General features: G+C 30.7%; 110 protein-coding genes and 1 riboswitch (2 of these 111 running past the window's edge). Of the genes, 56 read left to right on the top strand and 54 right to left on the bottom strand.

Annotated features, from left to right (window positions below):
* From FRY74_RS05270 to FRY74_RS05240, 7 genes are all read left to right on the top strand, one after another.
* Nucleotides 1–761 carry the 3' portion of a lysophospholipid acyltransferase family protein gene (locus FRY74_RS05270; protein WP_147099329.1) on the top strand. 25 nt of this gene lie to the left of the window's left edge, so the window shows 761 of its 786 coding nt (coding positions 26–786); its start codon lies beyond the left edge, outside the window; its stop codon occupies nucleotides 759–761.
* Nucleotides 762–799: 38 nt separating this feature from the next.
* Complete coding sequence (locus FRY74_RS05265) at nucleotides 800–1276, top strand: hypothetical protein (RefSeq protein WP_147099327.1); 477 nt, start codon at nucleotides 800–802, stop codon at nucleotides 1274–1276.
* Between the two features lie 117 nt (nucleotides 1277–1393).
* Entirely contained in the window at nucleotides 1394–2347 is a 954-nt protein-coding gene (locus FRY74_RS05260; RefSeq protein ID WP_147099325.1) for a phosphoribosylaminoimidazolesuccinocarboxamide synthase, read from the top strand.
* A gap of 83 nt (nucleotides 2348–2430) precedes the next feature.
* Nucleotides 2431–2883 carry a MarR family winged helix-turn-helix transcriptional regulator gene (locus FRY74_RS05255; RefSeq protein ID WP_147099323.1) on the top strand — a complete coding sequence of 151 codons (453 nt, stop codon included), beginning with the start codon at nucleotides 2431–2433 and terminating at the stop codon, nucleotides 2881–2883.
* 52 nt (nucleotides 2884–2935) lie between these two features.
* A complete protein-coding gene (locus FRY74_RS05250) occupies nucleotides 2936–3688 on the top strand; it encodes a pirin family protein (RefSeq protein WP_147099321.1) in 753 nt (250 codons plus the stop codon).
* A gap of 17 nt (nucleotides 3689–3705) precedes the next feature.
* On the top strand, nucleotides 3706–4230 hold the full coding sequence (locus FRY74_RS05245; protein ID WP_147099320.1) for a nitroreductase family protein: 525 nt from the start codon (nucleotides 3706–3708) through the stop codon (nucleotides 4228–4230).
* A gap of 37 nt (nucleotides 4231–4267) precedes the next feature.
* The gene (locus FRY74_RS05240; RefSeq protein ID WP_147099318.1) at nucleotides 4268–4501 is read left to right on the top strand and encodes a CDGSH iron-sulfur domain-containing protein; all 234 of its coding nucleotides are present in this window, start codon (nucleotides 4268–4270) and stop codon (nucleotides 4499–4501) included.
* A 1-nt stretch (nucleotide 4502) separates the two neighbouring features.
* On the opposite strand, the gene FRY74_RS05235 is transcribed toward FRY74_RS05240, so the two are convergent.
* Nucleotides 4503–5723 (bottom strand): 4-hydroxy-3-methylbut-2-enyl diphosphate reductase, encoded by a 1221-nt coding sequence (locus FRY74_RS05235; protein ID WP_147099316.1) that lies wholly within the window; start codon nucleotides 5721–5723, stop codon nucleotides 4503–4505.
* A gap of 210 nt (nucleotides 5724–5933) precedes the next feature.
* Here FRY74_RS05235 and rpsA point away from each other — a divergent pair, with 210 nt between their 5' ends.
* The 4 genes from rpsA (at nucleotide 5934) to FRY74_RS05215 (ending at nucleotide 9939) form a co-directional block, all read left to right on the top strand.
* A complete protein-coding gene (rpsA, locus tag FRY74_RS05230; RefSeq protein WP_147099315.1) occupies nucleotides 5934–7901 on the top strand; it encodes a 30S ribosomal protein S1 in 1968 nt (655 codons plus the stop codon).
* Nucleotides 7902–8016: 115 nt separating this feature from the next.
* A complete protein-coding gene (gene pyrR / locus FRY74_RS05225) occupies nucleotides 8017–8571 on the top strand; it encodes a bifunctional pyr operon transcriptional regulator/uracil phosphoribosyltransferase PyrR (protein ID WP_147099313.1) in 555 nt (184 codons plus the stop codon).
* Entirely contained in the window at nucleotides 8564–9493 is a 930-nt protein-coding gene (locus tag FRY74_RS05220; protein ID WP_147099311.1) for an aspartate carbamoyltransferase catalytic subunit, read from the top strand. The genes pyrR and FRY74_RS05220 overlap by 8 nt, the downstream gene beginning before the upstream one ends.
* A gap of 8 nt (nucleotides 9494–9501) precedes the next feature.
* Nucleotides 9502–9939, top strand: a complete 438-nt coding sequence (locus tag FRY74_RS05215) for a peptidylprolyl isomerase (protein ID WP_147099308.1) — start codon at nucleotides 9502–9504, stop codon at nucleotides 9937–9939.
* Nucleotides 9940–10114: 175 nt separating this feature from the next.
* Here FRY74_RS05215 and FRY74_RS05210 read toward each other — a convergent pair whose 3' ends face one another.
* A complete protein-coding gene (locus tag FRY74_RS05210; RefSeq protein ID WP_147099306.1) occupies nucleotides 10115–10876 on the bottom strand; it encodes an exodeoxyribonuclease III in 762 nt (253 codons plus the stop codon).
* Between the two features lie 83 nt (nucleotides 10877–10959).
* Here FRY74_RS05210 and FRY74_RS05205 point away from each other — a divergent pair, with 83 nt between their 5' ends.
* The 3 genes from FRY74_RS05205 to FRY74_RS05195 are packed head-to-tail and all read left to right on the top strand — an operon-like array spanning nucleotide 10960 to nucleotide 13212.
* A complete protein-coding gene (locus FRY74_RS05205) occupies nucleotides 10960–11421 on the top strand; it encodes a DUF4268 domain-containing protein (RefSeq protein ID WP_147099304.1) in 462 nt (153 codons plus the stop codon).
* Nucleotides 11421–12215 carry a hypothetical protein gene (locus tag FRY74_RS05200; RefSeq protein WP_147099303.1) on the top strand — a complete coding sequence of 265 codons (795 nt, stop codon included), beginning with the start codon at nucleotides 11421–11423 and terminating at the stop codon, nucleotides 12213–12215. The genes FRY74_RS05205 and FRY74_RS05200 overlap by 1 nt, the downstream gene beginning before the upstream one ends.
* The gene (locus tag FRY74_RS05195; RefSeq protein ID WP_147099301.1) at nucleotides 12205–13212 is read left to right on the top strand and encodes a glycosyltransferase family 2 protein; all 1008 of its coding nucleotides are present in this window, start codon (nucleotides 12205–12207) and stop codon (nucleotides 13210–13212) included. Before FRY74_RS05200 ends, FRY74_RS05195 begins: the two co-directional genes overlap by 11 nt.
* Here the strand turns inward: FRY74_RS05195 and FRY74_RS05190 are convergent.
* The gene (locus FRY74_RS05190; RefSeq protein ID WP_147099299.1) at nucleotides 13209–14429 is read right to left on the bottom strand and encodes a BaiN/RdsA family NAD(P)/FAD-dependent oxidoreductase; all 1221 of its coding nucleotides are present in this window, start codon (nucleotides 14427–14429) and stop codon (nucleotides 13209–13211) included. The genes FRY74_RS05195 and FRY74_RS05190 overlap by 4 nt on opposite strands.
* A 128-nt stretch (nucleotides 14430–14557) precedes the next feature.
* Between FRY74_RS05190 and FRY74_RS05185 the strand changes: the two genes are divergently transcribed.
* On the top strand, nucleotides 14558–15754 hold the full coding sequence (locus FRY74_RS05185) for an aminotransferase class I/II-fold pyridoxal phosphate-dependent enzyme (protein WP_147099297.1): 1197 nt from the start codon (nucleotides 14558–14560) through the stop codon (nucleotides 15752–15754).
* A gap of 57 nt (nucleotides 15755–15811) precedes the next feature.
* Here the strand turns inward: FRY74_RS05185 and FRY74_RS05180 are convergent, their stop codons facing one another.
* The 5 genes from FRY74_RS05180 to FRY74_RS05165 all read right to left on the bottom strand — a co-directional run bounded on the left by FRY74_RS05180 (nucleotide 15812) and on the right by FRY74_RS05165 (nucleotide 20215).
* Nucleotides 15812–16156 carry a cupin domain-containing protein gene (locus FRY74_RS05180; RefSeq protein WP_147099295.1) on the bottom strand — a complete coding sequence of 115 codons (345 nt, stop codon included), beginning with the start codon at nucleotides 16154–16156 and terminating at the stop codon, nucleotides 15812–15814.
* 42 nt (nucleotides 16157–16198) lie between these two features.
* A complete protein-coding gene (locus FRY74_RS13005; protein ID WP_223265838.1) occupies nucleotides 16199–16369 on the bottom strand; it encodes a DUF6500 family protein in 171 nt (56 codons plus the stop codon).
* A gap of 205 nt (nucleotides 16370–16574) precedes the next feature.
* On the bottom strand, nucleotides 16575–18209 hold the full coding sequence (gene pckA, locus FRY74_RS05175) for a phosphoenolpyruvate carboxykinase (ATP) (protein WP_147099293.1): 1635 nt from the start codon (nucleotides 18207–18209) through the stop codon (nucleotides 16575–16577).
* Between the two features lie 123 nt (nucleotides 18210–18332).
* Nucleotides 18333–18719 carry a hypothetical protein gene (locus tag FRY74_RS05170; RefSeq protein WP_147099292.1) on the bottom strand — a complete coding sequence of 129 codons (387 nt, stop codon included), beginning with the start codon at nucleotides 18717–18719 and terminating at the stop codon, nucleotides 18333–18335.
* Nucleotides 18720–18724: 5 nt separating this feature from the next.
* The gene (locus FRY74_RS05165) at nucleotides 18725–20215 is read right to left on the bottom strand and encodes a carboxypeptidase M32 (RefSeq protein ID WP_147099290.1); all 1491 of its coding nucleotides are present in this window, start codon (nucleotides 20213–20215) and stop codon (nucleotides 18725–18727) included.
* A gap of 88 nt (nucleotides 20216–20303) precedes the next feature.
* On the opposite strand from FRY74_RS05165, the gene FRY74_RS05160 reads away from it, so the two are divergent.
* The 3 genes from FRY74_RS05160 to FRY74_RS05150 are packed head-to-tail and all read left to right on the top strand — an operon-like array spanning nucleotide 20304 to nucleotide 24640.
* The gene (locus FRY74_RS05160; RefSeq protein ID WP_147099288.1) at nucleotides 20304–22478 is read left to right on the top strand and encodes a S9 family peptidase; all 2175 of its coding nucleotides are present in this window, start codon (nucleotides 20304–20306) and stop codon (nucleotides 22476–22478) included.
* A gap of 50 nt (nucleotides 22479–22528) precedes the next feature.
* Complete coding sequence (locus FRY74_RS05155) at nucleotides 22529–24100, top strand: peptide MFS transporter (protein WP_147099287.1); 1572 nt, start codon at nucleotides 22529–22531, stop codon at nucleotides 24098–24100.
* A gap of 42 nt (nucleotides 24101–24142) precedes the next feature.
* A complete protein-coding gene (locus FRY74_RS05150) occupies nucleotides 24143–24640 on the top strand; it encodes a thioredoxin family protein (RefSeq protein WP_147099285.1) in 498 nt (165 codons plus the stop codon).
* A 79-nt stretch (nucleotides 24641–24719) separates the two neighbouring features.
* Here the strand turns inward: FRY74_RS05150 and FRY74_RS05145 are convergent, their stop codons facing one another.
* From FRY74_RS05145 to FRY74_RS05135, 3 genes are all read right to left on the bottom strand, one after another.
* Nucleotides 24720–25319: a superoxide dismutase gene (locus FRY74_RS05145; protein ID WP_147099284.1), complete on the bottom strand. Its 600-nt coding sequence runs from the start codon at nucleotides 25317–25319 to the stop codon at nucleotides 24720–24722.
* A gap of 67 nt (nucleotides 25320–25386) precedes the next feature.
* Nucleotides 25387–26016: a peroxiredoxin gene (locus FRY74_RS05140; protein ID WP_147099282.1), complete on the bottom strand. Its 630-nt coding sequence runs from the start codon at nucleotides 26014–26016 to the stop codon at nucleotides 25387–25389.
* Nucleotides 26017–26019: 3 nt separating this feature from the next.
* Nucleotides 26020–26427: a Fur family transcriptional regulator gene (locus FRY74_RS05135; RefSeq protein ID WP_147099280.1), complete on the bottom strand. Its 408-nt coding sequence runs from the start codon at nucleotides 26425–26427 to the stop codon at nucleotides 26020–26022.
* A gap of 205 nt (nucleotides 26428–26632) precedes the next feature.
* Here FRY74_RS05135 and FRY74_RS05130 point away from each other — a divergent pair, with 205 nt between their 5' ends.
* The 8 genes from FRY74_RS05130 to FRY74_RS05095 all read left to right on the top strand — a co-directional run bounded on the left by FRY74_RS05130 (nucleotide 26633) and on the right by FRY74_RS05095 (nucleotide 34711).
* Nucleotides 26633–27313, top strand: a complete 681-nt coding sequence (locus FRY74_RS05130) for a metal-dependent hydrolase (RefSeq protein WP_147099279.1) — start codon at nucleotides 26633–26635, stop codon at nucleotides 27311–27313.
* A 26-nt stretch (nucleotides 27314–27339) separates the two neighbouring features.
* Nucleotides 27340–28152, top strand: a complete 813-nt coding sequence (locus tag FRY74_RS05125; protein WP_147099277.1) for a ParA family protein — start codon at nucleotides 27340–27342, stop codon at nucleotides 28150–28152.
* Nucleotides 28145–29035, top strand: coding sequence for a ParB/RepB/Spo0J family partition protein (locus tag FRY74_RS05120; RefSeq protein ID WP_147099276.1), 891 nt, complete (start codon nucleotides 28145–28147; stop codon nucleotides 29033–29035). Before FRY74_RS05125 ends, FRY74_RS05120 begins: the two co-directional genes overlap by 8 nt.
* 71 nt (nucleotides 29036–29106) lie before the next feature.
* The gene (locus FRY74_RS05115) at nucleotides 29107–29616 is read left to right on the top strand and encodes a DUF5683 domain-containing protein (RefSeq protein WP_170227950.1); all 510 of its coding nucleotides are present in this window, start codon (nucleotides 29107–29109) and stop codon (nucleotides 29614–29616) included.
* A gap of 81 nt (nucleotides 29617–29697) precedes the next feature.
* Nucleotides 29698–30414 (top strand): 4-hydroxy-tetrahydrodipicolinate reductase, encoded by a 717-nt coding sequence (gene dapB, locus FRY74_RS05110; RefSeq protein WP_147099273.1) that lies wholly within the window; start codon nucleotides 29698–29700, stop codon nucleotides 30412–30414.
* Nucleotides 30415–30430: 16 nt separating this feature from the next.
* A complete protein-coding gene (gene lepB / locus FRY74_RS05105) occupies nucleotides 30431–31960 on the top strand; it encodes a signal peptidase I (protein ID WP_223265829.1) in 1530 nt (509 codons plus the stop codon).
* Nucleotide 31961: 1 nt separating this feature from the next.
* Nucleotides 31962–33014, top strand: coding sequence for a signal peptidase I (gene lepB, locus FRY74_RS05100; protein ID WP_147099272.1), 1053 nt, complete (start codon nucleotides 31962–31964; stop codon nucleotides 33012–33014).
* Between the two features lie 101 nt (nucleotides 33015–33115).
* The gene (locus FRY74_RS05095) at nucleotides 33116–34711 is read left to right on the top strand and encodes a T9SS type A sorting domain-containing protein (RefSeq protein ID WP_147099270.1); all 1596 of its coding nucleotides are present in this window, start codon (nucleotides 33116–33118) and stop codon (nucleotides 34709–34711) included.
* 82 nt (nucleotides 34712–34793) lie between these two features.
* Here the strand turns inward: FRY74_RS05095 and FRY74_RS05090 are convergent, their stop codons facing one another.
* From FRY74_RS05090 to folP, 3 genes are read right to left on the bottom strand one after another with little or no spacing between them, the layout of a single operon-like run.
* Nucleotides 34794–35360: a pseudouridine synthase gene (locus FRY74_RS05090; protein ID WP_147099269.1), complete on the bottom strand. Its 567-nt coding sequence runs from the start codon at nucleotides 35358–35360 to the stop codon at nucleotides 34794–34796.
* Nucleotides 35360–36784, bottom strand: coding sequence for an SDR family oxidoreductase (locus FRY74_RS05085; RefSeq protein ID WP_147099268.1), 1425 nt, complete (start codon nucleotides 36782–36784; stop codon nucleotides 35360–35362). The genes FRY74_RS05090 and FRY74_RS05085 overlap by 1 nt, the downstream gene beginning before the upstream one ends.
* Nucleotides 36781–37623, bottom strand: coding sequence for a dihydropteroate synthase (folP, locus tag FRY74_RS05080; RefSeq protein ID WP_317132194.1), 843 nt, complete (start codon nucleotides 37621–37623; stop codon nucleotides 36781–36783). The genes FRY74_RS05085 and folP overlap by 4 nt, the downstream gene beginning before the upstream one ends.
* 51 nt (nucleotides 37624–37674) lie before the next feature.
* Between folP and FRY74_RS05075 the strand changes: the two genes are divergently transcribed.
* The 11 genes from FRY74_RS05075 (at nucleotide 37675) to FRY74_RS05025 (ending at nucleotide 55737) form a co-directional block, all read left to right on the top strand.
* Nucleotides 37675–38217: a DUF1599 domain-containing protein gene (locus tag FRY74_RS05075; protein WP_147099265.1), complete on the top strand. Its 543-nt coding sequence runs from the start codon at nucleotides 37675–37677 to the stop codon at nucleotides 38215–38217.
* 86 nt (nucleotides 38218–38303) lie between these two features.
* Nucleotides 38304–39779, top strand: coding sequence for a hypothetical protein (locus tag FRY74_RS05070; RefSeq protein ID WP_147099263.1), 1476 nt, complete (start codon nucleotides 38304–38306; stop codon nucleotides 39777–39779).
* A gap of 10 nt (nucleotides 39780–39789) precedes the next feature.
* Nucleotides 39790–40866 carry an ABC transporter permease gene (locus tag FRY74_RS05065; RefSeq protein ID WP_147099261.1) on the top strand — a complete coding sequence of 359 codons (1077 nt, stop codon included), beginning with the start codon at nucleotides 39790–39792 and terminating at the stop codon, nucleotides 40864–40866.
* A gap of 7 nt (nucleotides 40867–40873) precedes the next feature.
* The gene (gene tpiA, locus FRY74_RS05060; protein ID WP_147099260.1) at nucleotides 40874–41623 is read left to right on the top strand and encodes a triose-phosphate isomerase; all 750 of its coding nucleotides are present in this window, start codon (nucleotides 40874–40876) and stop codon (nucleotides 41621–41623) included.
* Nucleotides 41624–41783: 160 nt separating this feature from the next.
* Nucleotides 41784–46859: a hypothetical protein gene (locus FRY74_RS05055; protein ID WP_147099258.1), complete on the top strand. Its 5076-nt coding sequence runs from the start codon at nucleotides 41784–41786 to the stop codon at nucleotides 46857–46859.
* Nucleotides 46860–46889: 30 nt separating this feature from the next.
* Complete coding sequence (locus FRY74_RS05050; RefSeq protein WP_147099256.1) at nucleotides 46890–48026, top strand: ABC transporter substrate-binding protein; 1137 nt, start codon at nucleotides 46890–46892, stop codon at nucleotides 48024–48026.
* Between the two features lie 116 nt (nucleotides 48027–48142).
* A complete protein-coding gene (locus FRY74_RS05045) occupies nucleotides 48143–50563 on the top strand; it encodes an alpha-ketoacid dehydrogenase subunit alpha/beta (RefSeq protein WP_147099254.1) in 2421 nt (806 codons plus the stop codon).
* A 28-nt stretch (nucleotides 50564–50591) separates the two neighbouring features.
* Nucleotides 50592–52643, top strand: a complete 2052-nt coding sequence (locus FRY74_RS05040; protein ID WP_147099252.1) for a PP2C family protein-serine/threonine phosphatase — start codon at nucleotides 50592–50594, stop codon at nucleotides 52641–52643.
* A gap of 137 nt (nucleotides 52644–52780) precedes the next feature.
* Complete coding sequence (gene porQ, locus FRY74_RS05035) at nucleotides 52781–53899, top strand: type IX secretion system protein PorQ (RefSeq protein WP_147099250.1); 1119 nt, start codon at nucleotides 52781–52783, stop codon at nucleotides 53897–53899.
* Nucleotides 53896–54582 carry a (d)CMP kinase gene (cmk, locus tag FRY74_RS05030; protein WP_147099248.1) on the top strand — a complete coding sequence of 229 codons (687 nt, stop codon included), beginning with the start codon at nucleotides 53896–53898 and terminating at the stop codon, nucleotides 54580–54582. Before porQ ends, cmk begins: the two co-directional genes overlap by 4 nt.
* Nucleotides 54583–54678: 96 nt before the next feature.
* The gene (locus tag FRY74_RS05025; protein ID WP_223265828.1) at nucleotides 54679–55737 is read left to right on the top strand and encodes a branched-chain amino acid aminotransferase; all 1059 of its coding nucleotides are present in this window, start codon (nucleotides 54679–54681) and stop codon (nucleotides 55735–55737) included.
* Between the two features lie 39 nt (nucleotides 55738–55776).
* Here FRY74_RS05025 and FRY74_RS05020 read toward each other — a convergent pair whose 3' ends face one another.
* The 6 genes from FRY74_RS05020 to FRY74_RS04995 all read right to left on the bottom strand — a co-directional run bounded on the left by FRY74_RS05020 (nucleotide 55777) and on the right by FRY74_RS04995 (nucleotide 63080).
* Nucleotides 55777–57858, bottom strand: a complete 2082-nt coding sequence (locus FRY74_RS05020; RefSeq protein ID WP_147099245.1) for an OmpA family protein — start codon at nucleotides 57856–57858, stop codon at nucleotides 55777–55779.
* A 120-nt stretch (nucleotides 57859–57978) separates the two neighbouring features.
* The gene (locus tag FRY74_RS05015; protein ID WP_147099243.1) at nucleotides 57979–58398 is read right to left on the bottom strand and encodes a hypothetical protein; all 420 of its coding nucleotides are present in this window, start codon (nucleotides 58396–58398) and stop codon (nucleotides 57979–57981) included.
* A gap of 87 nt (nucleotides 58399–58485) precedes the next feature.
* The gene (locus FRY74_RS05010; RefSeq protein WP_147099241.1) at nucleotides 58486–59259 is read right to left on the bottom strand and encodes an enoyl-CoA hydratase/isomerase family protein; all 774 of its coding nucleotides are present in this window, start codon (nucleotides 59257–59259) and stop codon (nucleotides 58486–58488) included.
* Between the two features lie 12 nt (nucleotides 59260–59271).
* Entirely contained in the window at nucleotides 59272–59661 is a 390-nt protein-coding gene (locus FRY74_RS05005) for a VOC family protein (protein WP_147099239.1), read from the bottom strand.
* A gap of 2 nt (nucleotides 59662–59663) precedes the next feature.
* Nucleotides 59664–61709 carry a phenylacetic acid degradation bifunctional protein PaaZ gene (gene paaZ / locus FRY74_RS05000; RefSeq protein ID WP_147099237.1) on the bottom strand — a complete coding sequence of 682 codons (2046 nt, stop codon included), beginning with the start codon at nucleotides 61707–61709 and terminating at the stop codon, nucleotides 59664–59666.
* Between the two features lie 90 nt (nucleotides 61710–61799).
* Nucleotides 61800–63080 carry an MFS transporter gene (locus FRY74_RS04995; protein WP_147099235.1) on the bottom strand — a complete coding sequence of 427 codons (1281 nt, stop codon included), beginning with the start codon at nucleotides 63078–63080 and terminating at the stop codon, nucleotides 61800–61802.
* Nucleotides 63081–63115: 35 nt separating this feature from the next.
* Here FRY74_RS04995 and FRY74_RS04990 point away from each other — a divergent pair, with 35 nt between their 5' ends.
* Complete coding sequence (locus tag FRY74_RS04990) at nucleotides 63116–63598, top strand: regulatory protein RecX (protein WP_147099233.1); 483 nt, start codon at nucleotides 63116–63118, stop codon at nucleotides 63596–63598.
* On the opposite strand, the gene FRY74_RS04985 is transcribed toward FRY74_RS04990, so the two are convergent.
* Both FRY74_RS04985 and FRY74_RS04980 read right to left on the bottom strand, forming a co-directional pair.
* Nucleotides 63579–64121, bottom strand: coding sequence for a hypothetical protein (locus FRY74_RS04985; RefSeq protein ID WP_147099232.1), 543 nt, complete (start codon nucleotides 64119–64121; stop codon nucleotides 63579–63581). The genes FRY74_RS04990 and FRY74_RS04985 overlap by 20 nt on opposite strands.
* A 6-nt stretch (nucleotides 64122–64127) precedes the next feature.
* Nucleotides 64128–64766: an MBL fold metallo-hydrolase gene (locus FRY74_RS04980; protein WP_147099230.1), complete on the bottom strand. Its 639-nt coding sequence runs from the start codon at nucleotides 64764–64766 to the stop codon at nucleotides 64128–64130.
* Between the two features lie 153 nt (nucleotides 64767–64919).
* On the opposite strand from FRY74_RS04980, the gene FRY74_RS04975 reads away from it, so the two are divergent.
* The 3 genes from FRY74_RS04975 to FRY74_RS13085 all read left to right on the top strand — a co-directional run bounded on the left by FRY74_RS04975 (nucleotide 64920) and on the right by FRY74_RS13085 (nucleotide 69625).
* On the top strand, nucleotides 64920–68120 hold the full coding sequence (locus FRY74_RS04975) for a BamA/TamA family outer membrane protein (RefSeq protein ID WP_147099228.1): 3201 nt from the start codon (nucleotides 64920–64922) through the stop codon (nucleotides 68118–68120).
* A gap of 1 nt (nucleotide 68121) precedes the next feature.
* Nucleotides 68122–69312 carry a M20 metallopeptidase family protein gene (locus tag FRY74_RS04970; RefSeq protein WP_147099226.1) on the top strand — a complete coding sequence of 397 codons (1191 nt, stop codon included), beginning with the start codon at nucleotides 68122–68124 and terminating at the stop codon, nucleotides 69310–69312.
* A 79-nt stretch (nucleotides 69313–69391) separates the two neighbouring features.
* The gene (locus tag FRY74_RS13085) at nucleotides 69392–69625 is read left to right on the top strand and encodes a 30S ribosomal protein THX (RefSeq protein ID WP_147099224.1); all 234 of its coding nucleotides are present in this window, start codon (nucleotides 69392–69394) and stop codon (nucleotides 69623–69625) included.
* Nucleotides 69626–69658: 33 nt separating this feature from the next.
* Here FRY74_RS13085 and FRY74_RS04960 read toward each other — a convergent pair whose 3' ends face one another.
* From FRY74_RS04960 to FRY74_RS04950, 3 genes are read right to left on the bottom strand one after another with little or no spacing between them, the layout of a single operon-like run.
* Nucleotides 69659–70198 (bottom strand): GNAT family N-acetyltransferase, encoded by a 540-nt coding sequence (locus FRY74_RS04960; RefSeq protein ID WP_147099222.1) that lies wholly within the window; start codon nucleotides 70196–70198, stop codon nucleotides 69659–69661.
* On the bottom strand, nucleotides 70198–70905 hold the full coding sequence (locus FRY74_RS04955; RefSeq protein WP_147099220.1) for a ZIP family metal transporter: 708 nt from the start codon (nucleotides 70903–70905) through the stop codon (nucleotides 70198–70200). Before FRY74_RS04955 ends, FRY74_RS04960 begins: the two co-directional genes overlap by 1 nt.
* Nucleotides 70906–71649: a class I SAM-dependent methyltransferase gene (locus FRY74_RS04950; protein ID WP_147099218.1), complete on the bottom strand. Its 744-nt coding sequence runs from the start codon at nucleotides 71647–71649 to the stop codon at nucleotides 70906–70908.
* Nucleotides 71650–71855: 206 nt separating this feature from the next.
* Here FRY74_RS04950 and FRY74_RS04945 point away from each other — a divergent pair, with 206 nt between their 5' ends.
* From FRY74_RS04945 to FRY74_RS04935, 3 genes are all read left to right on the top strand, one after another.
* A complete protein-coding gene (locus FRY74_RS04945) occupies nucleotides 71856–74876 on the top strand; it encodes a SpoIIE family protein phosphatase (RefSeq protein ID WP_170227949.1) in 3021 nt (1006 codons plus the stop codon).
* A gap of 94 nt (nucleotides 74877–74970) precedes the next feature.
* Nucleotides 74971–75516 (top strand): SiaB family protein kinase, encoded by a 546-nt coding sequence (locus FRY74_RS04940; RefSeq protein ID WP_147099214.1) that lies wholly within the window; start codon nucleotides 74971–74973, stop codon nucleotides 75514–75516.
* Between the two features lie 17 nt (nucleotides 75517–75533).
* Nucleotides 75534–75917, top strand: a complete 384-nt coding sequence (locus tag FRY74_RS04935; protein WP_147099212.1) for a DUF1987 domain-containing protein — start codon at nucleotides 75534–75536, stop codon at nucleotides 75915–75917.
* 75 nt (nucleotides 75918–75992) lie between these two features.
* On the opposite strand, the gene FRY74_RS04930 is transcribed toward FRY74_RS04935, so the two are convergent.
* Both FRY74_RS04930 and pruA read right to left on the bottom strand, forming a co-directional pair.
* Nucleotides 75993–76652 (bottom strand): YceI family protein, encoded by a 660-nt coding sequence (locus tag FRY74_RS04930; protein ID WP_147099210.1) that lies wholly within the window; start codon nucleotides 76650–76652, stop codon nucleotides 75993–75995.
* A 77-nt stretch (nucleotides 76653–76729) separates the two neighbouring features.
* Entirely contained in the window at nucleotides 76730–78355 is a 1626-nt protein-coding gene (pruA, locus tag FRY74_RS04925) for an L-glutamate gamma-semialdehyde dehydrogenase (RefSeq protein ID WP_147099208.1), read from the bottom strand.
* Between the two features lie 178 nt (nucleotides 78356–78533).
* Here pruA and gcvT point away from each other — a divergent pair, with 178 nt between their 5' ends.
* The 3 genes from gcvT to FRY74_RS04910 are packed head-to-tail and all read left to right on the top strand — an operon-like array spanning nucleotide 78534 to nucleotide 81367.
* Nucleotides 78534–79628, top strand: coding sequence for a glycine cleavage system aminomethyltransferase GcvT (gene gcvT, locus FRY74_RS04920; RefSeq protein WP_147099206.1), 1095 nt, complete (start codon nucleotides 78534–78536; stop codon nucleotides 79626–79628).
* Between the two features lie 2 nt (nucleotides 79629–79630).
* Entirely contained in the window at nucleotides 79631–80368 is a 738-nt protein-coding gene (locus FRY74_RS04915; protein WP_147099203.1) for a 2-phosphosulfolactate phosphatase, read from the top strand.
* Nucleotides 80369–81367 (top strand): zinc dependent phospholipase C family protein, encoded by a 999-nt coding sequence (locus tag FRY74_RS04910; protein ID WP_223265827.1) that lies wholly within the window; start codon nucleotides 80369–80371, stop codon nucleotides 81365–81367.
* Between the two features lie 34 nt (nucleotides 81368–81401).
* Here FRY74_RS04910 and FRY74_RS13080 read toward each other — a convergent pair whose 3' ends face one another.
* From FRY74_RS13080 to FRY74_RS04875, 7 genes are all read right to left on the bottom strand, one after another.
* Nucleotides 81402–81638, bottom strand: coding sequence for an energy transducer TonB (locus tag FRY74_RS13080; RefSeq protein WP_147099771.1), 237 nt, complete (start codon nucleotides 81636–81638; stop codon nucleotides 81402–81404).
* Between the two features lie 137 nt (nucleotides 81639–81775).
* A complete protein-coding gene (locus FRY74_RS04900; protein ID WP_147099201.1) occupies nucleotides 81776–83428 on the bottom strand; it encodes an ABC transporter substrate-binding protein in 1653 nt (550 codons plus the stop codon).
* Between the two features lie 79 nt (nucleotides 83429–83507).
* Nucleotides 83508–83897 (bottom strand): GtrA family protein, encoded by a 390-nt coding sequence (locus FRY74_RS04895; protein WP_147099199.1) that lies wholly within the window; start codon nucleotides 83895–83897, stop codon nucleotides 83508–83510.
* The gene (locus FRY74_RS04890; RefSeq protein WP_147099197.1) at nucleotides 83894–84352 is read right to left on the bottom strand and encodes a phosphatidylglycerophosphatase A family protein; all 459 of its coding nucleotides are present in this window, start codon (nucleotides 84350–84352) and stop codon (nucleotides 83894–83896) included. Before FRY74_RS04890 ends, FRY74_RS04895 begins: the two co-directional genes overlap by 4 nt.
* A 68-nt stretch (nucleotides 84353–84420) precedes the next feature.
* On the bottom strand, nucleotides 84421–85749 hold the full coding sequence (locus FRY74_RS04885; protein WP_147099195.1) for an inositol-3-phosphate synthase: 1329 nt from the start codon (nucleotides 85747–85749) through the stop codon (nucleotides 84421–84423).
* A 123-nt stretch (nucleotides 85750–85872) separates the two neighbouring features.
* Nucleotides 85873–86448: a DUF4833 domain-containing protein gene (locus FRY74_RS04880; protein ID WP_147099193.1), complete on the bottom strand. Its 576-nt coding sequence runs from the start codon at nucleotides 86446–86448 to the stop codon at nucleotides 85873–85875.
* On the bottom strand, nucleotides 86441–87139 hold the full coding sequence (locus tag FRY74_RS04875) for a CDP-alcohol phosphatidyltransferase family protein (protein ID WP_147099191.1): 699 nt from the start codon (nucleotides 87137–87139) through the stop codon (nucleotides 86441–86443). The genes FRY74_RS04880 and FRY74_RS04875 overlap by 8 nt, the downstream gene beginning before the upstream one ends.
* Before the next feature lie 175 nt (nucleotides 87140–87314).
* On the opposite strand from FRY74_RS04875, the gene ychF reads away from it, so the two are divergent.
* A complete protein-coding gene (gene ychF, locus FRY74_RS04870) occupies nucleotides 87315–88412 on the top strand; it encodes a redox-regulated ATPase YchF (protein WP_147099189.1) in 1098 nt (365 codons plus the stop codon).
* A gap of 71 nt (nucleotides 88413–88483) precedes the next feature.
* On the opposite strand, the gene FRY74_RS04865 is transcribed toward ychF, so the two are convergent.
* The 9 genes from FRY74_RS04865 to FRY74_RS04825 are packed head-to-tail and all read right to left on the bottom strand — an operon-like array spanning nucleotide 88484 to nucleotide 95579.
* Nucleotides 88484–89827 (bottom strand): YHYH protein, encoded by a 1344-nt coding sequence (locus tag FRY74_RS04865; protein WP_147099187.1) that lies wholly within the window; start codon nucleotides 89825–89827, stop codon nucleotides 88484–88486.
* Nucleotides 89828–89870: 43 nt separating this feature from the next.
* A complete protein-coding gene (locus tag FRY74_RS04860) occupies nucleotides 89871–90920 on the bottom strand; it encodes a cytochrome-c peroxidase (RefSeq protein ID WP_147099185.1) in 1050 nt (349 codons plus the stop codon).
* Nucleotides 90913–91569, bottom strand: a complete 657-nt coding sequence (locus FRY74_RS04855; RefSeq protein ID WP_147099183.1) for an MbnP family protein — start codon at nucleotides 91567–91569, stop codon at nucleotides 90913–90915. The genes FRY74_RS04860 and FRY74_RS04855 overlap by 8 nt, the downstream gene beginning before the upstream one ends.
* A gap of 2 nt (nucleotides 91570–91571) precedes the next feature.
* A complete protein-coding gene (locus FRY74_RS04850) occupies nucleotides 91572–92030 on the bottom strand; it encodes a periplasmic heavy metal sensor (protein ID WP_147099181.1) in 459 nt (152 codons plus the stop codon).
* Nucleotides 92023–92304, bottom strand: a complete 282-nt coding sequence (locus FRY74_RS04845) for a hypothetical protein (protein ID WP_147099179.1) — start codon at nucleotides 92302–92304, stop codon at nucleotides 92023–92025. Before FRY74_RS04845 ends, FRY74_RS04850 begins: the two co-directional genes overlap by 8 nt.
* A gap of 14 nt (nucleotides 92305–92318) precedes the next feature.
* Nucleotides 92319–92849, bottom strand: coding sequence for an RNA polymerase sigma factor (locus FRY74_RS04840; protein WP_147099177.1), 531 nt, complete (start codon nucleotides 92847–92849; stop codon nucleotides 92319–92321).
* On the bottom strand, nucleotides 92849–94102 hold the full coding sequence (locus FRY74_RS04835) for a Y-family DNA polymerase (RefSeq protein ID WP_147099175.1): 1254 nt from the start codon (nucleotides 94100–94102) through the stop codon (nucleotides 92849–92851). Before FRY74_RS04835 ends, FRY74_RS04840 begins: the two co-directional genes overlap by 1 nt.
* On the bottom strand, nucleotides 94102–94527 hold the full coding sequence (locus tag FRY74_RS04830; protein WP_147099769.1) for a LexA family protein: 426 nt from the start codon (nucleotides 94525–94527) through the stop codon (nucleotides 94102–94104). The genes FRY74_RS04835 and FRY74_RS04830 overlap by 1 nt, the downstream gene beginning before the upstream one ends.
* Nucleotides 94528–94541: 14 nt before the next feature.
* The gene (locus FRY74_RS04825; RefSeq protein ID WP_147099174.1) at nucleotides 94542–95579 is read right to left on the bottom strand and encodes a PA0069 family radical SAM protein; all 1038 of its coding nucleotides are present in this window, start codon (nucleotides 95577–95579) and stop codon (nucleotides 94542–94544) included.
* A gap of 91 nt (nucleotides 95580–95670) precedes the next feature.
* Here FRY74_RS04825 and FRY74_RS04820 point away from each other — a divergent pair, with 91 nt between their 5' ends.
* From FRY74_RS04820 to FRY74_RS04795, 6 genes are all read left to right on the top strand, one after another.
* Nucleotides 95671–96465 (top strand): XRE family transcriptional regulator, encoded by a 795-nt coding sequence (locus FRY74_RS04820; RefSeq protein WP_147099172.1) that lies wholly within the window; start codon nucleotides 95671–95673, stop codon nucleotides 96463–96465.
* Nucleotides 96466–96567: 102 nt separating this feature from the next.
* The gene (locus tag FRY74_RS04815) at nucleotides 96568–98424 is read left to right on the top strand and encodes a DNA topoisomerase IV subunit B (RefSeq protein ID WP_147099170.1); all 1857 of its coding nucleotides are present in this window, start codon (nucleotides 96568–96570) and stop codon (nucleotides 98422–98424) included.
* 17 nt (nucleotides 98425–98441) lie between these two features.
* On the top strand, nucleotides 98442–101222 hold the full coding sequence (locus FRY74_RS04810; RefSeq protein WP_147099168.1) for a DNA gyrase/topoisomerase IV subunit A: 2781 nt from the start codon (nucleotides 98442–98444) through the stop codon (nucleotides 101220–101222).
* On the top strand, nucleotides 101222–101851 hold the full coding sequence (locus tag FRY74_RS04805; RefSeq protein ID WP_147099166.1) for a rhomboid family intramembrane serine protease: 630 nt from the start codon (nucleotides 101222–101224) through the stop codon (nucleotides 101849–101851). Before FRY74_RS04810 ends, FRY74_RS04805 begins: the two co-directional genes overlap by 1 nt.
* A complete protein-coding gene (locus FRY74_RS04800) occupies nucleotides 101851–102333 on the top strand; it encodes a D-glycero-alpha-D-manno-heptose-1,7-bisphosphate 7-phosphatase (RefSeq protein ID WP_147099164.1) in 483 nt (160 codons plus the stop codon). The genes FRY74_RS04805 and FRY74_RS04800 overlap by 1 nt, the downstream gene beginning before the upstream one ends.
* A 1-nt stretch (nucleotide 102334) precedes the next feature.
* Nucleotides 102335–103177: an aminotransferase class IV gene (locus FRY74_RS04795; RefSeq protein WP_147099162.1), complete on the top strand. Its 843-nt coding sequence runs from the start codon at nucleotides 102335–102337 to the stop codon at nucleotides 103175–103177.
* On the opposite strand, the gene FRY74_RS04790 is transcribed toward FRY74_RS04795, so the two are convergent.
* Together FRY74_RS04790 and FRY74_RS04785 are read right to left on the bottom strand one after the other, a co-directional pair.
* Nucleotides 103174–103941 (bottom strand): hypothetical protein, encoded by a 768-nt coding sequence (locus tag FRY74_RS04790; protein WP_147099160.1) that lies wholly within the window; start codon nucleotides 103939–103941, stop codon nucleotides 103174–103176. The genes FRY74_RS04795 and FRY74_RS04790 overlap by 4 nt on opposite strands.
* 6 nt (nucleotides 103942–103947) lie before the next feature.
* Nucleotides 103948–104541 carry a YqgE/AlgH family protein gene (locus FRY74_RS04785; protein ID WP_147099158.1) on the bottom strand — a complete coding sequence of 198 codons (594 nt, stop codon included), beginning with the start codon at nucleotides 104539–104541 and terminating at the stop codon, nucleotides 103948–103950.
* 97 nt (nucleotides 104542–104638) lie between these two features.
* On the opposite strand from FRY74_RS04785, the gene pdxH reads away from it, so the two are divergent.
* Nucleotides 104639–105289 (top strand): pyridoxamine 5'-phosphate oxidase, encoded by a 651-nt coding sequence (pdxH, locus tag FRY74_RS04780; RefSeq protein ID WP_147099156.1) that lies wholly within the window; start codon nucleotides 104639–104641, stop codon nucleotides 105287–105289.
* Here the strand turns inward: pdxH and FRY74_RS04775 are convergent.
* Genes FRY74_RS04775 through FRY74_RS04765 form a run of 3 tightly spaced genes read right to left on the bottom strand, consistent with a single transcriptional unit; the run spans nucleotide 105286 to nucleotide 108044 of the window.
* Nucleotides 105286–106773, bottom strand: a complete 1488-nt coding sequence (locus FRY74_RS04775; RefSeq protein ID WP_147099155.1) for a hypothetical protein — start codon at nucleotides 106771–106773, stop codon at nucleotides 105286–105288. The two genes, pdxH and FRY74_RS04775, sit on opposite strands and share 4 nt — an antisense overlap.
* Complete coding sequence (locus FRY74_RS04770) at nucleotides 106773–107333, bottom strand: NUDIX domain-containing protein (RefSeq protein ID WP_147099153.1); 561 nt, start codon at nucleotides 107331–107333, stop codon at nucleotides 106773–106775. Before FRY74_RS04770 ends, FRY74_RS04775 begins: the two co-directional genes overlap by 1 nt.
* Before the next feature lie 3 nt (nucleotides 107334–107336).
* Nucleotides 107337–108044: a DUF4197 domain-containing protein gene (locus tag FRY74_RS04765; RefSeq protein WP_147099151.1), complete on the bottom strand. Its 708-nt coding sequence runs from the start codon at nucleotides 108042–108044 to the stop codon at nucleotides 107337–107339.
* 89 nt (nucleotides 108045–108133) lie between these two features.
* On the opposite strand from FRY74_RS04765, the gene FRY74_RS04760 reads away from it, so the two are divergent.
* A complete protein-coding gene (locus FRY74_RS04760) occupies nucleotides 108134–109369 on the top strand; it encodes a competence/damage-inducible protein A (protein ID WP_223265825.1) in 1236 nt (411 codons plus the stop codon).
* On the opposite strand, the gene FRY74_RS04755 is transcribed toward FRY74_RS04760, so the two are convergent.
* From FRY74_RS04755 to FRY74_RS04730, 6 genes are all read right to left on the bottom strand, one after another.
* Complete coding sequence (locus FRY74_RS04755) at nucleotides 109358–110050, bottom strand: adenine nucleotide alpha hydrolase (protein ID WP_147099149.1); 693 nt, start codon at nucleotides 110048–110050, stop codon at nucleotides 109358–109360. The genes FRY74_RS04760 and FRY74_RS04755 overlap by 12 nt on opposite strands.
* Nucleotides 110050–111147 (bottom strand): YncE family protein, encoded by a 1098-nt coding sequence (locus FRY74_RS04750; RefSeq protein WP_147099147.1) that lies wholly within the window; start codon nucleotides 111145–111147, stop codon nucleotides 110050–110052. Before FRY74_RS04750 ends, FRY74_RS04755 begins: the two co-directional genes overlap by 1 nt.
* A 6-nt stretch (nucleotides 111148–111153) precedes the next feature.
* Nucleotides 111154–113079, bottom strand: a complete 1926-nt coding sequence (locus FRY74_RS04745) for a TonB-dependent receptor plug domain-containing protein (RefSeq protein ID WP_147099145.1) — start codon at nucleotides 113077–113079, stop codon at nucleotides 111154–111156.
* 92 nt (nucleotides 113080–113171) lie between these two features.
* Nucleotides 113172–113351, bottom strand: a riboswitch (cobalamin riboswitch).
* An 87-nt stretch (nucleotides 113352–113438) separates the two neighbouring features.
* The gene (locus tag FRY74_RS04740) at nucleotides 113439–114140 is read right to left on the bottom strand and encodes a hypothetical protein (RefSeq protein WP_147099143.1); all 702 of its coding nucleotides are present in this window, start codon (nucleotides 114138–114140) and stop codon (nucleotides 113439–113441) included.
* A gap of 73 nt (nucleotides 114141–114213) precedes the next feature.
* Complete coding sequence (locus FRY74_RS04735) at nucleotides 114214–115065, bottom strand: hydroxymethylglutaryl-CoA lyase (RefSeq protein ID WP_147099141.1); 852 nt, start codon at nucleotides 115063–115065, stop codon at nucleotides 114214–114216.
* A protein-coding gene (locus tag FRY74_RS04730) for a quinone-dependent dihydroorotate dehydrogenase (protein ID WP_147099139.1) crosses the window boundary here: on the bottom strand, nucleotides 115058–115343 show its 3' end. Its footprint extends 752 nt past the window's final position; 286 of the gene's 1038 nt are visible here — the last part of the coding sequence; its start codon lies off the right edge, out of view; the stop codon is at nucleotides 115058–115060. The genes FRY74_RS04735 and FRY74_RS04730 overlap by 8 nt, the downstream gene beginning before the upstream one ends.

The following is a 115343-nucleotide window of genomic DNA, read 5'->3' as shown; positions in this document are numbered from 1 at the left end:
AAAATCATCAACAAGCATTTTTAGATAAATTATCACTAGGTTCTTCAGTGTATTTTTGTGCTCGGTTTGTTGCTAAACTTTTTCAAAATAGGAAGTTAGCTTTAGCTAATCAGTTAGATACAAAAGCATGGGCATCAAAGTCAATGGAGATGTTAAAGTTAGTTGAGGATTGTGGGGGTAAATTTCATATCGAAGGTCTTGAAAATATTTTAAAATCAAAAGAACCAGTAATTTTTGTTGGCAACCATATGAGTACATTGGAAACAATGATTTTACCAGGTTTAATTGCTTCTAAACGAGAGGTTACTTTTGTTGTTAAGCAAAGCTTAATGACACATCCAATCTTTGGGCCTGTTATGTGTGCAAGAAAACCTATTGCAGTTGATCGTAAAAATCCAGCAATAGACTTTAAAAAAGTGATGAAAGATGGGGTTGAGAATTTGAAAAAAAACATATCTATTGTAATATTCCCGCAAAGTCATCGTGAAATAGATTTTAATCCAATCCATTTTAATAAAATGGGTATTAAACTAGCTAAGCTAGCTAAAGTTTCTATTGTTCCTGTAGCAATAAAAACTGATTTCTGGAAAAATGGTAAAATCATAAAAGATGTGGGTGGTTTAAATAGAAAACTTCCGATACATATTAAGTTTGGTGAACCAATTTCTATAAATAGCCCTGGTAATGAAGAGCATCAAAAGGTAATTGATTTTATTTCTCTAAATTTAAATAATTGGAGAAAGATTGAGAATGGTATTTAATTCGTTATTTTTATAATTGAATTCAGTATTTAGAATTTATGAAAAACAATTTATATATACTTTTTATACTAACCATATTTTTAGGTTGTTCAAAGACCGATGAGTCCTTGCCAGATCCTGTTTTACCTACTGTTTCTTCTGGAGTTACTGATGATACAAATTTTATATTTACTGGAGAAATGTATGTAAATAAGTATGATGCTGCAGGTACATCATTGTCAAATTATCAATTAACTAATATTGTTTCAAAACTTATTGGAACTAATCCAGATTATAGTTTAGTAGCTATTATAAATGGAGCATCTTTAAAAGGTGAGACAACAAATATTATTGAGGTTAATATTCCTAATAAATTTTTCAATAATTTATCTGTTGCAGGAACAGGTATTTTTATTAGTGGAGTTTATGATGGTAAATATGCTAATGATAGCCTATACTATACAGTAGCATATACCGATATTGAAAACAATAATCTCTTATTGTCATATAGAGGCAAATTATCTAGTAGTTATTAATTTTTCTATCCTTAAAAAGATACATTGTTTTGTTAATTACTCGTTAATTAAAATTTTCTCAGTTTATCGTTAAAAAGAATCTCCTTAACTACTTTTGCATAACTCAAAAAAATAAACATGCAAACCAACGTTATTAGAGAAACGAATTTCAATTTTCCAGGGCAAACTGCTTATTATAAAGGAAAAGTTAGAGATGTATATACAATAGATAATAATCTGTTGGTAATGATTGTGTCAGATCGTATTTCAGCATTTGATGTTGTTTTGCCAAAAGCGATACCTTTTAAAGGGCAAGTTTTAAACCAAATTGCAGCAAAGTTTTTAAAGGCTACAGAAGATATTTTACCTAACTGGGTAACTGCAGTTCCTGATCCAAGTGTTACTGTTGGTAAAATGTGCGAATCTTTTAAAGTTGAAATGGTCATAAGAGGATATTTGTCTGGCCATGCATGGAGAGAATATAAAGAAGGGAAAAGAATTTTGTGTGGTGTTGTTATGCCTGATGGAATGAAAGAAAATGACAAGTTTCCAGAACCAATAATTACACCAACTACTAAAGCGAGCTTTGGTCATGATGAAGATATTAGCAGAGAAGAAATTTTAGCACAAGGAATAGTTTCGGAAGTTGATTATCTTAAGTTAGAAGACTACACTCGTAAAATATTTCAGAGAGGAACTGAGATAGCAGCTGATAAAGGATTAATATTAGTAGATACTAAATATGAGTTTGGTAAAGTAGGAGATGAAATTTATTTAATAGATGAAATTCATACACCAGATTCATCTCGTTATTTTTATAATGATGGTTATGTCGAAAGACAAGAAAAAGGAGAGAAGCAGAAACAACTATCTAAAGAATTTTTACGTGAATGGTTAATTGAAAATGGTTTCCAAGGAAAGGAGGGGCAACAAATTCCTGAAATGACAGATGATTTAATTAATCAAATTTCCGAAAGATACATCGAATTGTATGAGCACATTACAGGAGAAAAATTTATAAAATCTGATGTTTCAGACGTAATTCAAAGAGTAGAGGGTAATATTAATAAAGCAATAGCTCAATTAGTTTAATATTTTAGGGAGAAAATATATTCTCCCTAATTTTTTACATATTAAATGTATATACATTTAATACTTTTGTATATATTTGTAGTATGAAATTAGAAGATGAAATAAAGCAGAAAAAGTTTAAGAATGAATTTCAAAAATTAGCTTTAAATATAATATTTACAGGTAATTGGTTAAACAGTAATTCCATTAAAACTTTTAAGCCATTTGGTATTAGTCCTCAACAATATAATGTGTTAAGAATTCTTAAGGGGCAACATCCGGATGCAATTTCGGTAAATTGTATAGCTGAGCGTATGTTAGATAAAAACTCTAATGCCAGTAGATTGGTTGATAAACTTAAAATTAAAAATTTAGTTAAAAGAGAGATTTGCGAACATGATAGGAGACAAGTGGATATTGCAATTACTGACAAAGGTATTGACTTGTTAAAGCAAATGGAGTCAATTTCAGATCTTATTGATGCTAAAATTAAATCTAGTTTATCTGATGACGAAGCCGCTCAATTGAATTTGTTTTTAGATAAAATTAGGGGTTAAAAAAATTTAATTAAAAGTATGTATATACATATAGTGTAAAAACATTGAAGTTATGACAGTAAAAATTATAAGAGAAAAAGATCAAGCAAAAGGAGCTTTTGCTGGCGGTTTAATTTTAGAAAATAAGCCAATTGGTTTTCCTCAAGATGGAGGAAAACAGAAACCATATTCTAATTTATTTTATTGGGCAAATGCTTGGTCAACAAATGGAGGTTTAATAGGAGAACATCCGCATAAATTTTTTGAAATAATGTCGTTTGTTATTGAAGGTGAAATCGAGCATTATGATAATAAGTTTGATAGATGGTTGTCGCTTAGTAAAGGAGATGCTCAAATTATAAGAGCTGGGAATGGTATTACTCATGCTGAAAAAATTAAAAAGAATAGTAGAATGTTTCAGATTTGGTTCGACCCAAATGTTCAAGAAACAATGAGTAAATCAGCAACTTATGATGACTACAAATCAGCGGACATGAACTTTTTTGAAAAAAATGGAATAGCTTATAAAAACTTTACAGGAAATGGCGGTCCAATACAAATGGATAGTGAAGGAGTTGAAATTAATGAATTAACTATTTCAAAAGGAGAGCATAGAGTAACTTTGAGTGTTGATAAAACACATTCTTTATACCTTATTAAAGGAAGTATAGAAATTGATAAAGAATTATTAGCAGAAAATGATTTTTTGATTATTGAAGATGAGAGCTCAATAAATTTGAATGTTAATTCAGAGGCTTTAGTTTTTATGATATCATCACCAAAGAAATTGAGTCACAAATCATATTCAGAATTAGTTAGGTTTTAAAATAAAAAATATAAAAGATGGAAGTGTTAGATTTAATAAATGAAAGATTTAGTCCTTATGAATTTACGGATAAGTTATTAACTGAAAAAGAAATGTTAGCGTTGTTTGAGGCGGCAGGAAAGGCTGCTTCGGCATTTAATGAGCAACCTTGGCGTTTTATTTATGCTTTAAAGCAAGATGAAGAAGCTTTTAATGCAATTCATTCTTGTTTAGTTGAAGGAAATCAAGGATGGACTAAAGATGTGGCTGCTTTAATTATTACTGTAGTAAGTAAAAATTATGCTAAAAACGGAAATGAGAATACTGTAAGAAAGCACGACTTAGGATTAGCTGTTGGCAATTTAACAGTTCAAGCTTCAAGTATGGGAATCCATTTACATCAAATGGCAGGGATAGTTCCTCAAAATGCAATTGAAAAATTAAATATTCCAGAAGGATATGAACCGGTTACTGCAATAGCTTTAGGTTATTATGATGGTGAGAGTGGAGTAAAGCCAAGAAAACCAATTTCTGAAATAGCTTTTAAAGGAAAAATGAAATAATTAAGTATATTACATCATTAAATTTAAAACGATAAAAATGGATTTACCTAAAAGAGCTGGAGATACTCCAATAGCTGTAGAATTAGAAGAAGGAAAAAATTATGCATGGTGCACTTGTGGATTATCTTCAAAACAACCATTTTGTGATGGAAAACATTCAGGAACAGAGTTTAGACCACAAATGTTAAAAGCTGAAAAGTCAGAAACAAAATATTTATGTGCTTGTAAAGCAACTGCTAATGGACCATTTTGCGATGGTTCGCACAAATAGACTATTGTAATTTTTTTAACACCTCATCTTTCGATAGTGTATTTGGGTAATAGCTTAATATTTTATCCAATACTTCATCTACAATAGTGTCAGGGCATGACGCCCCACTTGTTAATATAATTTTAAGAGGGTTTTTACTAGGTAAAAACCCTTTTGAATTTAATCGTTCGTTTGTTCTAAAATTAAAGTGAAAAATACTTTCTTCACTCTCTATTTCATTTGCTGAATTTATAAAATAAGAAGGTAGTTTTTCTTCACATAATTCAACAATATGGGAAGTGTTAGAGCTATTGTATCCTCCAATTATTATAGCTAAATCAGCAGATTCTTTTAAAAGACCTATAGTAGCCTGTTGGTTGTCGTTTGTAGCATAACATAAAGTATCTCTGGTATCGGCAAAATGTTCTTTTTGATTTTCTAAGCCGTACTTTTTAACCATCGTTTCCTTTAAGAAATCAGCAATTTCTTGCGTTTCTGTTGCAAGCATGGTAGTCTGATTAACTACTCCAATTTTTTGAAGATCTGTTTTAACGTTAAATCCTTTTGAATATCTATTTTCAAAAACAGATTTAAAATCTTCTTCAGATTTAATGCCTAAAATAATTTCTTCTAATATTTTAGCCTCTTTTATGTCTTTTATAATTAATGAAGCACCATTTTTATCACTATGAGAAAATGTAGCTCGAGTTTCTTCGTGATTGTGTTTACCATGTATAATTATAGTATGTTTAGTGTCGCCTAATTTTTTTGACTGTTTCCAAACTCTTTCAACAAAAGGGCAAGTGGTATTATATTTATGTGTTTCTATTCCTATTTTAGCTAATCGCTCTTCTATTTCAAGTGTTGTTCCAAATGCAGGTATTATTACGATGTCGTCTTTGGTTAAATCTGCCCAAGGAACAAATTGATTACCTTGAGTATCCATTATAAATTTAATTCCTTTGCTCTCTAAGTCTTCATTTACAATTGGGTTATGAATCATTTGACTTAGTAAGTAAATAGTTTTGTTTGGATTTTCTGCAACCGCTTTGTAAGCTATTTCTATGGCGTTTTCAACACCATAACAAAAACCAAAATGGCGAGCTATTAAAAATTGAACAGCACCAAAGTCAAGGATTGTTGGGGTAAAATCTTTTTTTCTTGGGTCAATTTCTTTTCTTAAATTCTTTATTGTTGAAATAAAAGAACTTCTATAATAAGTTGGAATTTCAAATGTTTTCATAAGCAGTTTCAAAGGTAAGTTTTTTAAAAAACAGATTGATAAAACAAACTTTATTTTAAATGAAAATAAATTATTAGACTAATTCACTGATAATTAAATGAAAATAAGTAGTTTTGCACCCACTTAAAAAAATGCTGTAATCAACATGCAGCTTATGTTTAATAATCTTTCGTTTGTTGTTGATTAAGAACGAGATACAAGCAATATAAAATGGCAGAAAAAAAAGAAACGCCAAAGGCTACAACAAAAAAAGCGGCTCCTAAAGCTGCAGCAGCTAAAAAAACAACAGCTAAAAAAGAAGCAGCAGTTGTTGAAGTAGCAGCAGAAGAAAAAGAAACTAAAGTAGAAGCACCTAAAAAAGTTGCTCCTCAAGTTTCAGTAAAAACTTCAGACATTAAACCTCTTGCAGATTTTAACTGGGATAGAATTGGTAAGTACGAAGAAGCTTATTCTAAAGAAGAGACTGAAGAAATGGCAGCACAATACGATGCGACATTAAATTCTATCGCTCAACAAGAAGTTTTAATGGGTACTGTAGTTGCAAAAACTCCTAGAGAGGTTGTAATTAATATCGGTTATAAATCAGAAGCAGTTATTTCTATTTCTGAATTCAGATATAATCCAGACCTTAAAGCTGGTGACCAAGTAGAAGTATTTGTTGTAAATACTGAAGATAAAAACGGTCAGTTAATTTTATCACATAGCAAAGCTAGATCATTAAAAGCTTGGGATAAAGTTAATGAACTATTAGCTTCTCAAGAAATTGTTAAAGGTTATGTTAAATGCAGAACTAAAGGTGGTTTAATTGTTGATATTCATGGAATTGAAGCATTCTTACCAGGTTCTCAAATTGATGTTAAACCAATTAGAGATTACGATGTATATGTTGACAAAACAATGGAATTCAAAGTTGTTAAAATCAACAAAGAATTTAAAAACATCGTAGTATCTCATAAAGCACTTATCGAAGCTGAAATTGAACAACAAAAAACACAAATTATTTCTAAATTAGAGAAAGGACAAGTATTAGAAGGTACTGTTAAAAACATTACTTCTTACGGTGTGTTTATCGATTTAGGTGGTGTTGATGGTTTAGTTCACATCACAGATTTATCGTGGGGTAGAATTAACCACCCAGAAGAGATTTTAGAATTAGATCAAAAATTAAACGTTGTTATCCTTGATTTTGATGATGACAAAAAACGTATCGCTTTAGGTATTAAACAATTACAAGAACATCCTTGGGATAAACTTGACACTAAATTAGAAGTTGGTGATAAAGTTAAAGGTAAAGTTGTTGTTGTTGCTGATTATGGTGCATTTATAGAAGTTATCCCTGGTGTTGAAGGGTTAATCCACGTATCAGAAATTACTTGGAGTAATCACTTAAAACCAGCTCAAGAATTCTTTAAAGTTGGTGAAGAGGTTGAAGCAGTTGTATTAACGTTAGATAGAGAAGAAAGAAAAATGTCTCTTGGTGTTAAACAATTAACTTCAGATCCATGGGAAGGTATCGAATCTAACTATGGTGTTGAATCTAAACACAAAGGAAAAGTAACTAACATTTCTGATTTTGGTGTATTTGTTGAATTAGAACAAGGTGTTGATGGATTAATCCATATCTCTGACTTATCATGGTCGAAAAAAATCAACCACCCATCAGAAATTACTAAAGTTGGTGAAGAAATCGAAGTTGTAATTTTAGAAATTGATAGAGAAAACAGAAGATTAAGCTTAGGTCACAAACAATTAGAAGAAAATCCATGGGATGTATTCGAAACTGTTTTTGCTGAAGGTTCAACTCACGAAGGAACAATTACTGAAATAACTCCTAAAGGTTTAGCGATAGTATCGTTACAATACGGAGTAGAAGGTATTGCTACTAAAAAGAACATTGAAAAAGAAGATGGTTCTTTTGCAGCAGTTGAAGAGAAACTTAACTTTAAAGTATTAGAGTTTAACAAAAACGCTAAGAAAATAGTTTTATCTCACACTCAATTATTTAAAGAAACTGAAGAAGAAGAAAAAGTAGCGAAGAAAGCGAAAGCTAAAGCTAGCGCTAGTTCAGCTTCTAAAGCAGTAAAGAAAAACAATGATAACATGGAGAAAACTACTTTAGGTGATCTTGATGCTTTATCAGCGTTAAAAGCAGACTTAGAAAAAGGAGAAAAGAAATAATTCTCTTTTAACTATAGATAACAAAAAGCCCTAACATTAATGTTGGGGCTTTTTTATAAATAAATTTTTCAATTCATCATTCAAAAATCATTATTTATACTAAATTTGTGCTTTAATGGAAAAGAGCAACAGAGTAATATTAGATGCCAAACAATTCGATTTAACCATTAAAAGGCTTGCTCACCAATTAATCGAAAATCACAACAACTTTACAGATACTGTTATACTAGGAATGCAGCCTCGCGGTTTGTTCTTGGCTAATCGTATTCAAGCAGAGTTATTGGCTATTAATAAAAAGTACAAAGTACAAGTAGGTTCGTTAGATACTACTTTTTACCGTGACGATTATAGAAGACAAGACAATCCGTTAATACCTAGTAAAACCCAAGTTGACTTTATTATAGAAGACAAGAAAGTGGTTTTAATTGATGATGTACTTTTTACTGGTCGAAGTGTAAGAGCTGGGTTAGACGCTATGCTAGCATTTGGACGACCTAGTAAAGTAGAACTTCTAGTGTTAATTAATAGACGATACGAACGCGATTTACCAATACAAGCCAAATACATTGGCAAAAATGTACACTCAGTAACTTCAGAAAGAGTTGAAGTAAGTTGGGTTGAAAATGAAGGAGAAGATAAAGTAATATTATATACGCCGGCAAATGACTAAATTAAGTGTGGAGCATTTATTAGGAATTAAGTATCTTCAAAAAGAAGATATCGAATTAATTTTTCAAACTGCAGATCATTTTAAAAACGTAATTAACCGACCAATAAAAAAAGTACCTTCTTTACGTGATATTACCATTGCTAACTTATTTTTTGAAAACTCTACCAGAACAAAACTTTCGTTTGAACTTGCTGAAAAAAGACTTTCTGCAGATACTATAAATTTTGCTTCATCAAGTTCTTCAGTTACTAAAGGAGAAACTTTAATAGATACGGTAAATAACATCTTATCAATGAAAGTTGATATGGTGGTAATGAGACACCCAAACCCAGGGGCAGCTTACTTTTTATCTCAACATGTTGATGCTAAAATTGTAAATGCTGGAGATGGTGCGCACGAGCATCCAACACAAGCACTATTAGATGGCTTTTCAATAAGAGAAAAACACGGTGATTTAAAAGGTAAAAAAGTAGTAATTGTTGGAGATGTGTTACACTCAAGAGTGGCATTATCAAACATCTTTTTACTACAAAAAATGGGAGCCATTGTAAAAGTATGTGGGCCATTAACACTGATACCGAAATACATTAGTTCTTTAGGGGTAGAAGTGATAACAAATTTAAAAGAAGCGTTAAACTGGTGCGATGTAGCGATGATGCTACGAATTCAGTTGGAACGTCAAGATACTAAGTTTTTCCCATCATTAAGAGAATACTCAATGCAGTATGGTTTGGACAAAGCCTTGTTAGATTCTTTAGATAAAGAAATAACGGTAATGCACCCAGGTCCAATTAATAGAGGGGTAGAAATTACTAGTGATGTTGCAGATAGTAAACAATCAATAATTTTAAATCAGGTTGAAAATGGAGTGGCTATTAGAATGGCAGTACTTTATTTATTAGCAGGAAGAATAGAACAATAAATATATTTATGAAAAAAGCGATTATCAAAACAGAAAAAGGTGATATGACTGTGGAATTTTACCACAATGATGCTCCTAAAACAGTAGAAAACTTTATTAATCTAGCTGAGTCTGGTTTTTACAATGGATTAACTTTCCATAGAGTATTACCTGATTTTGTAATTCAAGGTGGTTGTCCAGATGGAACAGGAGCAGGCGGACCAGGTTATTCAATAGATTGTGAATTAACGGGTGAAAATCAATATCATGATAGAGGAGTGTTATCTATGGCTCACGCTGGAAGAAATACAGGTGGTTCTCAATTTTTCATCTGTCACAGCAGAAACAATACATCTCACTTAGATAGAAACCATACTTGTTTTGGTAAAGTTGTAGAAGGTGTTGATATTGTAGATGATATTAGACAAGGTGATAAAATCAATAGTATTGAAGTTATTGAAGGGTAAGAGCCCCTCTAAATCTCCCCAAAGGGGAGGCCTAAAAAAATAAAAAAATCCCGCTTTAGCGGGATTTTTTTTATTTCTATCGTCATTCCGGAAGTAGCGTTAGCGGATATCCGGAATCTATTATTTATCAATAGTTTTACTAAAACTGAGATTGCGGGTCAAGCCCGCAATGACGTTAAATTTCTATACTTACTGGACAATGATCAGAACCATATTCGTTCATTAAAATTTCAGCTTTTTTTACATTTTTAATATAACTTTCACTTACTAAGAAATAATCAATTCTCCAGCCTACATTATTCTCTCTTGCTCCACCTCTGTAACTCCACCAGCTATAGGCATCTAATTTATCAGGGTTTAAATATCTAAAAGAATCTAATAAACCAGCATTAATAAAATTGTTCATCCCATCAATTTCTTCTTGCATAAATCCAGCACTTTTGTTGTAGTTTGCTTTAGGTCTTGCTAAATCAATTTCTGTATGTGCTACGTTTAAATCGCCACAAACAATTACAGGTTTAGTTTTTTCTAAATTCTTTAAATAAGCTAAAAAAGCAGCATCAAAATTTTGTCTATCATCTAATCTGCTTAAATCGTTTTTAGAATTGGGAGTATAAACTGTGGTTAAGTAAAAATCATCGTACTCGGCAGTTAATACTCTGCCTTCTTGATCGTGCTCTTTAATATTAATGTCAGCTTTAACGCTAATTGGTTTTTGCTTAGTAATTATTGCTGTACCCGAATAGCCTTTTTTTACCGCTGAATTTGAATAAACATGATATCCTTCTAAGTTTTCTAAAACTTCAGCTACTTGGTCATCTTGTGCCTTGGTTTCTTGTAAACACAAAACATCAGGGTTTAAACGTTCTATTTGTTCAAAAAAATCTTTTTTAGCAACAGCTCTAATTCCGTTTACATTCCAGGAGATTAACTTCATATTTTATCAATTTAAGCATCCAAAATACTAATTATTTTAAATAAACTCGATGGAAATCTAATACATGTTTATATTTGCTTTAGATGTTTACCAAGGAAGAAAAAAAAGCAATAAAAACTGAATTCTGGACGAGTTTTGGTGTTTATATGCGAAAACATAATAAAGAGTTTGGTCGTGTACATTGGGTAAACTATAAAACCAAAATCAAGGATTTATATTTTAGGTTAGACCTTACAAGTAAAAAAGCTACTTTTTCTATTGATTTACAGCATGTAGATGATGGAATTAGAGAGTTGTTTTATGAGCAATTTACTGAGCTGAAAGTGGTGCTACATGATGCTGTTGGTGAAGAGTTGATTTGGGATGAAATTGTTTTTAATGAGTTTGAAAAACCAGTTAGTAAAATTCATATAGAATTAGAAAATGTAAACATTTACAATAAAAACGACTGGCAAGAGGTTTTTGTCTTTTTTGAAAAACGAATTGTTGGTTTGCATCGCTTTTGGCTTGACTTTAATGAGATTTTTATACAACTTCAAAATTAGTGATTACTGAACTAATTAATAGTATACAACCTTTTGTTCATGAAGAAATAGAAAGAGTTTTATCTCCTTTTGGTGAAGTTTTAGTAGTAAACAATACCTTAAGATTACATGTGATTTTATTAGATAAGATTAAATGTAATTCAAGTAATACAGACTTAATCAATTTTAATTCAATTCAACAATCAAAAACAAGTCAACTTATCTGTATTTATGAAGATGAGTTAACGCATAAATTCGATATTATTGTTTCGAGAGTTAAGTCTTTATTAGGGGTTACTACTCGTATTCATGGAAGAAGCACAGCGGTTGTAAAACTAACAAAGCCTGAATTACTAAAGTTTTTAAATGATAATCATGGAAACGAACCATTTAATGCTAAATATAAATACGGTTTAACCTATAAAGGTGAATTAGTTGCAGTCGCTTCTTTTGGGCAGTTAATGCACAAGAAATTTGAAGCAGGAGGGAAGTGGTCGGGAGAGTTAATTCGATTTTGTAATAAAAGTGATTATACTGTTGTTGGTGGATTAAGTAAACTAATCAAACATTTTATAAAACAACACAAAGTAGATGATGTTATGACCTATGCAGATAAAGATTGGTCGGATGGGAAAAGTTATTTAAAACTTGGTTTTAAGTTAGTTGATGAACTTCCTCCAGTTGAATTTTTTGTTGACTCAAAAACATTAGAACGGTTTAATTACAGGACTAAAACTTCTACTAAAAACCCACTAATATCTATTTTTACTTCAGGAAGTTTAAAGTTTATTTTAGAAGTGAAGAATGAAGAATAGATTAGTAAGTATAATAATGCCAGTAAAGAACACCTCTAAACATTTAAAGGAATGTTTAGATTCTACTTTGAATCAATCGTATAGCAATTGGGAATTGTTAGCAGTAGATGATAGTTCTTCGGATAATAGTTTTCAAATATTAACTGACTATTCTATTAAAGATAATCGAATTAAAGTATTTAGGAATAATGGAAGCGGAATAATACCTGCTTTACAACTAGGCTATTCAAAATGTTTAGGAAATTTTATTACTCGTATGGATTCGGATGATATTATGGTTGACGACAAGCTATATGTGATGGTAAATCAATTGATTGAAAATGGGGTAGGCAATATTGCATTGGGCTTAGTACGTTATTTTTCGGAAGAGGGAATAGGAGAGGGATTTAGTAGATATGAACAATGGCTAAATGGATTAATTTCAAAAGGCGATAGCTTTAAAGAAATTTACAAAGAATGTGTGATTCCATCGCCTTGTTGGATGATGCAACGAGAAGACTTTGAAAAATGTGGTGGATTTACTAGCGAAATTTATCCTGAAGATTATGATTTAGCTTTTCGGTTTTATCAAAATAAACTAAAATGTATTCCATCCGAAAAGGTTTTACATCATTGGAGAGATTACCCAACAAGAACGTCGAGAACTCACGAACATTATGCTGATAGTAGCTTTATAGAGATAAAGTTGCATCATTTTTTGGAGTTAGATTATGATGTAAATAAAAAGTTAGTGGTTTGGGGAGCCGGTAAAAAAGGAAAATTAATAGCTGAGTTGTTGTTAAAAAGGAACATCCCTTTTTCTTGGATTTGTGATAATCCTAAAAAAATCGGTAAAGACATTTACAATCAGAAATTACTTTCGTTTACAGAACTTGAAAATATTGAAAATAACCAAAGTATTGTAACTGTTGCAAGCCCAACTGCACAGAAAGAGATTCAACGGTATTTTGCAGTAAGAGAACGTTTGCCAATGGTAGATTATTTCTTTTTTTGTTAATTAGCAATACTTTGAGCTACTAACCAGCCTGTAGTCCAAGCTGCTTGAAAATTAAAACCTCCTGTTAAAGCATCAATATCTAAAACTTCGCCAGCAAAATATAAATTTTCTACCTTTTTACTTTCCATCGTTTTAAAGTTGATTTCATTTAATTTAACGCCACCACAACTCACAAACTCTTGTTTAAATGTAGTTTTTCCTTTCGATTGGTAAACATCATTTAAAAGATTGTTTACAAGCTTGTTGAGTTGTTTTTTGTTTACTTCAGCCCACTTAATTTCAGTATTTATTCCAGATTTTTCTAATAAATACAATTGTAGCTTTTTAGGTAAATCTACACTAAACTGATTAATGACCTTTTTAGCGCCGTAGTTTTGTTTTTCGGTTTGGAAAAATGCTTTTAATTCGTCCTCTTTTTTATTTGGCAACCAATTTATACTGAATTCAAACTCATAATTTTTATCATGTAAAAATCGTGCAGCCCAAGATGATAACTTTAAAACAGCAGGACCACTAACTCCCCAATGTGTAATTAATAAAGGTCCACTTTCTTGCAGCTTAGTTCCATTTAACCGAATAGAAACATTACTAACCACACCTTGTAATTTTAAAATTTCATGGTTGGGTAAGTTAAAAGTGAATAAAGATGGAGTGGGAGCTTCAATTTCAATTCCTAAATTTTGAATGAACTCGTATTGTTCGAGTTTATTAAATCCACCAGTAGTAATTACACAATTTGTACAATGATAAATTTCGTTTATGGTTGTTAAAGTAAATGTCTCATTGTTTTTAGTAATGCTATCAACTTTAGTTTGAAAAATTATTTCAACATTATACTTTTTTAAATCAGCTAAAAAGCAATCTATAATGGTTTGAGAATTATCAGTAATAGGAAACATCCTACCGTCTTCTTCTGTTTTCAATTGAACACCTCTTTCATTAAACCATTCTATTGTATCAGTAGGATTAAAAGATGAAAAAGGTCCAATCAGTTCTCGTTGTCCTCGAGGGTAAAATTTTACTAATTCTTTTACATCAAAACAAGCATGTGTAACATTACATCTCCCTCCACCAGAAACTTTTACTTTAGAGAGCAATTTTGTGCTTTTTTCGAGTACAGCTACAGTAAGGTTGGGTTTTAATTTTTTTAAATTAATTGCTGCAAAAATTCCAGCAGCACCGCCACCAACAATAATAGTATCAAATGTTTTACTCATAAAGCAAATATAGTATCAAATAAGTATTGAATAAGGTTCATATTCAAAATATAATTTTACTCTATATTTTAGTTTTAAATTCTGAATAAACTTAATTTTACAGAATAAAATATTTAAAAATAGATAATATGAAAGATTTTAGACCAGCAGACAATATTCAAGATTTACAATATTTTGGTGAATTTGGAGGTGTAAACCCTTCAATAACAGATTCTTCCACCTATACTTTTTTAAAGGCAGGAACAATGGAAGGTGTTTTTGGTGGAGAAGTAGAAGGTTGCTATTTATATTCGAGGCACTGGAATCCAAGTAATAAATATTTGTCGCAAGCTCTTGCTCAAATGGAAGGTACAGAAAGTGCTTCAGTAACCGCTTCAGGAATGGGAGCAATTACTTCAGTAATCTTACAAATCTGTTTATCTGGTGATGAAATTGTAGCAAGTAGAACCATTTATGGTGGTACATATGCTTTTTTCAAAAACTTTTTACCAAAATTTGGTATTAAAGTAAATTTTGTAAATACTACTGAATTAGAACAAGTAAAAGCAGCTGTAACAGATAAAACTAAAATTATTTACTGTGAAACAATGAGTAATCCGATGTTAGAGATTTCTGATGTTTCGGAACTGTCTAAAATTGCAAAAGCAAACGATTGTAAATTGGTTGTTGACAATACTTTCTCTCCAATGATTTTTTCTCCAGCCCAAATGGGAGCTGATATTGTTGTTCATTCGATGACTAAATTTATTAATGGAATGAGTGATTGTGTAGCAGGAACAGTATGTGCTTCAGAAGAATTTATTAATTCGTTATATGATGTAAACGATGGAGCTGCAATGCTGTTAGGACCAGTTTTAGATAGTTTTAGATCGGCAAGTATTTTAAAGAATTTAAGAACACTTCATATTAGAATGAAACAACATAGTGCTAACGCAATGTACATTTCATCTAAACTACATGAAGATGGTGTTAAAGTTACTTATCCAGGTTTAGCAAGTCATCCACAAAATGGATTGATGAAAACAATGATGAATGAAGATTTTGGTTTTGGAGGTTTGTTTGTAATTGATATGCAAACTCCAGCAAGAGCAAATCAATTAATGGAATTGATGCAAGATGACAACTTAGGTTATTTAGCTGTAAGCTTAGGTTCATATAAAACATTGTTTAGTGCACCAGGCGGAAGTACTTCTTCAGAAATACCAGAAGAAGAAAGACTAGAAATGGGCTTAACCGATGGTTTAGTTCGTATATCTATAGGGTTAGATAATAACCCGGAACGTACTTACCAATCGATTAAAAGATGTATGGCTACAGTTGGTTAGCCAGCTGTTAAGTTTATAAAATTAAAATCCCGACCAAACGGTTGGGATTTTTTTGTTTTATGAATTTGTAATCACTTTTTCAACTCTTTCTGGATGATCTAGTTTTGAAAGTGTTAAACGGACTATACTATCTTTTAGGGCAGTTAAATCGTGAGGAACATGACCTTCTAAAGTAATAATGTCGCCTTTATTTAATTGATGTGTTTTTTCTTCAACTCCAAAATTAATTTCTCCTTCTAAAATATTAACAATAATAGGGAAAGGAGCCTTATGCTCTTTCATAATTTGACCCTTCTTTAACAGTATTCTTATTTCTTTAGAAAATGATGTTTCTAAAATTACTTTGGTCACAATTTTATTGTCGTTAAAATCTAAATTTTTAATAAATGATTCAATTTTCATGGCTGGTTTTAGTTTAGTTAAAAGTTAGTAAAATTTTAGGGCTTAAAACTTATTTTGTATCATTTCTTTAATCTTAATTGCTTTTTCAAAATGGTCGAGCTTATGTTTTATTATCCACCATTCTGCAACTTCCATTAGTAACTCTGGATTATCGTTTTTATTAGCGAAAAAAGCATAAAATGAAAGTCCTACATTTTCACCTTTCTTCTCAATCTTTTCATCTCAAATATTAATGATATGTTGTCTTATTGTTGGATTCATTTTAAAGGATGTTTATGTAGTAACAACTGAATAAAGTGCATATGTACTTTATTCGCATTATACGTTTAACCAAATTTTGTTATTTGTTAGCTTTTATTCTACATAAAAAAACCCTTAATCGTTTTTCGATTAAGGGCTTTTAAAAATTTTAATTTTGTTATGCTTCTACACTTACGATTGGTCCAGCAGCAACAAGTGCTTTACCTTCAGCGTTGTCAGTATATTTTTCGAAGTTTTTCACGAATAAAGCAGCTAATTTATTTGCTTTTTCATTCCATTCTTCTTTGTTTGAATAAGTATCTCTTGGATCTAAAATAGCTGGATCAACACCAGGTAAAGAAGTAGGTACTTCTAAATTAAATACAGGAATAGTCTTTGTTTCTGCTTTTTCGATAGAACCATCTAAAATAGCATTAATAATACCTCTTGTATCTTTTATAGAAATACGTTTTCCGCTTCCATTCCATCCAGTGTTAACTAAATAAGCTTCAGCTCCATTAGCTTCCATTTTTTTAACTAATTCCTCACCATATTTTGTTGGGTGTAAAGTTAAAAATGCAGCACCAAAACATGCTGAGAAAGTAGGAGTTGGTTCTGTGACACCTCTTTCAGTTCCAGCTAATTTAGCTGTAAACCCTGATAAGAAGTGATATTTAGTTTGGTCTGGAGTTAATTTAGAAACTGGAGGTAAAGTTCCAAATGCATCAGCCGAAAGGAAAATTACTTTTTTAGCAGGACCAGCTTTAGAAACTGGAGTCACTATATTTTCAATGTGATAAATTGGGTAAGAAACTCTTGTGTTTTCAGTTACAGAATTATCTGTAAAATCAATTTTTCCATTTGCATCAACAGTTACGTTTTCTAATAATGCATTTCGTTTTATTGCTCCATAAATTTCTGGCTCAGAATCTTTATCTAAGTTAATTGTTTTTGCATAACAACCACCTTCAAAGTTAAAAATACCTTCGTCATCCCATCCGTGCTCATCATCACCTATTAGTTGTCTGCTTGCATCAGTAGATAGGGTAGTTTTTCCTGTTCCTGATAAACCAAAAAATACTGCAGTATCTCCATCAGAACCAACGTTAGCTGAACAGTGCATAGAAGCCATTCCTTTTAAAGGTAAATAATAGTTCATCATTGCGAACATTCCTTTTTTCATTTCTCCACCATACCAACTACCACCAATTAATTGCATTTTTTCGGTTAAATTAAAAACTACAAAGTTTTCAGAATTTAATCCGTGTTCTTGCCATTTTTTGTTAGTTGTTTTAGAACCATTTAAAACAATAAAATCAGGTTCACCAAAGTTTTTTAATTCTTCTTCAGTTGGTCTGATAAACATGTTTTTAACAAAGTGAGCCTGCCAAGCAACTTCTACAATAAAACGAACTTTTAATCTAGTGTTTTCGTTTGCACCACAAAATGCATCTACAATAAATAATGTTTTTTCAGATAGTTGATTTGTAACTGTAGCTTTTAAATCATTCCAAACTGCTTGAGTAGTAGGTTTATTGTCGTTTTTTGCAGCATCAGAGTTCCACCAAATTGTATCTTTAGTTGTATCATCTTTTACAATGTATTTGTCTTTTGGAGATCTTCCAGTAAACTCGCCAGTCATAACATTAATGGCATCAAGTTCTGTTTTGTGTCCAGCTTCAAATCCTTTTAAAGATGGGTCAGTTTCATATTCGTATAATTTTTCATACGAAGGATTGTAAATGATTTCTTTAATTCCCTTAATACCTATATCATTTAATGATTTGGTAATAGATTCTCCACTAAATTCCATAATTTATTTTATATGTTTTTAATATTTGATACGTATCCAAAAGCTTATTTTACTTAGGATGTGCAAATTTCATATTCCTTTTTTATTTATGAAAGAATTTTCGAATGTTTTATAAACAGTTGATTATTGATTTTTTATGTGAACCATGTCTGTATCACCTATTGTTTCTTTAACGAAGCTTAAAAAGGCTTTTTTCTGGCTTGTTGATAAGTTTTTAAGGTTAAAGTTAAGGTTTGTTTCTCCTTCACGCCCCCAGTGCGAAATATCAGGTGTAATGTCTACTTTATTTGTAGAATTAAATTTAGCTAATCCATCTTCAAATGTTGTTTTTAGCTTATGGTCGATTCCTGCACCTTTACTTATAAATTCTAAAACTAAATCATAAGATTTTGTTTGTTCAGTTTGCTCAGTTTGTTTCGCATTTGCCATATCATCACTTTTAGTAGCTTTTTCCCCATTTTTACAAGCGATTAAGCTTACAGCAGATAAAATAAAAATTAACTTTTTCATATTGTTTAGTTTAAGTTGTATAATGCAGAGTATTTCTTTTTAGCATACTCCATAAAATATTTAAAATTAAGTTTTTCTCCAGTAATTTTAATACATAATTCATCAGCTGCAAATAATCTGCCATGTTTATGAATTTTCTCTCTTAACCAATTTAATAGTGGAGCTAAATTACCTTCTTTAATTAGTTCATCTAAGTTGTTAATATCTTTAGATGCTTGATTGTAAAATTGAGCGGCATAAAAACTACCTATAGAGTAGGTTGGGAAGTAACCAAAGCTTCCGTGCGACCAATGAATATCCTGTAAAACTCCCATCGAATCACTAGGAACATCAACACCTAAATATGCTTTATATTTTTCATTCCAAATTCTTGGTAAATCAGCAACTTCAATTGTTCCTCCAATTAAATCCTTTTCAATTTCATACCTTATTAATACATGAAAATGATAAGTTAATTCATCAGCATTAGTTCTTATTAAAGAAGGTTTTACAATATTCATTGCTTTGTAAAAATCTTCAGCTGAGTAGTTGTTTAAATTTTCGGGAAATATATTCTGTAGTCTAGCAAAGTTATGCTTCCAGTAATTTAAACTTCTACCTAAATTGTTTTCATATAAACGAGATTGAGATTCGTGTAAACCTAATGATAAATAAGAACCAGCAGGTAATCCATAATTATCGTCTAATAATCCTTGTTCATAAAGAGCATGCCCGCCTTCGTGAATACTACTCCATAAAATTTCACTTAAATCGTTTTCATTTACACGAGTTGTTACCCTTACATCTTTTGAGCTAAAGGTTGTTGTAAATGGGTGAGTAGATAAATCTTGTCTTCCAGATTTAAAGTTGTAACCCATTTGAGCTAATAATTCTTCGGTAAAAGCAAGTTGTTTTGTAGTTTCGTATTTCTGAAACATCAAGCTTTCATCATTTTGTGGAGCTGAAGCAATTTTAGCAACAAACTCTACCAATTGATGTTTTACATCTTTAAAAAGTATATCTAAATCTTTAACTGTTGCTCCTGGCTCGTATAAATCCAACTGAGCGTTGTAAGGATGGTTTTCGTAACCATATAATTCACATTCTTCACGTTTTAACTTAACAAGTTCTTCTAGCTTAGGCGCAAAAATGCTAAAGTCATTTTTAGATCTAGCTTCGTTCCAAGCAACAAAACTTTCAGAAATAGTTTTACTCATTTGGGTTACAAAAGCACCATTTAGTTTGGTACTTTTTTTATATGCTTTTAAAGATTCACTAACATTTCTTTTTTGAATATCAGTTAAATCTTCATTTTTCAATTTTTCTAAAACTTCTCCAAATTTCTTTTCAGTTGACAATTCGTGATGAATGCCTGCAAGTGTTGCAATTTGTTGAGCTCTTCGAGGAGCACTGTTTTCAGGCATAAAAACTTCTTGGTCCCAGTTTAAAACTGAAATAGAATGTTCTAGGTCTGCAATTTTTTGAGAATGAGTGATGTAATAGTTGTAGTTTTCCATTTGACAAAAATAGAATATTTCTTGTTTTTATGAACGGTTATCGTATTTCTAATGAATTTCATTATTTTCGTTTTCTAAAATAAAAATCATGAAGAGAATAGTTTTTAGTATTACTTTATTAGTAGGTGTTGTTTTATCCTTATCAGCTCAAGAGTTAAAAGATGTAAGCATAGAAAACATTTGGAAAGATTATAGTTTTTATTCGAGAACTGTAAATGGACTTAGATCAATGAATGATGGCTTAAACTATACATCTTTGGTTAGAACAAAAGAGGGTAATAATTTAGTTAAATATTCATATGCTGATGCTAATAAAATTGATGTTGTAATTGATAATTCTAAATTAACATTTGATGAAAAAGTGATTAAAATTGATGATTATGAGTTTAGTGCTGATGAGTCAAAAATATTAATCGCCTCAAATACCGAAAGTATATACCGTCACTCTTCAAAATCAGATTATTACATTTATGAAAATAATTCACAAAAATTAGAAAAATTAACACAGGGTGAAAAACAGATGTATGCTACTTTTTCTCCAAAAGCGAATAAGGTGGCTTATGTAAAAGCAAATAATATCTATTTTAAAGATTTAACATCAAATACAGAAATTCAAATAACAAAAGATGGTAAAAAAGGGTCTGTAATTAATGGAGCCTCTGATTGGGTTTATGAAGAAGAGTTGGTTTTAGTGAAGGCTTTTGAGTGGTCGCCTGATGGTAGTAAAATTGCATTTTATAAGTTTGATGAAAGTGAAGTAAAGGAGTGGAGTATGAAATATTACGATAATCTTTACCCAACTGAAGAACGATTTAAATATCCAAAAGCTGGGGAGGCTAATTCTAAAGTAGAAATTTATATTTACGATATAACAACCCAAAAATTAGAAAAAGCAAACATTGAAGGAGAGTATGAATATGTAATTAGAATTAATTGGACTAACGATTCTAAAGGGATAGCTATTCAAACGATGAACAGACATCAAAGTAATTTGAAAATGCACTTGGTAGATGTTTCTTCAAATACAGATAAAATTATATTCGAAGAGTTGCATGATAAATATGTTGAAGTTCCTACAACCATCTTTTTAACTTCAAAGAATCAATTTATCATTACAAGTGAAAAGGATGGTTATAATCATATGTACTTATATGATATTTCAGGAAAACTACTTAATCAAATAACCAAAGGAAATTGGGAAGTAACTGATATTTATGGGGTAGAAGAAAAATCAGGCACAGTTTATTATCAATCTACTGAGCTAAGTGCAATTTCTAGAACTGTTTACAGTATTAAGTTAAATTGTAGTTCTAAAAAGAAGTTAAGTACTAAATCTGGTTTTAACGAAGCTGAGTTTAGTGCTTCTTATAAATATTTTATAAATACAAATTCTACAGCTAAATCACCTCATTATGTTTCTGTTAATGATAACAAAGGAAAAGAATTAAGAATGTTACTGGATAATAAAACTACAGTTGAGAAACTTAAAACGTTTAATCTTTCAAAAAAAGAATTTTCTACAATTAATATAAATGGACAAGAATTAAATACTTGGTCGATTAAACCTAAAGATTTTGATGAAACTAAAAAATATCCATTGTTTATGTTTGTTTACGGTGGTGATGGAAATCAAACTGTAAAAGATGAATGGGATAGCTTTAATAATTTTTGGTTTGAACATCTGGCTTCGAAAGGATATATGGTAGTCTCAGTTGATAATAGAGGGACAGAAGGTAATGGTGCTGAATTTAGAAAAACAATTTATAAGCAATTGGGGAAATATGAAACTGAAGATCAGATTGAAGTTGCCAAATATTATGCTGGTTTGCCATACATTGATGGGAGTAGAATAGGAATTTTTGGATGGAGTTTTGGTGGTTATTTATCAACTTCATGTTTGTTAAAAGGTGCTGATGTTTTTAAAACGGCTATTGCAGTTGCCCCTGTTACAAACTGGAGATATTACGATAATATTTATACAGAGCGTTACATGCAAACTCCTCAAGAAAATGAGAAAGGATATGATGAAAACTCACCAATTAACCATGTAGAAAAATTAAAAGGAAATTATTTATTAATTCATGGAATGGCTGATGATAATGTACATTATCAAAATACAGCTGAAATGGTAAATGCTTTAATAAAAGCTAACAAACAGTTTACACAATTTAGTTATCCAAATAAAAACCATGGTATTTACGGAGGAAATACGAGACTACATTTGTATAATTTAATGACTGATTATTTATTGAATAATCTCTAAATAATTTATTGCTAATTTTAAAAACTTTAATTCTTAAAAATATATTTTAAATGGAAAATAATAATGTACCAACTATTTTAGGTCATCCAGCAGGATTATTTACTTTGTTCTTTACTGAAATGTGGGAGCGTTTTTCTTACTACGGAATGCGTGCTTTATTAGTGCTTTTTTTAGTAAGTGGATTAGATGATGGAGGATGGGCTTGGAGTAATGAAGAAGCAGCTAAGTTATATGCAATGTACACTGGGTTAGTTTATATAACTCCAATTTTTGGTGGATTACTAGCCGATAAATTATTAGGATACAGAAAAGCAGTAGTAGTCGGAGCAGTTTTAATGACTGCTGGACACGCAGCTATGGCAATGGAAACAGAAGCTTTCTTCTATTTAGGATTAACCTTGTTGATTTTAGGTAATGGTGCTTTTAAACCAAATGTTTCTTCAATTGTAGGAGGTTTATACCCTTTAGGCAGCGATAAAAAAGATGGAGCTTACACTATTTTTTATATGGGTATTAATGCTGGAGCATTTTTAGGTATTCTTTTATGTGGTTATATTGGAGAGAAAGTAGGATGGAGCTATGGTTTTGGATTAGCTGGAATTTTTATGTTTGTTGGTATGATTCAATTCTGGTTTGGTCAAGGCATTTTTGGAAATGTTGGTTTAAGTCCTAAACAAAAATTAGCTAGTGATAGATTAGCTGTTCATGAAGGGGTTTCTGTTGTTGATAAAGAAGTAAAAGAAGGTGAAAATGAAGAAGGAAATTCTCCAGTAGTAGTAAGAGATAGATTAGTGGTAATTGGAATTTTAGCATTTTTCACGATTTTCTTTTGGTGGGCATTTGAGCAAGCAGGAAGTAGTATGACGATATTTGCTAAGGATTATACACAAAGAACTTTGTCTGGTGGTGGAGCAACAATTTTTAAATGGGTAAATACAATTTTAACAGTTGTACCGTTAGCAATTATTACATGGGTTTTAGCTATGTTGTTTGGTAAAACAGTTAAAAAATATCCAATTTCAGTGGTTGCTTTAGGTGCAAGTTTTGCAGCAATTTGGGCAATAGCTATATGGATGTTAGTTAGGGAGTTTAATGCAGAAAGTTCAGAAGTTCCAGCGTCTTGGTTTGGTATTTTAAATTCATTATTTATTATCCTTTTTGCACCAATGTTTTCTAAGTTATGGGAGAGTAAATACAATCCGTCAGCATCTATAAAATTTGCTTTAGGTTTAATTTTGTTAGGTATTGGGTTTGGTGTTTTAGCTTTTGGTGCTTCAGGAATAGAAAGTGGTGCAACTACAGCTTCTGTAAGCATGATTTGGTTAATAATGGCTTATTTATTACATACTTTAGGTGAATTAGTATTATCTCCAGTAGGTTTGTCTTACGTAAGTAAATTAGCTCCTGCTAAATTAGTGGGTATGATGTTTGGTTTATGGTTTACTGCAACAGCAATAGCTAATTTCTTTGGAGGTATTACAGCTAGTTATATTGATAAAATAAGTGAAGAGTATTCAATGGCAGTATTCTTTATGATTTTCTTTATTATACCAATCGCTGCTGGGTTAGTTTTAATTGCATTAACTCCAATGATTAAAAAGAAAATGCACGGAATACATTAAACGGTATAGTTGTTGTTATAACTTGAAAAAAATAATTACAAGATGAAAAAAATATTAGTACTTACATTAGTTGTTTTAGCTGCAAATCTATCTTTTGCTCAAGATGGCGTTTTAACATATAAAGCTGAAGCAGAAGGTTGGTTAGTTGATATTAATGAAGCTTACGCAGTATCTCAAAAAACAGGAAAGCCAATTATGGCAAACTTTACTGGTAGTGATTGGTGCGGTTGGTGTAAAAAATTAAAAGCAGAAGTTTTTGATACACCTGAGTTTAAAAAGTGGGCTGAAAAAACAGTTGTTTTAGTTGAATTAGATTTTCCAAGAAGAAAAGTAATTCCAGAAAACATAAAGCAACAAAATGCCGGATTACAGCAGGCTTTTCAAGTTACTGGTTACCCTACAATATGGGTGTTTGATATGGGGAAGGATGATAAAGGGCAATATACTATTAATGCTCTAGGTAAAACAGGATATGTAAGAGGAACTGCAGCTTTTACCAAAGGTGTTGATGACATGATAAAAAAAGGAGCTAGTAATTGAAAGTAGCTTTTAAAAGAAACAAAAAATCCCGAACTAATTTTTTAGTTCGGGATTTTTTTTATGATTAGGAATAAATCAATTATCCGTTAAATCTAGCATTAACTTCATCCCAATTAATTACATTAAAAAATGCATTAATATAATCAGGTCTTCTGTTTTGGTAGTTTAAGTAATAAGCATGTTCCCATACATCTAAACCTAATACTGGAGTTCCAGTACAACCAACACCTGGCATTAAAGGATTATCTTGATTTGGAGTAGAACATACTTCTAATTTTCCGTCTTTCACACAAAGCCATGCCCATCCAGAACCAAATCTTGTTGCAGCAGCTTTAGAAAATTCATCTTTAAATGCTTCGTAAGATCCAAAAGCAGCATCGATTGCACCAGCAATAGCTCCAGTTGGGTTTCCTCCACCATTAGGAGACATTACTTTCCAAAATAAATCGTGGTTGTAATATCCACCTCCATTATTTCTAACAGCACCATTGTTCATATCTAAGTTAGTTAGAATATCTTCAATAGATTTTCCTTCTAAATCAGTTCCTGCAATAGCATTGTTTAAATTATTTGTGTATCCAGCATGGTGTTTTCCATGGTGTATTTCCATTGTTCTTGCATCAATATGCGGTTCTAATGCATCGTATGCGTAAGGTAATTGTGGTAATTCAAAAGCCATTTTAAAATGTTTTTATTAAGTGATTAAAAATGGAGATTGACATATTCAATCTCCAATATTATTTTATTTAGTTTTTAGAAAGGTAATCAGCAATACCATCATGAGTAGCTGTTAATCCTTCTTTTCCTTTTACCCAGTTTGCTGGACAAACTTCTCCATTTTCTTCTAGATGTTGTAATGAATCTACCATTCTAATAGCTTCATCAACATTTCTTCCTAAAGGTAAATCGTTTACCAATTGGTGTCTTACTTTTCCTTCTCGATCAATTAAGAATAAACCTCTGTAAGCAATTAATTCTCCTGTTGCAATCATTTCCCCTTCATCATTCCAATCTAATTCTCCTGCTAGAACATCATAGTTCATTGAAATTGTTTTGTTAGTGTCAGCAACAATTGGGTAAGTAATACCTTTAATTCCTCCATGATTTTTTTCCATTTGCAACCATCCCCAGTGAGATTGTTCAGTATCTGTAGATACGGCAACTAATTCAACATTTCTGCTTTTAAATTCAGCTAATTTTTCTTGAAAAGCAAATAATTCAGTTGGGCAAACAAATGTAAAATCTTTTGGGTAAAAGAATAAAATCACATATTTACCTTTAAATTGTTCTAAAGTAAAATCATTTACAATGTTTCCACCATCTATAACAGCTGAAGCTGAGAAACCTGGTGCTTGTCTTCCTACTAGTACACTCATTTTTTAATTTTTATTAGTTAAACATTTATTACATTTTCCTTTTAGATGAATGTGAGTTTCATCTATTTTAAAGTTTTCAAGTTCATTATAAAGTAAGCTTGAAAAATCAATTTCTATATCATAGATATGGCCACAGTCATCGCATTTAAAATGGCCATGACTTTCAGTAATAGCATCATATCTTACTTCATTATCTTCAATCGTTACCGTTGATGTTATTCCTTTATCTACAAATAGTTTTAGAGTGTTGTAAACTGTTGTTTTTGATAATGTTGGAATGTTGCCAACTAAGTTCTTATAAATAATATCAACGGTAGGATGGTTCATCTCTGAATATAAATATTCAAAAATTTTAATCCTCTGATAACTCGGTTTTATATCGTGAGTTAATAAATGGTTAGGTATATTCATTTTATATTAATTATAAAATTGTAACGATTACAAATTTAAGAAGAATACATGAATTATACATTGCTTAACTGTTAAAAAAATATAAAAGATGTAAACAATCAATTAACAAAAAAGTGTTTAAAAATAGTTGGTAAGTTAAAGTAGATGCAGCTAGAATTAAAGGTACTTTTAATTTACTTTGTAATATCTCAATTTATCCAAACGAATGGAATTAACTTTTTACGGACATGCTTGTTTTTCAGTAAAAGTAAATGGTAAGACACTATTGTTTGACCCATTTATTACCCCTAATGAAAAAGCAAAACATATTGATGTAAATTCAATTCAGGCAGATTATATCTTGATTTCTCATGGACATGAAGATCATATTGCAGACGTTGAAACTATTGCAAAAAGAACTGGAGCAAAAATCGTTTCTAATTTTGAAATTGTCTCATGGTTTAATGGAAAGGGATTAGAAAATGGGCATCCAATGAATTTTGGAGGTTCATGGAATTTTGATTTTGGGAAAGTAAAATATGTTAAAGCCGATCATTCTAGCGTAATGCCAGATGGAGCTTATGGAGGTAATCCAGGAGGATTTATAATTTCAACTGATAAAGGTAATTTTTATTATGCTGGAGATACTGCATTACATTTGGATATGAAATTGACTGGTGAATACCAAAAATTGGATTTTGCCGTTTTACCAATCGGTGACAATTTTACAATGGGAATTGACGATGCCGTAATAGCTGCTGATTTTATTAAATGTGATAAAATTATAGGAGTTCATTATGATACATTCGGGTATATAGAAATTAACAAAGAAGAAGCAATACAAAAATTTTCTGAAAAGAATAAAGAATTACTTTTAATAGAAATAGGTAAAACAATTAATATTTAAATCAATACGATTAACCAAATTATAACATGGGAAAAATAATTGCCATATCAAATCAAAAAGGTGGAGTAGGAAAAACAACCACAGCTATTAATTTAGCAGCAGGGTTGGGTGTTTTAGAATATAAAGTTCTTTTGGTTGATGCTGATCCCCAAGCCAATTCTACTTCTGGGGTTGGATTCGATCCTAGAAACATTAAAAATAGCATTTACGAATGCTTAATTAATGAAATTGAACCTAAAGATGCTATTTTACACACGGATTCACCAAACTTAGATATATTACCTGCTCATATCGATTTAGTTGGAGCTGAAATAGAATTAATAAACTTACCTAATCGTGAGAAAATGATGCGTGCATCATTGGCTTTAATTAAAGATGATTATGATTTTATTATTATTGATTGTTCTCCATCATTAGGATTAATTACTATAAATTCTTTAACAGCTGCAGATTCTGTTATTATTCCTATTCAGTGTGAATATTTTGCATTAGAAGGTTTAGGGAAATTATTGAACACAATCAAGATTGTTCAATCAAGACTAAACCCAGATTTAGACATTGAAGGTTTGTTGTTAACAATGTATGATATTCGTTTAAGATTATCAAACCAAGTAGTGGAAGAAGTGAAAACGCACTTTCAACAAATGATGTTTGATACGATTATTCAACGAAATACAAAATTAGGTGAAGCTCCAAGTCATGGTCAAACTATTATTATGCATGACATGAGCTGTAAAGGTGCTATCAATTATTTAAATTTAGCTAGAGAAATTCTTCAGAAAAATGGTATGACTAAAATGTCTGAAGAGGAGAAAACAATAATTTTAGAAGATGAGTAAAAAGCCAGCGTTAGGAAGAGGTTTAGGAGCATTATTACAGAGTGCTGAGACTGATATTACATCAAATAAATTAGAAGAAACTCCAGCAATAGTTGGTTCTGTTTCAACTTTACCAATTGAATATATAGAAGCGAATCCATTTCAGCCAAGAACTCAATTTGAGAAAGAAGCTTTATTAGAATTAGCTGATTCAATTAGTGAACTAGGAATTATTCAGCCTGTAACTGTTCGTAAGTTAGGTTATGGAAAATATCAGCTTATTTCTGGTGAAAGAAGATTTAGAGCTTCGCAAATTGCAGGATTAACAGAAATACCTGCTTTTATTAGAATTGCAAATGACCAAGAAATGCTAGAGATGGCATTGGTTGAAAATATACAAAGAGAAAACTTAGATGCAGTTGAAGTTGCTTTTAGTTATCAAAAATTAATTGAAGAATGTAACTTAACACAAGAGAAGTTAAGTGAAAGAGTTGGTAAAAAACGTTCAACTGTAGCAAATTATCTTCGTCTTTTAAAATTACCTGCTGAAATACAATTGGCTATTCGTACTAAAGATATTTCTATGGGACATGCTCGTGCCATCGTAAATATTGAAGACGACAAAAAACAATTAGCTATATATAAAAGAGTAGTTAAAGAAGGGTTATCTGTAAGACAGGTAGAGGAAATTGTAAAAGGAAAAAAGGATGATAAAGTGGCAGAATTCAAAAAAGGAACAAATTCTGCTTTAACATTTACCCAACAAAAAATTCAAGAAGATTTAACATCTTTCTTAAAATCTGATGTTCAGTTGCAAAGTAACAGTAGAGGTAGAGGAAAGATTGTTATACCTTTTACTTCAGAAGATCAGTTAGAAAGAATTGTTGAGCTTTTAGGCTTGTAACTATTATTGTGAGTTTTTTTACAAAACATAACTTCATTTTAATTTTTTGCTTTTTTACAACGGCATCAACTTTGTTTAGTCAAAATACTTTTGAATCAGACACTATTGCAGTTGATTCGGTTAAAATAAGAAAGCATTCTCCAACTTTAGCTACGCTGTTAAGTACTGCAATTCCTGGTGCAGGTCAAGTTTACAATAAAAAGTATTGGAAAGTACCAATCATTTATGCAGGAATGGGAACTTCATTATACTTTGCTTTTTCAAATCATTCTAATTATAAAAAATATAAAGAAGCTTATGTGACTAGGTTGGATGAAGATGAAACAACAATTGATGAATTTGATGGTTTGCTAACAGATGAAAACTTAAGGACAAATATGGATGCTTATCGTCGGAATCGTGATTATTCATATATTATAGCGGGTTTGTTCTATGTGATGAATATTGTTGATGCAACCGTTGATGCTCATTTGTTTTCATTTCCAGTAAATGATAATTTAACGTTTCACTTTGAGCCAAGTATTCAGTTGACGCAAAATAATCAAATAAGCAATGGATTTCGATTGGTTATCAAATTATAACCATTTATCATACCTTTGAACCGATAATGTAAAATCAATACAAAAAGATAATAAACTACCTCAACTTTAGGTTTTAAATAGATGAAAATAGCAATAATAGGATATGGCAAAATGGGAAAAGAGATTGAAAAAATCGCTTTAGAAAGAGGTCATTCAGTTCCTTTAAAAATATCTTCACAAAACCTTAAAGAATTTTCAAAAGAAAATTTAGAAAAATGTGATGCAGCTATTGATTTTACAACTCCAGATTTAGCGGTGGGTAATATTTATAAATGCTTTGATGCAAATTTGCCAATTGTAGTTGGTACTACTGGATGGTATGCTTCTTTTAATGAGGTTATTCAGAAGTGTGCTAAGCATAACCAAACAATATTGCATGCTACTAATTGTAGTTTAGGAGTTAATTTATTTTTTGAGTTAAACAAGAAGTTAGCGAAGTTAATGAGTACTCAAAACGATTACGATGTTAAAATTGAAGAAATACATCATACTCAAAAATTAGATGCGCCTAGTGGAACAGCAATAACCTTAGCAGAAGGGTTGATTGAAAATTATTCTCAAAAAAATACTTGGAAGTGCGATCAAGAGGTAGGAGAGAATGAGTTGTTAATTAATGCTATTCGTGAAGAAAATGTACCAGGCACACACGCAATAAAATATAGTTCAGAAATAGACGAAATAGAAATAAAACATACAGCACACAATAGGAAAGGGTTTGCAAAAGGAGCGGTAATTGCTGCTGAATATATTGCGAATAAAAAAGGTGTTTTCTCTATGAATGATGTGTTGTTTAATTAGAAAAAATAAATAAACTATGGAAATTAGTATACCAGTATTTATCGTTTTAGCGATTATTTATTTTGTAGCAGCTCATATTGGCTTATACAAAATGTTTCAAAAATTGGGGTTTAAAGGATATGAAATATTAATTCCATTTTATGGAACTCATTTAGCTGTAAAAACAATTAAAAAATCTTTTTGGTGGACGATCATTTATTATGTTCCGTTTTTAGGTTTTGTAGTTTGGATGGGAATTATAGTTGAATTGATGAAATTGTTTGGTAAAGTTAAGTTCTCTGAACACTTTTTAGGAGTCGTATTTGCTGGTATTTATTTACCATACATTGCTTTTCAAGATGATTTTAAATTTATAGGATATGAAGAAGCAGCGAAGTATAAAAAAACAAAGAAAAGAGAATGGGCGGATGCTATTGTATTTGCTGTTATTGCAGCAACTTTAATTAGAGGATTGTATATGGAGGCATTTACAATACCAACTTCATCTATGGAGCAAAAATTATTAGTTGGAGATTTCTTGTTTGTAAACAAAATGGCTTATGGAGCAAGAATTCCGAATACTCCTGTAAGTTTTCCTTTTACACATCATAGTTTCCCAGAATGGGTTCCTATAGTAGGAGGTAGTCAGTCTTATACAGATTTGATTAAGTTCCCTTATACAAAGCTGCCAGCAATGGGAGATGTTGAACGTAACGATTGTGTAGTATTTAATTTCCCGGCTGGAGATACTGTGGCATTAGAGCATCAAAATCAAGTTTACGACCAATTGGTTAGAGATTATGGGCGTGATTTTGTTTGGAATAATTTTACAATTAAAGGTCGTCCGGCAGATAAGCAAGAAAACTATATTAAACGATGTGTTGGTTTACCAGGTGATAAATTACAAATTGTTGATACAAAACTGATGATAAATGATGCACCTGCTTATTTCGATGAGAATGCACAGTTTACCTATAAGGTTGTAACCGACGGTACAGGGTTTAATGAAAAAATGTTGCAGAAAAAAGGCATTACTACGGAGCCAGTTCAAAAAATATCTGATTATGGTGAGTATGAATTAACTTTAACTGATGAAGCAGTTGAAAAGGTTAAGCAATTTTCTTATGTGAAGTCTATTGAAAGAAATATAGAACCATTAGGTTATGTATATAAATTTCAGAATCAACCTGTTTTCCCAAATGATACAGCCTACAATTGGACACGAGATAATTTTGGTCCAATGGTAATTCCTGCTAAAGGAATGACAGTAGAATTGAATTTAAACAACTTGCCTCTATACAAAAGAATTATTCATAATTACGAGAAGCATGAATTAAAAGTAACTGATGGTAAAATTTACATTGATGGAGTGGAGGCTACATCTTATACTTTTGCAATGGATTATTACTGGATGATGGGAGATAACCGTCATAACTCATTAGATTCTCGTTATTGGGGATTTGTTCCTGAAGACCATATTGTTGGTAAAGCTGTATTTGTATGGTTATCTTACGATGCTCAATTAGGAAGAATAAGATGGGAGAGGTTGTTTTCATTAGTTCATTAATTTGAAACTAATTAAAGTTATAAAAGATTGGATTAAAGCATTAACACTTGCCTTAATAACTGTAATGGCTATTAAGGCTTTTTTCTTTGAAGTGTTTACTATTCCTTCATCCTCTATGGAGAAAACACTTTTGCCAGGAGATGTTATTTTAGTAAATAAACTGACTTACGGTGTTCGATTGCCAGTTACTCCATTAACATTTCCATTAAGTCATCAATATTTACCATTCTTTACTGAATTAAAATCTTTTATAGATGCTATTCAATTGCCTTATTTACGCTTTTTTGAGTCATCTTTAAAACACAATGATGTTGTAGTTTTTAATTATCCAATTGAGGATGAGTTTCCTGTTGATCATCGTTCTTATTATATTAAACGTTGTGTTGGTTTACCAGGAGATACTTTAAAAATAGAGAATAAAGCAGTTTATATCAATCACCAAAAGCAAGTTACATTACCAAAAATGTTGTTTAATTATAAGGTAGTTACCAATACTTTAATTTCTAATGACACATTAATAAAGTATAATATTACTGAAGGTGGATTGGATGGGTTAAAAAATCATTGGGAGTTTACTATGACTGATTCGGTTGCAAAAGTGTTGCAAAAACAAGATTACGTTGTATCACTAAAAAAAATTGAAATAGACCCAAATTCTTTTGCCGATTATATATTCCCTTACCATGAATTTTATGGATGGAATATAGATTATTTTGGAGAAGTAATAGTTCCTAAAAAAGGTGTTGAAGTTAAGCTTGATAACAATAATATCCATTTGTATAAACGAATTATCGAAGTTTATGAAGAAAATGAATTGGATATTTTAGAAAACAAGTTTATCATTAATGGTGATGAAACTGAGTTTTATACCTTTAAAATGGGCTATTACTTTATGATGGGAGATAATCGTCACAATAGTTCTGATTCTCGATTTTGGGGTTTTTTGCCCGAAGATCATATTTTAGGAAAAGCACAAACAATTCTATTTTCAGCTAACAAAACAGGTGCAGGAGAAAAATACCGATGGAATAGGTTATTTAAGAATATCGAGTGATTTGTTAGGATTTCAACAATAATCAAAATTTTTACAGCTAAAAAAAAATTTTTAAATCCATTAGTTAAATAGTTTTACTATCAAACTAAACTATTTAAACAATGAAAAAACTATTAATTAGTATTATCACACTGTGTTGTGGTGTTCAACTTTACGGACAAGCTTTTAATTTTAATGAACCTATTGTTTTAGGTTATTTTCCATCTTGGTCAGAAAGCTGGGCAGCTACAGGTCAAAACTCTAAATTAAGAGAAGTTCCTGCTCTTGTAAACTTTGTATTTCTCTCTTTTGCAAAACCAGATTTAACCTATTTAAAAGGTTCATATGATATATCAGGAACAGGAATAGAAGTTCCTTATGATGGGTGTTCATTAAAAGAAAGTGTTTCAGCTCTTAAAGACAGAGGGATACATGTAATTCTATCAATAGGGGGAGAAACATTTTGGAATAGTAGTTCGGTCTATAATAATATTAACTATCAACAAATAAAAGATTTGGTAGATGATATGGGTTTTGTTGGAATTGATTGGGATTTTGAACCTAATGGTTCTTTTGGAAATATTGGAAACACTACAAATGTTCAACACTTCATCGATTTTTTCACGAATTCGAGAGCTTTGATGCCTAAAAATGAAGGTTATATTTTAGCATGCGCACCAGCAGGTGTAGGTGCTTTAGGTGGTCAAACTAATGATGATGCGGCATCTCCTTATGCTTATGCAAATAGAAATAGTTTAACTGGAGAAACCGATGCAAACTTGTATAACGGAACTGTATCAACAAATGGAATTAACTTGTTTGGTTTTTCATCTACAGGTCATATGATACCTGTAATGCAGGCAGTGGGCGATAAAATAGATTTAATTGCTTTTCAAGGTTATAATACTGGTGCAAGTACCAATAGAAGCATTATGTATGATGCTTATGCTTACTATGCAGAAATTTATGGTTTTAAGGTTGCAGCAGGCGTTCATTTTCCAAATGAACCTTGGGGGCCTTATTATACTTATACACACACTAATGTTGCATCATTGTCAGAGCATATTTCAGCTCATCCAAATAGAGTAGGTGATAATGATGGAATAATGATTTGGCAAGTATTATTAGCAGATGCATCAAGTTCAGGTTATTCGTATTTAAATGTAGCGAGTAAAGTTCTAAATGGGGTTGCTGAATCTACTGCAGTTGCAGATGCTAATGATTATTCACTTGTTACCTATACGGGTGGCTCTACTGGTTGTACTTCAGGTGGAGGAGGTGGAAACACATATTGTGGTGTTAGTGAGTATGATGTTAGTCTGAGTTATCCTACAGCTGGAACTCAAGTTTATGCAAACTGTAAAGTTTGGGAAAACCAATGGTGGGCAAACCCCGGAGAATCACCAGGTTCTAATAGCGTTTGGTTAGAAGTAAATGATTGTTCAGAAGGGGCAGGTTGTACAGTAGGTATTAATGAAATGGAAACTGAAAATGAATTTACTTTTTTTGTAGCTAAAAACCGATTAACATTTATCTCTAATAAAGAGGAAGTAAGAAATATTAAAATCTATAGCTTACAAGGTCGGTTGATTGAAGATTTAATGGTAGGTAAAGGAAATAATACGGTTATGTTATCTAAAATAAATAATACAGGTGTTTATATTTTACAATTTGAAGGTATTAATCAACTGATTACTAAAAAAGCTTTTTTGGAGTAGTTAAGTAAAAAGATGATGAAGTGGTTGAGTAATAGAGATTATTGAAAAATGATACTCACTTTATTGCTCAATCACTTTTTATTCAATAATCAAAACAATCAACTTCTTTAACTTCGCCAGCGTTTAAATTCTCTAGTTTTATATTGCCAATACGAACACGAACTAACCGAAGTGTGGGAAAACCTACTGCCGCAGTCATTTTACGAACTTGACGAAACTTACCTTCGTTCACAGTAATGGAAACCCAACTTGTAGGGCCGTGTCTATCGTCTCTAATTTTTTTGTTTCTTTTCGGTAAATCAGGTGTATTGGTTAATCGAAAAGCAGTACAAGGTAGGGTAGTGTATTTTTCTCCTTCTATTCCAATTTCCACACCATTTTGCAATTGTTCAACTGCTTCAAAAGTTATATTTCCATTAACTTGTGCATAATACTCTTTCTCTACTTTTTTACTACGAATGGCTTCACTCATTTTTCCATCGGTAGTTAATAATAACAAACCTTCCGAAGCCTCATCTAATCTTCCAATTGCCATTGTTCCTTCAGTAAAATCAAACAATTCGCCTAATAGCTTTTTTTTATGCCCTGCATTCTCAGTAAGCTGACTAATGTAGCCATCGGGTTTATATAAGATGTAATGGTGGTGCATTATGATTTTGCTGTTGTTAATTTATGTATCATTCCGTTAAAAATGAATCCATGAAATGGAAGTACTGCATACCAATATAATCTACCTGTAAGTCCTAAAGGTCTAAAAGTTGCTGTCTGTGTTAATTTATTATCCTTAACTCTAAATTCAAGCCATGCTTCTCCGGGTAATTTCATTTCTGCATAAAGCACTAAAATTCCTTCACTTTTATTAGCATATAAAACTCTCCAAAAATCCAATGCATCTCCAGTATTTATTGAGTCTGATGATGTTCTACCTCTTCTAAGCCCAACACCTCCAAAGAGTTTGTCTATAAAACCACGTAGTTTCCATAACCAGTTTCCATAATACCAGCCATTTTCTCCTCCAATACTCCAAATCTTATTAATAGTATTCTCTCGGTTTGTTATAGTACGCTCTTTAATATCTTTAAAACAACCAAAAGTTGGAATTTGAATAAAGTCAGAAATATTAAAAACAAACTCACTACTTATAAAAGCATCTTTCCAGCTTGAAATCACTTCATTTCTTTCGATCTTGCTAAAAGCTTTCTCAATTGAATCTTCGTAAGATATAGGTTCAATATTTAATAGCTTGTTAATTTTGTTGTTTCGGCATACGACTTCAATTTTCATGCTGTTTACTAAAGCAATAGCTAACTTGTAAGAAGTCGATGTAACAAAGTAGAGCCAGTATGAAGATAGCTTAGGAGTCATTACAGGAACTATGTAGATTAGTCGTTTTAAATTTCTTTTCTTCCCTAGAATCAAAAGCATGTCTTTATAAGACAAAATATCAGGACCTCCAATATCAAAATTTTCATTAAATGTTTTAGGGTTAAAAATAGATTTTGAAAGAAATTTAATGACATCTGAAATTCCTATTGGTTGACATTTTGTGTTTAACCATTTAGGAGTTACCATTATTGGTAGTTTTTCCACTAAATCCCTCATAATTTCAAAAGATGCACTTCCTGATCCTATTATTATTCCAGCTCTTAAAGTTGTAAAATTATATTTGCCCTTACTTAGTTCTGTTTCAACATTTTTCCTAGATATTAAGTGTTTTGATAATTCAGTTTCATTAACAATTCCGCTTAAATATACAACATGGTTTACTTTTGTTTCATTTAAAGTAAGTCTAAAATTCTTTGCTGATTCACTTTCTAGCCTATTATAATTTGAAGAAGTTGACATGGAATGAACTAAATAATAAGCACCGTCAATATCTTTTGGTATTACATTTAAAGATTCTTTATCTAATAAATCAGCTTGAATAATTTTAATTCTTGATTTTATTGACTCAGGCGGATTAAATCTATTAATATCTCTTACACAGCAAATAACATCATGTCCAGACTCAATTAATACCGGTAGTAGTCTTTTTCCTATATATCCAGATGCTCCAGTTAAGAGTATTTTCATATTGTATTTACTTTCATTTTTTTATACAAATCTACAACTTGTTTAGTCTCTAAAACATCGTGCACACGCAATATGTTAGCGCCTTTGCTTAATGCTAAAGTGTTTAAAGTAGTAGTGCCATTTAAAGCTTCTTGTGGTGTGGTTTTTATTACTTTGTTTATCATCGATTTACGAGAGAAACCAACTAAAACAGGTAATTCTAAAATTTCAAAATCTGCTAAGTGGTTAAGTAATTCATAATTGTGTTCAATCGTTTTACCAAAACCAAAACCAGGGTCAATAATAATATCGTTAATGCCTAGTTTGTTTAATTCATTTACTTTTTTGGCAAAAAAATCAATTACTTCAAGTGTTACATTTTTATAAGTAGGTTTTTCTTGCATGGTTTGAGGTGTGCCTTGCATGTGCATAATAATATAAGGCACTTGCAATTCTTTTACGGTTGCAAACATGTTGGCATCCATATTTCCAGCCGAAATATCGTTAATTATTGCTGCACCAGCATTAATAGCTTGTTTGGCAACGTTACTTCTAAACGTATCTATCGAAATTATTATCTCAGGAAATTGTTTTATTAATAATTTAATAATAGGAATAACCCGATCTAATTCATCTTTTTCACTTACTTCTGCAGCTCCTGGTCGAGAAGAATAACCACCAATATCAATTATAGTAGCGCCATCGCTTAGCATTTTTTGTACTTTTTCTATAATCTCTTGGTTGTTATTTAATAAACCACCATCAAAAAAAGAGTCAGGAGTAAGGTTTAGTATCCCCATAACTACCAATTCGTCTAAATTTAGCAGTTTGCCTTTACAGTTTATTGTATTTTTTTTCAAAAAAAATGTATCTTGCGTCGTTTCTATGGTTAACATAATTAAAGATCAATAATGAGTAATACTTCTGAACAATACGATTCAATAATAAAGATTTGTAGCGACATTTTTACAAAAAAAATGAAAGATTATGGTAGTGCTTGGCGAATTTTAAGAACAAGTTCGCTAACCGATCAAATTTTTATTAAGGCAAAACGTATCAGAAGTATTGAAGAGAAAGGAATGAGTAAGGTTGATGAAGGTGTTCGTTCAGAATATATTGGTATTGTTAACTATTGCATTATGGCGTTGGTTCAATTAGAGTTGGGTTATAATGAAAATACAGAACTGGCTTTTGATGAAGCTAAAAACCTTTACGATAAACATTTTATAGCTGCTAAAAGCTTAATGGAGAATAAAAATCATGATTATGATGAGGCGTGGAGAGATATGCGTTTAAGTTCGTTAACCGATTTAATTTTAATGAAATTGTTGCGAACAAAACAAATAGAAGATAACGATGGTAAAACCTTAATTTCAGAAGGGATTGATGCCAATTATTCTGACATGATTAATTATGCTGTTTTTGCATTGATTAAAATTGAAGAGCAAAAGTAAAGCTTGGTTAAAAAAGCGTTAAATATTGTTAAAACACTAAGAGGTAAATGTTTAAAAAATAGTTTTGATTTTTTAAACGAAGAAAAATGAAATTAGTAGCAAACATATCACGAATATTAGTAGGCTCATTATTTATTGTGTCGGGTTTAATTAAAGCTAACGACGTTTTAGGTTTTAGCTATAAGCTAGAAGAATATTTCGAAAATGGAGCTTTGGCTTTTCGTGTTCGTAACATGATAGGTTGGGATTCATTTTCACTTGAATTTTTAATGGAGCACGCATTATTGTTAGCTTTAATTATGTGTGCCTTGGAAATTATTTTAGGTTTTGCATTATTATTTGGTACCCGAATTAAAATCACAGTATTTTCATTACTTGGGTTAACTGTAATGTTTTTCTTTTTAACCCTTCACACTGCAACTTGTGATCCTACAGCTTCATATAATCAAAATACAACCTTAAGTGTTTCTTCGCCAGAATATACTAGAATGATGAGTAGAATGGATGAGGGAATGCCTATTGAAATTATCGAAGAAAATGAAAAAGATGTTGTATTTCAAGAAAAGTTACCGGTACAATGTGTAACCGATTGTGGTTGTTTTGGAGATGCAATGAAAGGTTCTTTAGGACGTAGTTTAACTCCCTGGGAATCGTTTAACAAGGACTTAATTTTAATGATATTGTTGATTCCTGTGTTTTTGCAACGTCATAAATTAAAATATAATAGCCTTAGAGATGATGCTATTATTTTGATCCCTGCATTTGTTTTTGTTGGTTTTTACTCTTGGGTTTTCGATTGGTATTTTCCTTTAATTTTTACATTGGTTGGAATAGGTGGGTATATGGCTTTAAAGCCATTAATTAAATCGGTAATCACTCAGTTTTTACCAATGATTTTTGCAGCAATTATTACTCTAGGATTTATTTACTATACTTACAATAGTTTACCAATTAGAGACTATAGAGCTTATGCAGTTGGTAAAAATATTCCAGAGCAAATGGTATTGCCAGAAGGAGCTCAACCAGATGTTTATGAAAACATTTTTTTCTACTTAAACAAAACTACAGGAAAAGTAGAAGAATTTACTGAAAGTAATTATCCTTGGGACGATAAAAATTATGAGTTTAGTGATAGGCAAACAAAATTAATTGTCGCTGGAGATCATCCTGCAATAACTGATTTTACTATGGTTGGAGAGGATGGAAATGATTATGCTCAAGATTATTTAGCTGAACCGGGTTATTTATTTTTAGTTGTTGCATACGATTTAAACAAAACCAATTTAACATCTTACAAAAAGATTAATACATTTGTTGACCAATGTAATAATGACGGTAATTATATTATTGGATTGACAGCTTCATTACAAAGTGAAGTAGAGAAGCTTAAACAAAACGAAGGTGTAGCAATAGATTTTTTCTCATGTGATGCAATTACATTAAAAACAATTGTAAGAGCAAATCCTGGAGTTTTATTGCTAAAAGAAGGTATTGTTGTAGGTAAATGGAATGTGAATCAGTTGCCTGATTACGAAGAAGTTAAAACTGAATATTTAAAGTAAAATATAGAATTTGTTACAGTTTATTATTAAAAGGGTTCTTTATGGATTTCTGGTTTTAGCCGGAGTAATAACTGTTGTATTTTTATTATTTAACGTTTTGCCAGGTGATCCAGCTCGTATGTTAATGGGGCAGCGTGCAGATGAAGAATCATTGAGAGTTATTCAAAAAGATTTAGGATTAGATCAGCCTTTGTCAACACAATTTATGATGTATTTGAATGATTTGTCACCATTATCGGTTCATGACAAAAACACAGAGCATTATTTATATCTAGACCCTGATAAATACGATTATTCAGAAATAATGAACTATGGGGAATCCAGTGTATTGGTTTTTAAAACTCCATATTTAAGAAGGTCTTACCAAACAAAGAGGAAAGTATCTGAAATATTAAGTGATTACTTGTTGGAAACAGCAGTGTTAGCTACTGCAGCAATGTTATTAGCAACAATTATTGGTATTATTTTTGGAATTTTTGCAGCATTAAAACAGAATACATGGATGGATCAATCCCTCCTTTTTTCTTCTATATTAGGGATGTCTGTGCCTTCATTTTATTCAGCAATTATTTTCTCATGGTTATTTGGTTACTTGTTATCCGATTATACTGGATTAAATATGACTGGTAGTTTGTTTGAATATGATGATTTAGGGAATGGTGAAATATTAAGATTGGATAACTTAATTTTACCCGCAATAACACTTGGGTTACGACCCGTCTCAGCAATTATGCAATTAACACGTAGCTCGATGTTGGATGTGTTGTCACAAGATTATATTAGAACAGCAAGAGCAAAAGGTTTAACATTTTATACAGTAGTTATAAAGCATGCATTAAAAAATGCGTTAAACCCTGTTGTTACTGCAATTTCCGGTATGTTTGCTAGCTTGTTGGCTGGAGCCTTATTTGTCGAGCAAATTTTTGCATGGAAAGGTATTGGATGGATTTTATATGATGCTTTAATGAAGTTTGATTTACCTATAATAATGGGTGGAGTATTGTTGACAGCAACTATTTTTGTTGTTATTAATATATTGGTAGATATAGTTTATGGAATGTTAGATCCTAGAGTTCGAGTAAAATAAGAAGTTTATGAGAGATAAAATTGTAGCGGGTAATTGGAAAATGAATAAGAATCTTGAAGAAGCTCTTCAATTAGTTAATGAATTAAAAGTTGCTAATGTTGATTTAACTCCTAAAATAATAGTAATACCTTCGTTCCCTTTTATTAATTCCATAGTAAACACATTAGAAAACTCACCAATTAAGGTTGGAGCTCAAAATTGTTCAACTCAAGATAGTGGAGCATATACTGGAGAAGTTTCTGCATCTATGTTAAAATCTGTTGGCGCTCAATATGTTGTTGTTGGGCATTCTGAAAGAAGGTCTTATTTTAATGAGCAGAACGAAGGTTTAGCAGAAAAAGTAAATCAATGTTTAAGTAATGGTTTAACTCCAATTTATTGCTGTGGCGAGTTGCTAGAAGAAAGAGAAAGTAACAATCATTTTAAAATAGTTGAGTCTCAAATAAATGAAGGATTATTTAATTTGTCAGAATCAAAAATGATAGATACTGTGATTGCTTATGAGCCAGTATGGGCAATCGGCACAGGTGTTACGGCAAGTCCTGATCAAGCTCAAGAAATGCATGCATTTATAAGGGCTTTAATTGCTCAAAAATACAATCAACAAGTAGCTGATTCAATTTCAATTTTATATGGAGGTAGTTGTAATCCAAAAAATGCAAAAGAATTATTTTCATTGCCAGATGTTGATGGTGGTTTAATAGGAGGGGCATCACTTAAGTCTGTTGATTTTATGGCGATCGCTAATTCATTTTAATTCATTTAGTTATTCTTTTTATGTTTTTAAGTATCAATATTATGATGCTTAAAACAATATTTAACAATTGTCGTTTTATATGATGTACTAATTTGAGTGCATTTTATAAGGATTTATCAATCCTAATTACGATATTTGTTAGTTAAGCTAAAAGTAAATATTGAATAAACGATTTACATATCAGTTATTAAGCGTTGTAATAATCTCTTTATTACTACTTACCTCTAAGGTTAGCCATGCTCAATGGTCTTTAGATGTTGTTGGAACAGTTAAAAAAGAAGAGACTAAAAAACGTTTTGAAGGTGTGACCGTAACAGTTAAAAGGAATGGAGCTGTATGGAAAACGCTTACTTCTGAATCTTCAGGTAAATTTGAAGCGGCTCTTGATCCTGATGCTGTTTATGTTTTAGAATTTTCAAAACCAGGGCACGTTACTAAACGAATAGAGTTTTCAACAAAAAATGTTCCACCAGACGATGCAAAATATGGTTTTGAATTCCCTATGGAGATGAATTTGTTTGAAAAAATGGATGGATTGGATGTTTCTATTTTAAATAAACCAATTGCAAAAGTTGCTTTTGATCCAACAACTGGCTACATGGACTATGATGCAGCTTATACAAAATCAATAAAAAGTGAATTAGATCGTTTGAAAAAAGAATTAGAAGAAAAATTAAAACAGCAAGAAGCTGATAGAAAAGCTAAACAAGGAGATTATGATAAAGCAATTGCTGCAGCTGATAAGTTATTTAATTCTGAAAAATGGGCAGAAGCAAAACCCTTTTATGATCAAGCTGCAAAAATATTCCCTGATGAATCTTACCCATTATTTCAATTAGGGCTTATTTCAGATAAATTAGCTGCTACAGCAGAAGCTGATAAGCGTTATAATTCGGCTATTGAAGCTGCAGATGCAGCTTTTGCTGCTCGAGAGTGGGATAAAGCAACAATGAATTACCAAAAAGCAGCAAGTTATAAATCTGAAGAAAAATATCCGGCTGATAAGTTAAAAGAGATAAAGGATATCCTTGCCAATGAGAAGAAAGTGGCCAAAGATTATGATGATGCGATATTGGCTGCAGATCAATTTTTCGGATTAAAAGATTATGAAAAAGCAAAAATGGAATATGAGAAAGCCTTAGCGTTAAAATCTTACGAAGAATATCCAAAAACAAAAATTACTGAAATAGATAAATTATTAGCTGAATCTAAACAATTGGAACAAGAATACACTGCAGCAATAAAAGAAGCAGATGATTTGTTTGCAGCAAAAGATTTTGAAAAATCGATCGTGTCATATCAAAAAGCTGAAAAACTTAAACCCACTGAGGAATATCCAAAAGAGAAAATAAATGAAGCAAAGAGTCAATTAGAAGCTCAGAAAAAAATAGAAGAAGATTATAAGAAATTTATTACAGCTGCAGATGCAGCTTTTGCTTCAAAAGATTATCAAACAGCACAAACTAACTTTCAACAAGCTTTGGTTGTAAAAGCAAATGAACAATATCCTAAAGATAAAATTGCTGAGATTAAATCGATTTTAGATGATATAGCTAAAAAAGAAGCAGAAGAAAAGCAAAAAGAAGCCAATTATTTAGCAGCTATATCCAATGGAGATAAAGCACTAGCTCTTCAAAAGTATGATGTAGCAACTCAGGCTTATGAGTCTGCTATACAAATAAAAGCCGACGAACAATACCCTAAAGATAAAATAGCTGAAATAAAATTATTGTTAGCTGATATAGCTAAAAAAGAAGCTGAAGAAAAAGCTAAAAATGAACAATATCTAAAATTAATCACTGAGGCTGATGGTTTGTTTAGTTCTAAAGAATATGAAAAAGCAAAACTAAAATATCAATCTGCAAGCGATTTAAAATCTGAAGAACAATATCCAAAAGGCAAAATTGTTGAAATAGACGGATTGCTTGCTGAATTAGCAAATAAAGAAGCTGCTGAAAAGGCGAAAGAAGAACAATATCAAAAATTGATAACAGAAGCTGATGGTTTATTGTCTTCTAAAGACTATATAAATTCAAAAGCTAAATATCAATCTGCAAGTGATTTAAAAGCAGAAGAAAAATATCCTAAAGACAAAATTGTTGAAATTGATGGATTACTTGCTGAATTGGCTAAAAAGGAAGCGGAGGAAAAAGAAAAAAATCAACAATATGAACAATTTATTAGTCAAGCAGATAATAATTTAGCTGCGAAGAAATATGAAGAAGCAAAAATAGCTTATAATCAAGCTATTGAAATAAAGTCTCAAGAGCAATATCCTAAAGATAAACTTAAAGAAATTGAAGCTATTTTACTAGAAATTGCAAAAGCTAAAGCAGAAGAGGAAGCTGCTGAAAAAGCTGAAAAAGAAAAGCAGGATAAATTCGATGCATTAATTGTTGAAGCTGATGGCTTCTCAGATTCAAAAAAATACGAAGAAGCAATATCTTCTTACAAAAAAGCTCTAGAAATAAAATCTAATGAACAATACCCTAAAACTAAAATAATTGAAATAGAAGCTATTCTAGCTGAGATAGCTCGTAAAAAGGCTGAAGAAGAATCTGCATTGATGGCTGAGAAAGATAGAGAGGAGAAATATAAAAACTTGATTTCTAAAGCTGATAAAAGTTTTAATTTAAAAGAATACGAAGCAGCAAAATCTACTTATAATGAAGCAGTAGGAATTAAGTCAAATGAGCAATATCCCAAAGATAAAATTGCTGAAATTGATCAGTTATTGGCTGAAATAGCGAAGAAAAAAGCAGAAGAGGAAGCTGCAGCACTTGCTTTACAAGGTAAGGAGCAACAATACAAATCTTTAATAGCTCAGGCCGATAATGCTTTTAATACAAAAGACTATGAGGGAGCTAAAATTAAATATTATGAAGCTTCAGCAATAAAAAAGGAAGAGCAATATCCAAAAGATAAAATAAATGAAATAGCAAAAATACTAGCTGAACTTGCCTTAAAGCAAGAGGAAGATAAATTGGCTGCAGAAGCTTTGAAAAAGAAAAGAGAATATTATGATGCAGTTATAGCCCAAGCAGATGGTGAATTCTCGTCAAAAAATTATGAAGAGGCTAAACGAAAATATACTGAAGCATCTGCAATTCTATCTGATGAAGATTATCCTAAATCTAAAATTAAAGAGATTGATGATATTATTGCTAAAATAGCATCTGACAAGGCAAATGCTGCTTTAGCTGAAAAAGAAAAAGAAGAGAAGTATAAAAGCTTAATTGCTAGTGCGGACAATAGTTTTAACAATAAAAATTACGAGGAAGCAAAATCTGTTTATACAAAAGCTTTAAGTATTATGTCGTCTGAACAATATCCAAAAGATAAATTACTTGAAATTAAATTAATTCTAGATAAAATTTCAAGTGAACAAGAAGAGATTAAAGTTACGAATAATGCTCAACAGCAAAAATTAGATCAGTATAATGCTATTATTGAAAAAGCAGATGAATTGTTTTCTAATAAGAAATACAATGAAGCATTAAATCAGTATAATTCAGCATCTAGTATTATGCCTAGTGAACTATATCCTAAAAAACAAATCATTGAAATTAATAAGTTATTAGCTGAATTAGCTCAAAATGATAAAGCAAAAGAGCAGGCGTTATTAGCTGAAAAGCAAAAAAGAGATAATTATAATGAAATAATTTATGAAGCAGATAGATTGTTTAGGTTTGAAAAATATCAGGATGCAAAATATAAATATGAGCAAGCATTGGCTTTATTTAATGATGAAAAATATCCAAAAGAGCAATTATTAGAGATAGAAAAAAGAATGAATGAAACTGAAAATGAAACTGTAATTGTTTCTTCTAACTCAAATGGTCCTAGAGCTAAAATTGATGACTCTAAAGAAAAAGAGATTGAAAAAAGAATGGCTGAATTGTTAAAAAATAGAGATTCAGATAAAGCAATAGCTATAGAAAATGAAAAAAATAACCATACGCAATTAGAAAGTGAAAGAATAAGTACGTTGGATAAAAAAATTAAAGCTACTCGTGATCAATTAATTTTGTTTGATAATGATAGAAATGCAAATAATGAAATTAGGGATAAGTACCGTTTACAAAACCAAGAAGAGTTAGATGAATTCACTAAGTCTTATATTGAATCAGAACAAAGTCTAATATCTGATTCTGAAAGTAAAAGACAAAACTCAAATGAAGAAATTATTGTAACTGCTCAAAAAATTAAAGAGTTTGAAGAAAGCCAGGATGAGCAGTTAGAAGATAAAGTAAATGAATTATACACATTTGCAGATAATGTAAATGAAGCAAATTTGATTATACGTGAGAATGCTGAAAATAGAAGGTCTCTAAATGAAAAAGAACTGGATGAAATGTATGTTAAAATTCAAAAAGATATGGAGCAAGCTGAAAAAAGAAGAAAAGCTCATGAATTGGATTTAAAAGAATATCAAAAACTACTTGATAGTCAAAATGAAATTTTGATAAAAGCTTCAAAAAATAAAAGACAATTTAATAGGGATAGCTTAGTTGATTTAGTAACAGCCATACATAAGCAACAGTTAAAAAGTTCTAAATATTATGAGCTTAATGTAGCTCAGTTAAAAGAATACAAAGAAACATTGAAGAATCTTGAAAATAGACAAATAGAAGCAGCTGATAAATGGAGAGAAAATAATATAAAAGAAGTAGATGCTTATCAGGCTGAGATAGATAAAAATCAAGAAATACAGATTAAAAAATACTATGAAAAAACAGCTTATTTAGATGGTTATAAAAAGACTATGACTGTTCAGCAGAAAGATCTTAATGAAAACCATGAGAATAATATTCAACTCGCTAAAGAAATAGTTTTAAAAGAGAAGAATGAAAAAATAGAAATGGAAAAAAGTAAATCTCAATTTCATTTAAGATTTGCAGAAGAAATTGAAAAGGAAAGAGAATTAGATCAACAGTTTTCTAAAGATTTTCAAGCAATTTCACTTGCTAAAATTAGAGCAGTTAGTTTTGATGATGTATATAAAGGTGAAGAGCATTTAAGTGAGAATTTAGAGTTAGCAGATAAATATCCTCAGGGAATTACAGAAGAAACAAGTGAAGTTGGAAATGCAATTGTATTAAGAAGGGTAAAGGTTACAGGAACTCATGTAGATGTTTATGAGAAAACTTTTTACAAATGGGGTGGTACTTTCTATTCAAAGAACGGGTATAATATTACCGAAACTCTTTGGGATTTAGAATCTATAGAAAAATAGAATTTTATCAATCAACTAAAAAATCATTTAATGAAGTATTTATCGTTATCATTATTACTAATGATTTTCTTTTTTTCATGTAAAAACGATAAAACAATAGATAAAGAAGATTTCGTTGTTGAAGAATCTGTTCAAGATTATGTTAAATATGCCAAGGGATTTTCAATTGAAACATTTTCAGATTATAAAGTATTAACTATTTCTAATGCTTGGAAAGGAGAAAAAACAATTTTTCAATACATTCTTTATCGTAATGAAAAACCTTTAGGATTTGAAGATGCTGTTTTTGTAAAAACACCAATAAAAACAATAGCATGTTTGAGTTTAACTCATTTAGCATTTATTGATAAGTTAAATCAAAATAAATCAATAATTGCATTGTCAGGTTGCGATTATGTTAGCAATCTTGAAATTATAAATAGAATTAAAACTGACAAAATAAAAGAAATAGGCAAAGAACAACAACTCAATTATGAAATGTTGATAGATAACAAACCTGATTTAATAATGGCTTATGGAATAGATGAAAGTTCTAAAAAAAATTTAACTAAAATGAAAGAACTTGGTTTGTCTGTTGTTTTAAATGCTGAATATATGGAGAATCATCCATTAGGACAAGCAGAATGGATAAAGTTTGTTGCCGCTTTTTATGAATTAGATAGCGAAGGTGATTCAATTTTTTCTTTAATAGAAAAAGAATATTTAGAGTTAAAAAAACAAGTTGCTAAAATAGAAAGCAAACCATCTGTTTTTTTAGGTATGCCTTGGAATGGAGTATGGTATATGGCTGGAGGAGAGTCTTTTCAAGCTCAGTTATTAAGAGATGCCGGAGCAAATTATTTATGGGCTAATAATGAAGAGAAATCTAATTTTACAATTGATAAGGAAGTAATAATTGATAGAGCAATAGATGCTGACTATTGGATAAATTTAAATAGCTATACAACCATTAATGAGGTAGTTGCTTGTGATACTAAATTTTCAAAATTTAAATCTGTTAAGAAAAATCAGTTGTTTAACAATAATAAACGATTAAATATATCAGGGGGGAATGACTATTGGGAATCTGGAATTGTCAATCCTCAAATTGTTCTAAAAGATTTAATAACCATATTTCATCCAGAAGTATTAAATCATGAGCTTTTTTATTATAAAAAATTAGATTAGTCTTCAGTTGTTTTTTATAAAAACAATGCCTAAAATTTATTAACTTCGCGAAACACCTAACATGTACTTTTAATAGAATATGTTTGTAACATTCAATTAATTAAATTTTTGAAGGGATGAGTAATCAAGTTGAAACAAAATCACCTGACATTAAAATGTCAAAAGAAAGCTTTAAACAAACTATTTTAGATGATTATCGATTAGTTTATGTAAGTAGGGAAACATCTTTATTAGGAAGAAGAGAAGTGCTTACAGGAAAAGCAAAATTTGGAATATTTGGAGATGGTAAGGAGCTTCCTCAATTAGCTTTAGCTAAACACTTCAAAGAAGGTGATTTTAGATCGGGTTACTATAGAGATCAAACCTTAATGATGGCTATTGGACAATTAACTGTTCAACAGTTTTTTGCTCAATTATACGCTCATACAGATGTTGAAGCAGAACCATGTTCAGCAGGAAGATCTATGAATGGTCATTTTGGTACTCGTAGTTTAAATGAAGATGGAACCTGGAAAGATTTAACAAAAATTAAAAATTCATCAGCAGATATTTCCCCTACAGCTGGTCAAATGGGACGGTTGTTAGGTTTAGCTCAAGCTTCAAAAGTATATAGAAATAATAAAGAATTAGCTTCTTTTACTAACTTTTCTAAAGGAGGAAATGAGGTTGCTTTTGGTACAATTGGAGATGCAAGTACATCTGAAGGCCCTTTTTGGGAGGCGATAAATGCAATTGGCGTTTTACAAGTTCCAGTAGTTATGTCAGTATGGGATGACGGACAAGGAATCTCTGTTCCTAAAAAATACCAAACTACAAAAGAGAGTATTTCAGAAGTACTAAAAGGTTTTCAAAGAGATAATGGAAAGAACAATGGTTATGAAATATTAAAAGTTAAAGCTTGGGATTATATTTCTTTAATTGAAACTTATGAAAAAGCAGTTAAAATTGCTAGAGAAGAGCATTGCCCAGTTTTAGTACATGTTGAAGAGGTTACTCAGCCACAAGGACATTCAACATCAGGATCTCATGAAAGATATAAATCGAAAGAACGACTAGAATGGGAAGCTGAGTATTGTTGTGTGAAAAAATTTAAAGAGTGGATTTTAGAAAATAAAATTGCTACTGAAGAAGAATTAACTATACTAGAGAAAGAAGGAAAAAAACAAGTTTTAGATGAGAAAAAAGCTGCGTGGACTGCTTACCTAAATCCAATAAAACAAGAAAGGGATGAAGCTGTTGCAATGTTAAAACAATTAGTTGTTGAGAGTAGTAATGGTAGTTTTATATCTCCAATGATTGAAGAGTTAAGTGCGAATATAGAACCAATTCGTAAAGATTTCATTTCAGTAATTAAGAAAGCGTTAAGAATTACACGAACTGAAAATTTACCTGCAAGATTAGCTTTAATATCATGGTTAAAAGAAGCTGAAAAATTAAATTTTGATAGATATAGTTCTAAATTATATTCTGAATTTGATTCATCACCATTAAATGTTGAAGAAGTTAAAGCTGTTTTTACAGATCAAAAAGAAGATGGTAGAGTTATTTTAAGAGATAACTTTGATAAAATCTTACAAAAATATCCCGAAGTATTAATTTTTGGAGAAGATTCAGGGAAAATTGGAGGGGTAAACCAAGGGTTAGAAGGATTACAAGATAAATATGGCAAAATAAGAATTAGTGACACTGGAATTCGTGAAAACACAATTTTAGGACAGGGAATAGGAATGGCTTTAAGAGGGTTAAGACCTATTGCTGAAATACAATATTTAGATTATTTATTGTATGCTATTCAAATTATGAGTGATGATTTATCAACACTTCAATATAGGACTAAAGGAGGTCAGAAAGCTCCAGTAATTGTTAGAACTAGAGGTCATCGTTTAGAAGGGATTTGGCATTCAGGTTCTCCAATGGGGATGATTATTAATTCTATTCGAGGAATGCATGTTTGCGTTCCTCGAAATTTGACTCAATCAGCTGGTTTTTATAATACTTTATTAAAAGGGGATGATCCAGCAATAGTAATTGAGCCTTTAAATGGATATAGAACAAAAGAAAATATACCAAGTAATTTAGGTGAATTTACTGTGCCATTAGGTGTTCCTGAAATTTTAACTGAAGGAAATGATTTAACAATAGTTTCATATGGTTCAACTTGTAATTTAGCTTTACAAGCTGTTCAACAATTAAACGAAGTGGGAATTTCTGCTGAATTAATAGATATAAGAACTTTGTTGCCTTTCGATATTAATCACTTAATAGTTGATTCATTAGAAAGAACAAATCGTTTATTGATTGTAGATGAAGATGTTCCAGGTGGAGCCAGTGCATTTATTCTTCAGAAAATTCTTGAAGAACAAAAAGGTTATTACAAATTAGATTCTGAACCGGTTACATTAACAGCAAAAGCACATCGTCCTGCTTATGGAACAGATGGTGATTATTTCTCAAAACCAAGTATAGAAGATATATTTGATGCAGCTTATAACATTATGAATGAGTATGATGGGGATACTTACCCTAAAATTTATTAGATTTGGTAAAATCAATTTTACACCATAAATGTTAAAGAAGTTATTTAGAGTTATCACTGTTCTTCTTTTAGTTCTATTCATAAGTAATAATGCTTATTCAAATAGAAAAGATACACTAATTACATTTACAGGTAAAGTGTATGAAAATAAGATAGATACAGATAAAAAAATCACATACAAAAATGCGATTTTTAAATTGGTAAAAACTTCTGTTGATTTTTTCGTTTCAAATACTGCTGATAAAACGGTTGTAAATTGCTATTTGGGTAATAAGATTATTTATAGCGATACAGTTAAAGCCGATGGTGTTTTTTCTATCCCCCTTAATTATGAGAAACAATATAGAGTAGAATTTGTTAAAGAAAACTATTATGTAAGTAGTGTTTCTATCAATACAAAAGGAGTTCCTCAACGACTTTATAAAAAAGGTTTTCTAATTAATACAGAGCTTGATGTAATAAAAAAACATCCAAAACAAGAGCAATTTGATTTTGATATGATGAAAATTGCTTTTAATGATAAAAGAGCTGAATTTTTAGTTGATGAGGCACACAGTCAATATGTTCAGGAGGAATTAGAGGCGATAAGAATTAATGTTACTAAAGCAGTTGCTATAGATAAAGAAGTTAATCGATTAAGTGAAGAGACAAGGTTAAAATACACAAATATTTTAGAAACTGAGAAAGTTAAAGCAAATCAAGAAAGAGCTAGAATTATTAAAAATGCGAACCATATTGCGGATTCTATATTGAACTATGCTCAAACAAAATCTCAAGAAATAGAACAATTTGCATCTAGACAATTTATACCAACTAATTCGTCAGCAAAAAAAGATTCGCTAAAAAGTAACTCAAACATTGATTTTTCTGATGGTGCTGATATGGGGCTTATCATGTCAGGGAGTATTGAGTTAGGAACAAAAAAAGACCAGGTAGAAAATGCAAGAAAATCATTAGAATTAGCAAAATTAAAAGCTACTACTAAAATGGATAGCCTTTTAATTATAGAAAGAGAGGCTAAAATTCTAGCTGCTGAAAATGCGATTTTAATTGCTGAGCAAAAATTAAAAGATGCGGAAAAAGAAATAAGTGCACAAAATGCTGAACTTGAAATGGAAAAAATGTTGAAAAACATTATGATTTTTGGACTTTTGGGATTGATAGTTTTAGCAATTGTATTTTTTAGAATAATTAAACAAAAGAAAAAAGACAATAAAATTATTATGCAGCAAAAGCTTGAAGTTGAAGAGCAGCATAAAGAAATTACAGATAGTATTAATTATGCTGAACGAATTCAAGCGGCTGTTTTAACAAGCAAAGATGAATGGAATAAGATAAGTAAAGAACATTTTGTATTATTTAAACCTAGAGATATTGTTAGTGGAGATTTCTTTTGGGCACATCATAATGAAGAAAAAAATATTTCTATATGGGCAACTGCAGACTGTACAGGACATGGTGTGCCAGGAGCTTTTATGAGTATGCTAGGAATAGGCTTTTTAAATGAGATAGTTATAGAAAATGGTATCGTAAAACCAAATGAAATACTAAATGAATTAAGGTCAAAAATTATTAAGGCTCTAGTTAAAAATAAAGCTGACATTGAACAAAAAGATGGAATGGATATTTCACTTTGTATACTTGATAAAAACACAAATACATTAGAATTTTCTGGGGCAAACAATTCAATATGGATTTTAAAAAATCATGCTGATTTATCTAGCGAAGAGATTGAAAATAGTAAAACAATAATTCATCCAACAAACGAAAAAGCTATTATTGAAATAAAAGCAGACAAGCAGCCTGTTGGAGCTTATGTTGAAAATATTAAACCATTTAATTCATCTTATGTTAAGCTTAATAAAGATGATGTAGTTATTTCATTTACTGATGGTTATCCAGATCAATTTGGTGGTATAAAAGGAAAGAAACTTAAATATAAGCCTTTCAAACAATTCTTTTTAGATAATTCATCACATTCTTTAGAGAACTTAAAACTAAACTTAGAGCATTCATTTAATGATTGGAAAGGTGATTTAGAACAAATAGATGATGTATGTGTAGTTGCGGTTAAGGTTTAAAATTAGTTTTAAATAAAACAATATTATATTCTTTTTACCGTAACATAAATGTTCTTTATTTAGATGTTTAAAAAAGCAAGAATAAGGTGATAAGTAACTCTATATTTTTCAGTATTTTTCAAGTCTTAAATGATAAAATGAAAAACCTATTAATTGTTTTTTTAGCTATAATTTGTTTGCCTGCTTTTAGTCAAAATGGAGGTGATAACACTTATGAGTTTTTAAATGTTCCTGTTTCAGCAAGAGTCGGAGCTTTAGGAGGAACAGCAATAGCAATTAAAGATGGAGATGCTAATTTAGGATTAAATAATCCTTCTCTTCTTTCTCCAGATATGCATTCAACGGTTAGTTTAACCTATTTGAATTACTTTGCTGATATTAATTATGGCTTTGTTTCTTACACAAGTGATTTTAAGAAACTCGGAACATTTTCAACAGGATTAAAATACATTTCTTACGGTAAATTTACAGAAGCCGATGAAGGAGGTAATGTGTTAGGAGAATTTTCAGTAGGGGAGTATGCATTAGTTTTAGGTTGGGGTAAAAGTATCGACACTTCTTTTTCAGTAGGAGCTAATTTAAAACCTATTTATAGTAATTTATATACATACAATTCTTTTGGCTTGGCGGCCGATTTTTCTGCAACTTACCAATTTCATAAAAGACAAATTACTACGGCATTAGTAGTTAAAAATATTGGTAGTCAAATTACAACTTATGCTGATAATGGAGAAAGAGAGCCATTACCATTTGAGGTTCAGTTTGGAATATCCAAAAAATTAAAATATGTGCCATTAAGATTGTCGCTAACATTAAACAATTTAGAGAATTGGAATTTAGCTTATAACGATTCGACTTACTTAACTAATTCTAACACTAATTTAAGTGAAGAAGAAAAAGACGAACGAAATAAATCAAGCTTTTTAAAGGAGTCTTTAAGACATATCGTTTTAGGAGCAGAAATAATTCCATCTAAGAATTTTAATTTAAGATTTGGTTTTAATTTTAAACGTCGTTCAGAATTGGCAATAGAAGAAAAACCAGGATTAGTTGGTTTTAGTTGGGGGGTTGGTTTTAGGCTAAATAGATTTCAAATTAATTATGGAAGTGCTCGCTACCATTTAGCAGGGTCATCTAATCATATTACAATTTCAACTAATATTTCCCAATCGTATAAACGAGATATTAAAGTTTATAAAGAACCTAAAGAGAAAAAAGAGAAGAAATCCAAAAAGAATAAAGAAGAGGAAATATGAATAAAATAATTATTGCAATTGATGGATATTCTTCATGTGGAAAAAGTACGCTCGCAAAGCAGATTGCCAAAGAGTTAAATTATGTTTACATTGATACTGGTGCTATGTATAGAGCTGTTTCTTTATATGCTTTACAAAAAGGATTTATAGTTAATAATGTCTTAGAAGTTACTAAGCTTTTAGCAGCCTTACCATCGATTAAAATTTCTTTTTCATATAACCTAGCCCAAAGTAAATCAGAAACATTTTTAAATGGAGTTAATGTTGAACAAGATATTAGAACTATAGAAATTTCTAATCATGTTAGTAAAGTTGCTCAAATAAAGGAAGTGAGAGAAAAAATGGTTGATTTACAACGTGCCATGGGAGATGATAAAGGTTTGGTAATGGATGGAAGAGATATTGGATCTGTTGTTTTTCCAAATGCTGAATTAAAGTTGTTTATGACTGCTAGCCCTAAAATAAGAGCTCAACGAAGATTTGATGAGTTAAAAGCAAAAGGAGATAAGGTTTCTTTTGAAGATGTTATGGCTAATATAGTTTTAAGAGATAACGATGATACAAGTAGAACTGAAAACCCTCTAATAAAATCTCCAGATGCAATAGTAATTGATAATTCAGATATTACTCAAGAAGAACAATTTGAATTAGCATTGAATTATGCTAAAAACATTATCGGTTAAGAATAAAACAGAAGAAGCTAAGAATTTATTTTTTTATTCAAAAAATGAGTAAATTCGCATCATAACAGATATTATAGAGTGCTGATGACAGAAGTAATGAGTAAGATTTCGATTGAAAAAATTTCTCAATCAAAAATAACAGAAGTAGATTTTAATAACATTGTATTTGGAAAACAATTTTCTGATCACATGTTTGTGGCAGATTATAAAGATGGTAAGTGGTCTGATTTTAAAATATTGCCTTTTGGCAAAATTGAAGTAAGCCCTGCTTGTGCTGCTTTGCATTACGGGCAAGCAGTTTTTGAAGGAATGAAGGCTTATAAAAATGAACAAAATGAAGTTTTACTTTTTAGACCATTAGACAATGCTAAAAGATTAAATATTTCAGCAAAGCGATTATGTATGCCTGAAATTCCAGAAGATATTTTTATGGAAGGTTTAACTCAACTAATCAAACTTGATTCAGAATGGGTTCCTAAAACAGAAGGAAGTTCTCTATATATTAGACCTTATATGTTTGCTAGCGAACAACTTTTAGGGGTTAGACCAGCAGATGAATATAAGTTTATCATTTTTACTGCACCAGTTAATTCTTATTATGCAGAACCTGTAAATGTTAAAATTGAAACTTCTTATTCTAGAGCAACAGAAGGAGGAGTTGGATATGCTAAAGCAGCAGGTAATTATGCTGCAGCTTTATATCCTGCAAAGCTAGGTCAAGATGCTGGTTATCAGCAGTTAATTTGGACAGACTCTGTAAATCATGAATATATTGAAGAGTCAGGAACGATGAATGTTATGTTCCATATTGGAGATAAATTAATCACGCCAAATCTTGATTTTAAAACTACATTAGCAGGAATAACCAGAAATAGCGTTTTAACTTTAGCTAAAGATTTGGGTATTACCGTTGAGGAACGAAGAGTTTCTGTAACAGAAGTTATTAATGCTGCCAAAGAAGGTGTTTTGAAAGATGTTTTTGGAACAGGTACTGCAGCAACTATTGCTCAGGTTGCTTCTATTACATTTAAAGATGACAAATATGTTTTACCAAAAATTGAAGAGAGAGAGTTATCAAATAAACTAGCTAAAATGCTTCAAGAAATAAAGCACGAGAAAATAGAAGATAAATACAGTTGGATTCATAAAATCTAAATTCAAAAAAAAGGCTTTCTATTTAGAAAGCCTTTTTTATTACATTACTTTAAATTCAACCCTTCGGTTAATTGCTCTATTATCATCATTATCGTTAGCAACAACAGGATTTGATTCTCCATATCCTACAGCTGATAATCTAACCTTATCAATTCCTTTAGATGTTAGATAATCCATAACTGAATTAGCTCTACTTTTTGATAGACTTCTGTTGTATTCATCACTCCCTTTGTCATCTGTATGTCCACTGATTTCAATTTTTAATTCATTATTCTGAACTAAAATATCGAATAATCTATCTAACTCATTAAAAGATTCGCTTTTTAGTTTTGCTTCATTAAACTCGAAAAAGATATTATTTAATCGAATTACTTCACCTTTTTCAATAGGTAATAAGAATAAATCTTTTGTTTGTTCAGCATATGCTATTAGCTGTTTTAAATCTAAATTTTCACTTATAGGGTAAAAGTTATCCTGTTGAGCAACGAAACTGTATTTTTTACCAGCAGGTAAAATAATTTTATATTCACCAGTAACAGGATCAGAATTAGCAATACCAAGTTCAACATTTGCTTCTAAATCATAATACTTGATTTTTGCAGTCATAGGTTTAGCTGTTTTCTTATTGTAAGTTATCCCAGATATTAATACTACAGCTTCAGGTTTTTCTGAGTTTTCAATTTTACATATATCTCCACCTGAAGATAAATAAGCATATTCACCAGAGGCATCTAAAAAATAACCTAATTCACTTGATGGAGAATTTACTTTTGAACCTAAATTTTGTGGTTTGCTCCAGTTAGTCCAAGTATCATCAAGTCTTTTTGAAACGAAAACATCATAAGAACCATATCCATAATGTCCTTTTGATGAAAAATATAAAGTTTTGTTATCAGCAGCTACAAAAGGATTTGTCTCATCTTCAAAAGTATTTACAGTCAAACCTAAATTTTTAGGTTTACTCCAAGTATTATCATCTTTTATAAAGCTTACATATAAATCTTTTTCACCAGCACCTTCCTTTCGTTCAACAGATAGTATAAGTGTTTTATTATCTGAACATAAAAAATAGGCAACATAATTATTGTCATTATAATTATCTTCAATAACAAAAGCTTTAGGTACTTCCCATCCATCTACTGTTTTATTTGAAATTGATAGTCCGGAAGTGTTTTTTGAACCATCAGGCTTATATGTATTGGCTACGATTAGTGAATTGTTGTCAGGAGAGGCTGAAACTAGAAAGTTGTTCCCAGTATTATTTAAAGGTTTTCCAAAATTTTTAAGAGTACTCCATTCACCATTTTCTTCAAGTGTAGAGTACCAAATATCTTGGTCATCTTTTGGATCTCCTACATTTTCAGGAGTGTCGGCTCTTACACAGTATAAAGTTTTTCCATCAGCTGAAATAATAGGTACTAATTCATCATATTCATCAGTATTTATTTTGTTGCTCAGCTTAATTTTATCGCCTATATTATTAGCTCCTTTAACAAGATTTATATTTCTTGGAGTTTTAGTGACTTTTAAATAGTCAATTTCCATTTCCATTTTATTTCCAAGGAAAAATGCTATTCTCGATCCATAATAGCTGAACTTTCCTGTTTTATAAACTAACTCGTCATTGATAAAATAAGCTACAATATTTGCAGTTTTTACTACTTTTAAAACGTTGTAATTGTAACCTTCATTTATGGCTTCTGTTTTTTTATAGTCGACCATAATATGGCTTTTTTCACTATAAAAGTGATCTAATTTATAATCTTTATTAGAGGTAATTAAAAACTTTTGATAAGAGCTATTATCGCCATACATAGAAAATAATATCCCAAAACCATATCCTTTTTCTCCAGAGCTTTGTTTTAACTTTATTTCAATTGTAAAATTTTCTGTATCGGGAGCTAAATCAGATAAACCTTGATAAATCCATCTTGAACTTTCTGTTTTATTTTTTATTAAATATGTGCCATTTTTCACTTCACATTTAATGTTTTCTCCATTGTTTTCATACCAACCAAATGAATTGTCATTAAATTCTTCATTAACTAAAACTGTTTCTTGAGCAGTTAAAGAACAAAGTAAAATATAATTGAAAAGTAATGTTATTAATATCTGTTTCATATGCTTTGATTTTTATTCAAAAGTAATTTAAAGTTATTTTAAATAGAATAGGGCATATGTCGTATAAAAAAAGAGGGGAACTAAAAGTTCCCCTCTTTAATATTGATATTTAAATGTTTTCTATTTAAAGAAATTAATGAAAGAATCTTTAGCAGAAATGTGAACAGCTTGAGGGAATTCACCATGAACAATTAATGCATTTTTATGATGATGTTCTAATTCACTTAATTTATTTCTATTCAATAATATTACTGTAGAATGACCGTGATGATCAGTTTTATCTAGGATAGTTTCTTCGTTAAAATCACACTGCCAATGAGTTTCCGCCATTTCTTCAGCATAACTAATACTAATTGTTGGCATCTGAAAATAGCTATGCTCACCAATACCTTCAAAATCGAAAACTAATCTTACTAATCCACTTTCAAAAACTAAGTCTGTATCACTTAATCCTAAATCAGCAAATGATACTTTACCCGAAGTTGGCGATGAAAAATTAACTTTTATTTCTCCTTGATTTAATTCTATTGTTTGACTCATAATTATTTATCGTTTTTTAGTTTATTAATATAGTATAAAGTTCGATTTAATAATTATAAAAAGGACTGATAAATATCAGTAATTGAACTATTTTTTCTTAAAAGCATTAATCGCATTTCGTGTAAACTCAGAAAGTACTAATTCTCCACTCATTGCAGCTCGTTCAACCAATAAAGTATCCCAGTTTTCAGTTCCTTCCCAAAATACTTTTTTAAGCATGCTCATTGCTTGAGGATTAGAAGAAGCCAATTTATTTGCTAAAACTTCTATTGCAGCATCCATTTCTTCAATTGATTCAGAAACTTCAGCATATAAACCTTTTTCTTTTGCCCAATCAGCAGGATACCATTCTGTTGCATTTATGGCCATCATACTCATTGCAGATGTACCAACTTTTCGTTCAACAGCTGGTCCTACTACAAAAGGACCAATACCAACTGCAAGTTCACTTAACTTAACTGAAGCATGCTTTGTAGCGTAACAAAAATCAACTGCACTAGCCATGCCAACACCACCTCCAACAGCTTTTCCTTGCACTCGGCCAATTATAAATTTAGGGCATTTCCTTGCAGCATTTATTACATTAGCAAAACCAGAGAAAAAGACTTTTCCAGTTTCTAAGTCGTTTATTGAAATTAATTCATCAAAACTTGCACCTGCACAAAAAGCTCTATCACCTTTCGATTTTAAAATAATAACTTTTACTTTATCATTGTTGCCAACTTCTGTAATTGTGTTGGCTAATTTATTTAAAACTTTGCCAGGTAATGAATTACTCATAGGATGGTAAAACTCAATAGTTGCAATTCCTTTGTCGTTAATTACAAATTCTACTGTTCCTTGTTCTATTGCTGTTGTCATTTTATTATCGTTTTATTTTTCTTCAGAAAATGTTAATACATAGCCATTTACGTCAACTATAGAAAATTCAATTGTATCATAAAATGTACTTTCTAAATCTGAAATAATTTCTACTTCATTGTTATATAGTTCTTCATGTAATTCAGTAATTCTATCAACTTTAATGTAAAAAGTTAATCCACCTCCTGGCTTTTGAGACTTTAGTTTAGGTACTGAATTAGTCAAACTTTTAGTTGACTGAAACATTAAAAGAACATCATTACGTTTTACCATAGCCCAATCTAATTTTCCAGTTTCGGGTACAGTTCTTAATAAAGTAAAACCTAATAAATCTGTATAGTATTCTAATGTTTCTTCAACATCGTTAACCATTAGGTTAGGGGTAAGTGAATTTAAACTCATAATTAATCTTGATTTTTAAATTTAACCATTGTTAAAATGGTCGCTAAAGCTACCGTTTCTCCAGTTTCATCATAAACATCAACTAAGAATTTTACAATTCCCTTTTTGATATCATCCTCATCTTTTTTCTCTTGAGCAATTTTTTCTTTAGCTGTAAATCGAACTCCTATTGTCATCCCTGGATAAACAGGTTTTGTAAATCTACATTCGTCCAAGCCATAATTTAATAAAACAGGTCCTTTTTTTCCATCAACAAATAAACCGGCAGCTTTAGATAATACCCAATAACCATGAGCAACATTGCGTTCAAATATTGTTCCTTCTAAAGAAGTAGCATCTACATGAGCGTAAAAATTATCTCCACTCACATTTGCAAAGTTTATAATGTCAGTTTCTGAAACAGTATGCTTTCTTGTTATTACAGTTTCTCCAATTTGGATTTCTTCAAAATAACGCTGAAAAACATGTTTATCAAATTCTAACTGTTCTGCTCCATAATGGTATTGATTGGTAATTTTAGTAAGCATAGTTGGTGAACCTTGAATTGCAGTTCGTTGCATATAATGCATTACACCACGTTTACCACCCATTTCTTCTCCACCTCCTGCACGACCAGGACCACCATGAGTTAATAGCGGGAGAGGAGAACCATGTCCAGTACTTTCTTTAGCACAAGCTGCATTTAATATTAATATACGTCCATGCATTGCAGCAGCTCCCATGACGAATTCTTTAGCAATTTTATCATCGTTTGTTACAATAGAACAAACCAATGAACCTTTACCCATTTTAGCTAATTCTATAGCTTCTTCTAAATTTTTGTAAGGAATAATTGTAGAAACTGGTCCAAAAGCTTCAATGTTGTGACAATCGGTATTATTAAACGGATCATTATTTAAAAATAGGATAGGAGACATAAATGCTCCTTTGTTTTTATCCGCTCCAGTTACTTCAAAATTATCCATGTCACCAAAAACCATTTCCTGAGTTTTTGCTAACAGTTCAACCTTTTCTTTTACTTCTCTTAATTGTTCTTGTCCAGCTAAAGAACCCATTCTAACACCTTCTACAGAAGGGTCACCAATGGTTGTTTTAGCTAAACGTTGCCCTAGAGCTATTTGTACATCTTCTACTAAATTTTCTGGAACTATAATTCTTCTAACAGCTGTACATTTCTGACCAGCTTTTACAGTCATTTCACGTTGTACTTCTTTGATGAATAAATCAAATTCTTCTGTTCCAGGGACAGCATCTTCTCCTAGTATAGATGCATTTAATGAATCAGCTTCCATATTAAAAGGAACAGCTTCTTCAATTAATTTAGGATGAGACTTTAACATTTGTCCAGTAGAAGCAGAACCAGTAAAGGTAACTACGTCTTGACTTTGCACATGGTCTAAAATTCCATTAGCGGAGCCACAAATTAATTGTAAAGCACCTTCAGGTAATATTTTAGAGTCAATAATTTCTTTAACCATTAATTCAGTTAAGAAAGAGGTAATGGTTGCTGGTTTTACAATAGCAGGAACTCCAGCCATAAAGTTAACAGCAATCTTTTCTAGCATTCCCCATATAGGGAAGTTAAAAGCATTGATATGTATAGCAACTCCTTGTTTTGGTACCATTATATGATGACCAATAAAAGTACCTTCTTTAGATAATGGAGCAACATCTCCATCTACATAAAATGTTTCGTTACCAAATTGTCTTCTTAAGCTAGCGTTTGCAAATAGGTTTCCAATTCCACCTTCAATATCAATCCAGCTATCAACTTTTGTTGCACCAGTAGCAGCACTAAGTGTATAAAATTTCTTTTTTTGACTAATTAAATGCAAAGCCAATGCTTTTAACATTAAACCTCTTTCCTGAAAATCCATTTTACGAAGAGCTGGACCACCAACAGTTCTTGCATAGTGCATCATTTCTGCAAAATCTAATCCTTTGCTTGATGCTGTAGCAATTTGTTCTCCTGTAAGTGCATTAAATAAAGGCTTTCCTTCTTCAGCTCCTTCAACCCATCTGCCTTGAGCGTAATTTTGTAGTTTCATATTGATAGTTTCAGTTTTATTTAAGGTTTCTAAATTACTAGTTTGACTTTTATTTAACAAGGGTTTAAGCAAAGCTTAAAAGGAAAAGTTTTATTCTTCATCTATTTTAAAAGAAATCAACTTTTTATAAAAAATAGTTAGAGGAATAATGGATGCTAAAATGAATAAGCCTCCGATTATGTATGCATAAATAATATTATTATTAAATCCGAAAAAAGGGATTGCAAAAATTGATATCAAAAGAAATCTAGATAAAATATTTAGTGCTTGAAAAACACTACCAGTTCTACCAATAATATGATTTGGAATGTGATTAAATAGATAGGTTATTCTTAATATTCGTGATCCAGCATTTGAGATTCCTAAAACAAAGCAAACAAAAGATAATATGTATGGGCTTTTGGTAACTACCAAAAGTTCAAAAGCAATAATACTAGCAATCATTAAAATAATAATTGCTTTAACGGAATTAGTGTTTTTAAATACCCATCTAATGCCAATACCAGCTAATAGCGCTCCAAGAGCGTAAGTCATCTCAGCAATAGCATAAATACCTCCACTAGCTTTTAAATGGTTGTTTACATAAATAGGCATAAGTTGATGAACATGGATTAAAAGGACAACAAATATTGCAAATGAAGCAGTTCCAAAGTAAAATAATAAAGGATATTTTTTTAAAAATATAAGACCTTGTTTTAGTCGAGTTGCAATGCTCCCAGTATCAATAATTTTAGGTTTTACAGGAGTGTATTTTATAAACCAAATAAGTGAAAAAGCAACTACATATGTGCAGGCATCAAGTAAAAATATTTCATGGAGTTTCCAAGGTTTTATGCTTAATCCAGCTATAAAGTCTAATCCTAAACTGTTCAATAATTCATTATTGATTCCAGTTAATAATAGTGCGGCGAAAGCTCCTGATAATACACTGGTAGATTGTCCAATAATTTCTATTAAGGAATTTGTTTTTCCATAATTTTCTTTTTCGGTTATTTCTTGTCCAAAAGCATAAAGATTAGGGTAGTGCATATTGTAATTAAATATGGTTGCACAAAAAACAAGCGCAACAAGTATTGTTGGTACTTCTCCTAAATAATAACCAATACTAGCTACAGTTGTTAAAATAATAAAACCTGAAGCACATAAAGCTAAAAAAATATTTTTCCGAGGGAATCGATCGATTAGAGTTCCTGAATATAAACCCCAAAAAAGTGTGGCTAAAGTTGTGATAGAATAAATAATACCAAAAGAAGCACTATCGTGTAAAACATCTGCAAAATACCAAGGGATAGCTAACATGCTTATACCTTGTGCAAAGCCAGAAATAGCATTAGCAGTAAATAATAAGGTTAGTGCTTTTTTGTTTTTCAATTGTTTATTTTTGAGAGAACAAAGTTAGTGTATTAATGCAGATTAAAACTAAAAAAATAGATTATCAAAAAGCGCTTGAAAAAGCTATGCGATACTGTGTTTATCAAGAGCGTTGTGTTTTAGATGTTGAAAATCGACTCTTGGCTTGGGGTTTATCTAAATCAGATTGGGATAAATTAATAGATGCATTAATAGACCAAGACTTTTTAAATGAAAATAGATATGTTGAAGACTACGTTAGAGGAAAGTTTTTAATTAAAAAGTGGGGAAGAAATAAAATTAAAGCTGGGTTACTCCAAAAAAAGATAAGAGGGGCTGAAGTTGAGAAGAATTTGAGCGATATTGATGAAGAAGATTATAAAAAAACAATCAAATATTTAATTGAAAAGAAAAAAGCACTTTTAAATCAAAAAGACGATTTAGAACTTAGAGATAAACTATATCGTTATCTTCTTTCTAAAGGCTATGAATCTGAAATTGTAGTAAGTGAGTTGAAGATTAATAATCTTTCGCAATAATTTCTCGGTCTTTAATTACTCCAAAACCGAACAGTCCATCGCCAGTAGTGATTTTTAAAATATTTCCTTTCATTTGATGTAAAATTTCGGGTGGACAATTAAAAGCTTCAATGGGTAGTTCTGGTTTGTTTTCTATAATTAATAAGTCGACGGTGTTACTATTTGTTTTAAATCCATTGAACTCATATTTAGCTGTTTGTAGATTTGAAGTAAATAAAAAGTTTAAGCATAAAAATAAGCCAGTTAAAAAAGGACCAACACCTAGAATATTAAATATTATGGTTTCATATTTTATAAAATGAAAGTATTTGCTGTATATTTTTAATGGAATTAAAAATCCGATTACCGTAAATAAAACGATAAGTTTTGAAGTTGTAAATAAACTAATAAAAGTAATAGGGAAAAATCCCATAATTAGAAAAGTACCTACAAAAAAAGCAAAAATAGCAAGGGTAATAAATCTTCTTGATTTGTCTTTTTTAGGAGTGTAACTCTGCTCTCTTATTTTGCCAACTTCTTTCAACTATATTTATTGTAAAAAAGGGTTGTTAGCTTTTTCAAATCCTATAGTAGTAGCCGGGCCATGACCTGTATAAATTGTAAAGTCGTTAGGCAAAGCAAATATTTTGGTTTTAATGCTATTTATTAATGTTTGGTGGTCACCACCAGGCAAATCGGTTCTACCAATGCTTCCATAAAATAAAACATCTCCGTTTATGGCAAACTTTTGCTCATGATTAACAAAAACAATATGTCCGGGAGCATGTCCAGGTACAAAAAGAATGTCTAAAGTACTGTTTCCAAAAGAAATTATATCGCCTTCATTTAAGAAATTAGTTGGTTCAGGAGATTGATCAACTGTAAAGCCATACAAATGACCATATTCGGTAGTAGTATGCAATGTTGGTAAGTCTTTTTCATGCATTTCCAACCCAATATTAAATGTTTTTGAAACAAAATTGTTACCTAAAATATGGTCGATATGGCAATGCGTATTTAATAACTTAACAGGTTTTAAGCCTTCTTTTTCAATGAAGTCAACTAATTCTTGTTGTTCGGTATTAGAGTAGCAGCCCGGATCAATAATTACACATTCTTTTGTTTCGTCATACAAAAGGTAAGTGTTTTCCTGAAATCCGTTAAAAGTAAAGTGGTGTATAGTTATCATTTTTTGCCTTGTTTTTAAACAACAAAAGTAATATTAAAAGGGTTTTAATTAAAGTAATTAGAAGGAGTAAATCACTATAAAATCTTTATTTTTACGAATCGTTTCAAAACAATAGTTATTAATACTCAAAGTATTCATATAAAATTATCAGTAGTGCTTTTTTTCCTGATATCTCTATCAGGGACTTTGCAAGCACAGTTTTACAATGGAACAAATGTTGGGTTTGGTAAAAACAGAGTTCAATTTAAGGAGTTTGAATGGAAATATTATCGATTTGAACAATACGAAACCTATTTTTATACTGGAGGTAAAGATTTAGCGGTTTATACATCTAAAGCAGCTCGAAAATATTTACTAGAACAAGAAGAACTTTTCGACTTTGATTTAAGAGATAAAATCCAGTTTATTATCTATAATAAACAGTCTGACTTTAAGCAAAGTAATATCGGTTTAGGATTAGAAAATGGCGAAATAGCTGGTTTAACTCAGATAATGGGCTCTAAGGTATTTATCTATTTTAATGGAAATCATGCCGATTTTGACCGACAAATTAAAGAGGGGATAGCTACCGTTTTGGTTAATCAACAAGTATATGGCTCTAGTTGGACTCAAGTACTGAAAAACTCAAGTTTATTATCATTGCCCGATTGGTATTTAAAAGGTTTATCTTCTTATATTTCAAATAATTGGAATCCAAAAATTGAAAATGAGGTTAGAGATGGAATTAGCTCAGGTAAGTATGTGAAATTTAATCGATTAAATGATCAAGAAGCTATAATTGCAGGTCATTCTTTGTGGGCATATATTGCTGAAGTATATGGTGAGTCGGTTATTTCAAATATTTTATATATGACTCGTATTACTCAAAGTGTGGATAGAGGGTTTTTATATGTTTTAGGTATGAATACTAAATCTTTAAATGAAGAATGGATTGCTTATTACCAACATGAATTTGAGAATTATAAATCGAAACCAGAACAATACCAAGCTTTTGATCAATTAAAAATTAAAAAAAGAAGAGAGTACCGGCAGTTTAAAGCTAGTCCAAACGGAGAGGCTTTTGCTTATATAACAGATCAAATGGGTCAGTATAAGCTTTATGTTTATTATCCATCAAACGATAAAAGTTACAAAATATATAAGCGTGAATTTAAATTAAACCGAATTAATGATAAATCTTATCCAGTTTTGGCTTGGCATCCAGCAAGCGAGGTGTTGGCGTTTGTAACAGAAGAAAAAGGATTGTTATTAATGCATTATTTTGACATCAATTCAGGAGGAATTCAGGAGAAACCATTGTTTAATTTAGAAAAAGTTTTAGATTTTGCCTATGCGGATGATGGCAAACAAATGGTTTTATCTGCTTTAGCAAAAGGTCAGTCTGATTTATATCTGTATAATGTTGGAGCTAACTCTCAAAAACCTTTAACCAAAGATGTTTTTGATGATTTAAATCCAAAATTTATTGAAAATTCTTCTCAAATTGTTTTTACCTCTAATCGAACAAATGATTCATTGGGTTATGAACCAAAAGGGGATGAATTATTTAATCACTTTTATGATATTTGGGTATTGGATTATAATTCGAAAAAACTAACTCGAGTAACGGAAACACCTAAACAATCCGAAATACAACCTTACGGAATAGATTCAGCTTTGTATTATCTTGGTGAAAAAAACAATGTGTATACTCGTTATTATGCTGTTAAAGATAGTTTTATAACTCACATTGATACTTCAATCCATTATTATAAATTTTATGATGCGAAAACATCCTCAGTTACAAATAATAGAGGCTTAAATGAACATACGGTTAATCAGACTGGAAAAGCTACTGAAATTGTTGTAGATGATTATAAATACCATTTATTGTTTAAAGATGTAAATGAAAAAATCGATTCTATAAATGCTTTAAATAGCAATATTTCAGATTCATTAACTCAAAATAAGTCAATTGAAAAACCTATAGATAATTTTATTTTGTTCAACCCTATAAAGTTAGCTCCTGATTCAGCAGTTGCTGAAGTGAATATTGATAAATATATATTTGAGAAAGAGAAATCTAAAATTCAAAAAAATACAGTTGTAATAGGAGGGAAAGACAACCTTAAAGATTCTGTTATTACAGAGTTCAAGTTGCCTAATCAGCGAAACTATAACCTTTCATTTTTTAATGATAATTCGGGTATTAAGTTGAGTAACTCTTTTGTTAACCAAGAATATCAAATTTTTACAGGCGGGCCATTTACAGCGCCTGATGTAGGTGGGGTTATGAAGTTAGGTGTAATTGATTTGTTTGAAGATTACCGTTTGTTTGGAGGAATAAGAATGTCTTCTGGCTCTCGAGAGTATTTTATTACTTACCAAAACTTAGTTCATCGCTGGGATAAAGAGTATACATTTATGCGAACAACTGCTGATGCGACCAATGGTTTTGATGTGTTTGGTGTAACAACAAACATGTTAAAATATTCATCAAAATATCCTTTTAGTGAAGTTGCAAGCATTCAACTTACTGGTGGTTTTAGAAATGATATTACTGTAGTTAAATCAATTGATAGAGCTTCGCTTGAAGCAAAAAATTTGAACGAATATCGAGGTGTTTTTAAAGCTGCTTATGTTTTTGATAATTCGTTGCCTAAGATGTTAAATATCTATTACGGTACTAAATTTAAATTGTTTGCAGAGTATTATCAGGAAGCACTAGATGATTATGATGGCGTTAATGGTAATATGCAAGTGGTTGGTTTTGATTTTAGGCATTCATTTAAATTAAGTCGAGAATTAATATGGGTTAATCGTATTGCAGCGAGTTCTTCATTTGGTAAAGAAAAATTGATATATTACTTGGGTAGTGTTGATGGTTGGTTTGATCAAGCAAGTTGGGCTGACCGATTTATTAACCAAGAAGATATCAATCCTAACATTAATTATCGTTTTCAAGCTTTAGCTTCTAATTTGCGTGGATTTCCACAAAATATAAGAAGAGGAAGTAACTTTGCTGTTATTAATAGTGAGGTTCGTTTACCTGTATTCTCTTATTTTATTAGACGACCAATACGCTCCAATTTTATTCGCAATTTCCAAGTAATTGGATTTACCGATGCAGGTATGGCATGGGATGGTTTAGATCCATTTGGGAAAGAAAATAGAGTAACAAAAGATGTACTTAGAGATGGCCCTTTAACGGTTACAGTTTATAAAGATATTTATCCTATAGTTGGTGGATATGGCTTTGGTATCCGATCTACTGTTTTGGGTTATTTTTTAAGAGCAGATTGGGCTTGGGGAGTTGAAGATGGCGTGAGTAAAAAACGTCCGGTATTTTATTTATCATTGAATTTAGATATTTAATATGGATTTTATTCAAATAATAAAAGAGAAAGCATCAGCTTATAAAGCAGAAGTAATAGCTATTCGTCAGCATTTACATCAAAACCCTGAGCTTTCTTTTCAAGAGTTTAAAACGGCTGAGTTTATTGAGAGTAAGCTCAATGAGTACGGAATTACCAATCAAAAAAGATTGGTTAAAACAGGAATTATTGCTTTAATAGAAGGAAAAAATCCAACAAAAAAAATAATTGCATTGCGTTCCGACCACGATGCACTACCAATATTAGAAACAAACGAAGTTGATTATAAATCGGTAAACAATGGTGTGATGCATGCTTGTGGACATGATGTACACACTTCATCATTGTTAGGTGTGGCTAAAATTTTAAATGAGCTTAAAAACGAGTTTGAAGGAACGGTAAAATTGGTTTTTCAACCAGGAGAGGAAATTATACCAGGAGGAGCATCTTTGATTATAAAAGAAGGAGGATTAGAAAACCCTTCGCCAAGTAAAATGTTTGGACAACATGTTTACCCGCAATTAGAAGCTGGTAAAGTAGGTTTTAGACCAGGAATGTATATGGCATCGGCAGATGAAATTTATGTAACCGTAAAAGGTAAAGGAGGTCATGCTGCTTTACCACAATTAAATGTTGACCCAATTTTAATAGCATCGCACATTATAGTTGCTTTACAACAAATTGTAAGTAGAAGTGCGCATCCAACAGTGCCAACGGTATTGTCGTTTGGTAAAATAATAGGAGAGGGTGCGACCAATGTAATACCCGATGAAGTAAAGATAGAAGGTACTTTTAGAACCATGAATGAGGAATGGAGAGCTAAAGCGCATCAAAAAATGAAGAAAATGGCTGAAGACATTGCAGAGGGAATGGGTGGAGAGTGTGTTTTTGATATTCATGTAGGTTATCCATTTTTGGTAAACGATGAGGAATTAACAGCAAGAGCGAAACAAGGAGCAATAGAATATTTAGGAACTGAAAATGTGGTTGATTTAGATTTAAGAATGACTGCCGAAGACTTTGCTTTTTACTCTCAAATTTTACCCACTTGCTTTTACAGGTTAGGTGTTAAAAACGACCAAAAACAAATTAATTCTGGTTTACATACTTCAACTTTTAATGTTGACGAAGATGCTTTAGAGACTGGAATGGGACTTATGGCTTGGTTAACCGTTAAAGAATTACAAGTTTAAGGAGCTCATTTACCACTTGGCAAAGTCGTCTCTTTTTTTTATATTTGTTTGATTATGAACTACAAAACATTATAAAAATATGGGTAAAGGCGATAAAAAGACTAAAAAAGGAAAAATTACTTCAGGTAGTTATGGTGTAACCAGACCAAAAAAATCTGCTAAGGTTGTAGTTGTAAAATCGAAGCCTAAAGCGAAGAAGGTAGAAAAAGTAGAAGAAGCAGCTCCTAAGAAAGTTGCAGCTAAAAAGCCAGCAGCGGCAAAGAAACCTGCTGCGAAAAAAGCTCCAGCTAAGAAAAAAGCAGAAGATAAATAACACAATAAAAGAGGCAACCAATAGTTGCCTCTTTTATTGTAAATATAGTTCAGCACTACATTTGCAAGGTGGTGTTCCACAAATGTCGCAGTTGTATTGTTTTGTTAAACTGTCGTTGTACCAATAGTTGGGTATGGTTTTGTGTAATGTAAACTTGTTTTTTAGTAATAAGTTGCTCATTGGGGTTACAGCTCCTTTTTTCCAACTTATACAAAATAAAGTATCACAAGTATTTTTAAGTGCTGTTGTTACCGAATGAAGTAGCTTATTAGCTATCCCTTTTCTAAAACAATTAGGGTTCACTGCAACTTGTTTTATCCAGCCAGTATTAGTTATGTTTTTGGGTAAGTTTATTGGTTGTAAAACTTTGTTAAGTAGTTCTGTTTTATTACAGGTTTCGGCACTTATAAAACCAACAACTTCATTATCAATAATAGCAACAAATAAGTATTGGTTAGGTTGGTTAATGTAGGTTGATAACTCTTGTTTGGAAATAAATTTATCGCCAAAAGCACTATTAGCTATTAATAAAAGCTGATTTAATTGACTTTTATTAGCTTGTTCAATTTTCATTACAGCATAATTACAGCAGCCACTAAACCAATAATGATGCTCACAAATTTCTTTAAATGAAATTTATGTCCTTCACTGGTTTCAAATAGTATGGTGGTTGAAATGTGTAAAAATATACCAACTGCTAAAGCTAAAAATATGCTTGTGTCAAAATTTAAAGAGTTTCCTAATTGATTAGCAATAAACAAACCTATTGGAGCAGCTAACGAGAATACAATAAGCGAAAGTATTAATTTACTGTTTTTAATACCACTAGCTAGTAAAAGAGTACATAAAATAATTGCCACAGGAAATTTATGAATTAATATACCCAGCAATAATGGTTGTCCATCATCGTGATGATGAGGATCGGTTAAAGCCATACCTTCCATTAAGGCATGAAAACATAAACTTATAAATACTGTGTAAGGGAAAATTGTTTTTTTATCTCCGTGATAATGTAAATGCCCATGTTCAATACCTTGAGAGAAAAACTCTAATAATAATTGCAGTACAAAACCTATTAATATAAATAAACCAATAGAAGGGCTGTAATCGTGATACAACTCAGGTATAAGATGAAGAAAACAAATAGCCAATAAAAATGCACCACTAAACGAAAGTAGTAACTTAAAATTTTGATTTACTTTGGGTTTTTTCCAAATAACAAGTAGTCCGCCTAAAAAGGCAACCAAAAACAAAGAGATATAAATTATAAAATCGTTCATTTACTTTTTTGCTACTATTATTAAACGCTCCGAAGTGTTTTCGTTAAAAGGGTTTAAATCGTAATCGCCAAAGGTAGCTTCAATTTTTAAATTAGCTAAATTAAAGTAGCGAATAAAATCTTTTTGCGTAATTGCTTTTACACGTTCCTGAAAAGAGTAGGAGTTGCCTTTATCCTCAAAATCAATTTGTTTTATAATAAAATTATCAACTACACTTTTTGTAATCTTAAAAGTAATACCTTCTATCATTTTTGTTTCAGCTTCTACTAATTCAGCAATAATTTTAGAGGCATTCATAAAATCTAAAACTAACGTTCCGTCATTAAATAAGCTCTTTGCAATAGCATCTATAGCAAGTATATTGTCATTGTCGTCATCAAAGTAGCCAAAACTTGTAAATAGGTTAAAAGCAAATTGGTAATGGTTAGTGTTTAAAGGCTTTCTAATATCGTTTACATAGAACTTTAATCTTTCGTTTTGAAATTGCTTTGCACTTGCAATACTGTTTTCAGATAAATCAAAAGCATCAACATTAAATCCTAAGTCGTTCATTGTTTTTGCGTGTCTTCCTTTGCCACAAGCAACGTCCAATAAATGGTCAGTTTTTAAAGGTTTTAAATACCCTAATAAATTAGCGATAAATGTTTCAGCCTCAACCATATCTCTATTTTTATAAAGTATATGGTAGTAAGGAGAATCGAACCAATCCTCAAACCAATTCAAATTATCTTTGTTTTTTGACATTATTTAATCTATTTTTCAGTTCGCAAAAGTAAAACCATTATTGTAATTATATGTTTAATAGGGCTTTTTTTGTCTTTCTAACATTTTTATGTTGTTCAATCGGTTTGTTTGGACAGTTTTCAAAACCCTTTGTAAGTAATTATACTGCAAAAGATTATAATGCCTTTTTTCAAAATTGGGATGCTGTACAGGATAAACACGGCATTATGTATTTTGCTAATAACTATGGAGTTTTAACCTTTAATGGGAATAAATGGGATGTAATTAGTTCTCCTAATGAATCCATTATTCGTTCGTTAGCTATTGCTTCAAACGGAAAAGTTGTAGCTGGAGGATATGATCAAATAGGGTTTTTGGAAACTGATGAGAAAGGAAGTTTGAATTTTTCTTCAATTTCTGATTCTATAGATGAAAGTTTTAATGATTTTGGTAGTGTTTGGAATATTGTGGTCGAAAAAGATAGAACATATTTTTCAACCGATAAATATATTCTAAAATATCAAGATAACAAATTATCGAAGCTAGTTGATAAGGGAGGGCAACTTTTTGCTAAAATTAAAAATAGAATTTACACTACAACAACTACTGATGGATTAGTTGAATTTAAAAATGAAAAAATTGAACCACTTCCTGATGGTGATTTTTTTACAGGAATGAAAATTTATTCTGTTGTTGCTAATCGAAAAGGTTTAATGGTGGTAACAAGAAATAGTGGGCTTTATTATTATTCTGCTGATACGATTTATGAAATTGGTGACAAAAAAACAAAAGAGATTTTTAAAAGTAGTGAATTGTATTCAGCTATTGAATTGCCTGACGGTAACGTTTGTTTATCAACATTAAAAAACGGTATAATTATCATTAATCAGATAGGCGAAATTGTAGAAATATTTAATAGTGAATCTGGCGTTCAAAATCAAACCTGCTGGAGTGCTTATCACGATAAACAAGGTAATATTTGGTTAATGTTAGATAAAGGAATTACTAAAATTGAATACAATTGTCCTTTTTCGCTTTACAATCAAAATGTTGGTATTGATGGAACCATAATGAGTATAACGCGATTTAATAATAAGTTATATTTAGCAACCTCAGTTGGGCTTTATGAAGTAAATAAGCAAGAAACACAATATGGTGATAAATTAGTTTTTAATCTTAAAACTAAAATTAAATCGCAGTGTTGGGATTTGCTAGAAGTTAATAATCATTTATTAATTGCTACAAGTTCGGGTATTTATAGCTTAAATAAACAAGGAGTTATAACACGTCAAAATAATGATATAACATATACTCTAGAAAAATCGAACTATTACTCTAACCTTGTTTTTGCTGGTAAAGAAAGTGAAGTTTCTTTTATATTATTTAGTAATTTATGGAAAGAATATAGTTTAGATACTTTGAAATATCAAGTTAGAAGTCTTTACGAAGAATCAGAAAATAATCTTTGGTTAGGTACTTATGTTGATGGAGCTATTAATTTAACCTATGAATTGACAGCTGATTTCTCACCTAAAAATGTAAAACATAAAAGCTATAGTGTAGATGAAGGTTTGTTTGGTTATGAGGTAGATGTTTTCTCTTATCAAAATGAAATGGTTTTTAGTACAGATAAAGGGCTTATGAAAAAGAAAGAAGAAACCAATGGTGAATTCTCTTTTTATTTAGATACAATATTAGGAAACTCTTTCGCGAATGGAACGCGAATAATTTATCGTTTGCAAGAAGATTATTTAGATAATGTTTGGATGTACGCTCCTGTTACTATTGATAATAATAATGAAGGACTTGGTTATGTTAAAACACATAATAATACTCCAATTTGGAATTACGAGCAATTTAATCGTTTGCCACAAGGTATTATTTACGCTATGTATCCAGAAATAAATGGAGATATATGGTTAGGCGGTGTAGAAGGCCTAATGAAATATAACTACATTAAAAATACAGTTAAATACAATAGTATTTTTTACTCTTTAATCAACAAAGTTTCGTTGGGTAAAGATTCAATTATACATAAAGGAGATTATTTTATAAGGAAGAATTCAGTTAAGATAGGTTATGATTATAATTCACTTCAATTTGAATTTAGTTGTACTAATTTTTTAGATGAAAAGAGAAATAAGTATCAATACAAATTAGAAGGTTTTGATGAGGAATGGTCTGATTGGACAAATGATACTAAAAAACAATATACTAACCTATATGAGGGGAACTATAAGTTTAGAGTCCGTTCAAAAAACACTTATAATAATAAAGGGATTGAAGCTACATATAAGTTTATTGTGCTACCTCCATGGTATAGAACATGGTATGCTTATGTAATTTATGGTGTTTTATTAATTGTGCTAATATATATAATAGTTAGAGTGAGTGTTTATAGATTAAAAGTAGCTAATGAAAAATTAGAAGGTGTAATAGCAATTAGAACGAAAGAAATTAGAGAAAAAAACACACAACTTGGAGAAGCTCTAACTGATATTAAAGATAGTATCAATTATGCAAAGCGCTTACAAGAAGCGATTTTACCAAAGCAAGAAGAAGTAAAAAATATATTTCCTCAAAATTTTATTTATTATTTGCCTAGAGATATTGTAAGTGGAGATTTTTATTGGACAACTATTCAAAATAATAAAAGAATATTCGTTGTTGCCGATTGTACTGGACATGGTGTGCCAGGTGCCTTTGTGTCAATGTTGGGAAATGATTTATTAAACCACATTATTAGTGAAAATCAAATAACAGATACTTCTAATATTTTAACCAAATTGAACAAAGGGGTATTAAATGCGTTTAATAATGATGACATATCTTATAGTACAAATGATGGGATGGATATTGCTGTTATTTCTATAGATGAAAATAATGTATTACAATATTCGGGAGCTAATCGTCCATTAACAATAGTAAGAGATAAAGAAGTAATAGAATTTAAACCAGATAAAAAGTCAATAGGAGGAAGGACTGAGTTAGATTTTGTGTTTAAACCAAATACAATTCAATTATTGAAAAATGATAATATATATATGTATAGTGATGGTTTTGCGGATCAATTTGGAGGAGAAAAAGGAAAGAAATATTTAACGAAAAGGTTAAAACAATTATTGGTAGAAGTGTCAGATATGGCTATTGCTACTCAAAAAAATAAAATAGAAAAAGAATTTTTAACCTGGAAAGGAAGTATCAATCAATTAGATGATGTTTTACTTACTGGTATAAAAATTGATTAATAACACGTTTTTCAAAATTTATTTATATTAAACTTGTATAATTCATTCAATTTAATATCTTTGAAAAACATATTTGGAAGTTGAAGTATAGATGATGAAAAGTATACACGATTTTTATGACATGATGGAACAAGGCAATATAATGCTTTCCTTTAAAGGGGAGGTAACTTCTGATTTATTGACCTCAATTCTCCAAATTATGGAAACTAAAATGGAGACTTTAGATGAGCCTCCTAAAATCAAGAAAAAGGTTTATAACATTCTTGTAGAATGTTTACAAAATTTATATCACCACATTGATGAAGATGATAAAAAAACCGCTCAAAATGAAAAGAGCGCTTTATTTATGATACGAAAAAATGAGGAAGGTGAATATTCTATTATGACTGGAAACTATATGGCAGTTGAGAATATGGATTTAATGAAATCTAGACTTGATACAATTAACTCTATGGATAAAGAAGAGTTAAAAGTTTACTATAAAGAAGTACTGAATAATGGAGAGATGTCTGCTAAAGGTGGAGGTGGTCTAGGAATGATTGATATTGCTAGGAAATCAGGTAAAAAATTAGAATATGATTTTGCTGATGTGGATGATAAATTCTCTTTTTTCAGTTTAAATGTAAAAATTGCACAATAAAAAATAAAAGATAAAAAATGGAAGAGTTAGTAATTGAAGGTTCACCAAAAACACCAACAATAAAATTTGACCCAAATACTGGGTATTTATTATTGAAAGGAAGATCTATTCCTGAAAATTCAATTGAATTTTACAAGCCTTTGGTAGATGTTTTAGATGCTTATAATAGTAGTGCTAAACCTACAACTAAAGTTGATATTCAATTGGAATATTTTAATACAAGTTCTTCTAAGTGTATCTTGGATGTTTTTAAAAAATTAGAAGCAATTAACTCTGGATCTAGTGAAGTAACAATTAACTGGTTTTACGAGGAAGATGATGAGGATATGTTAGAAGCAGGTGAAGATTACCAAGCAATTATTAGCGTACCTTTTAAGATGATTGAAGTAGAAGAAGATTAATTTTTTCTTTCTTTAGAATATTAAAAAAGCCCAACTAATTTTAGTTGGGCTTTTTTAATGCTTCCTATTTTAAACTTAATGGCATCTTTTTGAAAGTTTAGCTTCAATTTCTAATTCAACATTAGGCCATGTTACGCTTACACCATCAGCACCTTTATGTAAATCTTCACATACTTTATTTAATTCTTTAAGCGCAGTTTCAGCATTCCAGTTATTAATATCTATTTCTCCTGTTAATTTAACCGTTGTATCTATTACAGTATAAGCTAAAGTAACTTCTTTTTCAATATCATTTAATGTTAAATAAAATGTCATTGATCCACTTTCATTATCACCTTCAACACTTTTAGCGTGACCTAAAATTAAATCAGTATTAAGCATTTTTCCAAAAAATGAATTAATAATTTTAGAATCTCTATCTGGATTAGTTGTATTAGTACTTTTTGTAGGTATTGTAAAAGTTATCGTTTGTAATACCTCAGTTAATTTGGTTGATTTTTCACCAGCTTTAATCAGTACGCTATTAAATGTGCCTCCAACAGCTACTTTGTCAGAAGTTTTAAAGGCTGTCCATTTAACAGTAGCTGTAGATTCTTTATCATATTCATAAAAACAAATTTCTTCTTTGTTTCCTGATTGAAGTTGTTCTGTTGCGTTTGCTTCATGATTTTCTCCACCACATGAGCTAAAAAAAGCTGAAGTAATTATTGCTACAGGAATTAATATTTTTTTCATAGTAATTTTTTTTATAAAAGGTTAAACTTAAAAAAGGCGAATAAACTATTCGCCTTTTCATTTTCGTTATTAATTGGTTACCCTAAAAAAGGATATCTATAATTTGTTGCAGGGACAAATGTTTCTTTAATTGTTCTAGCAGAAACCCAACGTAATAAATTCATTGCAGCACCAGCTTTATCATTTGTTCCAGAACCTCTAGCGCCTCCAAATGGTTGTTGACCAACAACAGCACCTGTTGGTTTGTCGTTTATGTAAAAGTTACCAGCACAGTTTTCCAACATTTTAGTTGCTGTACCAATTGCATATCTACAAGTAGAGAAAATAGCTCCAGTTAAAGCATACTCAGATGTTTGGTCTAAAATCTCTAATGTTTCTTCAAATTTATCAGCATCGTAAATATAAATTGTCATTACGGGGCCGAAAATTTCTTCACACATTGTTTTAAACTTTACATTTTTAGTTACAATTACTGTAGGTTCGATAAAGTATCCTTTTGATTTATCGTAATTACCACCAGCAATTATTTCAGCATCATCACTTGATTTAGCATAGTCAATAAATCCAGCAATCTTATCAAAACTACGCTCATCAATTACAGCATTAATAAAGTTGCTAAAATCTTCTGGGTTCCCCATTTTAAATGAGTTTACATCAGTTTTAACTTGTTCTATAATTTCATTTGCAATATTACTTGGTAAATACGCTCTAGATGCTGCAGAGCATTTTTGACCTTGAAATTCGAAAGCACCTCTAGAAATTCCAGTAGCTACTTCTTTTGCATTTGCAGATTTATGAGCAATAATAAAATCTTTACCACCTGTTTCACCTACAATTCTAGGGTAAGTTTTGTATTTATCAATGTTTGTACCTATAGTTTTCCATAAATGCTTAAACACAGCTGTAGAACCAGTAAAATGTAACCCAGCAAAATCAGGGTGGTTAAATACTACATCACCAGCAGCAGGTCCATCACAATAAACCATATTAATAACACCATCAGGTAAACCAGCAGCCTTAAACAAATCCATTATAACTTGTGCTGAATAGATTTGAGTGTCTGACGGTTTCCAAACTACAACATTCCCCATCATTGCAGGAGCAGCGCATAAGTTAGCTGCTATAGATGTAAAGTTGAATGGGGTAATTGCAAAAATAAATCCTTCTAATGGTCTATATTCTAATCTATTCCATATTCCTGGAGCAGATTCTGGTTGTTCAGCATAAACCTCAGTCATATATTGAACATTGTATCTAAAAAAGTCAATTAACTCACAAGAAGCATCAATTTCAGCTTGAAAAGCATTTTTACTTTGGCAAAGCATTGTTGCAGCATTCATTCTTGCTCTAAAAGGACCAGCTAATAATTCAGCTGCTTTTAAAAAGATAGCAGCTCTATCTTGCCAAGGCGTATTTGCCCATTCTTTTTTAGCTGTAAGTGCAGCATTAATTGCAGCTTCTACATGAGATTTATCTCCCATATGGAAACTACCTAAATTATAAGCATGATCGTGTGGAGGATGCATAGAAACAGTATTACCTGTCCTAACTTCTTTTCCTCCTATAACCATAGGAGCATCAATAGGGTTAGATTTTAATTCAGCTATTGCAGCTTGTAATTCTTCTTTTTCTTCACTTCCGGGAGCATAACCTTGTACAGGCTCGTTCTCAGCCATTGGTACTTGAAAATAAGCGTTTGACATAAATTTTATATTTAAAATGAATAAATTTCTACTCAAAATTAAGAGTTATAAATCAACAAAAAAAGCCTTTATCGTTTATAAACACAGATACTTTTTGGAAATAACAATTAAGTGAATTTTTAGCATAAAAAGATTGTGTATTTATTAATACATTTGTTCCTCATTTAATTATTATCGTATGGAAGTTTTAGATTTAAAAGATATTGCTTTAAAGCAAAAACATATAGACTTAGGAGCTAAGATTGTTCCTTTTGCAGGATTCAATATGCCATTACAATATACAGGTTTAACTGATGAACATTTAAATGTTAGAAATAACGTTGGAATTTTTGATGTATCTCATATGGGAGAGTTTATGGTAAAAGGAGAAGGTGCTTTAGAGTTGATTAATAGAATTACTTCTAACGATGCTTCGGTATTAGTTCCAGGAAAGGTTCAATATTCTTGTTTTCCTAATTATGATGGTGGTATTGTAGATGATTTGTTGGTTTATATGTTGGCAGAGAACGAATATATGTTGGTCGTAAATGGTGCTAATTTAGATAAAGATTGGGCTTGGGTAGAAAAACATAATACAAACAATGTTGATATTAAAAATGTTTCAGATAATATTTCTTTGCTAGCAGTTCAAGGACCAAATGCACAAAAAATGTTAGCTCCATTAACTAATATGGATTTAGATATGGTTTATTACACTGTTCAAAAAGGAATTTTTGCTGGTGTTAATAATGTTATTGTTTCATCTACTGGTTATACTGGTGCTGGAGGTTTTGAAATATATTTTGACAATGCCAATGCTGAAAAAATATTTGATGCAGTTTTAGAAGCTGGAAAAGCTGTAAATGCTCAAATGGCAGGTTTAGCCTGTAGAGACACTTTGAGATTAGAAATGGGTTTCTGTTTATATGGAAATGATATAAATGATGAGACTTCACCTATAGAAGCTGGTTTAGGTTGGATAACAAAATTTACTAAAGATTTTGTGAATGCTGATTTTTTAAAAAATCAGAAAGAAAATGGAGTTAGTAAAAAGTTAGTTGGCTTTGAATTAATAGATAGAGGTATTCCTCGTCATGATTATGAAATAGTTGATGCTGATGGTAATAACATTGGAATAGTAACTTCTGGAACAATGGCTCCATCATTAAACAAAGCAATAGGGATGGGTTACGTAAAAACTGAATTTGCTAAAGCTGGTTCAGAAATTTACATTTCTATACGTAATAAAAATATTAAAGCACAGGTGGTGAAAATGCCATTTTATAAAGGTTAAAAATGAGCGAAGAATCATCTGGTAGTAAGAGAAAAGTTGAAGTATGTTTTTCACCAGCATTGTTTCCTGTTTATTTTCAGGATAAAAACTGTGCTGTTGTAGTTATTGATGTTTTTAGGGCAACATCAGCAATATGCTCGGCAATAGATAATGGCGTTACAGGTGTTATTCCGGTGGCGACAATTGATGAAGCTTACGAGTATAAAGAAAAAGGTTTTTTAGTAGGAGCTGAACGCCAAGCAGAAGTTGTTGAAGGTTTTGATTTTGGTAATTCTCCAATAACTTTTAAATCTGGTAAATTTAGTGGACAAGATATAGTATTAACTACTACTAACGGAACAAAAGCAGTAGAATTAGCTAAAGAAGCTAGCAATGTGGTAATAGGATCGTTTGCTAATTTAGATGCAGTTTGTAAATATTTAGAACGTTTAGATAAGGATGTAATTCTTTTTTGTGCTGGTTGGAAAGATAGATTTAACTTAGAAGATACTTTATTTGCAGGTGCTGTAGTTGAAAAGCTGGCTGAAAATTTACGTTTTGCTGATTTACAAGATTCAGCAATAGCTTCAAAAGATCTTTATTTAAAAGCGAAAGATGATTTATTTGGATTTTTATCAGAGTCTTCACATCGTAAACGACTAAGTAAATTAAATCTTGAAGAAGATATTCTTTATTGTTTAAAATTAAATCAATCTAAAAACGTACCGGTTTTATTGAATGGTAAAATTGTGAAAGGTTAAATGAAAATAGGTTTTAAATATATTGTAGGAGTAATGATTTTCATTACTCTTCTTTTTTTTAATAAACACCAAACTTATTCATGGGGTTTTTTTGGGCACAAAAAAATTAATCGAATGGCTGTATTTACTTTGCCGCCAGAGATGATTAAGTTTTATAAAAAAAACATTGAATATATTACCGAACATGCTGTAGATCCTGATAAAAGAAGATATTCTACCGAAGGAGAAGCTCCTCGACATTACATAGATATTGATCATTATGTGCATAATGGAGAAGATCCTTTTGAAGTGATGCCTAAAAAATGGTATGATGCGGTTGAGAAGTTTACAGAAGATACTTTACAAGCTTACGGAATAGTGCCTTGGCATGTTAATGTAATGGTAATGCGATTAACTAAAGCGTTTGAGGCAAAAGATTACGACCAAATATTAAGAGTTTCTGCCGACTTAGGGCATTATATTGGCGATTCGCATGTGCCTTTGCATACTACCGAAAATTATAACGGACAATTAACCGGACAACGAGGAATACATGGGTTTTGGGAATCGAGAATTCCTGAGTTAAAAGCAAAAGATTACGATTACTTTGTAGGTAGAGCAAAGTATGTAGAGAATATTTTAGAAGACGAATGGGAAACGGTAAAACAAAGTTTTGGAGCTAAAGACTCTGTATTGGATTTAGAACGCCAGTTAAATGATGAGTTTCCTAAAGACCAAAAATATACTTTTGAAAATAGGGGGACAGTTTTAATGAAAACTTACTCTGAGGAGTATTCTGATACGTATAACGAAATGCTAAATGGAATGATTGAAAGACGTTTAACAAAATCAATTATTACAGTTGGGAGCTACTGGTACACCGCATGGGTAAATGCTGGACAACCTAACCTAAATGAATTGTTAGAAAAGCAACCTTCCGAGCAAATTACCAAAGAAGATAATGAATTAGAAAAACTCTATAAATCGAACAAGATTAAGGGTAGAGATCATCAGAATTGACTATACATTAATAACTTTAATATGTGTGAAATTTTCACTCAAGTCTGAATTTAACGGGTATTTTGTGGTTGTATGATTTTTTGCATTTTAGTTTATTTTCTATTTTCCTTTGTTCTTCAACATGTTGAAGCGTTTTTAAAGCAAACTCATCACATCCATAACCTAGAGTTGTATCTTGAGATATATTAATAAAATTACATGCAGAATCTATGTCAAAAATTAAAGTAATTGTTCCAGTTATCCTAGCTTCAAGAGCTTTTTGAGGGTATATGAAACTATAAGAATAGAATGTTTCAGTTAATTTTCATTAGTTTCCTGAGCACATAAATTAATATTAGAGGCACAGAATATTAATGATAAAACTAAAAGTTTAACATTTGATTTCATTATTCTTTTTTTTATACAAGTTTACTTCTCAATCTTAACTTTCTTTAAAGTCAATAAATTTAAGGCATTAATGCCTAAATCTTTTACTTTACCATTAGTTAAACGAACTACTTGGTCGTAATACAACGGAACAATTGGCGCTTCCTCAATAATTATTTTATCCATTTCTTGGTACAAATGGTATCGAGCAGAATCATTAGTTTCTAATTGCGACATTTCATATAACTTATCAAACTGAAAGTTTTTAAAGTGTGTATAGTTTGGACCGTGAGGCGTAAAGTTTTTACTGTAAAATAATGCTAAATAGTTTTCAGCGTCTGGGTAATCTGCCATCCACGATTTTCTAAAAAAGTTAAGCTTAGAACGAGAAATTAATTCTCTGTGCGTTGTTGGTTGTAAAATCTCTACTTTGGTTTTAATACCAACTTCAATTAATTGGTGTTGAATAAACTCACATAAATCAACATAAGTAGCAGTGGTAAATAAAGTAATTTCTGGTAAGTTTTTACCATTAGGGAAACCAGCAGCATACAATAATTCTTTTGCTTTTTCAGGATTGTAAGAATACCCTTTTACAATACTATCGTTAAAAGAAGGTAATCCTTTTGGAATAAAACCTGCGTTTGCTGGTGTTCCTATTCCTTTTCTAAGGTAAGTCATCATTTGTTTTCGGTTAAAAGCATAGTTAATTGCTTGTCTAACCATTTTTTTCTTTAAAGGGCTGTTGGCAACAATATCTAAATCTTCATCCACTAAAAAACCTAAATACTCCGTATTAAGTTGAGAACTTACTTGTAGGTCATATTTATCTTGGTATTCAGGTTTTAATTTACCTTCAGGAGTAAATAAATTATCTCTATTTTCACCTTCTCGTCCGTTTACAAAATCAAACTCATCACCTAAAAATTTAAAGAACTCAACTTCTCTATCTTTTAAAAAGGTAATAGCAACACCATCAATGTATGGCAAACTAGAACCATCATCATCTTCCTCAAAATAGTTTTCATTTTTTAGGAAAACCATTTTATTTCCTTCATCCCACATTTTAAATTTAAAAGGTCCAGTTCCAATAGGATTATTTCCGTAATCGTTTCTGTAATATTCAACAACTTCATGAGCTACCACAGAACAATATTGCATCGTTAAAATACCTAAGAAAGGAGGGAAGGATTGGCTTAAATGAATTTGAAGTGTAGTGTCATTAAGTGCTACAAATGGCTCAAAATTAAATTCTTCGATAAAATCTAAGTTATTAAAAATCCACGCTCCAGGTGAAGCTACTTTTTCATCAATTATTCTATTAAAGCTATATACAAAGTCTTTAGCTGTTACTTTCCTTCCTTTTCCATTTGGAAATAATTCGTGATCATGAAAAGTAACATCATTTCGTAGGTAAAAAGTGTAAGTTTTTCCGTCTTCAGAAATTTCCCATCTAGAAGCAATTGATGGTTGAATTTTAAGGTTGTCATCCATTTGTACCAAACCATTATATAAATGATTACATGCCCAAATGTTTTCTCTGTTTCTAGATCTTGCAGGGTCTAAAGAAGTAATGCCTGCAGCTTCATTGTATCTAAATATTTTTTTACCATCAATAGCTTTAGCTTTATCGTTTTTACCACAAGAAAATAAAAAGATAGAAAGTAGAAGAGTTAAAGTAGAAAGTAGTCTCATAACATTACAAATTTTGATATGTAATGTTAATTAAAACAATACTGTTTATAAGAAGGATGAATTTCTTCTTATCAACACATTATTGTTTAAACACGTAGTATTTTTGAAGGGTGAAATTGTAAAATATAGCAATAAAAATTGCTGTAATGATTTTAGAAATAGAGTAGGTAACTCCACCAAAATCGGTAAGTAAATAAACAAACAAGGTATTTAGTACTAAACTACCAGCTGAAACTAAGGTGTATTTAACAATTTGATTACTTAGGTTGTTTGATGAGTTTACAAATGCCCAATATCTACAAATTATAAAATTAGTTAAAGCACCACAAAAAGCACCAATAGCTGTTGAGGCAACATACCAAACATTAAATAATTCTGTAAGAATAATTAATACAAAAAAATCGACCATAGTTGCAATAATTGCTGCAACTTGATATCTTAAAAATGATATAATTAATGCTTTTTTCAAATAAATATAATAATAACCTGAAGAACGATGTTAGCATATACTCCAGCTAAAACATCATCAGCCATTACGCCAATTCCTCCAGGTAATTTTTCTAGTTTTCTAATCCCTAATGGTTTAGCGATATCAAAAAAGCGAAATAAAATAAAAGCCAATAATATATTTAAATATGAAAAAGGAATAAAAGCCATTGCTATCCACATGCCAATCACTTCATCCATTACAACTTTCGAGGGGTCTTTTCCCCAATGTTTTTCAAGGTAATTCGTAGAAACAACTCCTAAACCAGTGCAAACAAGAATTAATAATAGATATGATATTGAGTAAGTTGTAAATAACTCTAATTTTTCAATTAACCATAAAATTCCACATGCTACAATTGCTCCAGCGGTACCTGGTGCAAAAGGAGAAAAACCTGCTCCAAAAGCGGTTGCTATTATGGTGTGTATGATTTTCATTTAAAGTAAAGGTAAAAAAAAGCTGCTAAATGTTCGATTTAGCAGCTTTTAGTATCTATTTATTTAGATTAAGCGTTTTGCGTAGCTTCTTCTTCGTAATCTAAACCTAAATGAGTGATTAAATCTTCACCTTGTAAATGACGTAAAGTATTTTTCAATTTCATTTCTTGTTTAAAGATATCGTGTAATGGCTGCATGTTTTTAGTTGGCGTTTGAGGCGCTTTAAAGAAAAACGACAACCATTCTTGAATACCACTCATATTTGCTCTAGAAGCTAAATCTAAAAATATAGCTAAATCTAAAACTAATGGAGCGGCTAAAATTGAATCTCTACATAAGAAATCGACTTTAATTTGCATTTTGTAACCTAACCATCCAAAAATATCTAAGTTATCCCATCCTTCTTTGTTGTCACCATGAGGAGGGTAGTAGTTAATTCTAACTTTGTGGTATAAATCTTTATATAAATCAGGATTTTTTTCTGGTTCTAAAATACTATCTAACACACTAAGTTTAGACATTTCTTTAGTTTTGAAACTTGCAGGATCATCTAAAACTTCACCATCTCTGTTTCCTAAAATATTTGTAGAAAACCAACCAGCAATACCTAAAGAACGAGTTTTTAAACCAGGAGCTAAAATTGTTTTCATTAACGTTTGTCCTGTTTTAAAATCTTTACCACAAATTGGCACACCATTTCTTTTTGCTAAAGCAATTAATGCAGGTATATCAGCAGATAAGTTAGGAGCACCATTTGCATAAGGTACTCCTTCCATAATAGCTGCGTAAGCATAAATCATACTTGAAGGTATGTTCTCATCGTTATTTCTTAAACCTTCTTCTAAGCTTTCAATTGTTTGATGAACAGCACTTTCTTCAATGTAAATTTCAGTAGAACCACACCAAACCATAGCTAAACGATCACAGTTGTTTTCAGTTTTAAAGTTTCTAATGTCTTCTCTTAATTGGTCAGCTAAATCCATTTTAGTAGCGCCTGTTTTGTAGTACGTACCTTCTAATTTAGTAACATATTTTTTATCAAAGACAGCTTTCATTGGTTTAATAGCTTCCAATTCCGGTTTCAATTGTTCTAATAAGTATCTATCTAAAACACCTGCGTGAACAGCAGATTGATAAACGTTATCTTCGAAAATATCCCAACCACCAAAAGCAATTTTGCTAATGTCAGCCAATGGAATAAAGTCTTTAATTAATGGGGTTTTGTTTTCTGTTCTTTTACCAATTCTTATTGTTCCCATTTGAGATGTAGAACCAATTGGTTTAGAAATACCTTTGTTTACTGCGTGAACCCCAGCAATTAAAGTTGTTGCAACTGCACCTAATCCAGGTAATAAGATACCTAATCTACCGTCAGCACTAGCAATGTTTGAACTCATAGTATATTTAATTATTTATAGATAAATTTCTTGAAAATAAGATTGCAAATATATGATTTTGATTGGTTTTTGTTGACCAAATAAAAAGATTTATTAATCGAATAACAAATAATGATTTGGACTTTATTTTTCTATTCGTTCGTATATGTATTTGCCAGATTTAATCTCTTTACCGAATAATTCTACAGCAAAAACTTCAGGTAGTAATTTAGTATGCTCAGCAGTAATAAATACTTTGTCAATATATGCCGGTTTCCCATTTATAGTTGTTGCTACGGTTGGATTACCTTTAGTATCAACAGTAGCAAATAACTTTAGTTTTTTAAGAGCTACAATTGTAAACTCAACAGTATTTGGCCTGTCTTTTAAAAAATCGGCTTTAACTCCAAAACCAAAAGTTTTTTCAACATATTTTAATTCTCTTTTTTGACCTTGTTCTTGGTATCTTCTCCAAAACACATTAATTGGCTCATCTTTATTAATTTGACCTTTACTGTCAATGTTTAAAGTGTAAACTACTGCATTGGTATTGAAGCTTTTTTGAATGTAAAAAAGCATATTTGCATCTTTAGGGGTAGGGTATCCATTAAAAACAGAATCTTCACCAATAATGAATTCTGTAGAATTTTTATACTCTATTTTATTAAAACCGTAAAAAACAGGGATTAAAATTAAAAGAGGAAATAATTTTTTAAGCATCTTTTTTATCTAGTTCAATTTTACAATGTCTTAATCGTTGAATAGCAGTTGTGTTTGCAAAAATTGCAACTACTGTTACAGGTAAAGTAAAAATAGAAATGGTCTCAAATAAAGTAATGGGTGAATCATCTAAATGAATTGAAATGTTCCCAAAAAAGAAATAAGCAATACCACAAAACATTGCACCTGCACCAATTGTTACAACTCTTGCTGGTCTTTGCATCATTCCAACACTACATTCAATACCTAAACCTTCAGCTCTTGCACGAGTGTAGCTAACCATCATAGATCCTACTAAAGCAACAAATCCAAATAATGAACTTAAAAAATAATCGTGAGAGATTAAATAATAACTTATACCTAAAAACATAACTAATTCACTATATCTATCAATTACAGAGTCGTAAAATGCTCCGTAAGTAGTTGACATATTGCCTAATCTAGCAATTCTTCCATCCATCATATCAAATAAACCTGCAATTAAAATTGTAAAACCGCCCCAACCAACATAACTTAATTCGTCTCTTTCTGCAATTTCTGCACCAACAATAAAAATAACAGCAGCTACTATATTTAAAAAGAAACCAAAAGAGGTTACCATATTTGGAGTAACACCTAATTTTATTAATAATTGAATAAATGGGTTGAGAATACTATATATTATTGATTGTGCTTTACTTTCGTTCGCCATAATTAAGGTAAGAGAAATCGTATTTAATTTTTTTCAAATTTAAATAAACTTTTTTTGTTGCTGAGATTTGAATGAAGATGTTATTAGGTAAGTTATGTTAGCAACTCACAATTTTTAAGTTAATCTTAATAAATGATTGAATTAATTTATATTTGCAGCCTTAAAATATTAAGATATGGCTTTAAAATGTGGAATTGTTGGGTTACCCAATGTAGGAAAATCAACTTTATTTAATTGTTTGTCGAATGCAAAAGCTCAGTCAGCAAACTTTCCGTTTTGTACAATTGAACCAAATGTTGGTGTAATTACTGTTCCAGATAATAGATTAGAAGAGTTAGAAAAATTAGTTAAACCAGAAAGAGTCTTACCAACTACAATAGAAATAGTTGATATTGCAGGATTAGTTAAAGGAGCTAGTAAAGGTGAAGGTTTAGGTAATAAGTTTTTGGCAAACATTAGAGAAACAGATGCCATTATTCATGTTGTAAGATGTTTTGATGATGGTAATGTTGTTCATGTTGATGGTTCAGTGAACCCAGTTAGAGATAAAGAAATTATTGATATAGAGTTGCAATTAAAAGATTTAGAAACTGTTGAGAAAAATTTTGAAGGCTTGAAACGTAAAGTGAAAACTGGAGATAAATCAGCAGTTAAAGAAGCAGAATTGTTAGAGCGCATAATTAAAGCATTAGAGTCAGGTAAATCAGCAAGAACTGTTGAGTTAGCAGAAGATGAAAAAGAGATTGTAAAAAAACTTCAATTAATTACAACTAAACCAGTTTTGTATTTATGTAATGTAGATGAAAGTTCAGTAGTTGGAGGAAATAAATATGTCGAGCAGGTAAAAGAGGCTGTTAAAGATGAAAATGCAGAAGTATTAGTAATTGGGGCTCAAATTGAGGCAGATATTGCTGAACTTGAAACTTATGAGGAAAGAAAAGAGTTTTTAACAGATTTAGGTTTAGAGGAAGCGGGTGTAAATAAATTAATTAGAACAGCATATAAGTTGTTAAACTTACAAACTTATTTTACAGCAGGAGTTAAAGAAGTAAGAGCTTGGACAATTAAAGAAGGAATGACAGCACCTCAAGCTGCAGGCGTAATTCATACTGATTTTGAGAAAGGATTTATTAGAGCAGAAGTAATTAAATACAACGATTTTGTAACACTCGGTTCAGAAGCAGCTTGTAAGGATGCTGGTAAAATGGGAGTAGAAGGTAAGGAGTATGTTGTGTCTGATGGAGATATTATGCACTTTAGATTTAATGTATAAAATTTCATAAAACAAATTAAAAAAGGGTTAGACATCGTCTAACCCTTTTTGTTTAAGTAATATTCCTTATTCTATTTGTTAATCAGTAATTTACGAGTCACAGATTTTTCGTTTAAAACAAATTTCACAATATATTGCCCTGCATATAAACTTCTTGTATCAATGTGAGCTATCGTAGTACCTTGATAAATCACTGTTTCTGAAATAAACTTACCAGTTATATCGAATAATTTAACTTTAACATTTTCTTTAACAAGCGAATTTAATTGTATAACTACAAAATCATTTGCAGGATTTGGAAATAAATTAATTTCAACACTATTTAAATCATAATCACTAATACCCGTAGTACTTTCATAAGTAGTTACTGATTCAGTAATATTAGTAACTGTAGTTGCTGATTTAACGCCATAAAAAGTTGGCCCAACAGCATAAGGATATGTTGAATTCCAATTTTCATCAACAGTAGCAAAATAACAATAAGTTCCAGCCGGATATTCAGGGGTTACACAAAATCGACCATTGTGTTCATCTAAATAATCATTTTGACCAGGATGAGAAACAAAAACATAATCTTCCTTAAAATACCCTTCAAAGTAAGTCGAATTTACAACTGGTCCATTTGTTCTTGTTGTGGCTCCAGTTAACTCATATCCAGATTTCATTCTAGTAATTCCTCCTGTTCCATTTGTTTCAGCATATGCATAAGCACCATAAATTGGAAATCCGTCATATGCAAATCCAATTAGAGGAGAGTGTTTAGTGCTATCAATAGCATATAGTCCATCTGCATCATAAGTATTACAAATAGTTGAAACTACATTTAAATCTAATTTAAACGCACTAGGATTTTGATGATGGTGATAATTACCCATTGCTGGATGACCTTTTGAACAATCAAAACCTGCTTTTTCAGCAGGAATAGCATCTCTATTCCAATCCATTACAGCAGTTGGTCCTCCAGGGCAAGGAGAATTTCCTGGTCCACCACATAAAGAACTACTAGAATTATTCCAAGCAACACCATCTCTATTATCAAATAAAGCTGTTCCATTAATAAAAACACCAATATTTCCCATATTTGTAGCGGTAGGCGTACCTGTGTTTTGAACAGGGTTTAATGGGAATTTGAATATTGAATTTTGAGCTGTGGCAAGTGATGGATTACCATCTAAAAATGGACCAGTAACATAAGCTGGAATACCAGTCGCCGAAACATAAACATAGTCAGTTGAATACTGAACTGATTGAACATTTACTAGATCAGCATCGTCTATTGGTATTGAGTTTCCACTAACATAATGTCTACCTGTTACAGTAGTGTTTTGTAACCACGATGTAATTGCTGGGTTGGTTTGTGCTTTTAGTCCTAATTCTAAAATTACAACAGATACAAGTAAGATTAGTTTATTCATAGTTAGATTTTATTTGTTAATTATTTATTTAGACGATGAATAATTAATTATCCTTCGTTTTAGGAAAAAATAAATGATTCGGAAAATCATATTCTTTATTAAATAAGAAGTTTTTGTCTGTTAATGTTAGTAAGAAAGCTGTTAAATCTACTTTCTCATTTGAAGTGAGTTTAATTGGCTCAGAAAGATGTTGCGATAAAGTTTTTGTTTTAATAATGTTATTTGTGTAATGATTTAAAACATCAGAAATAGAATTGTATCTGCCATCATGCATATAAGGAAATGAAAACTCAATATTTCTTAAAGTAGGAACTTTAAATTTTAGTGAGTCAGTTGGATTTTTAGTAATTCCGTACCTTCCTAAATCTTTTAATATTGAATCAATTGCAAGTCCATTATTTTCAAATTGATTATTAGTAAATAAAGGTTCTGTATGACAAGATGAACATTTGTCTTTGTATAGTTTGTATCCATTTTCTTCTTGAAGAGAAAAAGTAGCAGTTTTATTAATTACACTATCGTATTTCGAATTGCACGATATAAGTGTTAGTTCAAATTGAGATATCGCTTTAAGTAAGTTTTCTCCAGTAATTTTACTATTTCCAAAAGCTTTGTAAAATAGATTTGGATAAGTGCTTAATTCTAGTTTTTTAATAACATTATTTAAGTCTTCATCCATTTCCGCAGGATGGCTAATTGGAGCTAAAGCTTGAACATCTAAATGATTTACTGCACCATCCCACATAAATGAATTATGCCAAGCTAAATTCATTAAAGATGGTGAGTTTCGATTGCCAATACTATCATTTATACCATGACTAAGTTTATGATCTACATGAGTAAAAGCTGTGTAAGAAAGATGGCAATTACTGCATGAAATAGAACTGTCTTTTGACAGTATGGGATCATAAAAAAGTTTTCTACCTAAATCAATTCCCTCTTGAGTTAATGGATTTTTATCAAAATCGTAATTAGGAGATGGGAAGTAGTTAGGGTAATTTACCTTAAAGGGTGTTGTATTTGTAGGCAACAACATTGCTAATTCTATGAACGCAAATAAACTTAATATGGCTATGATTTTATTTTTATTCATTTAAATAAAATAGACTCCCTGCGATTTTTGATAATCTTTGAGCTTCTTTGCCTGGAGACATTAATTTGTGTTCTTTTTCTAAATCGATTTGATTTAAAAAATTAGCGATATCGAAATATATAATTGTGTTTTTTTGTTTGTCGATTTTCAATTTTACTTGTTGAACTGTAGAAGGAGAGTAGCCTCCTAAATGAAATTCAAATGGAATGTTTTTGCTTTTTCCTTCTAATTTAAAGTTTATATAACCACTATTCCAAGCCCAATACATACCTTTTGTAGGATCTAAATCTCCTCCCATAACACCAGAAATATTAATTAAACTATCAGTTCCAAGTGAAAAATGGATTTGATCAAATTCTATATCAGGGGGCATTTCAAATTTTAAGTTTAAAGTTGAAGGATTTGAAACATCTATTAAATGGTAGCTATCTTTTTCTTTCCATATTAATTCATCATTTTTAGTAAATGAAAAATTTGTTAGATAGAATTTAAACTTATTAATTATAGTACTTTCTGTATTTTCTTTTTCGAGAATTAAGTTCTGACTATTTAATAAAGGTTGTATTGTAATCGTTAAGTCATTTATATTTTGACTTGCTAAAATATTACAGTATAAAACACTAATAATTAATAGTTTAAATGGTTTCATTTTTACCTTTTAGGTGGCATTTTTTGAGGGGAGAATATCCTAGCTAATTCATTTGTTAATTCATTATAATCTTTTATTTGGTCTGGCTTGCAAAGTTTTTTAATATCCAAAAAATGATTGTAATGTATTTCTTCAAAATTCTTTTGAATGATATTTATTTTTGCTATTAATTCATCTCTTTTGTCTTGATTATTAGAAGAAAGAGAATGGTAAAGACTTTCTTTTGCAACTCTCATTTCTTCTTCCTTGCTTCTAATTGTTTCTCTATGTACAGAAATTAATTCTTCGTACGCTTCGATCTGGCTAGCATCAAAGTGTAATTTCTCTATTACTATCTGTTTTGGCCCTCCCATATTATGTGGTGGGCGAGGCGAATGACCAAGAGTTAAAACAAGTATTAGCGCAATGTTTAATGCAGCTAATGTTACAACTGAAATGATTAATAATTTAGACTTATTCATTGTACAATTGATTTGTAGTGTTAATATCAAAAGCTTCAACTAATTCATTTTGATTAGTAGTTCTCTTTTGTTTTAATTGATTTCGAACTATAAATGCATTACTTGAAATTAATAGAAGTAGCACAACGCTAGCAGCCATTAACTTACTCATCGAAATAGAGTTGTTTTTTTCCTCTTTAATTCTAGTTTCAATTTTAGAAAATAGAGTAGCAGATGACTCAACTTTTTGTATGTTTTTTAGTTCTTCAAACATTTCGTTTTCTTCTGTGTTCATAGGTTTAGACGATATTAATTGTTGTATCCTTCGCTTTGTTTAATTTTTTCTTTTAAATTATTTTTTGCTCTAGACAATAAAGATTCGACTGCTTTTACAGACAAGTCCATAACTTCAGCAATTTCTTTTTGTGATAACTCATCAATTATTTTTAAGATTAGAGCTGTTTTTTGATTATCAGGTAATTCGTTTATTAGTTTGAGTAACTTTTCTGTAGCTTCTCGGTTTTCTAGTATTATTCCTGGATGGTTAAAATCGCTATAAGAGTAACTTTCGCTATTGTCGTAAATAGGAATTATAAATCCGAATCTTTTTTTTCTTTTTTTGGCTTTTAAAAAATCTAAACAATGGTTTACAGTAATTCTGTAAATCCATGTTTTTAGAGAGGAGTTACTCTTAAATTCTTCTTGTTTTTTGAATATAGTCACAAAAACATCTTGAGTTACTTCTTCGGCATCCTCAATGTTTTGTAAATAGTTAAGACATAAGTTATAAACTAATCCATTATGCTCGTCGTATATTTCTTCTATGGATAGATTAAGCATTATTTAATGGTTATTATTTCACTCAACTTAGTGGTGTATCTAGGCGACAAGTGTTCTTGTTTCATTTTCCATGTTCGTCCTAAGCCTTGACTAGCTATTTTTATTTTTTGTTGGCCAAAATCATTGTTTAATTTGTCAATAATAAGCATTAATTTTTCGTGTTTTGGATTTGAATTTTGAAAAATCATAAGCTGCTTTTCATGTTGAGGGGTTATTTTTGTTGCTATTACTCCAGCTTTTTTATAGTGATAGTTATCTCTATAAATATGTTTTAATCCTTTAATAGCTAGTTTTGAAATTTCGATACTTGAGTTTGTAGGGAATGGAAGTTGAATTACTATATTTTTATTGTATTGAGGTAAGTTTTTATTGCTATTTGTTCTTAAAAAGATAATTAAAGCGTTACAGTTTGATTTTTGTTTTCGTAGCTTTTCAGCACAGGATACAGCAAAAGTTGAGATACGTTCTTTTATATCATTATAGTTTGTGTAATCTTTTTCAAAAGATCGAGTAGTTGCTATTGATTTTTTGTCTGCGACAACTTCTATCTCAAGGGTTGGTATACCTTCTAAATCTTTTTTTAATTTTAATTCTACTATTGATAGATTTTTTTTAACCCAAGTATCGCTTAATTGAGTAAAATCAAAAGCATTATTAACACCTTTGTATTTGAGTTTTTTTGATAACTGACTTCCTATTCCCCAAACATCTTCGATGGGAAGCCATTTTAACGCTTTTATTCGTTTAAGCTCATTGTCAATTAAATATACATTGTTAGTTTTTTGATTAAATTTTTTAGCTATTTTGTTAGCAACCTTAGCAAGAGCTTTCGTTTTTGCAAAACCAATACTTACAGGTATACCTGTGGACATTGAAACGGTCTCATGAATTTTTTTTCCATAACTATCAAAATCAATATAGTTACATCCTTCAAATTTTAAAAATGCTTCATCAATACTATATATTTCTATTTCAGGAGAGAATGAGGTAAGAATATTCATTACTCTTGAGCTCATATCTCCATAAAGGGCATAATTTGATGAGAAAACATGGATATTGTTTTTTTTAAAAAAATGTTCAAATTCAAAAGCAAGAGCTCCCATTGGGATACCAAGTTTTTTAGCTTCGTTGCTCCTGGCTATTACACATCCATCATTATTTGATAGTACAACAATGGGTTTGTTTTTTAAACTTGGATTAAATACACGCTCGCATGAAGCGTAGAAGTTATTACAATCCACTAAAGCATACATTATACAGATTTAATTATGTAGGTAACAATTCCCCAAATCGTGAAATCGTTATCGGTATCAATTTTTTGGGGTTTATACATTTTATTTGCGGGAATAAGCCAGCAACAATCTTTTTCTAATTTTATTTTTTTGACAGTAAACTCGCCATCAATATAACAAACTGCTATACAGCCACTTTTAGGGCTTAAACTTTTATCAATTACTAATAAGTCTCCATCATTAATTCCTGCATCTATCATAGAAACACCTTTAACACGACCAAAAAATGTAGCTGGTTGATTTTTAATAAGTTCCTTATTTAAGTCAATAGAAATATCCATGAAGTCTTGAGCTGGAGAAGGAAAACCAGCACTAATACCATCATCTATATAGGGAATTTTAATGCTTTTAGATGAAGTTGAATTTTTGTAAATATGATTAATCATTAAATTTTCCATATTTAAAAAAGCTTTAACTGGTCATTAGGTCTACTAAAAAGAGTTAAATCATACTCTGGAAAAGAGCTTTCTTTTAAATGTTTGTTTACGGCTATTTTAAACATGTTTTTAATCATAATAGCTGTTTCGCCATGCAGTTTTAGTCTGTTTTTTCCTTTACTATATAAATTCCCTCCATTAATTTCTTTTATTTGGTTTAACACTTTGCTTGCTTTGTTTGGAAATGTTTTTTGTATCCAGTCTTCAAAAATTTCAGCAATTTCGCCATTTAAGCGAACTGTAGTGTGCCCAATAGATATAGCGCCTAGTTTAGCTACTTTTTCAACAATAGTTGGTATCTCATGACTATTAAGCCCTGGTATTATAGGAGCAACCATAACGCCTGTCGGAATATTGTTTGCAGCTAATAATTCAAGTGTTTCTAGTTTTTTCTCAACTGTTGCTGTTCTTGGTTCTAAAACACTTCTTAGTTTATTGTCAAGAGAAGTGATGCTTAATGCAACATGAACTAAATTAAGTTTTGCTAATTCTACCAAAATATCAATATCTCTTTGTATGAGTGCTTTTTTAGTTAAAATACTTATAGGGTGTTTGTATTTTAAGCAAACCTTTAAAAGTTCTCTTGTTATTTGTAGTTTTCTTTCAATAGGTTGGTAGCAATCTGTATTTCCAGAAAGCATAATTGGGCTAACTACCCAATTCTTATTGTTAAATTGATTTGCTAATAATTTAGGAGCGTCTGGTTTGTATATAATCTTTCGTTCAAAATCTATACCTGCTCCATAACCCCAGTATTGGTGGCTTTCTCTTGCGTAGCAATATATACAACCATGTTCACATCCTTGATAGGGATTCATTGAGTATTGAAAAGGAACATTTGGACTATAAACTTTATTTACAATTTTTTTAGGATTTTCTTTAATGTATTCTGTCTTGGTTTCTTCTAAAAAAGGAACGTCTATTCCCTCAATATGTTCGTTAACATATTGTTGCTTAAAATATCGGTTGTTTACTTTTATCTGACTTCCGCGACCTTTCATGAGTTTAAAATATATTTTGTAATATTAACTATTATATTTAGATTTGCTAACTACAAATGTTAGTTTGTTGAAATTTTAATTAATAATAGGTATGAAAAGTATAGCGAATAATTTACGTCACTTACGATCAATAAAAAACTTAACTCAAGAGCAATTATCTAAAGAGTTAGATGTTTCAAAAGCAAGAATAGGTTCTTATGAAGAAGGTCGTTCAGAGCCACCAATAGCAATGCTAATTTTATTTTCAGATTATTATAAAATTCCAATAGACGCATTGGTTAAAAATGATTTAACACTTTCTGACGATGATTCATTTATTGATATTGGTAACCACCGTGTATTGTTTCCTATTCGAGTAGATGAACATGGTGATAATGTAATAGAGGTTGTTACTCAAGAGGCATCAGCAGGTTATTTAACAGGTTATTCAGACTCTGAATATGTTGCTAATATGCCGATTATGAGTTTAAATTTTTTACCAACAGGAAAACATAGAGCCTTTCCAATAAAAGGCGATTCAATGCATCCTTGGGTAAAAGATGGAGATGTAGTTATAGGAGAATATGTAGAACATCCTAAAATGGTTAGAAATAATTGTTGTTATATTATTTTAACAAAAGATGATGGATTAGTTTATAAGCGAGTTTATACTAACAAATTAGATGAAGGATATTTGGTTCTATCTTCTGATAATAAGTTGTATAAACCTTATCAAGTACATCTTTCAGAGGTTTTGGAGATTTGGGAATTCAAATTGAATTTATGTATTGGACAATATGAAGAGGATGAATTAAATCCTGTAAGTATTTTAAATTTAATGAGAAGTGTAGGTATAGAATTAAAAGAATTAAAAGATAGAGTAAATAAGATAGAAAAAGTGAATTAAAATGTTGATAAACTCCTTGAAAACCTTTCGTTTAAAGCGAAAAAACCTAGCTAAATATTAATAATTTTAAGGGTTGAAAATTAATATCACTTTGGATAAAATATGACTGAAGAACCAAATTACACCGAGGATAATATACGTTCGTTAGATTGGAAAGAGCATATTAGGCTTAGACCAGGTATGTATATTGGAAAGTTAGGAGATGGTGGAGCGTATGATGATGGTATTTATATCATGTTGAAAGAAGTTGTCGATAACTGTATCGATGAGTTTGTGATGGGGCATGGAAAAACCATTGATATTTCTATAAAAGATAAGCAAGTACGAGTTAGAGATTATGGTAGAGGTATTCCTTTAGGTAAAATGATTGACGCCGTAAGTAAAATGAATACGGGGGGGAAGTATGATTCTAAAGCTTTTAAGAAGTCTGTAGGGTTAAATGGAGTTGGTACAAAGGCGGTAAACGCATTATCATCATACTTTAAAGTAGAAGCCATAAGAGATGGTAAAACTAAAAAAGCAGAATTTGAAAGAGGAAATTTAGTTACAGAGCATGATATAGAAGAAACCACTTCAAGAAAAGGAACGAAAGTGACTTTTTTACCAGATGAAGAGATTTTTAAAAATTATCAATTTAGAAGTCAATACATAGAAAAGTTACTTTGGAATTATGCTTTTCTAAATACAGGATTAACCATAAACTTTAATGGAGAGAAGATTTTTTCTGAAGAAGGGTTAAAAGATTTAATAAAACAAAACTTATCCAACGAACCTGTATATCCTATAATTCATTTAAAAGGAGAAGATATTGAGGTTGCTATTACACATACCCAATCATACGGAGAAGAGTATCATTCATTTGTAAATGGGCAGTTTACTCCACAAGGAGGAACGCACCAAGGTGAATTTAGAGCAGCTTACGTAAAGACAATCAGAGAGTTTTTTGGTAAAGATTATGAGGCTAGTGATGTTCGTTCAGGTATAGTTGGTGGAATAAGTGTAAAAGTAATGGAACCCGTTTTTGAATCGCAAACAAAAACAAAATTAGGTTCTACAGAGGTTGGACCTGATGGACCATCAATGCGAGCTTTTATTACTGATTTCTTAAAGAGAGAATTAGATAACTTTTTACATAAAAATCCTGATACGGCTGATGCATTGCAGCGTAGAATAATGCAATCTGAGCGTGAACGTAAGGATATGGCTGGAATTAAAAAACTAGCAAAAAAAAGAGCTAAAGAGGTTTCGTTGCACAATAAAAAGTTGCGTGATTGTAGAGTTCATTTAAACGATGATAAAGACAATGATAATAAACCTGCAACTACTTTATTTATAACAGAGGGAGATTCAGCTTCGGGTTCTATAACAAAATCAAGAAACGTAAATACACAAGCAGTTTTTAGTTTAAAGGGTAAGCCATTAAACTCTTATGGCTTAACAAAGAAAATTGTTTATGAAAACGAAGAATTTAATTTATTGCAAGCAGCTTTAAATATAGAAGAAAGCATAGAGGATTTACGTTACAATAATATCGTAATTGCTACTGATGCCGATGTGGATGGTATGCATATTCGATTGTTGCTTATTACATTCTTTTTGCAGTTTTTTCCAGATGTAATTAAAAACGGGCATTTGTTTGTTTTAGAAACACCTTTATTTAGAGTGAGAGATAAGCAACAAACATTTTATTGTTACTCAGATACTGAAAAGAAAGAAGCAATTGAAAGCTTAAAAGGAAAGCCTGAGATAACTCGATTTAAAGGTCTTGGTGAAATTTCTCCTAATGAGTTTAAATATTTTATTGGAGAGGATATTCGTTTAAGCCCAGTTTTAATTGGACAAGATACGCCAATTCCAAAACTATTAGAGTTTTACATGGGTAAAAATACTCCTGACAGACAAGAGTTTATTATCGAAAATTTAAAAGTAGAAAAAGATTTAGTTGAGGAATCAATTTAAAATAACTATTAGCTAAAATGGCTGAAAACGAAGAAGATAATATAGAAAGAGACGAAGAATTTGAGCAACCAATAGAAGGGGAGCAGCTTGAGAACGTAATTCAAGTTTCGGGCATGTACCAAGAGTGGTTTTTAGATTATGCTTCGTATGTAATTTTAGAACGTGCTGTTCCACATTTACATGATGGTTTAAAACCAGTACAACGTAGAATTTTACATTCTATGAAAGAAATGGATGATGGTCGTTATAATAAAGTGGCGAACATCATTGGTAATACAATGAAGTATCACCCACATGGAGATGCTTCTATTGGTGATGCTTTGGTTCAATTAGGTCAAAAAGATTTATTAATAGATTGTCAAGGTAACTGGGGTAATATATTCACAGGTGATAGAGCAGCGGCGCCTAGATATATTGAAGCTAGATTAACTAAATTTGGTTTAGAGGTAGTTTTTAACCCTAAAACAACTACTTGGTTATCATCTTATGATGGAAGAAATAAAGAGCCAGAAACGTTGCCAGTTAAATTTCCACTTTTATTAGCTCAAGGTGTTGAAGGTATTGCAGTAGGATTGGCTTGTAAAATATTACCACATAATTTTAATGAGTTAATTGATGGTTCTATAGCGATTCTTAAAGGTAAAAAAGTAAATATATATCCCGACTTTATAACAGGAGGTATGGCTGATTTTTCAGCTTACAACGACGGGTTAAGAGGTGGAAGAGTAAAGGTTAGAGCTAGAATAGTTCAAGAAGACAAGAAAACATTAAAAGTAACAGAATTGCCTTTTGGATCAACAACAGATAAGTTGATTGATTCTATTTTAAAAGCAAATAGCAAAGGAAAAATAAAGCTTAAAAAAGTTGAAGACAATACTTCTGATGAAGTAGAGATATTAATTCACCTTCAACCTGGAGAATCACCAGATAAAATGATAGATGCATTATATGCGTTTACAGATTGTGAAGTATCGATATCGCCAAACTCTGGTGTAATTGAAGATGATAAGCCTAAGTTTATTGGCGTAAATGAAATGTTGAGACTTTCAACACATCAAACTGTAGACTTGTTAAAGTTAGAACTTGAGATAAAACTAGCTGAACTTCATGAACAATGGCATTTTTCTTCACTTGAAAAGATTTTTATTGAGAATAAAATATATGTAAAACTTCATGGTTTAGGCTATGAAGAAGCAATAGAATTAACTCACGAATTACTAAAACCTTACATCAAACATTTATTAAAAGAGGTTTCAGATGATGATGTGAAACGTTTGCTTGAAATTAAAATGCGTAGAATCACAAAACATGATTCTGATAAAGCTGAGGATAAGTTATTGAGTCTTGAAGATGAGATAAAACAAGTTAAATATGACTTGGAGCACTTGGTTGATTTCGCAATTAATTATTTTAAAGAAATAAAACGTAAATATGGCGAAGGGCGTGAGCGCAAAACTGAAATTCGTTCTTTTGAAAATATTGATGCAGCGAAAGTTGCTGTAAGTAATGTGAAGCTTTACGTTAATAAAGAAGAAGGTTTTGCAGGCTTTAATTTAAAGCGTGGAGAGGGAGATTTAGTTTGCGATTGTTCTGACATTGATGATATTATTGTGATTCGTGAAGATGGAAATATGATTGTATCTAGAATTTCTCAAAAAGCATTTTTTGGGAAAGGTATTATCCATATTGGAGTATGGAAAAAAGGTGATAAACGAACAATTTATAACCTAATTTATCAAGATGGAAAAGCGGGCGATTCTATGATGAAACGTTTTGCTGTGACCTCTATAACTCGAGATAAAGAATATCCACTAACAAAAGGGACTCCTAATTCAAAGGTACTATGGTTTTCAGCTAATCCTAACGGAGAGGCTGAAACAGTATTAGTTAAATTAAAACCAAAAGCAAATGTTCGTAAACTGAAATTTGAAATTGATTTCTCTGAATTAGCAATAAAAGGTAGAGCAGCAGGAGGGAATAGGGTTACAAAATATGGAATTGCTAAAATTGAACTTAAAGAAAAAGGAGTTTCAACACTTTCAGCACGTAAAATATGGTTTGACGATACTGTTCAGCGATTAAATTCTGATGGAAGAGGTGAATTTTTAGGTGATTTTAAAGCAGAAGACAAGATATTAACCATAATGCAAAGTGGTGATTATCAGTTAACCGGATTCGATTTGTTTACCAAATTCGAAGAGGATATGATTGTGTTGGAGAAATGGAATCCAGAAAAACCTGTTTCAGCTATTTATTTTGATGGAGAGAAACAGCAATATAATGTTAAACGATTTTTAATTGAACCTACAGACAAGAAGACATCATTTATTTCTGAGCATGAGGATTCATACCTAGAGGTAGTTTCTACTGATTGGCTTCCTCAAATACAAATTAATTATTCTAAAGTTAAGGGGGTTGAAAAAGATCCAGATACAATTAATTTAGAAGAGTTTATTGCTATAAAAGGTTTAAAAGCTATAGGAAATAGATTAACTACAAACAAGGTTAAAAATATTGATTTATTAGAACCCTTACCTTACGAAGAACCTTTAAAAAACGAAGAAGTTGAAGAGGATGAGTCTGAAATTGAAGAAGCTACAGCTGAATCTATAGAAGAAGTTGAAGAAATAGTTCAAAATGAGGATGAAGAAACTGAAGAAGATGAAGAAGTTATTGAAATAAAAGAAATATCACCTAAAGAGGACGACAAGAAAATAGATTTATCTCCAAAACAAAAAACAAAATCTAAACCAATTAAGGATGTAGACGATGATGATGTTCAAATGAAGCTATTTTAATGAGTGTAACATTAATTATAATTGTAGTTACTGTTGGTTTGTCGTTAATGGCTAACAATAATAGTGAGTTATATGCTAAAATGTTGTTCAATCCCTATCAAGTTATTCATCGTAAAGAATGGCACAGGATAATAACACATGCATTTGTTCATGATAAAGGAAATATTTTCCATCTAATTTTTAACATGTATGTATTATACTCTTTTGGTAGCGTAGTTGAATCCTTTTTAGAACAAACGGTAGGAAGTTTAGCTTCGTTATTATATCTATTTATCTACTTTGGAGGAGTTATAGCAGCAACTGTACCTTCTATTATTAAACATAAAGATGATTATGGGTATAATTCAGTTGGGGCATCAGGTGCTGTTTCTGCAATATTATTTTCAGCAATAGCATTTATGCCTTTACAAGGAGGTATAGGTATAATTTTCATTCCAATAAGTTTACCTCCTATAGTCTTTGGTGTGTTATATATCGCTTACGAAATGTATATGGATAAACGTGGCGGTACTAATGTCGCTCATGATGCACATATTGGTGGTGCTGCCTTTGGATTTTTATTTACTTTATTGTTTATTCCTAATGTCCTATCTAATTTTTTTAATCAACTATTAGCTTACTTTAATTAATGAGAAAAGTAGTTTTTTTAGATAGAGATGGTGTAATTAACATTGAGCGAGGAGAATATACTTTTGAGATTGAAGATTTTAAACCTGTAGAAGGTTTGTTTGAAGCTTTAAAAGTATTAAAAGAAAAAGGCTTTGAGTTTATTGTAATTACTAATCAGGGAGGTATTTCTAAAGGTATATATAACCATAATGATGTAATTAACGTACACTGTTGTATGCAACAATGGTTTAAAGATGCGAATATCTCTCTTTTGGACATCTATTATTGTCCTCATCATTCTTTTGTAGAAAAATGTATTTGTCGTAAACCAGATTCTTTAATGCTTGAAAAAGCTATTGCAAAATATAATGTTAATATTGAAAAATCATATTTTATAGGTGATAGTAGAAGAGATGAATTGGCAGGACAAAAAGTTGGATTAAAAACAATTAGAGTAACTGCAAACGAAAATCTAAATAATTATATTAACCAAATAAACTAATTTGAAAAACGAAAGCTATATTAATTATAATGGGAAGCTTTTTGCTAGCGATGAGCAAATATTTTCTATTAATAATAGAGCTTTTAAATATGGTGATGCTTTATTCGAAACAATAAGGGTTGTTAATGGTAAATTATGCTTTGTGGAAGATCATTTCAAAAGATTAAAGCAAGGTGTAGAATTATTGAAAATGAAATCTTCAAATATTTCTTTTAATGATGTTAAAGTTCAAATTGAAGAGTTGTTGGTTAAAAACAATATTAAAGAAGGTGGAAGAGTTAGGTTAACTGTTTTTAGAGATGCTGAAGGTTTTTATCAACCAATTAATGAAAAAAAGGCCTATGTAATAGAGGCTAAATCAATTGATAATAATTATTTTGAATTAAACGTTAATGGATTAAAGGTTGATATTTATAGCGAACAAAAAAGGAGTACATCTAAGTTATCAAACATCAAAACAACGAATAGTCTTCAGCAAATATTAGCTGGAATTTATTGTAAAGAAAATGAATTAGATGAATGTTTAATGCTAAACAAGCATGGAAGAATTGCTGAAGCAATGAGTTCTAACGTCTTTTTATACAAGAATAATAATATTTATACTTCATCACTTGAAGAAGGTTGTATTGATGGAGTGATGCGTAAGCAAATTTTAAAAATTGCTGCAAAAATGAATATTAATATTTTTGAAGGAATGGTGAATGGCAGTATGCTATTACAAGCTGATGAATTATTTTTAACAAATGCAGTTAAAGGAATTCAATGGGTTGAATCTTTTAAAGAAAAGCAATACACAAACGAAACTATTCAATTATTAATTAATGAGCTAAACCAGTCAGTTTAGTCTTTTCTTTCAATTAACATTCTTGCAGAAAAGAAAGGCAGAACTCCAGAAGTAAAATCATGTCTGCTAGTTCTAATGTTGTTCCAAACAATAGGCATAATACCAGCATTAATAGAATATTTAGTCTTAATTACAAATTTAAACCCAACTCCTCCAGTTAAAATATTGTAGTTTGTAAAATACATTCCATCAATTAAAAAATAGATATTTTTTGAAAGCTGATTTTGAAATCCAGCATTAATTACATGAAAGAAAAATTCATGTTCTTCATTAATCATTTCTACATTGCTATTTATATAATAAATACCTGTACCAATTGTTAAATTATTTTGATGGTCTCCAATTGTTGCTTGGCAACTAGTGCCAGCAAACAAAACTGTAGTGTCTTTTATGCCAGATGTTAAGTCTCCCAATGAAGCTGTAATTGATATATTAACTGTTTCATTCCTTTTTAAATTTTGCTTAATTGAACCTACTAAGCTGCTAAAAGCTGACATATTTAGACTTAAGGTAGTGTTACTTGTCAATCCATAACTTACTTTAAAAAATAAAATGTCATTACTGGCTAACCTAAAATCTCTTTTTGATAATGTAAAAGCAGTGGGAGTGGTAAAGTAGCTTGTGTAATCGGGGTTTGGTTTGTTGAAAATGGCACTATTAACTTCATTTTTAGTAGATTCCGTAGATTCTAATACATAATCATCTTGTGCAAAACTATATGAAATAATGAAGGAGAATAATACGAGGATAAATCCTTTCAACATTAGTATTTAATTTAAACTTGGGTCAACAGGAAAATTTGAGAGTAAAGCATGTTTATTCCCCATTTTTTTGAGTGTAGTCTGCCACAACTGTTTATTGTTTAAATCTTTAATTGTTAAATCATTAGCGTCAGTAATAATCCATGATTCGTGTTTTACCTCATTGTTTAATTGTAAATAATCCCAACCAGAATAGCCCAAAAAGAATTTTACTTCATGTGGGAAGATTTCATTGTTTTGAATCATGAATTTTAACTGATCAAAATTACCTGTCCACCATAAATTATCAGTAATTTTTTGACTGCCTTGAATGTATTTTCCTTGAGAATGAATGTAAAATAAATTATCAGGACTTACAGGTCCACCCATAAATACAGGAGCTTCAAATTTTGGAAAATCGGCAATAACATCATTAACTGTTAATTCTAATGATTGATTTAAAATAAAACCGAAACAATTTTCTTTATTGTATTCAGTAAGAAGAACAACAGATCGTTTAAAATATGGATCAACCATAAAAGGCTCGGCTAAAAGCAATCTGCCTTTTTTTAATTTAAGCTTATTTAATGATGAAATGGTATAATCAAAAGGGTTAATATCCATAATTGTAGCATTTAGTAATAAATTTAATTAAAATTAGAATAGCATTGAAAAATACTTTCAATTAATTAGCTTTGTTTATTGATTTTACTTGTTTCTTATGGAAGATTTACAGAATTATTTAAACAGTATAAGAAGAGATTTTGCGGATAAATCTTTAACAGAAAGTTCTGCTAATAAAAATCCTTTTTTACAATTTGAAACTTGGTTTGAAGAAGCAGTAAATTCTCAAATATTAGATCCTTACGCCATGTCTATTTCTACAGTAGATGAAACTGGGCAACCATCAACACGAATTGTATATTTAAGATTTATAAGTGAAGAAGGATTAGTTTTTTATACCAATTACACTAGTCATAAAGGGAATGATATTTCAACTAATAATAAGATAGCTGTTAATTTCTTTTGGGGTGAATTGGAAAGACAAATTCGAGTGGAAGGAGTTGTAACAAAAGTTAACGAAGAAATGTCGGATGCTTATTTTGAAAAAAGACCAAGGGAAAGTCAATTGGGAGCATGGGCATCTGATCAAAGTACTGAGATTAAAAATAGAGAAGAATTAGAAGAACGATTGAATTATTTTGCCGATAAATTTAAAGATCAAGTAATTCCTCGTCCACCACACTGGGGAGGCTATATTGTTGTTCCTCATAAATTTGAGTACTGGCAAGGTCGTCCAAGCCGATTACATGACAGGCTGATATATACTAAAAAAAATAACGATTGGAAAATTACGAGGGTAGCACCTTAAGTTATGCTTTGTATTCTTTCGGAGTAAACGCTTTTTATTTTATTTGCTAAACTCAATAATCCTATTAATAAAATTGAGAGAATAGGTAAGGTATATCTTTCTTCAATTCCACGTTGAAAATAGCACAAGTAAAACACATAAATAAAAGTTGCTATATATAATGTGTTTTCGAGTGGTGAATTTCTTTTAAACCATATTAAATTAGCAAGTAAAGCAAGGAAACATAACCCATGCAGGCTAAAAAATAAAAATCTAAAAAACTCCATTATTAAATTACCTCTAAATGTACTTTGAAATATACTCATGGATAAATTAGAGTGAAAAGCCATGACCTTAAATACTTTTAGTGGAGAGATAATGTGATATTGAAACCAAAACTCACTTTTAAATTCTCTAGTAAGTTCCTTAAATTCATTAACTACAATTTCTTCTTCGACAATTTTAAACTTAGGCATAGGTAACCCTTTTTCATAATAAGGCTTTTGAATTAATATTGCTTTTTGATAATCTTTAAACACTTTTGTAAGACGATCTTTACCAAAATGATCAATTACATACTTAGGAAATGCATCTAAAATTTTATTGATGTGATTAATTGAAACATCTCCTTTTATAGCTGCTTGCCAGAATGGTAATGAATAGGAGTGATAATCAGCACCTTCAACACCCCATGATTCGTTAAAATCCCAAAAAGCTGATGATGGTGAGCGATAAAGTGAATTATTGTCTTGTTGGAAAATAGGGTTTAACCCAACATACTCTCCAGTAATTGTGTAATTTCTAATTTGCCAAATCACCATAAAACTTGAGGCAATTGCTCCGAAAACAATGGCTTTTTTAAACCAATGAGCATAACTATAATAAACAAAAACAGGAAGTAATAAACCAAACACACCAAGTACTGGTCGAACAATAAATAAATAAGCAAAAACTAAAGCTGCTAAACCAAACAAAAAGTTTTGTTGTTTTTTATATCGAGCTACGTTGGCATAAACTAGGAAATAAATATAAAATATTAGCAGGGCAGGAGTAATGCCTTCTGAAAGCGTATAATATAAAAAACCCATAGCAAAAGGAGTAATACCATAAATTACAGCAACCATCAACGCAATTTTTTCATTATTCAAAAGGTACATGCATATTTTAAACAAGCAGAAGACTGATAGAGCGAATAAAAGCACTTGGAAAATCTTTAGCAGTAATAAGGCATGATTTTCACTAAGTAATAAGCAGCTGTAGTAAAATATTCCGTAACCTGGTGGACGCTGAAAATAGCTAACATTTCCAGGTATGTTTTCTTTCCAAACGCCAGTTTTGTAGTAATTTTTAGCTGGACTTAAGTAACTCCAATCATCACTTGTTATAACAGTTTCGCCTTCTTGTAATCGATTTTCAGAAAGTGAATTAATATTTAATTCATTAAAGAAAAAAGCACTTATTAACGATACTAAAACAATTAACCATATTGGTTTTATCCAACCCATTAAATTTGTCTGTTATCAATTAGTATCTTTGTTTTAAGTATTCCTGCAACACTTAAGCTATCTGTAATTTCTCCATTCATTACCATTTCATAAGCTTCATTTATGTGAAGCTTTTTTAAGCTCAACACTTCATCTTCATCTGGCTCTGGTTCAAAATATTCAAGATCTTTGACAATATAGATAATTCCAACCTCATCACTTACTGAATTGCTTAAATGCATATCCAACAACTTTCTCCAGCTGTTAGCTTTAATACCTAATTCTTCTAGCAATTCGCGTTTAGCAGATTCAATTGGGTCAACATTATGTTTGCCGCCACCTTCACAAATTTCCCAACTAAATTTGTTTAACGGAAAGCGATGTTGCCCCACTAGCCAGGTGTTATTGTTTTCATCTAAAGGAATAATACCGATGGCAATATTTTTAAAATGAACCACTCCATAAATTCCGTTATTGCCAGCAGCATTTAATACTTTATGCTCGGTAACTTTTATCCAAGCATTGTCATACTCAACATTGCTGCTTATTGTTTTCCAAGGATTTTTTTTAGAATCACTCATAAATTAGCTGCCAAATACTTTTTTCAATAAGTCAGTAACTCTAGCTATTGGATTAGAACGAATGTTTTTTTCTTCTTTTTCTATCATTAAAAATAAGCCATCCATTGCTTTATTTGTTACATAGTCTTCTAAATCAGGATTTTGTTTGTCAATAAAAGGAATCATGTTGTAAGTGTTAATTATTGGATTCCAATACTTTGTTACTTCAACTTGGTCAATAGCGTTTTTAATAATTGGTTGAAATTTAATTTTTAATTCAGCAGATGTTTTGTCTTTTAGGTATTGAGTTGCAGCGTTGTCGTTTCCTTTTAATATTGCAAAGCCATCACTTATTGACATTCCTTTAATAGCATTAATAAAAACTGGTGCAGCTTCTTTAGCAGCAGTTTCTGCAGCTCTATTTAAAGTCATTTCAAATTTTTCAACCTGACTTTCCATTCCTAATGCGATTACTTTGTCTTTTACTTTTTGTGCTTCAGGGGGGAAGGGAATAAATAATGCTGGATTCTTGTAATAACCATCAACTTTAGATAATAAACCAGTTGAATTGTTTGTGCCAACAGTAAGCGCTTCTTTTAAGCCACTAATTACTTCTCCATTTGTTAAAACAGGAGTTCCTGTCATTCCATTTACTTCTTCTAAAACTTGGGTCATTTCAGCACAAGCAAATAATAATGTGCTACTAAAAATAATTGCGAATATTTTTTTCATTATTGAATTTTAAATTTAGCCAAAAATAAGATTTTCAAAAATGATTTTATTTTAATGTTTATCACTTTTCAAAACTTTAAATTTGTGTTATGATTTTAGATATTATTTCAATAGGAGATGAACTGTTAATAGGGCAAACATTAAACACTAATGCCCATTGGATAGCTAAAGAAATGGACGCACTTGGTTTCCGGGTTCGTGAACACATTTCAATTAGTGATGCTAAAGAACATATTGTATATACTTTAGATAATTCATTGTTAAAAGCAGACGTTGTTTTAATTACGGGTGGTTTAGGTCCAACCAACGATGATTTAACCTTACCAGTGCTGAATGAATATTTTGGAGGTGAGCTAGTTGTAAATCAAGATGTTTATAATGATATAGAGCAATTGATTACTAGTAGAGGGTTTGAGATGAATGACAATAATAAGCAACAAGCTTTGGTTTCGAGTAAATGCAAAGTTATTCGAAACAAAAAAGGAACTGCTCCTGGCTTATGGTTTGAAAAAGACAATAAGGTAGTGGTTGCAATGCCTGGAGTTCCTTACGAGATGAAAGGAATGGTTGAAACAATTATCTCTTGGATAAAACAGAAATACACTTTTCCAGAAATTGTGCATCAAATGGTTTTAACCAAAGGGTTACCAGAGTCTAAATTAGCAGAAATACTTACGGATTGGGAAAGTAATTTACCTTCAACTATAAAGTTAGCTTATTTGCCTTCTCCCGGTAGAGTAAAACTAAGATTAACCTCTATTGGACAAAATAGAGCTGAAGTTCAGCAATTAATTGATGAACAAGTAGCCTTATTAACTAATATAATACCTGATAATATTTATTCAGTTGACAATAAAAATTTAGAAGAAATAATAGGAGATTTATTACGACATAATAAACAAACAATGGCTACTGCGGAAAGTTGTACAGGTGGTTATATTGCTCATTTAATTACAAGCATTTCGGGTAGTTCAGATTATTTTAAAGGAGCAATCGTTTCTTATGCTAATGAAGTAAAAATTAATGAATTAAGAGTAAATTCTACCGATATTGATAATTATGGTGCTGTTAGCGAACAGGTAGTGGTGCAAATGGCAAAAGGTGTGCTAACAAAATTAAATGTAGATTATGCTATTGCTACTTCTGGTATTGCAGGGCCAACAGGAGGAACAACTGAAAAACCAGTTGGTACAGTTTGGATAGCTGTTGCCAATAAAAATGAAGTAATGGCTAAAAAGTATTTATTTGGTACTGATCGACAAGTAAATATAGAACGTGCAGCTTTTGCAGGATTAAGTATGTTGTATGATTTATTAAATGACTGACTCTAAATCACTAAACGTATATTCATAAGTTTTACCATCATGCTCATAGGTTTTTAGAGTAGGAGTATTTACTTTAAATTTTACTGGGGTTTTAAATATTGGTCCATCATAACAAAAAGTATGAAATTCACCATTTTCACCACAAGGATCAACATCAGCAGGTAAACTATCTAAAAAAGTTTGGTTGTAATTGTTAGCAATTAAATGAGTTGGTATTTTACTATTGTCAATAGCACAAATGTGTGTTTTAAAATGGTTGTCAATAAAGTATTGAGCCATTTCAGTGGTTTTTATTTTCCATAAAGGGAAAACACCTTCCATTTCAACTTCTGTTAGCTTATCTTCTCTGTATTTTTTTAAGTCTTCTAAAAAGATATCGCCAAAAGCTACTTTTTGAATACCTTCAGCTTTCATTTCTTCTAAAAAAGCACGCATCTTTATTTCATATTCATCGTGCGTTTTTTCTTCAATGTATATTATTTTTAAAGGGATACCAATGGCTTTTGCTTGCTCTTTAATCAATGCTTCTGGTACGCCATGCATCGAAACTCTACCGTTTGGTTTATAAATAGTTGTTAAAAGGTATTTAACTTCATATTGAGCATCAAGTAACAACTTATGTAATGCCATGGAGCTGTCTTTACCACCGCTCCACGACATTATGATTTTTTCTTTAGTCATTATTGTTTTATTCTAGCACCATTACTTGGAAATATTCCAACAGTATATTCTCCTAATTTAGCTCCAGAAGCGTTATACCTATAAAGTGTTCCGTTAGAACCTCCAGCTTGTTCCATTACAAAAAGGTTTCCATTAGATTGATTTACAAAAAAACCGTAATTGGTTTCAGTAATAAAAGATGTAGGAGTAGAAGGAGATGTTGTAGAAGTAGAAAAGATTGCAGAAAAGCCATAAGATCCACCAAAATATAAAGTTGATAAATCAGGACTTATATCCATATTAGAAGGGTGGTCTGTTGCAAAAAGGGTTGTTGAATTAATAACTGTATTTGTTGTAGTGTTTATTTCAAATAATTTAGAAGGATGATGACCAATTACATTCCAGCTAGCATCATATATAACTTGTCCCTTTGCTAGTACCCATATGGTATTTCCATTTCCGTTTACTATAGCAGAAGGATTGTACCCATCTAATAGAATTGTTGTGGCTATAGTATTCGTAGATAGATTAATAACAGATATTGTACTATCTAATCCAAAACCACCGCTATTTGCAACATATAATTTATTATTGTTTATAGCCATTCTTTCTGGTCCTGAACCTACATTGATAGATCCTGAAACAGTATTTGTCGGCAAATCAACAAGAACAACTTCATTGTTTCCCCATGCAGTAATGTATCCAGTATTTCCGTTTGCTACAATATATCTAGGTTGGTTAATACCAGAAATTGTAGCTTGTTGTTCAAATGTACTAGAGTTTACAACTTCAATTTTATTTGAACCATTTACACACATGTAAGTTAATGACCCTATTCTTGATACAGATTGAACGACGTCACCTAAAGGGATATTATTTATTGTTGAAAAAACATTATTCATTACCTCATTAGTTGAAGGATTGTAAAAAGAAACAGAGCCGTTTCCATTACCAAAAGAGCCTTCACTAGAGATTAGTACTCCATTTGTATAATTTAGAGTTCCATTTCCTCCTGCGCTTGAATTAGGAGTTGGATTATCTGTTTTTTTACAAGCGATAAATGAAAACGCTCCTATCGTAATGATTGATGCAAGTAAAATTTGATTTGTTTTTTTCATGTTTATTTATTTTAATAATAGTTTAAATCCGATTTCATAATTCATTTTTGGCATAGGATACCATTGTCTTACTTCATAAACAACATTAAATAGGTTGTTCAGTTTTCCAAAAAATAGTATGTCTGTTTTTTTACCCTTAATATTTTGTTCAATACCTAAGTCACTAATAAAGTATGAAGGTAAAAACTCAAGGTTGTCAGCTCTTGTGAATTGGTAGCCAACATACTGGTTTCCAATATTTAATGAGGTATTTACAAACGAAATTCCTAATAGTGAATTTGCTTGATAGTAAGGAATGTAGATAAGTTGTTTATCTAAAACGGATTCACTTTCGAGATCACTTTTGGCTTTAACTTGAGCATCAGTATAGCTGTAATTTAAATTAGCGATTAGGTTTATTTTTTTACTTAACCTAAATTTTGATTTAAATAAAAATTCAACTCCAATTGTTTCAACTTCTTTAATATTGAAGGGAGTCCATGTTTGCCCTTCAGGTATCCATTGTATTTGGTCGTTTATGTTGTTTTGATAAAAAGAGATGCTACTGTTTATCTCAATTTTTTCTGCTTGTGAATGTAATCCAAGACCTATGTCTTTAGAGTAACCGTGCTCACTTTTTAAATTTAAGTTTCCTCTTGAGTTTCCAGAGCTCCAGTACAAATCATTGAAGTTAGGTGTACGATAATTCTTAGAAAAACTCGCTGTAAGAAATAGGTTTTTATAAAAGAAAAGCTTACTGTTAAAAGCAAATGTGATAGGTTTAAACTCTTCATTATAGTATTCTTCTCTAAAACTGGTGTTTATGGTTAATTTTTTAAATAAAATAAAACTAGGAGCAAGATAAAGAGCTGTTGTGTTGAGTGTAGGAGTGTTATAAAAATTATCAGATAAGCCAACGGTATAGTTATTATTAAAACCAATACTAAGTTGATGAGTGTTTTTAATTTTTATAAAAGCGATAGCTTCTGTTATATTTTTTAAAGAATTATTTTTACTTTCTAAGTCTATTGCTGTGTTGTAGTATTCAGATAGATTGTAAAACGTTCCAGTTCTTGCTTCCCAATTTACTTTTTCTCCTTTTTTATTCCAATTTATAGCCCAACGATACCAATCATCTTTCATGTATTCTTTTTCATTAGCTATTCTTTCAGAAGTAATATTTGGTGGTATTTCTCTGAAATTATTTTGATACCAAAATTGAGAACTAATGATTTGATTTGGTTTGATTTTATAATAAAACTCATGTAGTATTCCTATTCGTTTTATTTCGGCATTATTATAAAACTCACTTGGGTTATTCTTTTTTGCTTTGTTTTCAAATTCAAAATTATTCTTAATAATATGACCGTAAATTCTAATTCTAGAAGCTAATTTCTTTCCTCCATGTCCAATTTCTATGTTTGTTGAATTTAGTCCGAAACTTCCATTTTTATATAAAATTGAACCATAAACTTTATTATTAAATAAAGGAGTGTTGTCAAGATGAATAGTGCCACCAACTGCACCTGAACCAAATGCGGCACTTGACCCTCCATGTTGTATGTTTACTTTATCAACTAAATTACTACTAGATGAAGAAAAGTTAAAACCTCCATTTAAAGGGTCTTGCAAATTAAAACCATTCCATAGCACAGCTGTGTGGTTAGAATTACCTCCTCTCATTGCAACAGAGCTAATTCCTGTTACACCATATGATCGAACTGTTATTGCGCTATTTTTAGAGAGTAGTGTAGATAGGTTAGAAGTATTGTAATTAGCAATAGTTGAACTATCAATTTCTTGATTGTTAACTTTTGAAAGCATTTTATCTAATTTCTCTGAAACAGAGAATTCAGGAAGTAGGTGAGCTGTTGTATCTTGGGAATATATAGAGGTTGTAGTAATTAATGTAATTACTACAGCAAGCATTTTTATTCCATATTTATTGTTCATAGTGATCAATCTAACACTACAAACTTTCTGGTAAATAAAATTATGAAGAAACCTTTAATTGGTCAGCCTCATTGCCTTTCACCCGAAAGCTCAGATTAATAAAATTAAAGGCAGGTCTCCTGACTCACTCCATATTTTTACGCCTTCCCGAGGATTAGTCAGTGGCACATTGTAAAAACTTTAAGAGTTTACAGTTGCGGGTACAGCTTAGGATTTTCACCTAATTCCCTATTAATGTCAATATTATGACAACCAATAATGCTTCAAATTTACAACAATTATTTAGATAATAACTAAGATTTTGTTTAACGTTTAAAACAAGTATTGTTAATAAGTCTGCAAGAGAAAAAATAGAGTACTTAATTAAGAGTCATTGCACCTGTAAAATACATTATTAATACTAAAACACTAATAATAACAGCCAAAACTATCAGTTCAATAAAGAAGTTAAAAAAAAGCTTTGCTATTTTTTTTGAGGGGGTAAACAAAATAGAATTCCAAAATAATATACTTGTGATTAAAATTATAATCCAAATAAGGTTTTCTTGTTTAACTAAGGAAAAGTAAATTAAAATATTCTCGATAATTAAAATTATGATTCCAAAAGTTGATATCAAGTAAACAGTTGAAGCGATGTGTTCGATAAAACTTCTTTTGTATTTTCGATAAGTAAGAAAAGATGAAAGGCTTAATATTGGAAAGAAAACTATAGCAAAAACAAAAGATTCAGAGAAAAAACTATCAGTACTAAAAGTAAGTCCAAACAAAGTTTGACCTAGTAAAAAAGAACTAATTCCAGCAATAGTAATAAAGTAGAATAGCATTTTTCCTGGCTTGTAATAATAATTTCTGTATCCATTCCAGAAATTATTTATTACTATTTTAGGGTGTCTAACTATGCTGTAGATATTTAAAAATACATTTTTTTCAACATCAGTTAGACTGGAAATAAGGTCACTAAATAAATTACTGAAGGTCAACTTTTTTGCTGTATATTTTTGTCCACATTTTTCGCAGAACTTACCTTTTAAGGTGTTATTACAAACTGAACATTTTTTCATGCAGCATTAATTTTACCTAAAAATACAATAAAAATGTAGTATTCTGCTTAATTCTAACTTGCTTAAGGTGGTGTTAGCTAGGAAATACACTTAAAACTTTGAGTAGTGAATTTTCGAATTCGGTATTATTTAAGTTAGTAGTAATGTTATTTTGATTAAAATATTTAATTAAATTTTCTGTTGCCATATTTCCAGTCAAATCATCTTTAGCCATTGGGCAACCACCAAATCCTTTAATTGCACCATCAAATCTTCTGCATCCGTTTTGATAGGCAGCATCAACTTTTTCTAACCAAGTATCTGGAGTCGTGTGAAGATGAGCTCCAATCTCTACATTTGTAAATTCAGGAATAACATTATTAAATAAAGAAGAGATGTTGTCTTTATTTGAAACTCCAATCGTATCTGAAAGCGCTATTATTTCAATACCTAAATCAGCTAATTTTTTAGTCCATTCAATTACAATTTCACTATTCCACTTGTCGCCATAAGGATTACCAAAAGCCATAGATATATAGACCACTAATTTTTTATTGTTGTTTACGCAAAGCGACTGAATTTCTTCAACTCTTGTGAGTGATTCTGAAATGCTTGAATTGGTGTTTCGCTGTTGAAAGGTTTCGGAAATAGAAAAAGGAAAGCCTAAATAATCAATCTCATTAAATTGAATAGCATCATTTGCGCCACGCTGATTAGCAATAATTGCTAATAATTTACTTTTTGTTGATGATAAATCTAATTGAGTTAGTAGATCTGCAGTATCTCGCATTTGAGGTATTGCTTTTGGTGAAACAAAACTCCCAAAATCAATGGTATCGAAACCTACCTTTAATAATTGATTGATGTAATTGGCTTTTGTTTCAGTTGGTATAAAATCATGCAAGCCTTGCATAGCATCTCTAGGGCACTCAATTAGTTTAACCATATTTTTCAATTAAAGCTTTGTTTATGTTTTTGATTAAAGATGGACCTTCGTAAATAAAACCAGTATAAATTTGAACTAAATCAGCACCAGCTTCTATTTTTTCTATAGCATCTTTAGCTGAATGAATTCCTCCAACTCCGATTATAGGGAATGCTTTGTTTGATTTTTCAGCCAAGTATTTTATTACCCTTGTTGAAGTTTGTTTGACTGGTTTGCCGCTCAATCCGCCATTTGCAATTTCTTCGATTCTTTTTTTATCAGTTTTCAGTCCTTCTCTA

It is taken from the genome of Vicingus serpentipes (genome assembly GCF_007993035.1).
Lineage (GTDB): Bacteria > Bacteroidota > Bacteroidia > Flavobacteriales_E > Vicingaceae > Vicingus > Vicingus serpentipes.
Note: the sequence above shows the minus strand (reverse complement) of the source record. Positions and strands in the feature narration are given on the sequence as shown.

Coding starts and splice junctions, on each gene's coding strand:
- cmk (WP_147099248.1), top strand. CDS start 53,896: ATGAATAAAATAATTATTGCAATTGATGGATATTCTTCATGTGGAAAA.
- FRY74_RS05015 (WP_147099243.1), bottom strand. CDS start 58,398: ATGAGTCAAACAATAGAATTAAATCAAGGAGAAATAAAAGTTAATTTT.
- FRY74_RS04765 (WP_147099151.1), bottom strand. CDS start 108,044: ATGAAAAAAATATTCGCAATTATTTTTAGTAGCACATTATTATTTGCT.
- FRY74_RS04800 (WP_147099164.1), top strand. CDS start 101,851: ATGAGAAAAGTAGTTTTTTTAGATAGAGATGGTGTAATTAACATTGAG.
- dapB (WP_147099273.1), top strand. CDS start 29,698: ATGAAAATAGCAATAATAGGATATGGCAAAATGGGAAAAGAGATTGAA.
- pdxH (WP_147099156.1), top strand. CDS start 104,639: ATGGAAGATTTACAGAATTATTTAAACAGTATAAGAAGAGATTTTGCG.
- FRY74_RS05240 (WP_147099318.1), top strand. CDS start 4,268: ATGGATTTACCTAAAAGAGCTGGAGATACTCCAATAGCTGTAGAATTA.
- FRY74_RS05190 (WP_147099299.1), bottom strand. CDS start 14,429: ATGAGTAAAACATTTGATACTATTATTGTTGGTGGCGGTGCTGCTGGA.
- FRY74_RS05150 (WP_147099285.1), top strand. CDS start 24,143: ATGAAAAAAATATTAGTACTTACATTAGTTGTTTTAGCTGCAAATCTA.
- FRY74_RS05140 (WP_147099282.1), bottom strand. CDS start 26,016: ATGAGTGTACTAGTAGGAAGACAAGCACCAGGTTTCTCAGCTTCAGCT.
- FRY74_RS04885 (WP_147099195.1), bottom strand. CDS start 85,749: ATGAGTTCAAACATTGCTAGTGCTGACGGTAGATTAGGTATCTTATTA.
- FRY74_RS05250 (WP_147099321.1), top strand. CDS start 2,936: ATGACAGTAAAAATTATAAGAGAAAAAGATCAAGCAAAAGGAGCTTTT.
- FRY74_RS04840 (WP_147099177.1), bottom strand. CDS start 92,849: ATGCTTAATCTATCCATAGAAGAAATATACGACGAGCATAATGGATTA.
- FRY74_RS04750 (WP_147099147.1), bottom strand. CDS start 111,147: ATGAAAAAAACAAATCAAATTTTACTTGCATCAATCATTACGATAGGA.
- FRY74_RS04890 (WP_147099197.1), bottom strand. CDS start 84,352: ATGAAAATCATACACACCATAATAGCAACCGCTTTTGGAGCAGGTTTT.
- tpiA (WP_147099260.1), top strand. CDS start 40,874: ATGAGAGATAAAATTGTAGCGGGTAATTGGAAAATGAATAAGAATCTT.
- FRY74_RS05070 (WP_147099263.1), top strand. CDS start 38,304: ATGAAATTAGTAGCAAACATATCACGAATATTAGTAGGCTCATTATTT.
- FRY74_RS05235 (WP_147099316.1), bottom strand. CDS start 5,723: ATGAAAACATTTGAAATTCCAACTTATTATAGAAGTTCTTTTATTTCA.
- FRY74_RS04915 (WP_147099203.1), top strand. CDS start 79,631: ATGAGCGAAGAATCATCTGGTAGTAAGAGAAAAGTTGAAGTATGTTTT.
- FRY74_RS04960 (WP_147099222.1), bottom strand. CDS start 70,198: ATGAAAATTGAACAAGCTAATAAAAGTCAATTAAATCAGCTTTTATTA.
- FRY74_RS05020 (WP_147099245.1), bottom strand. CDS start 57,858: ATGAAACAGATATTAATAACATTACTTTTCAATTATATTTTACTTTGT.
- ychF (WP_147099189.1), top strand. CDS start 87,315: ATGGCTTTAAAATGTGGAATTGTTGGGTTACCCAATGTAGGAAAATCA.
- FRY74_RS05185 (WP_147099297.1), top strand. CDS start 14,558: ATGAAAGATTTTAGACCAGCAGACAATATTCAAGATTTACAATATTTT.
- FRY74_RS04845 (WP_147099179.1), bottom strand. CDS start 92,304: ATGAACACAGAAGAAAACGAAATGTTTGAAGAACTAAAAAACATACAA.
- FRY74_RS04810 (WP_147099168.1), top strand. CDS start 98,442: ATGGCTGAAAACGAAGAAGATAATATAGAAAGAGACGAAGAATTTGAG.
- FRY74_RS05125 (WP_147099277.1), top strand. CDS start 27,340: ATGGGAAAAATAATTGCCATATCAAATCAAAAAGGTGGAGTAGGAAAA.
- FRY74_RS05025 (WP_223265828.1), top strand. CDS start 54,679: ATGAGTAAGATTTCGATTGAAAAAATTTCTCAATCAAAAATAACAGAA.
- FRY74_RS05135 (WP_147099280.1), bottom strand. CDS start 26,427: ATGAATATACCTAACCATTTATTAACTCACGATATAAAACCGAGTTAT.
- FRY74_RS04775 (WP_147099155.1), bottom strand. CDS start 106,773: ATGGGTTGGATAAAACCAATATGGTTAATTGTTTTAGTATCGTTAATA.
- FRY74_RS04945 (WP_170227949.1), top strand. CDS start 71,856: ATGTATTTTGCTAATAACTATGGAGTTTTAACCTTTAATGGGAATAAA.
- FRY74_RS05180 (WP_147099295.1), bottom strand. CDS start 16,156: ATGAAAATTGAATCATTTATTAAAAATTTAGATTTTAACGACAATAAA.
- FRY74_RS05010 (WP_147099241.1), bottom strand. CDS start 59,259: ATGACAACAGCAATAGAACAAGGAACAGTAGAATTTGTAATTAACGAC.
- FRY74_RS04935 (WP_147099212.1), top strand. CDS start 75,534: ATGGAAGAGTTAGTAATTGAAGGTTCACCAAAAACACCAACAATAAAA.
- FRY74_RS04970 (WP_147099226.1), top strand. CDS start 68,122: ATGGATTTTATTCAAATAATAAAAGAGAAAGCATCAGCTTATAAAGCA.
- FRY74_RS04830 (WP_147099769.1), bottom strand. CDS start 94,527: ATGATTAATCATATTTACAAAAATTCAACTTCATCTAAAAGCATTAAA.
- rpsA (WP_147099315.1), top strand. CDS start 5,934: ATGGCAGAAAAAAAAGAAACGCCAAAGGCTACAACAAAAAAAGCGGCT.
- FRY74_RS05245 (WP_147099320.1), top strand. CDS start 3,706: ATGGAAGTGTTAGATTTAATAAATGAAAGATTTAGTCCTTATGAATTT.
- FRY74_RS04740 (WP_147099143.1), bottom strand. CDS start 114,140: ATGAAAAAATGTTCAGTTTGTAATAACACCTTAAAAGGTAAGTTCTGC.
- FRY74_RS04990 (WP_147099233.1), top strand. CDS start 63,116: ATGCAGATTAAAACTAAAAAAATAGATTATCAAAAAGCGCTTGAAAAA.
- FRY74_RS04940 (WP_147099214.1), top strand. CDS start 74,971: ATGAAAAGTATACACGATTTTTATGACATGATGGAACAAGGCAATATA.
- FRY74_RS04880 (WP_147099193.1), bottom strand. CDS start 86,448: ATGCTTAAAAAATTATTTCCTCTTTTAATTTTAATCCCTGTTTTTTAC.
- FRY74_RS04855 (WP_147099183.1), bottom strand. CDS start 91,569: ATGAAACCATTTAAACTATTAATTATTAGTGTTTTATACTGTAATATT.
- FRY74_RS05255 (WP_147099323.1), top strand. CDS start 2,431: ATGAAATTAGAAGATGAAATAAAGCAGAAAAAGTTTAAGAATGAATTT.
- FRY74_RS04850 (WP_147099181.1), bottom strand. CDS start 92,030: ATGAATAAGTCTAAATTATTAATCATTTCAGTTGTAACATTAGCTGCA.
- FRY74_RS05040 (WP_147099252.1), top strand. CDS start 50,592: ATGTTAAAGAAGTTATTTAGAGTTATCACTGTTCTTCTTTTAGTTCTA.
- paaZ (WP_147099237.1), bottom strand. CDS start 61,709: ATGAAACTACAAAATTACGCTCAAGGCAGATGGGTTGAAGGAGCTGAA.
- FRY74_RS04805 (WP_147099166.1), top strand. CDS start 101,222: ATGAGTGTAACATTAATTATAATTGTAGTTACTGTTGGTTTGTCGTTA.
- FRY74_RS04755 (WP_147099149.1), bottom strand. CDS start 110,050: ATGACTAAAGAAAAAATCATAATGTCGTGGAGCGGTGGTAAAGACAGC.
- lepB (WP_223265829.1), top strand. CDS start 30,431: ATGGAAATTAGTATACCAGTATTTATCGTTTTAGCGATTATTTATTTT.
- FRY74_RS04785 (WP_147099158.1), bottom strand. CDS start 104,541: ATGGATATTAACCCTTTTGATTATACCATTTCATCATTAAATAAGCTT.
- FRY74_RS05265 (WP_147099327.1), top strand. CDS start 800: ATGAAAAACAATTTATATATACTTTTTATACTAACCATATTTTTAGGT.
- FRY74_RS04900 (WP_147099201.1), bottom strand. CDS start 83,428: ATGAGACTACTTTCTACTTTAACTCTTCTACTTTCTATCTTTTTATTT.
- pyrR (WP_147099313.1), top strand. CDS start 8,017: ATGGAAAAGAGCAACAGAGTAATATTAGATGCCAAACAATTCGATTTA.
- FRY74_RS04930 (WP_147099210.1), bottom strand. CDS start 76,652: ATGAAAAAAATATTAATTCCTGTAGCAATAATTACTTCAGCTTTTTTT.
- FRY74_RS13085 (WP_147099224.1), top strand. CDS start 69,392: ATGGGTAAAGGCGATAAAAAGACTAAAAAAGGAAAAATTACTTCAGGT.
- FRY74_RS04835 (WP_147099175.1), bottom strand. CDS start 94,102: ATGTATGCTTTAGTGGATTGTAATAACTTCTACGCTTCATGCGAGCGT.
- FRY74_RS04910 (WP_223265827.1), top strand. CDS start 80,369: ATGAAAATAGGTTTTAAATATATTGTAGGAGTAATGATTTTCATTACT.
- FRY74_RS05090 (WP_147099269.1), bottom strand. CDS start 35,360: ATGCACCACCATTACATCTTATATAAACCCGATGGCTACATTAGTCAG.
- FRY74_RS05205 (WP_147099304.1), top strand. CDS start 10,960: ATGTTTACCAAGGAAGAAAAAAAAGCAATAAAAACTGAATTCTGGACG.
- FRY74_RS05165 (WP_147099290.1), bottom strand. CDS start 20,215: ATGGAAAACTACAACTATTACATCACTCATTCTCAAAAAATTGCAGAC.
- FRY74_RS05045 (WP_147099254.1), top strand. CDS start 48,143: ATGAGTAATCAAGTTGAAACAAAATCACCTGACATTAAAATGTCAAAA.
- FRY74_RS04735 (WP_147099141.1), bottom strand. CDS start 115,065: ATGGTTAAACTAATTGAGTGCCCTAGAGATGCTATGCAAGGCTTGCAT.
- FRY74_RS04760 (WP_223265825.1), top strand. CDS start 108,134: ATGATTTTAGATATTATTTCAATAGGAGATGAACTGTTAATAGGGCAA.
- pruA (WP_147099208.1), bottom strand. CDS start 78,355: ATGTCAAACGCTTATTTTCAAGTACCAATGGCTGAGAACGAGCCTGTA.
- FRY74_RS05260 (WP_147099325.1), top strand. CDS start 1,394: ATGCAAACCAACGTTATTAGAGAAACGAATTTCAATTTTCCAGGGCAA.
- FRY74_RS04820 (WP_147099172.1), top strand. CDS start 95,671: ATGAAAAGTATAGCGAATAATTTACGTCACTTACGATCAATAAAAAAC.
- FRY74_RS05170 (WP_147099292.1), bottom strand. CDS start 18,719: ATGAAAAAGTTAATTTTTATTTTATCTGCTGTAAGCTTAATCGCTTGT.
- FRY74_RS05215 (WP_147099308.1), top strand. CDS start 9,502: ATGAAAAAAGCGATTATCAAAACAGAAAAAGGTGATATGACTGTGGAA.
- FRY74_RS05005 (WP_147099239.1), bottom strand. CDS start 59,661: ATGAGTTTAAATTCACTTACCCCTAACCTAATGGTTAACGATGTTGAA.
- FRY74_RS05130 (WP_147099279.1), top strand. CDS start 26,633: ATGGAATTAACTTTTTACGGACATGCTTGTTTTTCAGTAAAAGTAAAT.
- FRY74_RS05220 (WP_147099311.1), top strand. CDS start 8,564: ATGACTAAATTAAGTGTGGAGCATTTATTAGGAATTAAGTATCTTCAA.
- pckA (WP_147099293.1), bottom strand. CDS start 18,209: ATGGAATTTAGTGGAGAATCTATTACCAAATCATTAAATGATATAGGT.
- porQ (WP_147099250.1), top strand. CDS start 52,781: ATGAAAAACCTATTAATTGTTTTTTTAGCTATAATTTGTTTGCCTGCT.
- FRY74_RS05195 (WP_147099301.1), top strand. CDS start 12,205: ATGAAGAATAGATTAGTAAGTATAATAATGCCAGTAAAGAACACCTCT.
- gcvT (WP_147099206.1), top strand. CDS start 78,534: ATGGAAGTTTTAGATTTAAAAGATATTGCTTTAAAGCAAAAACATATA.
- FRY74_RS05210 (WP_147099306.1), bottom strand. CDS start 10,876: ATGAAGTTAATCTCCTGGAATGTAAACGGAATTAGAGCTGTTGCTAAA.
- FRY74_RS04865 (WP_147099187.1), bottom strand. CDS start 89,827: ATGAATAAACTAATCTTACTTGTATCTGTTGTAATTTTAGAATTAGGA.
- FRY74_RS04860 (WP_147099185.1), bottom strand. CDS start 90,920: ATGAATAAAAATAAAATCATAGCCATATTAAGTTTATTTGCGTTCATA.
- FRY74_RS04815 (WP_147099170.1), top strand. CDS start 96,568: ATGACTGAAGAACCAAATTACACCGAGGATAATATACGTTCGTTAGAT.
- FRY74_RS04950 (WP_147099218.1), bottom strand. CDS start 71,649: ATGTCAAAAAACAAAGATAATTTGAATTGGTTTGAGGATTGGTTCGAT.
- FRY74_RS04955 (WP_147099220.1), bottom strand. CDS start 70,905: ATGAACGATTTTATAATTTATATCTCTTTGTTTTTGGTTGCCTTTTTA.
- FRY74_RS05155 (WP_147099287.1), top strand. CDS start 22,529: ATGGAAAATAATAATGTACCAACTATTTTAGGTCATCCAGCAGGATTA.
- FRY74_RS05050 (WP_147099256.1), top strand. CDS start 46,890: ATGAAGTATTTATCGTTATCATTATTACTAATGATTTTCTTTTTTTCA.
- FRY74_RS04770 (WP_147099153.1), bottom strand. CDS start 107,333: ATGAGTGATTCTAAAAAAAATCCTTGGAAAACAATAAGCAGCAATGTT.
- FRY74_RS04790 (WP_147099160.1), bottom strand. CDS start 103,941: ATGTTGAAAGGATTTATCCTCGTATTATTCTCCTTCATTATTTCATAT.
- FRY74_RS05145 (WP_147099284.1), bottom strand. CDS start 25,319: ATGGCTTTTGAATTACCACAATTACCTTACGCATACGATGCATTAGAA.
- FRY74_RS05075 (WP_147099265.1), top strand. CDS start 37,675: ATGAGTAATACTTCTGAACAATACGATTCAATAATAAAGATTTGTAGC.
- FRY74_RS04980 (WP_147099230.1), bottom strand. CDS start 64,766: ATGATAACTATACACCACTTTACTTTTAACGGATTTCAGGAAAACACT.
- FRY74_RS05095 (WP_147099270.1), top strand. CDS start 33,116: ATGAAAAAACTATTAATTAGTATTATCACACTGTGTTGTGGTGTTCAA.
- FRY74_RS04875 (WP_147099191.1), bottom strand. CDS start 87,139: ATGGCGAACGAAAGTAAAGCACAATCAATAATATATAGTATTCTCAAC.
- FRY74_RS05120 (WP_147099276.1), top strand. CDS start 28,145: ATGAGTAAAAAGCCAGCGTTAGGAAGAGGTTTAGGAGCATTATTACAG.
- FRY74_RS05085 (WP_147099268.1), bottom strand. CDS start 36,784: ATGAAAATACTCTTAACTGGAGCATCTGGATATATAGGAAAAAGACTA.
- FRY74_RS04825 (WP_147099174.1), bottom strand. CDS start 95,579: ATGAAAGGTCGCGGAAGTCAGATAAAAGTAAACAACCGATATTTTAAG.
- FRY74_RS05160 (WP_147099288.1), top strand. CDS start 20,304: ATGAAGAGAATAGTTTTTAGTATTACTTTATTAGTAGGTGTTGTTTTA.
- FRY74_RS04745 (WP_147099145.1), bottom strand. CDS start 113,079: ATGAACAATAAATATGGAATAAAAATGCTTGCTGTAGTAATTACATTA.